At 45.3% G+C, this 115,343-nt stretch carries 96 protein-coding genes, 2 tRNA genes and 1 pseudogene (2 of these 99 only partly in view); 50 read left to right on the top strand and 49 right to left on the bottom strand.

All coding sequences use genetic code 11. The features are described 5' to 3' along the window. Positions 1-565: the 5' portion of a DNA polymerase III subunit delta' gene (gene holB, locus GJU87_RS19190; RefSeq protein ID WP_194831587.1), read on the bottom strand. The gene continues 563 nt to the left of window position 1, outside the view; 565 of the gene's 1,128 nt are visible here — the first part of the coding sequence; the start codon lies at positions 563-565; its stop codon lies off the left edge, out of view. Between the two features lie 196 nt (positions 566-761). On the opposite strand from holB, the gene pgk reads away from it, so the two are divergent. Together pgk and GJU87_RS19180 are read left to right on the top strand one after the other, a co-directional pair. Next, positions 762-1,955 carry a phosphoglycerate kinase gene (pgk, locus tag GJU87_RS19185; protein ID WP_153640953.1) on the top strand — a complete coding sequence of 398 codons (1,194 nt, stop codon included), beginning with the start codon at positions 762-764 and terminating at the stop codon, positions 1,953-1,955. 77 nt (positions 1,956-2,032) lie between these two features. Beyond that, the gene (locus GJU87_RS19180; protein WP_194831586.1) at positions 2,033-2,584 is read left to right on the top strand and encodes a GNAT family N-acetyltransferase; all 552 of its coding nucleotides are present in this window, start codon (positions 2,033-2,035) and stop codon (positions 2,582-2,584) included. Positions 2,585-2,873: 289 nt separating this feature from the next. Here GJU87_RS19180 and GJU87_RS19175 read toward each other — a convergent pair whose 3' ends face one another. The 3 genes from GJU87_RS19175 to GJU87_RS19165 are packed head-to-tail and all read right to left on the bottom strand — an operon-like array spanning position 2,874 to position 4,542. Continuing rightward, on the bottom strand, positions 2,874-3,083 hold the full coding sequence (locus GJU87_RS19175; RefSeq protein ID WP_153640951.1) for an RNA-binding S4 domain-containing protein: 210 nt from the start codon (positions 3,081-3,083) through the stop codon (positions 2,874-2,876). A 5-nt stretch (positions 3,084-3,088) separates the two neighbouring features. Beyond that, positions 3,089-4,168, bottom strand: coding sequence for a C1 family peptidase (locus GJU87_RS19170; protein ID WP_153640950.1), 1,080 nt, complete (start codon positions 4,166-4,168; stop codon positions 3,089-3,091). A 26-nt stretch (positions 4,169-4,194) separates the two neighbouring features. Next, positions 4,195-4,542, bottom strand: a complete 348-nt coding sequence (locus GJU87_RS19165) for an MmcQ/YjbR family DNA-binding protein (protein ID WP_153640949.1) — start codon at positions 4,540-4,542, stop codon at positions 4,195-4,197. 208 nt (positions 4,543-4,750) lie between these two features. Here GJU87_RS19165 and GJU87_RS19160 point away from each other — a divergent pair, with 208 nt between their 5' ends. Next, positions 4,751-5,149 (top strand): response regulator, encoded by a 399-nt coding sequence (locus tag GJU87_RS19160; protein ID WP_153640948.1) that lies wholly within the window; start codon positions 4,751-4,753, stop codon positions 5,147-5,149. A gap of 3 nt (positions 5,150-5,152) precedes the next feature. Here GJU87_RS19160 and GJU87_RS19155 read toward each other — a convergent pair whose 3' ends face one another. Next, a complete protein-coding gene (locus GJU87_RS19155) occupies positions 5,153-5,521 on the bottom strand; it encodes a YraN family protein (protein WP_153640947.1) in 369 nt (122 codons plus the stop codon). Further along, entirely contained in the window at positions 5,518-6,423 is a 906-nt protein-coding gene (locus GJU87_RS19150; RefSeq protein WP_153640946.1) for an LD-carboxypeptidase, read from the bottom strand. The genes GJU87_RS19155 and GJU87_RS19150 overlap by 4 nt, the downstream gene beginning before the upstream one ends. A gap of 294 nt (positions 6,424-6,717) precedes the next feature. Here GJU87_RS19150 and GJU87_RS19145 point away from each other — a divergent pair, with 294 nt between their 5' ends. Further along, entirely contained in the window at positions 6,718-7,026 is a 309-nt protein-coding gene (locus GJU87_RS19145) for an isoamylase early set domain-containing protein (RefSeq protein ID WP_153640945.1), read from the top strand. Positions 7,027-7,062: 36 nt separating this feature from the next. Here the strand turns inward: GJU87_RS19145 and GJU87_RS19140 are convergent, their stop codons facing one another. After that, the gene (locus GJU87_RS19140; protein ID WP_153640944.1) at positions 7,063-7,872 is read right to left on the bottom strand and encodes an ion transporter; all 810 of its coding nucleotides are present in this window, start codon (positions 7,870-7,872) and stop codon (positions 7,063-7,065) included. A gap of 198 nt (positions 7,873-8,070) precedes the next feature. Between GJU87_RS19140 and metG the strand changes: the two genes are divergently transcribed. The 5 genes from metG to GJU87_RS19115 all read left to right on the top strand — a co-directional run bounded on the left by metG (position 8,071) and on the right by GJU87_RS19115 (position 14,474). Then, positions 8,071-10,104, top strand: coding sequence for a methionine--tRNA ligase (gene metG / locus GJU87_RS19135; protein ID WP_153640943.1), 2,034 nt, complete (start codon positions 8,071-8,073; stop codon positions 10,102-10,104). A gap of 524 nt (positions 10,105-10,628) precedes the next feature. Further along, positions 10,629-11,654: a LacI family DNA-binding transcriptional regulator gene (locus tag GJU87_RS19130; RefSeq protein WP_153640942.1), complete on the top strand. Its 1,026-nt coding sequence runs from the start codon at positions 10,629-10,631 to the stop codon at positions 11,652-11,654. A 9-nt stretch (positions 11,655-11,663) separates the two neighbouring features. Continuing rightward, positions 11,664-12,815, top strand: a complete 1,152-nt coding sequence (locus GJU87_RS19125) for a glycoside hydrolase family 105 protein (RefSeq protein ID WP_153640941.1) — start codon at positions 11,664-11,666, stop codon at positions 12,813-12,815. A gap of 24 nt (positions 12,816-12,839) precedes the next feature. Next, positions 12,840-13,682 (top strand): 5-dehydro-4-deoxy-D-glucuronate isomerase, encoded by an 843-nt coding sequence (gene kduI, locus GJU87_RS19120; RefSeq protein WP_153640940.1) that lies wholly within the window; start codon positions 12,840-12,842, stop codon positions 13,680-13,682. A gap of 3 nt (positions 13,683-13,685) precedes the next feature. Continuing rightward, complete coding sequence (locus GJU87_RS19115; RefSeq protein WP_153640939.1) at positions 13,686-14,474, top strand: gluconate 5-dehydrogenase; 789 nt, start codon at positions 13,686-13,688, stop codon at positions 14,472-14,474. A gap of 362 nt (positions 14,475-14,836) precedes the next feature. Here GJU87_RS19115 and GJU87_RS19110 read toward each other — a convergent pair whose 3' ends face one another. After that, positions 14,837-15,850, bottom strand: coding sequence for an SPOR domain-containing protein (locus tag GJU87_RS19110; protein WP_194831584.1), 1,014 nt, complete (start codon positions 15,848-15,850; stop codon positions 14,837-14,839). A gap of 177 nt (positions 15,851-16,027) precedes the next feature. On the opposite strand from GJU87_RS19110, the gene galE reads away from it, so the two are divergent. Next, on the top strand, positions 16,028-17,056 hold the full coding sequence (gene galE / locus GJU87_RS19105) for a UDP-glucose 4-epimerase GalE (protein WP_153640937.1): 1,029 nt from the start codon (positions 16,028-16,030) through the stop codon (positions 17,054-17,056). Between the two features lie 45 nt (positions 17,057-17,101). Beyond that, a complete protein-coding gene (gene rfbB / locus GJU87_RS19100; protein WP_153640936.1) occupies positions 17,102-18,157 on the top strand; it encodes a dTDP-glucose 4,6-dehydratase in 1,056 nt (351 codons plus the stop codon). 76 nt (positions 18,158-18,233) lie between these two features. Here rfbB and GJU87_RS19095 read toward each other — a convergent pair whose 3' ends face one another. Together GJU87_RS19095 and cysS are read right to left on the bottom strand one after the other, a co-directional pair. After that, positions 18,234-18,605 carry a hypothetical protein gene (locus GJU87_RS19095; RefSeq protein ID WP_153640935.1) on the bottom strand — a complete coding sequence of 124 codons (372 nt, stop codon included), beginning with the start codon at positions 18,603-18,605 and terminating at the stop codon, positions 18,234-18,236. 147 nt (positions 18,606-18,752) lie between these two features. Then, positions 18,753-20,228, bottom strand: a complete 1,476-nt coding sequence (gene cysS, locus GJU87_RS19090; RefSeq protein WP_153640934.1) for a cysteine--tRNA ligase — start codon at positions 20,226-20,228, stop codon at positions 18,753-18,755. Between the two features lie 315 nt (positions 20,229-20,543). On the opposite strand from cysS, the gene GJU87_RS19085 reads away from it, so the two are divergent. From GJU87_RS19085 to GJU87_RS19070, 4 genes are all read left to right on the top strand, one after another. Continuing rightward, positions 20,544-20,807, top strand: coding sequence for a DUF1660 family phage protein (locus GJU87_RS19085; RefSeq protein WP_153640933.1), 264 nt, complete (start codon positions 20,544-20,546; stop codon positions 20,805-20,807). A 197-nt stretch (positions 20,808-21,004) separates the two neighbouring features. After that, on the top strand, positions 21,005-22,342 hold the full coding sequence (locus GJU87_RS19080) for a TolC family protein (protein WP_153640932.1): 1,338 nt from the start codon (positions 21,005-21,007) through the stop codon (positions 22,340-22,342). Between the two features lie 81 nt (positions 22,343-22,423). After that, positions 22,424-23,548, top strand: coding sequence for an efflux RND transporter periplasmic adaptor subunit (locus tag GJU87_RS19075; protein WP_194831583.1), 1,125 nt, complete (start codon positions 22,424-22,426; stop codon positions 23,546-23,548). 30 nt (positions 23,549-23,578) lie between these two features. Then, the gene (locus tag GJU87_RS19070; protein WP_153640930.1) at positions 23,579-27,052 is read left to right on the top strand and encodes an efflux RND transporter permease subunit; all 3,474 of its coding nucleotides are present in this window, start codon (positions 23,579-23,581) and stop codon (positions 27,050-27,052) included. 450 nt (positions 27,053-27,502) lie between these two features. Here GJU87_RS19070 and gldN read toward each other — a convergent pair whose 3' ends face one another. The 7 genes from gldN to topA all read right to left on the bottom strand — a co-directional run bounded on the left by gldN (position 27,503) and on the right by topA (position 37,062). Beyond that, the gene (gene gldN / locus GJU87_RS19065; RefSeq protein ID WP_153640929.1) at positions 27,503-28,354 is read right to left on the bottom strand and encodes a gliding motility protein GldN; all 852 of its coding nucleotides are present in this window, start codon (positions 28,352-28,354) and stop codon (positions 27,503-27,505) included. A 96-nt stretch (positions 28,355-28,450) separates the two neighbouring features. Beyond that, positions 28,451-30,001, bottom strand: a complete 1,551-nt coding sequence (gene gldM / locus GJU87_RS19060) for a gliding motility protein GldM (RefSeq protein ID WP_153640928.1) — start codon at positions 29,999-30,001, stop codon at positions 28,451-28,453. Positions 30,002-30,023: 22 nt separating this feature from the next. Further along, positions 30,024-30,917 carry a gliding motility protein GldL gene (gldL, locus tag GJU87_RS19055; protein ID WP_106541139.1) on the bottom strand — a complete coding sequence of 298 codons (894 nt, stop codon included), beginning with the start codon at positions 30,915-30,917 and terminating at the stop codon, positions 30,024-30,026. A 31-nt stretch (positions 30,918-30,948) separates the two neighbouring features. Beyond that, complete coding sequence (locus tag GJU87_RS19050) at positions 30,949-32,286, bottom strand: SUMF1/EgtB/PvdO family nonheme iron enzyme (RefSeq protein WP_153640927.1); 1,338 nt, start codon at positions 32,284-32,286, stop codon at positions 30,949-30,951. Between the two features lie 47 nt (positions 32,287-32,333). Continuing rightward, positions 32,334-33,275: a type IX secretion system membrane protein PorP/SprF gene (locus GJU87_RS19045; protein ID WP_153640926.1), complete on the bottom strand. Its 942-nt coding sequence runs from the start codon at positions 33,273-33,275 to the stop codon at positions 32,334-32,336. Positions 33,276-33,399: 124 nt separating this feature from the next. Continuing rightward, complete coding sequence (locus GJU87_RS19040) at positions 33,400-34,527, bottom strand: arginase family protein (protein ID WP_194831582.1); 1,128 nt, start codon at positions 34,525-34,527, stop codon at positions 33,400-33,402. 105 nt (positions 34,528-34,632) lie between these two features. Further along, positions 34,633-37,062 carry a type I DNA topoisomerase gene (gene topA / locus GJU87_RS19035; RefSeq protein ID WP_153640924.1) on the bottom strand — a complete coding sequence of 810 codons (2,430 nt, stop codon included), beginning with the start codon at positions 37,060-37,062 and terminating at the stop codon, positions 34,633-34,635. Between the two features lie 246 nt (positions 37,063-37,308). Here topA and GJU87_RS19030 point away from each other — a divergent pair, with 246 nt between their 5' ends. Further along, complete coding sequence (locus GJU87_RS19030; RefSeq protein WP_153640923.1) at positions 37,309-39,660, top strand: penicillin-binding protein 1A; 2,352 nt, start codon at positions 37,309-37,311, stop codon at positions 39,658-39,660. A gap of 54 nt (positions 39,661-39,714) precedes the next feature. Here the strand turns inward: GJU87_RS19030 and radA are convergent, their stop codons facing one another. The 3 genes from radA to panC all read right to left on the bottom strand — a co-directional run bounded on the left by radA (position 39,715) and on the right by panC (position 42,378). Continuing rightward, entirely contained in the window at positions 39,715-41,079 is a 1,365-nt protein-coding gene (gene radA / locus GJU87_RS19025) for a DNA repair protein RadA (protein ID WP_153640922.1), read from the bottom strand. A 90-nt stretch (positions 41,080-41,169) separates the two neighbouring features. Further along, positions 41,170-41,520, bottom strand: a complete 351-nt coding sequence (gene panD / locus GJU87_RS19020; RefSeq protein ID WP_106541133.1) for an aspartate 1-decarboxylase — start codon at positions 41,518-41,520, stop codon at positions 41,170-41,172. A gap of 9 nt (positions 41,521-41,529) precedes the next feature. Next, the gene (gene panC, locus GJU87_RS19015; RefSeq protein ID WP_153640921.1) at positions 41,530-42,378 is read right to left on the bottom strand and encodes a pantoate--beta-alanine ligase; all 849 of its coding nucleotides are present in this window, start codon (positions 42,376-42,378) and stop codon (positions 41,530-41,532) included. Positions 42,379-42,527: 149 nt separating this feature from the next. Between panC and GJU87_RS19010 the strand changes: the two genes are divergently transcribed. From GJU87_RS19010 to glmS, 3 genes are all read left to right on the top strand, one after another. After that, positions 42,528-43,331 carry a glycogen/starch synthase gene (locus GJU87_RS19010; protein ID WP_153640920.1) on the top strand — a complete coding sequence of 268 codons (804 nt, stop codon included), beginning with the start codon at positions 42,528-42,530 and terminating at the stop codon, positions 43,329-43,331. Positions 43,332-43,372: 41 nt separating this feature from the next. Continuing rightward, positions 43,373-44,677: a DUF4270 domain-containing protein gene (locus GJU87_RS19005; RefSeq protein ID WP_153640919.1), complete on the top strand. Its 1,305-nt coding sequence runs from the start codon at positions 43,373-43,375 to the stop codon at positions 44,675-44,677. 70 nt (positions 44,678-44,747) lie between these two features. Then, positions 44,748-46,586: a glutamine--fructose-6-phosphate transaminase (isomerizing) gene (gene glmS, locus GJU87_RS19000; RefSeq protein ID WP_153640918.1), complete on the top strand. Its 1,839-nt coding sequence runs from the start codon at positions 44,748-44,750 to the stop codon at positions 46,584-46,586. A 372-nt stretch (positions 46,587-46,958) separates the two neighbouring features. On the opposite strand, the gene GJU87_RS18995 is transcribed toward glmS, so the two are convergent. Then, a complete protein-coding gene (locus tag GJU87_RS18995; RefSeq protein WP_153640917.1) occupies positions 46,959-48,191 on the bottom strand; it encodes a hypothetical protein in 1,233 nt (410 codons plus the stop codon). Positions 48,192-48,322: 131 nt separating this feature from the next. On the opposite strand from GJU87_RS18995, the gene GJU87_RS18990 reads away from it, so the two are divergent. Then, positions 48,323-50,188: an Ig-like domain-containing protein gene (locus GJU87_RS18990; RefSeq protein WP_153640916.1), complete on the top strand. Its 1,866-nt coding sequence runs from the start codon at positions 48,323-48,325 to the stop codon at positions 50,186-50,188. 145 nt (positions 50,189-50,333) lie between these two features. Then, a complete protein-coding gene (locus GJU87_RS18985; RefSeq protein WP_153640915.1) occupies positions 50,334-50,621 on the top strand; it encodes a hypothetical protein in 288 nt (95 codons plus the stop codon). Between the two features lie 52 nt (positions 50,622-50,673). On the opposite strand, the gene GJU87_RS18980 is transcribed toward GJU87_RS18985, so the two are convergent. Beyond that, positions 50,674-51,165 carry a DUF3859 domain-containing protein gene (locus GJU87_RS18980; protein ID WP_228492055.1) on the bottom strand — a complete coding sequence of 164 codons (492 nt, stop codon included), beginning with the start codon at positions 51,163-51,165 and terminating at the stop codon, positions 50,674-50,676. Here GJU87_RS18980 and GJU87_RS18975 point away from each other — a divergent pair. Further along, on the top strand, positions 51,164-52,792 hold the full coding sequence (locus GJU87_RS18975; protein WP_153640913.1) for an amidohydrolase: 1,629 nt from the start codon (positions 51,164-51,166) through the stop codon (positions 52,790-52,792). The genes GJU87_RS18980 and GJU87_RS18975 overlap by 2 nt on opposite strands. Before the next feature lies 1 nt (position 52,793). Here the strand turns inward: GJU87_RS18975 and pdxH are convergent, their stop codons facing one another. Then, positions 52,794-53,429: a pyridoxamine 5'-phosphate oxidase gene (pdxH, locus tag GJU87_RS18970; protein WP_153640912.1), complete on the bottom strand. Its 636-nt coding sequence runs from the start codon at positions 53,427-53,429 to the stop codon at positions 52,794-52,796. A 257-nt stretch (positions 53,430-53,686) separates the two neighbouring features. On the opposite strand from pdxH, the gene GJU87_RS18965 reads away from it, so the two are divergent. The 7 genes from GJU87_RS18965 (at position 53,687) to GJU87_RS18935 (ending at position 61,878) form a co-directional block, all read left to right on the top strand. Next, entirely contained in the window at positions 53,687-54,580 is an 894-nt protein-coding gene (locus GJU87_RS18965) for a hypothetical protein (RefSeq protein ID WP_106541123.1), read from the top strand. Between the two features lie 36 nt (positions 54,581-54,616). Further along, positions 54,617-55,351, top strand: a complete 735-nt coding sequence (locus GJU87_RS18960; protein ID WP_153640911.1) for a methyltransferase domain-containing protein — start codon at positions 54,617-54,619, stop codon at positions 55,349-55,351. Between the two features lie 147 nt (positions 55,352-55,498). Next, a complete protein-coding gene (locus tag GJU87_RS18955) occupies positions 55,499-55,951 on the top strand; it encodes a DUF3192 domain-containing protein (protein ID WP_153640910.1) in 453 nt (150 codons plus the stop codon). 148 nt (positions 55,952-56,099) lie between these two features. After that, entirely contained in the window at positions 56,100-57,272 is a 1,173-nt protein-coding gene (locus GJU87_RS18950) for a Gfo/Idh/MocA family protein (protein WP_153640909.1), read from the top strand. A gap of 13 nt (positions 57,273-57,285) precedes the next feature. Beyond that, positions 57,286-58,281, top strand: a complete 996-nt coding sequence (locus tag GJU87_RS18945) for a sugar phosphate isomerase/epimerase (RefSeq protein WP_153640908.1) — start codon at positions 57,286-57,288, stop codon at positions 58,279-58,281. Positions 58,282-58,541: 260 nt separating this feature from the next. Continuing rightward, positions 58,542-61,118 carry a glycoside hydrolase family 2 protein gene (locus tag GJU87_RS18940; protein WP_228492054.1) on the top strand — a complete coding sequence of 859 codons (2,577 nt, stop codon included), beginning with the start codon at positions 58,542-58,544 and terminating at the stop codon, positions 61,116-61,118. Between the two features lie 298 nt (positions 61,119-61,416). Beyond that, on the top strand, positions 61,417-61,878 hold the full coding sequence (locus GJU87_RS18935; protein WP_153640907.1) for a DoxX family protein: 462 nt from the start codon (positions 61,417-61,419) through the stop codon (positions 61,876-61,878). Positions 61,879-62,042: 164 nt separating this feature from the next. Here GJU87_RS18935 and tsaA read toward each other — a convergent pair whose 3' ends face one another. Continuing rightward, positions 62,043-62,525, bottom strand: coding sequence for a tRNA (N6-threonylcarbamoyladenosine(37)-N6)-methyltransferase TrmO (gene tsaA / locus GJU87_RS18930; protein WP_153640906.1), 483 nt, complete (start codon positions 62,523-62,525; stop codon positions 62,043-62,045). Positions 62,526-62,890: 365 nt separating this feature from the next. Here tsaA and GJU87_RS18925 point away from each other — a divergent pair, with 365 nt between their 5' ends. Then, a complete protein-coding gene (locus GJU87_RS18925) occupies positions 62,891-63,916 on the top strand; it encodes a 2-hydroxyacid dehydrogenase (RefSeq protein ID WP_153640905.1) in 1,026 nt (341 codons plus the stop codon). Here GJU87_RS18925 and GJU87_RS18920 read toward each other — a convergent pair. Next, complete coding sequence (locus tag GJU87_RS18920; RefSeq protein WP_153640904.1) at positions 63,913-64,848, bottom strand: LuxR C-terminal-related transcriptional regulator; 936 nt, start codon at positions 64,846-64,848, stop codon at positions 63,913-63,915. The two genes, GJU87_RS18925 and GJU87_RS18920, sit on opposite strands and share 4 nt — an antisense overlap. Before the next feature lie 171 nt (positions 64,849-65,019). Between GJU87_RS18920 and GJU87_RS18915 the strand changes: the two genes are divergently transcribed. The 6 genes from GJU87_RS18915 (at position 65,020) to GJU87_RS18890 (ending at position 68,814) form a co-directional block, all read left to right on the top strand. Then, a complete protein-coding gene (locus GJU87_RS18915; RefSeq protein ID WP_153640903.1) occupies positions 65,020-65,235 on the top strand; it encodes a hypothetical protein in 216 nt (71 codons plus the stop codon). 103 nt (positions 65,236-65,338) lie between these two features. After that, positions 65,339-66,010, top strand: coding sequence for a hypothetical protein (locus tag GJU87_RS18910; RefSeq protein ID WP_153640902.1), 672 nt, complete (start codon positions 65,339-65,341; stop codon positions 66,008-66,010). 164 nt (positions 66,011-66,174) lie between these two features. Next, positions 66,175-67,278, top strand: coding sequence for an S-methyl-5-thioribose-1-phosphate isomerase (mtnA, locus tag GJU87_RS18905; RefSeq protein ID WP_153640901.1), 1,104 nt, complete (start codon positions 66,175-66,177; stop codon positions 67,276-67,278). A 7-nt stretch (positions 67,279-67,285) separates the two neighbouring features. Next, positions 67,286-67,885 (top strand): class II aldolase/adducin family protein, encoded by a 600-nt coding sequence (locus GJU87_RS18900; protein ID WP_153640900.1) that lies wholly within the window; start codon positions 67,286-67,288, stop codon positions 67,883-67,885. 36 nt (positions 67,886-67,921) lie between these two features. Next, positions 67,922-68,668 (top strand): S-methyl-5'-thioadenosine phosphorylase, encoded by a 747-nt coding sequence (gene mtnP / locus GJU87_RS18895; protein ID WP_153640899.1) that lies wholly within the window; start codon positions 67,922-67,924, stop codon positions 68,666-68,668. Between the two features lie 72 nt (positions 68,669-68,740). Continuing rightward, a tRNA-Ile gene (locus tag GJU87_RS18890) sits at positions 68,741-68,814 on the top strand. Positions 68,815-69,022: 208 nt separating this feature from the next. Here GJU87_RS18890 and GJU87_RS18885 read toward each other — a convergent pair. The 5 genes from GJU87_RS18885 to GJU87_RS18865 form a co-directional block, all read right to left on the bottom strand. Beyond that, positions 69,023-70,279 carry a hypothetical protein gene (locus GJU87_RS18885; protein ID WP_153640898.1) on the bottom strand — a complete coding sequence of 419 codons (1,257 nt, stop codon included), beginning with the start codon at positions 70,277-70,279 and terminating at the stop codon, positions 69,023-69,025. A gap of 36 nt (positions 70,280-70,315) precedes the next feature. Next, positions 70,316-71,986, bottom strand: a complete 1,671-nt coding sequence (locus GJU87_RS18880; protein ID WP_153640897.1) for a SusD/RagB family nutrient-binding outer membrane lipoprotein — start codon at positions 71,984-71,986, stop codon at positions 70,316-70,318. Between the two features lie 41 nt (positions 71,987-72,027). Then, positions 72,028-75,219: a SusC/RagA family TonB-linked outer membrane protein gene (locus GJU87_RS18875; protein WP_153640896.1), complete on the bottom strand. Its 3,192-nt coding sequence runs from the start codon at positions 75,217-75,219 to the stop codon at positions 72,028-72,030. 17 nt (positions 75,220-75,236) lie between these two features. Further along, complete coding sequence (locus GJU87_RS18870; protein ID WP_153640895.1) at positions 75,237-76,058, bottom strand: family 16 glycosylhydrolase; 822 nt, start codon at positions 76,056-76,058, stop codon at positions 75,237-75,239. Between the two features lie 328 nt (positions 76,059-76,386). After that, complete coding sequence (locus tag GJU87_RS18865; protein ID WP_153640894.1) at positions 76,387-80,400, bottom strand: two-component regulator propeller domain-containing protein; 4,014 nt, start codon at positions 80,398-80,400, stop codon at positions 76,387-76,389. A gap of 163 nt (positions 80,401-80,563) precedes the next feature. Between GJU87_RS18865 and GJU87_RS21870 the strand changes: the two genes are divergently transcribed. Both GJU87_RS21870 and GJU87_RS18855 read left to right on the top strand, forming a co-directional pair. Continuing rightward, entirely contained in the window at positions 80,564-80,779 is a 216-nt protein-coding gene (locus GJU87_RS21870; protein WP_373921480.1) for a transposase, read from the top strand. A 37-nt stretch (positions 80,780-80,816) separates the two neighbouring features. Next, positions 80,817-81,482 (top strand): hypothetical protein, encoded by a 666-nt coding sequence (locus tag GJU87_RS18855; RefSeq protein ID WP_153640893.1) that lies wholly within the window; start codon positions 80,817-80,819, stop codon positions 81,480-81,482. A 65-nt stretch (positions 81,483-81,547) separates the two neighbouring features. Here the strand turns inward: GJU87_RS18855 and GJU87_RS18850 are convergent, their stop codons facing one another. Together GJU87_RS18850 and GJU87_RS18845 are read right to left on the bottom strand one after the other, a co-directional pair. Then, positions 81,548-83,212 (bottom strand): hypothetical protein, encoded by a 1,665-nt coding sequence (locus GJU87_RS18850; protein WP_153640892.1) that lies wholly within the window; start codon positions 83,210-83,212, stop codon positions 81,548-81,550. Between the two features lie 6 nt (positions 83,213-83,218). Then, the gene (locus tag GJU87_RS18845; protein ID WP_153640891.1) at positions 83,219-84,013 is read right to left on the bottom strand and encodes an ABC transporter ATP-binding protein; all 795 of its coding nucleotides are present in this window, start codon (positions 84,011-84,013) and stop codon (positions 83,219-83,221) included. Positions 84,014-84,200: 187 nt separating this feature from the next. Between GJU87_RS18845 and GJU87_RS18840 the strand changes: the two genes are divergently transcribed. After that, a complete protein-coding gene (locus GJU87_RS18840) occupies positions 84,201-84,650 on the top strand; it encodes a hypothetical protein (protein WP_153640890.1) in 450 nt (149 codons plus the stop codon). 3 nt (positions 84,651-84,653) lie between these two features. Here the strand turns inward: GJU87_RS18840 and GJU87_RS18835 are convergent, their stop codons facing one another. Then, positions 84,654-85,619, bottom strand: coding sequence for a DUF1848 domain-containing protein (locus GJU87_RS18835; protein WP_153640889.1), 966 nt, complete (start codon positions 85,617-85,619; stop codon positions 84,654-84,656). A gap of 68 nt (positions 85,620-85,687) precedes the next feature. Next, a complete protein-coding gene (locus GJU87_RS18830; protein ID WP_153640888.1) occupies positions 85,688-86,506 on the bottom strand; it encodes a glycoside hydrolase family 97 N-terminal domain-containing protein in 819 nt (272 codons plus the stop codon). 117 nt (positions 86,507-86,623) lie between these two features. Here GJU87_RS18830 and GJU87_RS18825 point away from each other — a divergent pair, with 117 nt between their 5' ends. Next, a complete protein-coding gene (locus tag GJU87_RS18825; protein ID WP_153640887.1) occupies positions 86,624-87,247 on the top strand; it encodes an HAD family phosphatase in 624 nt (207 codons plus the stop codon). 23 nt (positions 87,248-87,270) lie between these two features. Here the strand turns inward: GJU87_RS18825 and ispG are convergent, their stop codons facing one another. Continuing rightward, positions 87,271-89,136 (bottom strand): (E)-4-hydroxy-3-methylbut-2-enyl-diphosphate synthase, encoded by a 1,866-nt coding sequence (gene ispG / locus GJU87_RS18820; protein WP_153640886.1) that lies wholly within the window; start codon positions 89,134-89,136, stop codon positions 87,271-87,273. A gap of 272 nt (positions 89,137-89,408) precedes the next feature. On the opposite strand from ispG, the gene gldA reads away from it, so the two are divergent. Both gldA and metK read left to right on the top strand, forming a co-directional pair. Beyond that, positions 89,409-90,320: a gliding motility-associated ABC transporter ATP-binding subunit GldA gene (gene gldA / locus GJU87_RS18815; RefSeq protein WP_153640885.1), complete on the top strand. Its 912-nt coding sequence runs from the start codon at positions 89,409-89,411 to the stop codon at positions 90,318-90,320. A 227-nt stretch (positions 90,321-90,547) separates the two neighbouring features. After that, on the top strand, positions 90,548-91,804 hold the full coding sequence (gene metK / locus GJU87_RS18810; protein ID WP_153640884.1) for a methionine adenosyltransferase: 1,257 nt from the start codon (positions 90,548-90,550) through the stop codon (positions 91,802-91,804). A 1,335-nt stretch (positions 91,805-93,139) separates the two neighbouring features. On the opposite strand, the gene GJU87_RS18805 is transcribed toward metK, so the two are convergent. Both GJU87_RS18805 and dnaG read right to left on the bottom strand, forming a co-directional pair. Next, a complete protein-coding gene (locus GJU87_RS18805; protein WP_153640883.1) occupies positions 93,140-94,168 on the bottom strand; it encodes an NAD-dependent epimerase/dehydratase family protein in 1,029 nt (342 codons plus the stop codon). Positions 94,169-94,251: 83 nt separating this feature from the next. Then, positions 94,252-96,216, bottom strand: a complete 1,965-nt coding sequence (dnaG, locus tag GJU87_RS18800) for a DNA primase (protein ID WP_153640882.1) — start codon at positions 96,214-96,216, stop codon at positions 94,252-94,254. Between the two features lie 267 nt (positions 96,217-96,483). On the opposite strand from dnaG, the gene GJU87_RS18795 reads away from it, so the two are divergent. After that, positions 96,484-96,894 (top strand): RNA-binding protein, encoded by a 411-nt coding sequence (locus GJU87_RS18795; protein ID WP_153640881.1) that lies wholly within the window; start codon positions 96,484-96,486, stop codon positions 96,892-96,894. A gap of 187 nt (positions 96,895-97,081) precedes the next feature. Here GJU87_RS18795 and GJU87_RS18790 read toward each other — a convergent pair. Continuing rightward, positions 97,082-98,602 (bottom strand): annotated as a pseudogene (locus GJU87_RS18790) (IS1182 family transposase); the annotation flags it as partial. Positions 98,603-98,681: 79 nt separating this feature from the next. Beyond that, entirely contained in the window at positions 98,682-99,431 is a 750-nt protein-coding gene (locus GJU87_RS18785; RefSeq protein ID WP_153640880.1) for a YkgJ family cysteine cluster protein, read from the bottom strand. 113 nt (positions 99,432-99,544) lie between these two features. Here GJU87_RS18785 and GJU87_RS18780 point away from each other — a divergent pair, with 113 nt between their 5' ends. The 3 genes from GJU87_RS18780 (at position 99,545) to GJU87_RS18770 (ending at position 101,524) form a co-directional block, all read left to right on the top strand. Then, positions 99,545-100,225 (top strand): NAD-dependent deacylase, encoded by a 681-nt coding sequence (locus GJU87_RS18780; protein ID WP_153640879.1) that lies wholly within the window; start codon positions 99,545-99,547, stop codon positions 100,223-100,225. 32 nt (positions 100,226-100,257) lie between these two features. Further along, positions 100,258-100,866 (top strand): outer membrane beta-barrel protein, encoded by a 609-nt coding sequence (locus GJU87_RS18775; RefSeq protein ID WP_153640878.1) that lies wholly within the window; start codon positions 100,258-100,260, stop codon positions 100,864-100,866. An 82-nt stretch (positions 100,867-100,948) separates the two neighbouring features. Then, on the top strand, positions 100,949-101,524 hold the full coding sequence (locus GJU87_RS18770) for a UbiX family flavin prenyltransferase (protein WP_194831581.1): 576 nt from the start codon (positions 100,949-100,951) through the stop codon (positions 101,522-101,524). On the opposite strand, the gene GJU87_RS18765 is transcribed toward GJU87_RS18770, so the two are convergent. After that, positions 101,521-102,204: a ComF family protein gene (locus GJU87_RS18765; protein WP_153640877.1), complete on the bottom strand. Its 684-nt coding sequence runs from the start codon at positions 102,202-102,204 to the stop codon at positions 101,521-101,523. The two genes, GJU87_RS18770 and GJU87_RS18765, sit on opposite strands and share 4 nt — an antisense overlap. Before the next feature lie 467 nt (positions 102,205-102,671). Further along, positions 102,672-103,277, bottom strand: a complete 606-nt coding sequence (locus tag GJU87_RS18760; RefSeq protein WP_153640876.1) for a riboflavin synthase — start codon at positions 103,275-103,277, stop codon at positions 102,672-102,674. A gap of 105 nt (positions 103,278-103,382) precedes the next feature. On the opposite strand from GJU87_RS18760, the gene GJU87_RS18755 reads away from it, so the two are divergent. The 3 genes from GJU87_RS18755 (at position 103,383) to GJU87_RS18745 (ending at position 106,461) form a co-directional block, all read left to right on the top strand. Then, the gene (locus GJU87_RS18755; protein ID WP_153640875.1) at positions 103,383-103,790 is read left to right on the top strand and encodes an OsmC family protein; all 408 of its coding nucleotides are present in this window, start codon (positions 103,383-103,385) and stop codon (positions 103,788-103,790) included. A gap of 86 nt (positions 103,791-103,876) precedes the next feature. Next, positions 103,877-104,302: a pyridoxamine 5'-phosphate oxidase family protein gene (locus tag GJU87_RS18750; protein WP_153640874.1), complete on the top strand. Its 426-nt coding sequence runs from the start codon at positions 103,877-103,879 to the stop codon at positions 104,300-104,302. A gap of 29 nt (positions 104,303-104,331) precedes the next feature. After that, entirely contained in the window at positions 104,332-106,461 is a 2,130-nt protein-coding gene (locus GJU87_RS18745) for a TonB-dependent receptor (protein WP_153640873.1), read from the top strand. Between the two features lie 472 nt (positions 106,462-106,933). Here the strand turns inward: GJU87_RS18745 and GJU87_RS18740 are convergent, their stop codons facing one another. The 6 genes from GJU87_RS18740 to GJU87_RS18715 all read right to left on the bottom strand — a co-directional run bounded on the left by GJU87_RS18740 (position 106,934) and on the right by GJU87_RS18715 (position 112,813). Next, positions 106,934-107,911, bottom strand: coding sequence for an ROK family protein (locus tag GJU87_RS18740; protein WP_153640872.1), 978 nt, complete (start codon positions 107,909-107,911; stop codon positions 106,934-106,936). Positions 107,912-107,998: 87 nt separating this feature from the next. Further along, positions 107,999-109,360 (bottom strand): MFS transporter, encoded by a 1,362-nt coding sequence (locus tag GJU87_RS18735; protein ID WP_153640871.1) that lies wholly within the window; start codon positions 109,358-109,360, stop codon positions 107,999-108,001. 312 nt (positions 109,361-109,672) lie between these two features. After that, positions 109,673-109,747 (bottom strand) — tRNA-Val (locus GJU87_RS18730). A 101-nt stretch (positions 109,748-109,848) separates the two neighbouring features. Next, entirely contained in the window at positions 109,849-111,141 is a 1,293-nt protein-coding gene (locus GJU87_RS18725) for an NCS2 family permease (RefSeq protein ID WP_153640870.1), read from the bottom strand. Positions 111,142-111,167: 26 nt separating this feature from the next. Continuing rightward, on the bottom strand, positions 111,168-111,848 hold the full coding sequence (locus tag GJU87_RS18720) for a DUF5020 family protein (protein WP_153640869.1): 681 nt from the start codon (positions 111,846-111,848) through the stop codon (positions 111,168-111,170). A 299-nt stretch (positions 111,849-112,147) separates the two neighbouring features. Next, the gene (locus tag GJU87_RS18715) at positions 112,148-112,813 is read right to left on the bottom strand and encodes a DUF2461 domain-containing protein (protein ID WP_153640868.1); all 666 of its coding nucleotides are present in this window, start codon (positions 112,811-112,813) and stop codon (positions 112,148-112,150) included. Between the two features lie 105 nt (positions 112,814-112,918). Between GJU87_RS18715 and GJU87_RS18710 the strand changes: the two genes are divergently transcribed. Continuing rightward, on the top strand, positions 112,919-113,620 hold the full coding sequence (locus GJU87_RS18710; RefSeq protein ID WP_153640867.1) for a 2-C-methyl-D-erythritol 4-phosphate cytidylyltransferase: 702 nt from the start codon (positions 112,919-112,921) through the stop codon (positions 113,618-113,620). Here GJU87_RS18710 and GJU87_RS18705 read toward each other — a convergent pair whose 3' ends face one another. Together GJU87_RS18705 and GJU87_RS18700 are read right to left on the bottom strand one after the other, a co-directional pair. Next, on the bottom strand, positions 113,621-114,946 hold the full coding sequence (locus tag GJU87_RS18705) for a peptidylprolyl isomerase (RefSeq protein ID WP_194831580.1): 1,326 nt from the start codon (positions 114,944-114,946) through the stop codon (positions 113,621-113,623). It lies immediately after the preceding gene. 9 nt (positions 114,947-114,955) lie between these two features. Then, positions 114,956-115,343, bottom strand: partial view of a peptidylprolyl isomerase gene (locus tag GJU87_RS18700; protein WP_153640865.1) — the end only. The gene runs 428 nt beyond the window's last position; only the last 388 of its 816 coding nucleotides appear in the window; the start codon falls outside the window, past its right edge — the gene reads right to left on this strand; the stop codon is at positions 114,956-114,958.

Raw genomic sequence — 115,343 nt, 5'->3', positions numbered from 1 at the left:
CCTCCGCCACCAGCAGGAAAACCGTGCGGGCCGGCGGCTCCTCAATCATCTTCAGCAGCTTGTTCGCACACTCTGCATTCATTTGTTCCGGCAACCAAACAATGGCCACTTTATAGCCACTCTCAAACGCTTTCTGATTCAGTTTCCGGATAATCTCCCGTGCCTCATATACATAAATGGAGCCCTGCTTGTTTTCGTCGGCAATCAGGTTCATCCATTTTTCAAATGCAGGGTAGCGATTTTCCAGGAAGAAAGGCCGCCACTTATCGATATAATCGGTACTGGTCGGTTCTTTGAATTTGTCACTTTTCACCACCGGGTAAATCATGTGCAAATCGGGGTGAATCAATTTTGAGAATTTACGGCACGAACTGCACTCGCCGCACGAATCACCATCCTTCCGGTTCGTACAATTCAAATACTGTCCGAAAGCATAGGCCATAGCCAGCTTACCGTTTCCGGCCGGACCGGTTAACAATTGTGCATGCGGAATACGATCTTCAGCAACTTCCTGTACCAGTTGCTTTTTCACCTCTAATTGTCCGATAATATCTTTAAACTGCATGCAATTTTCAATTATAAGGTCACGTCCGGTTTCCCACCGGGATTTCACGATAATTTCCCTCAAAGGTAGAAAAAAACTGTGCAACCGTGGCACCGTTAAATCATCGGAATGGCTCGGGGAAAAAACGGGGTTTCGGTATGTTATATAGCATGATTTTCCTATCTTTGGGGAAGCTAAATTTTTAACACAGCGAAACATGCAGACAATAGAGACTTACGATTTTTCCGGCAAAAAAGCGTTGATTCGCGTCGATTTCAATGTGCCGTTGAACGAAAAGTTCGAAATTACTGATGATACAAGGATGCGCGCCGCATTACCTACCATTGAAAAAGTGATTGAAAAAGGCGGTTCACCCGTTATCATGTCCCACCTGGGCCGTCCGAAAAACGGACCGGAAGACAAATTCTCTCTCAAACATTTGGTTCCGCACCTTTCTGAATTGCTGGGCGGACGCACGGTAAAAATTGCTCCCGATTGCATTGGTGAGGAAACCAAGAAAATAGCCGACGCATTGCAGCCAGGTGAAGTGCTGATTCTCGAAAATCTTCGTTTCCATGGCGAAGAAACCAAAGGCGATGCTGAATTTGCCCGCCAGCTCTCCGAAATGGGTGATTGCTGGGTAAACGATGCGTTTGGTACTGCTCACCGGGCTCACGCCTCAACCGCTGTGATTGCACAGTATTTCCCGAATGACAAAATGTTCGGATTCCTGGTAGGCAGCGAAGTAGCCAGCCTCGAGAAAGTAATGAAAGAGCCGCAGCGTCCTTTCACAGCCATCATGGGAGGTTCCAAAGTTTCTTCCAAAATCACCATTATCGAAAACCTGCTCGAGCGTGTCGATCACCTCATCATTGGTGGTGGTATGACTTACACTTTCGTGAAATCGCAGGGCGGAAAAATCGGTGATTCCATCTGCGAAGATGATTATCTCGATTTAGCAAAAGACCTGATGAAAAAAGCCGAAGCCAAAGGTGTTCAACTGCACTTCGCCGTTGATGTACTGGAAGCTGACGACTTCGCAGAGACTGCCAACACCAAGGTTGTTCCGGCCAACGATATTGAAGACGGTTGGCAAGGATTGGATGTAGGTCCAAAAACGATTGAAAAATTCAATAAGGTCATCGGTGATTCAAAGACGATTCTTTGGAATGGTCCTGTTGGAGTATTCGAAATGGATAAATTCGCCGAAGGTACCAAAGCCATTGGTGCTGCCATTGTTGAAGCAACCCAAAAGGGGGCTTTCTCACTCGTAGGTGGTGGCGACTCAGTAGCAGCCGTTAATAAATTCGGTATTGCCGACGGTGTTTCATACATTTCAACTGCCGGTGGTGCACTTCTCGAATACCTCGAAGGAAAAGACCTTCCGGGAATTGCAGCCGTTCGTCAATAAAATTATTGCATTATTATATGCGTCAAACCCGGGCAATTTTGTCCGGGTTTTTTAATTTGCATAAAAACCAGAATCTTATGAGCCGAATTTCAATCCGTCCGGGTTTTTATCTCGAAAGTTTGGGAATAGAACATGTCGACACTGTTTTTGAAGCTGTAGATAAAAACCGCGAACACCTGAGCAAATGGCTTCCATTCGTCAGTTTTACCCGGAAACCGGAAGACACAGAAGAATTTATCTCCTCGGTTACCACCAAAAAACCTCACGAAAAAGAAGAAGTCTTTACGATTTGGCACGACGAAGAATTCTCGGGCCTGATTGGCTACGTGAATACCGACCGTGTCAACCGGAAAACTGAAATTGGTTACTGGCTGGTAAAAAGCAAGGAAGGGAAAGGTATCATCACCGAAACCACCTTGCAATTAATCAAGCTCGCCTTCAAAAGATTGCAAATGAATCGCATTACGATTCGATGTGCTTTGGGAAACAACCGGAGCAGTGCCGTTCCCAAGCGGCTTGGTTTCACTTACGAAGGCATAGAAAGGCAAGGTGAAAAACATGGGAACTCCTATTTTGATCTGGAAATTTTCAGTTTATTAAAAGACGAATGGAAAAAAAAGGGTTCATGAGTCCAAAAACAGCACATATTTATTGATAAATAGAGAGCCTTTTTTCCGTTGAAATTTTCCGTTCACTAAACAGATCCGTACGTTCACCACCAAAAAACGACCGTTCGTCAAAAATTTTTTTTTTTTCGAACTTGTCCTCTTACCTTAGTTTCAGCTTTCAGAAATGAGAATCAACAAATCCTTTTTTTTAAGTTTTCTCTTTTCCCACCAAAAGCACATGCTATTGTTAACAGGCCGGTTCCCCTGCCGGCCTCCCCAAAAAAGGGATGCACCCGCATCCCTTTTTGTTTTATTCTGTAATTCTAATCTGCTCACCAAAAATCTCAATCATCTCACCAGCCCTTATTTTGGCACGCTTTCGAAGTTCTACTTCACCATTGCGCTTCACTTCGCCATCTTCGACCATCAGCTTTGCCTGGCCTCCAGATTCAGCAATACGGGCTAATTTCAGCAATTTCACCAACTCGATGAATTCTGTTCCGTTCAGAGCGTATTCCATCGTCTTTACTTTTTAAAGATTTTCGTGCTCACTTCTTCGGGAATACTATTCCGGTTAACCGTAATGGCAATGGTATTCAACCGTACATAGCGTTCCGACATGTACAACATTCCGCCGTAGGCATTGCTTTTGGCCGACCACGAATTTTTCGTGATGTAATATTTATTACCGTCCGCGTCTTTGGCAATCCCCACGATATGCATCAAGTGATCGTCGGTTGTTTTCCAGGTAAGAAAAGCTTTCTGACGGGCTTGCTGGTCGACCGATACACTGTCCGGCAGAACAGCCAGACCTCTCCGGTGCGAGAAGCCTTTATCGCTGACATCTCCGTCCCAAACCACCGTGTATCCTTGCATGATGGCATGGTCCATCGTCTCGATGATATCGTCCTCCGGCACATTGTAGTACAAATCGTGTGACCAGTTGTCCGGAACTTCTAGGCTGAACTGCTGATAAAACGGGTGATGCATGTAGGAAGTGATCTCGACATACTGGTTGGGAACCAAGCCAAGCGACTTCATGAAAGACTCGGGTGTGAACGTCTTTCCATCATATTCGAAACTCTTCGGGTCTTTTCCCATGTAAGCGTCCAGCACTCCATTCAACGCATTCGACCAAACCGTCGATACGGTATTCATCTTATCAGAAACCAGACCTTCCAGCATCCCTTTCATCACGGCCTTCAATTCCGTATGATTGGCGTGTCCCGGATTATAAAGATTTCCCGGATAGACACTCTGCGGCACCAAACCGCATTTTTTCATTACGTCCAGCACATCGTGTGCCTGACCGCCTTCGTCGAAGTTGGCTTTTCCGTGCAACTCGACAAAATATTTGGCTTTCGCCGGATAAGCATTCCGCACAAAATACATTTCCGCCAAATCGAACTCACCTTTTCCCATCCGCAGCAACTCTGATTCAAGAAAAGAGGTCGTTGCATAACTCCAGCAGGTTCCAGTGCGTTGCTGATTTTTGACCGACGTATAAGCATTCTCTTTGACAACTTTAAATGAACTAACGTCCTGGGCCGTGGCTGAGCCCGCATAGAGTAGTCCTGCCAGGAGGACCAGAAATAACTTCTTCATAAAAACCAATATAAATGTAACTAACTTTATTCCAACTCATTTCGAACCTTTAGCGGCAATGATGACACCACCAGGCGATACGATTCATCAATCCATTCCTGAATCAATTTATCCGGGATAGTATCGTCAATACTAACCGTATTCCAGTGCTTTTTATTCATGTGATATCCCGGAGTCACGTGCGCAAATTCTTCCCGCAACTCAATTGCTTTTTCGGGATCACACTTTAGATTAACCCAGAGCGGACCTTCGAGATTTGTCAAAGCAAACATCTTTCCACCAACTTTGAAAACGAGGGCATCTTCACCGAAAGGAAATCCTTCCGTTGCTCCCTTCAACGACAGACAATATTTTCGCAACGACTCTATATTCATCTCGGTTTGACTTTGGTTGCTCCCAGCTAAAACTACAGCTTTTATTTTCCTTCCGGAATGACTATCTGCATATATCTGGCAGTCCCTATTTCTGTGCAATATTAATATAATCGACAAATGTTAAAAATACCTTATTTAATAACGAGTCACAATTTTTGATCCCCGGATAATTTTATATTTTAGCTACTTCAACTAGAATCGTAACAAAATGACGAAAAGAATCCTTTTGGCAGAAGATAATTTGATGAGCCAAAAACTGGCGCTGCTGGGGTTGAAAAGCTATCATGTCGATGTTGCGAAAGACGGGGAAGAAGCGGTGGAGTTGTTTCGCAATAATATTTATGATGTAATTTTGATGGATATTCAGATGCCGAAAATGACGGGCGTAGAGGCAACCATCGAAATTCGTCAAATCGAAGTTTTAGAAAACAGAATTCCAAAAACTGTAATATTGGCGCTTACAGCCGATGTATTTTCCAGTGTAACCGAGGAATGTACCGAAGCCGGCATGAACGGATTTTTCCCAAAACCTTTCCGCCCGGCGGAGATGTCTGACCTAATTGAAGAAATGTACTCGCGTTTCGCGCATACCACTGCACCGGAATAACGACTAATTCACCGGAGGAATAAAAGCCCCCGGATAATGCTGCAACTCGAACTTTTCGCCATAAAACACTACGGTAATCACGTCAAATCGACTTTCCACATCCAGATTTCGCATACGCAGAAAAATATCTGCAGCCGTCACCAAGTTTCTGATTTTACCTGAAGAAATAGCTTCCAATGGGTGCTCATATTGATATCCGGTCCGCGTCTTCACCTCCACAAAAACCAAGTCATCACCATCATAAGCAATGATATCGAGCTCCTTGTGATCGAAAATCCAGTTTCGCTCAATTATCCGATATCCCTTTCGGGTCAGGTAATCAGTCGCTATCTGTTCGCCTTTTTCACCAAGTTCTCTTGATTTTCGGGTCATATCTGAAAACTTAACCGGGATTCCTTCTCTCCAACTGTCAGTCTTGTTTCTGCTCCCATAATTAATGGATAATTCGGCATAACGTGACCAGCCGGAAAACCAAACATAACCGGATAGTCATAATCATCAACCGCTTCCTTTATTATCGCTGCCGCCTCTTTCCCGAAGCCGGTGTCGCCATCTTTCATATCCGAGAAGTGTCCTACTACCAGGCCGCTCAGCTTCGCAAGAATACCGGATACTTTCAGGTTCATCATCATCCGGTCGAGATGATAATGATATTCGGCCAAATCCTCGATAAACAAGATATTGCCTTCCGGCGATAAATCCAGCGGTGTTCCACGCAGGCTGTACACAATCGACATGTTTCCTCCAATCAGCGAACCGGAAGCTTCTCCTGCACGGTTCAACGGATGGTTTGCCTCTTTGAACCACGGAATTTTCCCTTTCAACAAATCGATTGTCAGTCGAAAACTCTCAGACGGTACCCCTTCCTGATCGAAGAACGCAGTCATCACTCCGTGGATCGACGCAATGCCCTGCTGAAAAAGAAAAGCATGAAACACGGTGATATCACTGAAGCCGATAAGCCATTTGGGGCGTTGCAGGAACCTACTCCAGTCGAGCAACTGATGGGTCCGCAAGCTTCCGTAACCTCCGCGGGCAAAAAGGATAGCTTTCACCGATTCATCATCCAAAGCCTTTTGCATATCGCCCGCTCTTTCGACATCGGTCCCGGCAAAAACGCCTGACTGACCAAAAGCGTGCTCACCAATTTCAACTTCAAAACCTTCTTCTTCGAGAAGCGTCGCGCCGTGTTTAACAATTTCAGGATTCACTTTCCCGGCGGGAGACACAATGGCAATTTTATCGCCAACTTTCAAGTAGGGTGGGTATATCATAAAACGTGTTTGATTTTTTTTATCGTTCAGAACCAGCCGATTCCGGATTACCGGAAATTTTCCAGCCCATTTTTTACATGACTATGAAATTAAGAAAAGAAGACAGCCATACAAAATCGTTCTGAATACTCCTGCAGGCCAGCTTTTGTTTCCAAATTGTTTCTGAAGTGTGAATATTTCATAAATATTTGCTTTTCAAGGCATTTAGCCATTCATAATAATATGAATGCTCCTATCTTTAGAGTTATCATACCTGCAACAACAGCAGTTAAGTTTCACCAAAACCTCGTTTAAATGAGTATCAAAAAGCAGACACTAAAGTCGAAGCCGGTTTGTAAAGTCACATTCCGGATTCCAAAGGAAATGGCACCTGAAGCCAATGAAGCAACCGTTGTTGGCGACTTCAACGACTGGAAAGAAGACGTTGCCCCCATGCAAAAACTGAAGTCGGGTGACTTCACTGCAACACTCGAATTATCACCTAAGCAATCCTACCAGTTCCGTTACCTGCTCAACAAATCCGTTTGGATAAACGACCAGGAAGCTGACGGTTACGTCCCCAATGCCTTTGGCGAAGAGAACTCAGTCGTTAACACCTTATGAAATGACGCAATGCCGGTACCCCACCGGCATTTTGTTTTATTCGAGTTTATTTCCGCACTTCTTGCAGAAACGTGCCTCGCTATCCGGTTCGCGATAGCTACACGACGGACAAACCAACTGCTTTTCCTGTCGTGAGCTTTTTACGGCATCGTTTATCTCCACCGATATTATCCCGGTAGGAACGGCAATAATGGAATAACCGATGAGCATCGATACGGAAGAAATAAATTTTCCCAACACGGTCACCGGTGCAATGTCGCCATAACCAACAGTGGTGATGGTGACAATCGCCCAATAGATACTTTGCGGAATGGAAGTGAAACCGTTTCGCTCGCCTTCGACCAGGTACATTAGCGTTCCCAGAAACAAGACCAGCGTTAACACCACACCAAAGAAGACCACGATTTTGTACATACTCTTTTTCAGGGCCGAAATCAAGACCTGCGATTCGTGCATGTATCTTCCCAGTTTCAGTATCCTGAAAATTCGCAGCAAGCGGAACGCCCGGACCGTTAACAGGAAATGAGACCGCAAAAAGAACAACCCGATGTAAGTCGGCAAAACAGACATCAGGTCAATAATCCCGAAGAAACTGGTAACGTATTTCCACCGACGCGGATGCGTCAAAATCCGCAAGACATATTCTACCGTAAACAGGATGGTGAAAAACCACTCTAAAAACTGGAAGGTTCCGGGATAGGCAGCCCGAAATGATTTGACACTCTCGAGCACAACCGTTAAAACACTGAGCAGAATGGCCCAAAGCAACACAACGTCAAAACCACGCCCGGCCGGTGTATCCGTTCCAAAAATAATTCGGTAAAGTGTACGTCTTAATTTCTGCATTCGCGGGAAAATTTATACCAAGATAATAAAAACCCGAGCAGCTCCCGCACAGAGGATATGAAGACAAACCTGCGAACCAGTTCACGCCTGAAACCGCATAACCGGAATTTCCACAATAAACCCCGTTGCATTCTGTAGGCATTGATTATCTTTGTGCTTCAATACGAAAAATCATTCATCACCGATATTCCAAACAACATGAGTCATTACAAACGAACGCTTATCACCTCGGCATTACCCTATGCCAATGGTCCGGTTCACATCGGTCACCTGGCCGGCGTATATGTTCCGGCCGATATTTATGCCCGTTACCTCCGTCTCAAAGGAGAAGAAGTGGCATTCATCGGCGGATCGGATGAACATGGCGTTCCCATTACCCTGAAAGCAAAAAAAGAAGGCGTTACCCCTCAGGATATCGTCGATAAATATCACGGCATCATCAAGGAATCGTTTGCCAAATTTGGTATTTCCTTCGATGTTTATTCCCGCACCAGTGCGAAAATTCATCACGAAACAGCTTCGGAGTTTTTCAAAACCCTTTACGACAAAGGCGAGTTTATCGAGCAAACCTCCGAGCAGTTCTATGACGAAGAGGCCAGGCAGTTTCTGGCCGACCGGTACATCACCGGTACCTGTCCGAAATGTAATTACGAAAAAGCGTATGGCGATCAGTGCGAAAGTTGCGGTTCGTCACTCAACGCAACCGACCTCATCGATCCAAAATCGGTACTGAGCGGTAACAAACCCGTTTTACGGGAAACCAAGCACTGGTATCTGCCACTCGACCAATATGAGCCGTGGTTGCGTGAGTGGATTTTGGAACAACACAAAGAGTGGAAACCGAATGTGTACGGTCAGTGTAAATCGTGGATTGACGGCGGACTGAATCCCCGCGCGGTTACCCGTGACCTGAATTGGGGCGTTCCTGTTCCGGTCGACGGTGCCGAAGGCAAAGTGCTCTACGTTTGGTTCGATGCACCCATTGGCTACATCTCGGCAACGAAAGAGTGGTCGCCCGACTGGGAAAAGTACTGGAAGGATCCGGAAACGAAAATGGTCCACTTCATTGGAAAGGACAACATCGTTTTCCACTGTATCATCTTCCCTTCCATGCTGAAAGCAGAAGGAAGTTATATTCTTCCCGACAATGTTCCGGCCAACGAATTCCTCAACCTGGAAGGCGACAAAATCTCGACCTCGCGGAACTGGGCCGTTTGGCTACACGAATACCTTGAAGAATTTCCCGGCAAGGAAGATGTGCTGAAATATGTACTCACAGCCAATGCTCCGGAAACCAAGGACAATGACTTTACCTGGAAAGATTTCCAGACACGGAACAACAGCGAGTTGGTTGCTATCCTCGGAAACTTTGTGAACCGCGTACTGGTACTGACCAACAAATATTACGATGGGGAAACTCCGGCGGCCGGTGCTTTGGAAGCATATGACAGCGAGACGCTGGCTGACATCAGTAAGCTGAGAAAAGACGTCGAGAAATCGCTCGACAACTACCGTTTCCGGGAAGCCCTGAAAGGTGCGATGGATATGGCCCGTTTGGGGAACAAATACCTAGCCGATATGGAGCCCTGGAAAGTGGTAAAAACCGATCCGGAGCGGGTAAAAACCATCATGAATGTTTGTTTGCAGATTGCGGCCAATCTCACCATCGTTTTTGAGCCCTTCCTGCCTTTCAGCATGAACAAATTGCGTGGCTTCATGAACCTGGAAAAACTCAGCTGGGAAAATCTGGGACGTACCGATTTGATAGCGGCCGGTCACAAGGTTAACAAGCCGGAACTGCTTTTCGAGAAAATCGAAGACGCCACTATCCAGGCACAAGTTGACAAGTTGCTGGCAACGAAAAAAGCCAACGAATTGGAAGCTGCCGAGGCCAAACCAGCCAAAGAGAACATCGAATTTGACGATTTCGCGAAGCTGGACATCCGGGTAGGTACCATCATCGAAGCCGAGAAAGTAGCCAAGACGAAAAAGCTGCTGAAACTAAAAATTGATACCGGCATCGACAAACGAATCGTGGTTTCAGGTATTGCCGAATATTACACGCCGGAAGAAATCATCGGTAAGCAGGTTTCGATTTTGGTGAACCTGGCGCCGAAAAAACTTCGCGGAATCGAGTCGCAAGGCATGATCCTGATGGCCGAAAATCCCGATGGAACTTTGGCATTCGTCTCACCCGACAAAGCCATTAAAAACGGTGGCGAAGTTCGCTAAGCCTCCCACAAAACATATAAACAGGCGGTCATTTCGGATATAATATTCCGGGATGGCCGCTTATTTTTCTCGGCCAACCGCATGGGTTAGCTTGAATTGCCGCCCCCATATGGCCCCATCCATTCCTACGAAACAATGAGGGTTGCTTCACCGTATTCATGCCCCTAAAAATGATCGTAAACAAACTCACTAAAACATTATTTTGACCGGTTGCACAAAATCACCGCAGGTTTTAACTCAAACCACACGTGGTTTCAGTCAAAAGCACGCAAGGTTCTCATCAAAATCACGTTAGGTTTCGATCAGAACCACACGTCTTTTTTACCAAAAGCAGGCGTGGTTTTGAAGAAAGAGCAATTCAGCTCTTTTTTTAAGCTTCCCGGCTCATTACTTCTGTAATATCTTATCCAACGAATCATCATGCAGTAAAGCTGGTTTTACGGGGAATTATTTTTTCAATACTCAATGAAACATTCAATGCGCAATCGGTTGCACAACTTTTTCACATTGTTTAATATTGTAAGGTGAAAAATCCGCGCATTACCATACACGATTTGGCCAAAGAGCTGGGATTATCTTCCTCTACTGTTTCGAGAGCACTGCAGGGCAATCCCCGCATCAGCGAGAAAACCCGTAAGGAAGTGACCGAACTGGCGGCCAAGTGGAACTACCAGCCCAACAGCAACGCCTCAAACCTGCGTAAAGGTCGGAGCAATACCATTGGCGTGTTGGTACCGCGCATCAGCCGGCATTTCTTTTCGAATGCGATTGCCGGAATTGAAGCGGTTAGCAGTGCGGCCAAACGAAACGTGGTGATATTCCAGTCGCATGAAAGTCTGGAAAATGAAAAAGCCGGACTGGAAGCGTTCCTGCGTATTCCGGTTGACGGATTTATCATGTCACTTTCGGCAGAAACCAGGCAATACGAACACATTCGGGAGGTGTTAAAGCGAGATATTCCCATCGTCTTTTTCGACCGCGTGCTTGAAGAAGAGAACAACTACCGGGTCGTACTCGACGATTATGCCGGAGCTTTTCAGGCAACAGAACACCTCATCCGGCAAGGTTGCCGAAAGATTGCTTTCATGGGCGGTCCTGACTATTTGAATAACTACCGGGAAAGAAAAAGAGGTTTTACGGACGCCCTGGGAAAAAATAACCTTTCGGTGAATCCGGAATGGATGGCTGAGCAAGCGCTTACGCGTGAAGAAGGCGCTGATTTTGCGGAAAAAATCTTTGGTCAGTCGGTTCAAAATCGTCCTGACGGACTTTTCTCCTGCAGTGATTACTCTGCACTAGGCGCGATTCTCTTCATGAAAAAAACAGGAATTCGTATCCCAGACGAGGTAGCTGTGGCGGGTTTCGCTAACGAGCCCTTCACCGAATTCATGGAACCAGCTATGACCTCTGTCGACCAGTCGGCCGAAGAGATGGGACGAAGCGCGGCCGAAATGCTGTTCCGGATTATTGACTCTAGAGACTCTGAAAAAAGCGCTAAACAACAATACATTCAACCCAAACTAGTCATCCGAAAATCAACCATGAAATAAAATTTGCCGATGAAGACAATCGATTGCATAAAAATAAAATACAGCCGCCTGACACAAATTCTGATTGCGATAGTTCTGTTATTAATCGTTTCGGTAAGTCGTGCGCAAACCACTGCGTCTTTATCCGGAAAACTCATGCGTCCGGATGTATACAGGGCGATGGAAAAGGTAGCCGACTGGCAACTCAAAACCCCGCTTCAACACCAGCTCACCGACTGGACGAATGGCGCTCTCTACAAAGGAATGGTCGAGTGGGCAAAAATTGCCAAATCGCCTAAATACTACAATTGGCTTTACAACATTGGCGAAAAAACCAACTGGCAACTGGGCAAACGGACTTATCATGCTGACGACCATGTGGTAGGACTTATGTACCTCGAGATGTACCGAAAATACCACGAGAAGAAGATGCTGAAACCAACAAAGAAACGGTTGGACTGGATCATGAAACATCCGTCGGATGCCAGCATCAAAAATTTCTCCTATGAGAAAGGGAATAATTGTACCGATCGCTGGTCGTGGTGCGATGCTTTATTCATGGGACCAACCGTTTGGGCAACACTGTCCAACGTAACCGAAAAGAAGAAATACCTGAACTTCATGTTCAAAGAATATAAAGCCACCACCGATTATCTCTTCGATACGGATGAAGATCTGTTTTATCGCGATGACCGGTATTTCGATATGCGGGAAGCCAATGGCCAGAAAATATTCTGGGGACGAGGCAACGGATGGGTATTTGCCGGCCTGTCCATCATCATGACGGAGCTACCTGAAAACTATACGGAACGCCGCTATTTCGAAGATATTTTCAAAAAAATGGCCGCTAAACTGGCGACACTACAGGACTCTTCTGGATACTGGCATGCCAGCCTGCTTGACCCAAAATCGTACCCGGCACCGGAAACCAGTGCAACTGCATTCTACGTGTATGGCCTGGCTTGGGGAATCGCCAACGGCCTGCTCGATAAAGAAATTTACCTGCCGGTTGTGGAGAAAGGTTGGCAAGCCCTCATCGATGCTGTTCATCCTGACGGAAAACTGGGTTGGGTGCAACCCATTGGCGCCGATCCCAAACACGTGACCAGCGACATGACCGAAGTTTATGGAGTCGGCGGATTTCTGCTGGCAGGAAGTGAAATATACCGAATGTTAAAATAAGGATTCATTAAAAATCAAATAGATATGAGTACCACATACGAAAAGAGACACAACGCCCATCCGGATGACGCCAAACGCTATAATACCGAGCGTCTGCGTAAAGAATTTTTAGCCGATAACCTGATGAATGACGATAAGATTCATTTCATCTACTCGTTCATCGATCGGTACATGGTTGGAGGTGTAATTCCGAAAAGCAAAGCATTGGAACTGGAAAGCATCGAGCCATTGAAAGCCGATTATTTCCTGGAAAGAAGAGAAATGGGAATCATCAATGTGGGTGGAAAAGGGAAAATTACCTCCGACGGTGAGACTTATGAGCTCAACTACAAAGAGGCACTTTATCTCGGCAGAGGAACGAAAAAAGTAACCTTTGAAAGTGTGGATGCCAGCAAGCCGGCCCACTATTATATCAACTCCGCTCCGGCGCACACCAGTTACCCGAATAAACTGGTTACCATGGCCGATGCCAATGTGCTGGAACTGGGAGCGCTCGAATCATCAAATGCACGCAAAGTCAACCAGCTTATCATTAATGGAATCGTTCAGACTTGCCAATTGCAGATGGGATTGACAGAACTGCAGCCCGGAAGCGTTTGGAACACCATGCCTGCACACACCCACGACCGGAGGATGGAAGCGTACTTCTATTTCAACGTTCCGGAAGGACAAAGTGTCTGTCACTTCATGGGTGAACCGAAGGAAACCCGCCACATCTGGATGCACAATGAGCAAGCCGTTTTGTCACCTTCGTGGTCGATTCACAGTGGCGCCGGCACCTCCAACTACTCCTTCATCTGGGGAATGTCGGGTGAAAACCTCGATTATAGCGATATGGATTTTAGTCAACCCGATGAATTACGATAAACCATGATGAACTTATTTGACTTAAATGGCAAAGTAGCGCTGGTAACCGGTGCCACACACGGTTTGGGGATGGCGATGGCCAAAGCGCTGGCGCAGGCGGGAGCAACTCTGGTCATTAACGGCCACACCCCTGACAAAATGGAAAAGGCACTCGCCGCTTACGCTGAAGACGCTATCCAGGTAAAAGGCTATCTCTTCGATGTAACCAAAGAAGACGAAGTCATCAAAAATCTCGATATCATCGAAAAAGAGGTTGGCCCTATTGATATTCTGGTCAACAACGCCGGCATCATCAAGCGTGTTCCAATGACCGAAATGGATGTGGAGGAATTCCGCATGGTTGTAGATATCGATTTGGTCGCTCCGTTTATCATGGGACGCAATGTAGTAAAGCGATTGCTGAAAAGAAATGCAAGCGGTAAAATCATCAACATCTGCTCGATGATGAGTGAGCTGGGACGCGATACAGTCGGTGCTTACGCCGCAGCCAAAGGCGGTCTGAAAATGCTAACGCAGAATATGGCTACAGAATGGGCCAAATACAACATCCAGGTGAACGGAATTGGCCCCGGCTATTTTGCAACAGAACAAACTGCTCCAATCCGGGTTAACGGACATCCGTTCAATGATTTCATTATCAGTCGTACACCGGCCGGACGCTGGGGTGATCCGGAAGATTTGGCTGGAACCACTATTTTCCTGGCATCCAAAGCATCCGATTTTGTAAACGGACAAGTGGTTTACGTAGATGGTGGAATTCTGGCTACTATCGGCAAGCCCTCAAACGAATAGCGTTCAGATACATTAAAGAATTAGACAACGAGCAGTAGGTTAATAAAGCAGATTATTACATCCATTTCATGAATCCTGGTCAGGGGCACTTTGCTATGACCGGGATTTTTACGTTTTGACTACTTTATTGTACAAAATGAATGGAATTGAAGGAGCGTTCCGAACCAACTTAGGTACTCCGGAATCTACTACAGGGAAATAGACAATCAAAACCATACCCCGAAAACCGGCACCCCTTATGTAGAAGCACCAAAAGCCGGATGCCCCCGTTTTTGCCATCCCGTTTATTCGGGGTGGCATTTTTTCGGACACAAAAAAGGCCGGCAATCAAGCCAGCCCAATATCGTATTGTCAATATTCTTCTATTCTTCCAGCAACCAGATTCCCGATTTAGGATTGGCCTTGGTCAGATTATCCAATACGGCCAATGCCTCGTCACGATCGTTGTACGATTGAATTGTTACCCGGTAAAATCCGTTATCCAATGTAAAAATCTGGGAATCGTACCCCTGACGAATCAAATCGTCCTGATATTTCTTCGCGTTTACTTCGCTTTTAAAACTTCCGCCAACCAGGTAAAAACGGGTGGCATCTTCATTGGTAACGGGCTTTTCGACTCTAACCGCCGGTTCACTCACGACCTGATTGTCGGCCAGGGTTTCGTCGGCTTTGGGTTTTGCTTTCGATTCTACTGGTACCGACTCAGCCGGAATTTTATCAGCTGCAACAAACGTGTCTGCCGGCGTACTATCCATTACCGATAACACAGATGATGTAGTCGATGCCTGGTCACCTGTTGACGTATCTCCCTGTTGCATGTGCTTGGAAAGAGGTATCAAGGTAAGTGCCAGCATCAGCGGAACTCCGATAAGCAATTTTTTTGCCGTCCGTGAATTGAAAACGACCCGCACAGCCTCTTTGTCTTCGAAGCGGGCGGTCGTCCGCACCAAATCGTTGCGCTCAATCTTCGGGAAATGGAAATCGCCCATTCCGTAAGAATCGAGCAATAAATTTTCAACCAGTTCCGGTTCAAAAATCAGCTTCTCATGCCTATCGTAATGAAGCGAGCCGATGTGCTGGAATTCCAGTTTCTCACCGTTTTCGAGCTTCGACCATGCTTCATCAACAAATTCAGCAATAATCTGACGAGCTTCCAGATACCCTACTCCTTCGCTTTCGGAAATGTGATTCACCAACAAACCATCATTTCCGGTCAGCTTACTGTTAAAAACAATCTCTTTGCGCGGAGGGGCAAACGTATTTCGGTTGTAATCGACTCCGGCCGGCTGGTAATTCGAAATGAAACCACCCAGTTCAGGAACGATAACACAATCGTGAATTCGAACTAATTCAATAAGATAGATGCTGATATCCATTTTCCCTTTTAGCATTTCTTAGCAACCAAATGTAGCGAAAAATTAGGTGAAGCCAAACCTTACTTTACAATAAAGTTATCAAACAGAATAGCTTGAGAACTGATCCTCCTGAGAAGCAAAATTTTATCCTATAATTCCTATTTTTGAGACTCCGATAAAAATGAAAGGAACCGATACATGAAAAAGCAAATTCTGGTAACCGGAGGAACGGGTTACATTGGATCTCATACTGTTGTTGAACTACAGGAAGCCGGCTACGATGTGGTTATTATAGACGATTTGTCGAATTCGACTGCCGATGTAGTGGACAAAATTGAAAAGATAACCGGTATTCGCCCCACATTTGAGGAATTTAATCTTCAGGATTATAATCGACTGGAAGCATTCTTCAACAAATATCCGAATATAGAAGCCATCATTCACTTCGCCGCCAGTAAAGCAGTAGGAGAATCGGTTGAAAAGCCACTGCTTTACTACCGGAATAATCTGGTTTCGCTGATGAATTTGCTGGAGCTGATGCCCAAACATGATGTTCCCAACTTCGTTTTTTCATCATCATGTACCGTTTACGGTCAGCCTGATGTTCTTCCGGTTACGGAAGACACGCCCCGTAAAGAAGCCGAATCGCCTTACGGGAATACCAAAGCAGTGGCCGAAGATATTATCCGCGACAGCGTAAAAGCGATGAAGGGAATCAACGCTATCGCACTTCGCTATTTCAACCCGGTTGGGGCACATCCGTCGTCACTTATTGGTGAATTGCCCCGCGGTGTTCCTAACAACCTGGTTCCTTTTATCACCCAAACTGCAGCAGGGCTTCGCGAAAAGCTAAGCATCTTTGGTGACGACTACAACACTCCGGATGGAACGGCCATCCGCGATTACATCAACGTGGTCGATTTGGCCAAAGCCCACGTGGTAGCGATTGAACGACTACTCGAAAACAAAAATGATGCTCGCTACGAGTTTTTCAATATTGGTACCGGAAAAGGAGCCTCGGTATTAGAACTGGTAAAAACCTTCATTGAAGTTACCGGAGTAGACCTCAATTATCAGATTGTAGGACGCCGCGCAGGTGACATCGAGCAGACCTATGCCGATACTACCAAGGCTAACAAGATACTGGGCTGGAAGGCAGAAAAATCACTGGGAGAAACACTACTTTCTGCCTGGAATTGGGAAAAGAAAGTCAGGAATATACAGTAGCGACAACCTTTGTTATTACCTTTAGGGTTCTGAAATAGCAAGACCATGCAGAAAACTATTTTAATTACCGGAGGGGCCGGATTCATTGGCTCCCATGTTGTTCGCCGTTTGGTAAACGGTTACCCGGAATACCAAATCATCAACCTCGATGCGCTGACGTACGCCGGCAACCTGGAGAACCTGAAAGACATCGAAAACAAGCCCAATTACCAGTTCGTAAAGGGCGACATTACCGATGACGATTTTATACAAAAACTTTTCAGGAAATATCAGTTCGACGGCGTGATGCACCTGGCTGCCGAATCGCATGTCGATCGCTCCATCAGCAACCCGATGGAGTTCATCATGACCAACATCGTGGGAACGGTTAATTTGCTGAATGCAGCCCGCGAAATCTGGAAAGATGATTATTCCGGGAAACGGTTTTATCACATTTCAACCGACGAGGTTTACGGCTCGCTCGGAGCAACAGGTTTCTTTACTGAAACCACTTCTTACGACCCTAAAAGCCCCTATTCTGCATCCAAAGCCAGCTCCGATCATTTGGTCCGGGCCTATCACAACACCTACGGGCTTCCGGTAGTCATTTCGAACTGCTCAAACAACTACGGCCCGAATCAATTCCCGGAGAAATTGATTCCGCTGGCCATCAATAACATTAAAAACAACAAGCCGATTCCGATTTACGGAAAAGGAGAAAATATTCGCGACTGGCTGTACGTTGAAGACCATGCCCGGGCCATCGACCTCATTTTCCAGGAAGGAAAAGAAGGAGAAACCTACAACATTGGCGGTAACAACGAATGGACCAACATTGATCTGATTCGCACCCTCTGCAAGGTGATGGATAAAAAACTGGATCGGGAGCCCGGAACATCGGAAAAGCTCATCACTTTCGTGAAAGACAGGGCCGGCCATGATTTACGCTATGCTATCGATTCTTCCAAGTTGATGAAGGAGTTGGGCTGGAAACCGTCGCTGCAATTCGAAGAAGGGATTGAGAAAACCGTCGATTGGTACCTGGGCAACCAGAAATGGCTGGAAAATATTGTCAACGGAACCTACGAGAATTATTATCGTGAAATGTACGAGAACCGATAATCATGGGTTCGGCATTCAAGATAAAAAGCCGGAAGTTGTTTTATGCTTCCGGCTTTTCTATTTCAGGTAATGTAAATTAATCAATTCTGGAAGCTTTCACTTCAACCGGCCCATCGGGACTATTGGCTTCGCCCACTAAACTTCCATCGACCAGCTTAAACTTAACAGTTACCAGATTATACTCTATCTCCACTTCCATCACCAACTCATCATTTTCAAAAGCGACTGACGAAGCCGGCAAACGATTCCCGTTGACCACCAGTTCTCCGGCCAAACCATTTTCAGCTTCTGTCAGCACAATTCGTCCTGACGTGTATGGATAAGGTGCAGTGGGTGCTGAATATTCCCAGGTACCGGCTATTTTATTCTTTTCATCGGTACCAGCTTTCGCTTGAAAAGCAACCATCAATAGCAAAGCAAATGCAGCAATTATTCGAAAAGTTTTCATAAGCACGTTTTTGTAGTTAATGACTTTGGTTTCACCTGCATGGTGCTTCCTAAATTTAAGAGCATTTTCTGAACAATAAAAATGAGACGAGCATAAAAAAACCTGCCTCATTAAAAGCAGGTTTCTGTTCGTTATCAAGTGCTTATTTTATTTCTTCAGCTCCCAGGAAAAGCCATCTTTGGTATCTTTTATTTCGAATCCAAGGGCGCTTAATTCATTCCGAATCTTATCAGCGGTTGCCCAGTCTTTGTTCTTCTTGGCCTCTATCCTCAGATTCAACAATAAATCCACAACGTGCGTCATCGTTTCTTCACCTCCACCGGCAGCCGCTTGCTCTTCCGATTGCAAGCCCAAAATGTCGAATGCAAATTCGCGATACAGCTGTTGAAGTACGGTTAAATCTTTCGCTGATATCTTTTCCTTCCCATCATTGATGGAGTTGATCATCTTCACGCCATCAAACAGATGCGCAATCAGGACGGGGCTGTTCAAATCATCGTTCATCGCTTCGTAGCACTTTTCCTTCAAAGCGGCTACATCAACGGTTGATCCAGCGGAAGCCGGCAGATTTCCCAGCACTTCAATCGCTTTCATCAAACGCTCCATCCCTTTTTCGGCCGCCTGCAGTGCTTCGTTCGAGAAATCGAGCGGGCTTCGATAATGCGCCTGCAGAATGAAGAAACGAATCGTCATGGGGCTGTACGCCTTCTCCAACAAATCGTGCTTACCTCCGAACAACTCGTTGAGTGTAATGAAATTCCCCAGCGACTTGCCCATCTTCTGGCCGTTGATCGTAATCAGGTTGTTGTGCATCCAGTAATTCACCGATTCATGTCCGGTGCAAGCAACACTTTGAGCTATTTCAGCTTCGTGATGGGGAAACAGCAAATCCATTCCACCTCCGTGGATGTCAAACCGTTCGCCCAGGTATTTAGTGCTCATCGCTGTACACTCCATGTGCCAGCCGGGATAACCGTCGCTCCACGGCGACGGCCAGCGCATGATATGCTCAGGCGTTGCTTTTTTCCACAGGGCAAAATCCATCGACGATCTTTTCTCCGATTGTCCGTCTAATTCTCGGGTATTGGAATAAAGATCTTCCACTTTTCTTCCGGAAAGTTTGCCGTAATGGTGGTCTTTCGAGAATCTCTCTACATCGAAATAAACCGAGCCGTTGCTTTCATAGCCGTATCCAGCTTCCAAAATCTTCTTCACGGCCTCAACCTGCTCTATAATATGCCCCGAAGCCGTCGGCTCGATACTCGGTGGAAGGTTATTCAGCCGGGCCATATTTCCGCGATAGCTGTTGGTGTACATCTGCACAACCTCCATTGGCTCCAGCTGCTCGACTTTCGCTTTGCGTTCAATTTTATCTTCTCCCTCATCAGCATCGTCAACCAGGTGCCCCACATCGGTAATGTTCCGCACATAGCGCACTTTATAACCCACGTGTTTCAAATATCTGAAAAGCATATCGAACGTGATAGCGGGCCGGGCGTGTCCCAAGTGTGCTTCACCGTAAACTGTAGGTCCACAGACATACATCCCCACAGCTCCGGGATGAATGGGTTTGAACAATTCTTTCTTCCGCGTAAGCGTATTGTAAATGACGAGCTTGTCCATTCGGGTTAAGAATTAAAAATTGATGCACAAAGGTAGAAAAATCAGTGCGGATGAAAAAGCGACATGCCACAGCTTTCGCCGAAAGGAGTCGGATTGTCATTTACCGACGAATAACCGCCATTCACCGATTTTTCGTTTCATCTGCGTTCAGGTTATTCGATTTTTGAATTGTCATTGAAAAAGCACCAGATCGGAAATTCAAATCCCGAGGGTTTCCCGTTTTCGGAAAATGAGACGACCGGGAAAACACCACGGGTTAGATTTGCCAGACCAAACGAAATCCAGATTTCAGACATTTTACAAATTTCACCAACCATGAAAAAACGAAGAACAATGGAAAATGATCATTCTGACATACCAAAACGGAAACCGTTTCATGTTGTCTGCTTCCTGTTCGGACACGATTTTGACCCCATAAATGCCTGCTCGAATGAGGATGAACACTGTCAACGCTGCGGAAAGAAATGTGAGGAGCACGACCGCTGGTTTGACTGGAACTCGTATATCCGTTGGCGATTATTACCGGTACGAAGAGTTGTTCAGAAAGTAAAAGGCAAGAAAGACATCTATTCATTCTAAAATCCCCAATCTTTTACCGAACGCCATTCACCGATACAACGCCGCCGTTTACCGATTCTTTCTTGAAACGCGTTTTGTCCCCCTCTATTTTTGCACTAACACATTGTAATTAAAATATCCATACCTACCTCGCTAGTTTCCCCCAAACACACAGATGTAAGTATGAAAAAAAAATAGATTAACCTGAATAATTAACGATGAGAAAGACACTCTTACTTGCTTCACTTTGCCTGATGTTTGTTTACGGGGCAAAGGCACAGCAACCGGACACACTATACTTCACACTTGACGAGGCGCTTCAGTACGCGATGGAGCACTCGTTCAATTCGAAAAACGCTGACATTGATTTGCAGACGTCTCAGAAAAAAGTGTGGGAAACCATTGCTTCCGGGCTACCGCAGGTTGATGCCTCGGCCGGATATACGGCCAACCTGAACTTGCCGGTATCGCTTATTCCGGCTGAATTCGTCGGCGGTGAACCCGGAACCTACATTCCGGTGAAATTCGGCCAGGACTACAACTCCAATTTCGGCTTTTCGGTTTCTCAGATGATTTTCGACGGCTCGTACCTGATTGGTCTGAAATCGGCCAAAATATACGTGGATTTGGCTCGTAATGCCAAAGAGAAAACCAATATCGCCGTAAGGGAAGCAGTCACCAGCGCCTATTTCACAACGCTGATTGCTGAAGAAAAAATGGGTATAGTGAAAGACAATCTGCTGAACAGCGAACAGCTGCTGAAAGAAGCAAAAGCCTATTACCAAAATGGCTTTCGCGAAGAACAGGATGTGGAACAACTGCAGTTGATGCAACAACAGGCCGAAAACGAAGTGATCAAAGCCGAGCGGGAAATCAGGGTATCGAAGATGGTCCTGAAATTCGCGATGGGCATGAATGTGGATTGGGACATTCAGCTGAAAGACAGTCTTTCGCGATTTATTCAGCCCATCCAAACCGGAGCAGCGTTAACCGGGAAGTTCGATTATACACAGCACATCGATTACCGGATGCAGGAAACCCAGGTAGCCGCCAAACAATCGTTACTCAGCCTGGAGAAGGTCAGTTTTCTGCCCAAGCTAAACGCTTTTTACAACTACCAGAAAACGGCTTACAGCAATGAATTTAATGTTACAACAGCCGATTGGTATCCATCCTCGATGGTTGGTTTGCAAATCACGTTGCCCATCACTTATTCCGGTGCACGTACTTCGCGGATCAATCAGGCAAAACTCGAAGTAAAAAAAGCTGAAAATGAACAGTTGCAAAACATTCAGAACCTTCAGATGCAATATCTGACCGCATTGTCGGACATGGAAAGTGCGATGGACAAATACAAAAACGATAAGGAAAACAGAGCCATCGCACAGCGGATTTACGACAAAACACAAATAAAATTCAATAACGGAATTGCTTCCAGTACCGAGTTATCGCAAAACGAAACGCAGTACCTGACAGCGTATTCCAATTACCTGATATCCATGCTGCAACTATTGCAGTCGAAAATAAACCTAGACAAAGCAGAAGGAAATTTATAAAAATACTCAACGGTTTAATTACCAGTCAAGAAAATGAACACATACCAGCTTAACGATTTGAAATTGATACAACCCGGAAAGATGAAAAAGCTATTACTGATATTACCACTCGTTGTTTTGATGGCCTGCAGCGCCACTACAACCGAAGAAGGTGACCGCAAAGCCAAAGAACAATTGCTTCAGGATTATCGCCAACAGGCTACGGAACTGAAGCAGAAGATTGCCCAACTGGAAAAGGAACTGGGCACCGAAAAAGTAGATAAAACAATTCCCGTCAAGGTGGATACCGTTGTCCCGAAACGCTTTACGCATACCATCGAAGTGACCGGCAATGTAGAAGCCGACGAAGATGTTACGGTAGCTCCGGAAACCGCCGGAAACATTATTTCCATCGATGTAACCGAAGGACAGCATGTAAGAAAAGGAACTGTGATGGGCCGCCTGAATACCGAAGCGATTCAACGAAACATCGAAGATTTGCAGATTCAGCTTGAGTTAGCCAAAACGGTCTTCGAACGTCAGCAGAAACTTTGGGACCAGCATATCGGATCCGAGATTGAATACCTGCAGGCCAAATCTAACAAAGAATCGCTACAGCGTAAACTGGAAGGATTGCAGGCTCAACTCGATATGGCGATTATTAAATCGCCGGTAGATGGAGTAGTCGATCGTATCTACCAAAAGCAAGGCGAGATTGCCGGACCAGCCATTCCGTTTGCCAAGGTCGTCAACATCTCCAATGTGCGGATTTATGCCGATGTATCGGAAGCCTACCTGACTTCCATTCATGCCGGACAGGAAGTAGATATCAATTTCCCGGCCCTGAAGAAAACGGTCACCGCACCGATTTTCCGGAAGTCGAGCACTATCAATCCCGACAACCGGACTTTCCAGGTCAGGGTTAACCTGAATAATCCCGACAAGGAGATTCGTCCGAACCTGGTTTCGTTGCTGCACATCACCGATTACAAAGCCAACGATGCCATCGTTGTTCCGTCTATTCTAATCAAGAATGATTTCAACGGAAAGTACGTATTTGTGGCTGCCCAAAATTCAGGGAAGTGGAAAGCCTCGAAACGATATGTTGAAACCGGTCGCAATAACAACAACTACACCATGTTGAGTAACGGCTTAAAAACCGGCGAAAAACTGATTGTAGAAGGATACGAACAGGTTGTCGACGGTTCACCCATTTCCATTCACTAATTGCCAAACAACTTGTAACAAAAGATTCCGATGTCGAATATTGAGAACAACAATAATTCATCTAATACCGAGGGTATTCACCGGATTTTCAAGCCGACATATGCCGCTCTGAAGAATAAAACAACGATTTTTATTTTGACGGCAATTCTGGCTGGCTTCGGATTACTTTCGTACCAACAGATGCCACGGGAACTCAATCCGGAGATTGTGATTCCCTATGTGATGATTTCGACCGTTTATCCGGGAAACTCACCGGTCGATATTGAAAACCTGATTACACGTCCTATCGAGAAGGAGTTAAAGAACCTGAAAGGCGTTAAAAATGTCAGTTCGTCTTCTTACCAGGATATGAGTTTGATTGTCCTCGAGTTTGAAACCGATGTGCCCGTAAAACAGGCATTGCAGGACACCAAGGACCAGGTTGACAAAGCCAAGAGCGAACTTCCCGATGATTTGGATAATGACCCGTCGGTAGAAGATCTCGATTTTGAAGAATTTCCCATTATGAGCATCAACCTTTATGGCGACTACAGTTTGTCAGAGTTGAAGCGTTATGCGGAAAAACTGCAGGATGAACTGGAAGGACTATCCGAAATATCGGAAGCCGATATCCAGGGAATCGACGAACGGGAAATTCAGATTGACGTCGATCCGTACATGCTCGAAGCGAGTAATGTAAGCTTTCAGGATATTGAAGATGCCATCCGGTTTGAAAACGTGACCATGGGCGCGGGAGAAATGATTTCCGATGATACCCGCCGGTCTATTCGTACGCAAGCCGACTACTCCAACATGAACCAGATTCGCAATACGATTGTGAAATCGGAAAACGGAAACGTGGTGTATTTGCGCGACATCGGGAATGTTACTGACGGATTCCAGGAACGAACTACCATCTCGCGACTGGACAAAATGCCGGTTGTGAGTCTTTCCATCGTGAAAAAGAGCGGTGCCAATGTATTGGATGCATCCGACAAAGTTTACCGGATTATTCAAAAAGCGAAAGATAGTGGTGCGATTCCTTCCGGACTGAACGCTGTCGTTTCTGACGATAGCACGACTTATATCCGGAACCAAATCAACAACCTGGAGAATTCCATTATCATGGGAATGTTGTTGGTGATGTTTATTTTGTACCTGTTCATGGGACCACGCAATGCGCTGTTCTCCGGTCTGGCTATCCCGATGTCGATGTTCATTTCGTTCATCATCATCAAGCAGATGGGCTATACATTGAATTTCATGGTACTATTCTCCATGATTCTGGCTCTGGGTATGTTGGTCGACAATGCCATTGTGGTGGTTGAAAACGTGTACCGGCTCTATTCCCACGGAAGTGATGCGATGACGGCAACCAAGAAAGGAGTAAGTGAAATTGCCTACCCGATTATATCGTCAACGGCAACTACGCTGGCAGCGTTCTTCCCATTGGTCTTCTGGAAGGGAATCATGGGAGAATTCATGAAATACCTTCCCATCACACTGATTATCGTGCTTACCTCGTCGCTGTTTGTAGCGTTGATTCTGAATCCGGCTTTCACCTCCACCTTCATGAAACTGGAGAATCTGCACGGGAAAAAGAACATGACCAAACTTTGGCGCAATGCAATAATTTTTGCCATTCTGTCCATTCCTTTCTATTTCATGAAAGTGTTTTGGTTTGGAAATATATTGGCTGTCATCACACTGGTTATTCTGGGGAACCATTATATCATGCGCCCATTGGCGAGGGCTTTCCAGGAGCACTTTATTCCGCGAATGGAAAAAGCGTATGAAGGCACACTTCGCTTTGCGCTGAAAGGAAGAAATCCCTGGCTTTTTGTAACAGGAACTTTCGTGGTATTGGTTTTCTCGCTCATGTTTTTCATGAGCCGCCAATCGGGTGTTCTGTTTTTCCCGGACGTTGATCCAACTTCCGTTTATATTACAATGGAACTCCCGGTGGGAACCGATTTGGACCGGACAAACAAAGTGTCGAAACAGGTTGAATCAATTGTCTATAAAACGCTCGAGCCGTACATGGACATTGTCAAGTCAGTCAATACAGTTGTCGGTGTTGGAAAAGGCCAGATGTTAGGTTCGAACCGCGAGACGAACAAATCGCTAACGACTATTTCTTTCAAGGAATTTAAATACCGTCATGGCGAGAATACGTCGGAGATTATGCAGAAACTGACAGATAACCTGTCGGGATTTGTTGGAGCCAAAATTTCGCTCGATAAAGACGAAATGGGACCGCCCGTTGGAAATCCTATCAACCTGGAAATTTCCGGCGACGATTTCGATGAGTTAATCAAACTCTCGACGCAGGTCAAATCGCTAATCGATGCCGAAAATATTCCGGGAATCGACCAGTTGAAAATCGATTTGAATGTAGACAAGCCGGAAATGGTTGTAGACGTTGACCGCGATAAAGTGCGACGGTTTGGTCTGTCGACACAGCAGGTTGCCTATGCGCTCCGGAGTTCATTGTACGGCCGGAAAGTCGGTAAATACAAAGAAGGTGAAGACGAATACGACATCATGCTCCGTTTCAAGGATAAATACCGGAACAATGTTGCTTCTCTGATGAACCAGCGCATTGATGTCAATGGTGGCGGCGACGGTGCCAAAAAGGCCATTCCAATTTCGGCTGTAGCCGATTTCCAGTACGGAACCACTTATGACAAGATCAACCGCAAGGATTTTACCCGGGTTATCACACTTTACTCGGGCGTGAAAGAAGGTTACAATGCCAATGAGATCAATGAACGCATTCGACAGGTATTGAAAGGATTCGATGTTCCTCCGGGGTACAAAATAGATTTCACCGGCGAGCAGGAAGAGCAAGCTGATACCATGGCCTTCCTTACACAGGCATTGTTAATTGCGCTTTCGCTGATTCTGATTATCCTGGTCACCCAGTTCAACTCACTCATCAGGCCGTTGATTATTGTGGGAACTGTTTTATTCAGTACCATCGGAGTATTCCTGGGATTGGGTGCATTCAAAATGCAGTTTGTCATCCTGATGACTGGAATCGGAATTATTTCGTTGGCCGGAATTGTGGTGAACAACGGAATTGTATTGGTCGACTACATCGACCTGCTACGCCAGCGCCGGAAAGAAAAACTTTCGTACCGGCAGGATGCTTTCCTTGAGATAAAGGAACTACAGGGACTGATTGTAAAAGCCGGAAAAACGAGGCTCCGTCCGGTGTTACTGACCGCCATCACCACGGTACTGGGACTGCTTCCGCTGGCCATCGGGTTGAATTTCGACTTCATTAAGCTGTTCACTTCTTTCGATCCCGATTTCTACGTAGGTGGAGAAATGACTGCTTTCTGGGGACCAATGTCCTGGACCGTAATCTTCGGACTGGTATTCGCAACCTTCCTTACGTTGGTGATTGCGCCGGTCATGTACCTGATTACAGTAAAAGTTAATTACACCATACGGAAATGGCAGGGAAAAATTCCTACTGATTTAATGACTGATGATTACGGTCAGGAATTGATTCAGTAAAACTATATCATCTACGATTCGAGACGATCCACATCGGGTCGTCTTTTTTTTTTGAAAGTCTCCACCATCATTCTTGCAATTGCGATGAACCACTCACCATTTTAGAGGAAAAACATAACGCTCCAATGAGAACCGTATTAAGCTTCGACGAGAACCGTATTAAGCTTCGACGAGAACCGTATAAAGGTGGCAGAGAGAACAGTATAAAGACAGTAGGGAGAAACGTACAAAGATTTAACGAGAACGGTATAAAGACAAGAAGAGAAACGGTTCTTTTTTGAGAATAGCTTTTTCTGGAAATCATCATCTTACTTTCCAAATGACGATGAAATGAGTAGAATATAAACGATAGAGAACAGTGTGCCCTTTTAAAAGCACAAAAAAACCGGAGGAAATATCCTCCGGTGTATATAAACTTGAATGAGAGTGCTATTTTATTCTTCGGGAAATTTAATATTCCCAGAGATCCTGTTCGAAGTTGAAAATTTCGTTTTTAATTCGTTCCGATTCATTGGTAGCATACTGTCCCTGCGCATACTGACTAATTGCACGGTCATTGTAAATGTTGGATTCCTTGGTAATATAACTGTCAAACTTGCGCAACAGGAAAATATCGTCGAAACTAAGGCTTCTTGAGTCGTTGAAAGGATTCAACACCTCATATTTTGCCAACAGGGGACGAACTTCGGGATAATATACCCAGAATACCTTTCTGCGAAGCGGACGATCATGGTTTACGTCGTCGTCACGAAAAAACTCCTGAATAGGACATAAGCCGATAATCCGAACCTGGAGCGTTGATGTTTGCTTATCGAAATACCAAACCTCTTTCACCATGATCTGTTTAATATCTTCGGGATTAATGTCCTGATCGACCTTGACATTTTCCATCTCTCCCGTTTCAAAATTCCTTCGTTCCACCATTTTAGGTACAGCACCAAATGCTTCCTTCACCTGATCGAACGTCATCGGAAGTTTAAACTCATTATCGGTGGAAGCATCGTAGGCAGTAATTTGTCCTTCTTTGATGCCTTTCAACAGAAGATTGATGAGGTTCAACCGACCATGCATTTCCCGGGTAGGATAATACAAATCCTGGTTCATCTTTTCCCGCAAGTCAATGATTCGCCAGATGGTTTTTGACCAAAACACATCAGCTTCTCTGACTGCAGGAAGCGGAGCCGGTTTCCGGTCGCGGGTAATTTTTTTCTGGTAAGGACCATCAATAACCTGCGCCGTTGCAGGCTGGGTTGCAGCACAAGCCAGCCCTATTGCAAACAGAATCAAAAATAGCTTTTTCATTCTTCTCAAGTTTGTTCTTCCAAATTAATAATCTACCAGTTAGCGAATCAGTTAAGTATTTCTGTTACTTCCCGTAAATTAGGTTCAGCAGGATGTTTATCTGATTCTAAAACTGATGGCCGAAAGGTTACGGGTTGTCCCGTCTTCTCCTTTGGCTACAATGTTTTCAATATACAGTCGACTGCCGGAGTTGAGACTCTTCATCAGGTTAATCTGGTCCGGAGTAAACAAATTGCTGTTGGATTTTTTATCCACTACGAAACCTCCCCGTGTCGTTGAAACCACAAATGAGGTTACCGTAAATTTCATATCGAAATCGAAATCGGGAATTTCAGCATAGACTCCCTGTTCGAGTAATAATTCGTTTTTGGTAATCTGACCTTCGTTTTTACCTCCGACGGTAGCCACCGGGTCAGGTACTCTTTTCACCCGGAAATCAGTTGAACCGATTGTCTTCACATGACCATCAATTTCGGCTTTCACCGTAATAACCGATTTCACACCGGGCTTCTTCGGATACACTAAATAATTCCGGCCATTCGACTTCATTGTCGCATTGGTAATCGAAGGAATAACTTTATTTGCAGGAATACCCGGCACTGAAATAGAGACTGGGTTTGCCAAACCTGCATAAAAGACATTCATCTTAGTAGGAGATACCGTCATCGACGGCTTAGCCACCTGGTATTCACCTTCAAACGGATATTGTCTGATTTGACCCGATGGGCCTTTATAATTGATGAATCCCTTCCAGTGATGAGTTCCTTCGGTCGTCGCAGGAACCTGATATTCTCCAACTCCTTCACCTTCTAAAACCGGGACCTTTTTACCATCAACCAAAATCTGGGGCTCAGCCGTTGTATCGACTGCGGAAAGGAAGATTCTCGCTTCGTAGGTTCCGCCTTCCAATACATAGTCGGTTTTCGGCAATATCTGTGCTTTTAGCTTATTGAATTTAAACGAAGTGGCATCGATTTTAGAATACAGATAATTGGCCACATCGGATTCGGTATTACGGATATCACTCTGCATCTTCGACATCAAAGTTACAACAGCAACGAGCGGATATCCCTGAAATATAGACTCCTGCCATGAAGGCGAATTACCTTCCACCGGAGGCGGATCGGATGTATTGAGACTACTTTTTATACTTGCAATCAACGCTGTATCTTTGGGATCGACCAACGACAAAAGATACTTGCGATACGATTCTATTGATTGCTTCAATTCTTTACCTAAACGCCCCTGGTGTTTTACCAGCATCAACTCCGGCGCTACCTGGGTATTATCCTTCGACTTAATGTTATGGATATTACCATCTTCACCGTCTGCTGCAACCACCAGCATCTTTTTTAGCTCAGTAATATAATTATAGAGCGAGTCAGTTTTTGCTTTAACGGTTTTCGCCTCCAGATTCAGATTTCCTGATTTTTCCGGATTGTCAAGAGCAGCCTTCGCGAAATCGGCATAAACCCTGGCATTCTTCGAATTGAAATTCTCGATAGTCGTCGATAACCCTCGATCCACAGTTTCAAAAGCATCCAGCACTGATTTATCGACATTTAGTGCCAATAAAGCCATTAGCACCAGATACATCAGGCTAATCATTCGTTGCCGTGGAGTTTCCGGACAATTTTTTGCACTCATTTCGAATCGAGAATTTGGTGAATTACTTCTTGATATTCATGGCTCCAAGCATATTTCCATATACGTTGTTGAGCGCTTCAAGATTTTTATTTAACTCTTCTGCCTGGGCCTGATATTTTTTAGCCTCTTGTACCGAACTGGACAGTAACTCGTTCATCTGAGCAAAATCCTTATGTACGGAAGAAGCTGTTTCAGCCTGTTTGCGGGCTCCTTCCAACTGTACTTCATAAGAGGCATTCAGAGACGAAAGATTCGAATTGATGCGCTCCAGTTCTTCGGTATAGTTGCCAGAATGATCATTTAATACCTTGAAGTCACGTTGGATGGTATTGACAAACTCGTGATAAGACTCAGCCAGTTTTTCTCCTGAGTGAACCACTTTGTTAATAGTACTGTCAACACTCTCGCCTGCGCGTGTATTTACTTCAGCAAATATATTCATGGACTCAGATGCAGCGTTCAGGTTCTTCACATATACATCTGTTGCCATTGTAGCAGAAGAAATATCGGCGAAACTCTGTGCCGTGTTGCTCAAATCAGTCAGTCCTTTCTGCAGTTTATTCAGCAACTCAGGCGATATTTCTGTCGATTCCAGGAAGGTATCCATATCGAATGAGCTCTTCGGCTTCCTGTTCAGCGATTCTTCGAAAAGTTCGTCTGCATCCAGATGGGCAAAATCTTCTTTTAACTGCGGATAAACTTTGGTCCAGTCCGGCGGTTCGTTCGAAGGTTCAAAAGCAGACAGGAAAAATATCAACGCTTCGGTTGACATACCAATGGTCAGCATTATCGGACCACCGGGCCAGTGTTGAAGTTTAAACAGTGCACCCAAAAGCACGATGGCAGCTCCAATACTGTATACATAGTTCATGAAGACTTTCCATCGTCTGGAATGCGTAAAATCGGTCAATCCCATGGCAAAAGCAATTTAATGGTTTAATTCCTTTCTAAAATTCATCTCCAAATGACGATCGTACGCAACGGAATCCGATGTACGATTTCGCTGTATCCTGATACTCATAGGTACGTGTACCTACCTGCAGGAAGTATGAAATATCCTTCCACGAGCCACCGCGAATCACTTTTCTTTTCATCGCAGGAGGATCATCCGGAAGAGCATTATATTCATAGTTCGGATTAAAGTCATTCATGAAGTTGTACTCAGCTTCATCGTAAGCAGTAATGGTCCATTCGGCCACATTACCTGCCATATCATACAATCCGTATCCGTTCGGATCGTATGTTCCGACTTTAACCGTTGCCAGTCCTTTATCATCGATATAATTTCCCCGCATAGGTTTAAAGTTCGCCAGGAAACAACCTTCCTGAGTACGGGTATAGTAACCACCCCACGGATACATCGAATTCTGAAGTCCTCCACGGGCAGCGTATTCCCATTCAGCTTCCGAAGGTAACCGGTAATCCTGAACAGCATATTCACCTTGTTGTGCCAAAGCTGCATTCTTGTAACGGGTTCTCCAGATACAAAATGCTCTCGCCTGTTTCCAGGTCACACCTACAACCGGATAGTCGTCGAAACCGGGATGCCAAAAATACATGGTAGCCCAGGGTTCGTTATACGAGTAAGTAAAATCTCTTATCCACACCAATGTATCGGGATACACATTTACTGCATCGCTCATAATAAAGCTGGAACGGCCTTCGATCGGGACTACTTTACCATCAATATCATTAACGGTTCCTTTATAACTCTGTGTTTTGTAATCGTAAGCATTAGCCCGTTTAGCGGCTTGCTTCAGGTCAACCCAAAAATATTTGTAATTGAGTTTCCGCGTATCGATCTCTTTCTTGCCAAACAAACGATCTTTGGGCGCATAGTACAATCCCGCAAGCGCCTCCTTGTAATCCGGGTCGTTCCAGTCGATGCGCTCGTCCCAGTTTATTGTTGGCGGATCGATCGGATTTCCATCCCGATCTTCCGTGTTCAGGAACTCGTCAAATTGCTGTCCAAGCATCCGACGAGCAATAGAGTCGCGAACCCAGTACACAAACTGTCGGTATTCATTGTTGGTGATTTCCGTTTCATCCATCCAGAATGCATCTACAGAAACAGTTCTTGAGGGAGAGGTCGAATGAGAGATATCCTGATCACTCGGCCCCATCGTAAAACTTCCCCTTGGAACCATGGTCATTCCAAAAGGGGTGGGCTCAAAATACTTACCTCGTTTCCCCACTCCAACGAGTTCACCGTTTGTTCCGCGGTTACAACTACTCAGAGACAGGACGATGGCAACTACACTACCAAAGAAGAATAATCGTCTCATATTATTGTTCATATGTGGCACAAATATTTTCACGCTTCAATGTATTATTATAGAAATCGAACGCTTTTATATTTTTGTTCTCTTCTCCGGTTCAGATTAAACGAGTAAGCGATAAAAAACTCGTGAGAACCCGAACTGTAACGGGCGAGCGGTGAAATGGTCAGATCATAAGAATATCCTACCTTAATCCCATTTCGAAACTCCGTCCCAAGCAAAACAATCACAGCATCATTTAACCGATAGCCCAGTCCTCCCCATACGCGCTTGTTATAGCGCACATTCACATCTACATCGACCTGGTAACTGGCAGCATCTGTCTTAAACAATAACGATGGCTGTACTTCAAATAACGGGTCGGATAAACGAATATTGTATCCGCCCGAAAAATAATAGTTCCTTACCAGCGAATATTTTCCACTCTCTTCGTAAGAATAAACTGCCTGGTTCAGATGTTTCACCGACAATCCCAGGTAATAATCTTTGTGTTCATAGAATAACCCGAATCCTATATCAGGAACCAAAGCATTTACCTCACTCTGAGGAATTAACGGATCTCCTTGATCGATCAGGTTAGCTCCGGCATCCGAACTCCAATCAGGCTTGAGGTTTTTATTCATCAAGCCGATGGAAATTCCGGTTCCCAGTTTTCCGTTCCCAACATCTGTACGCCAGGCATACATCAGGCTAACCGAAATATTTTTCTCATAGCCTATCTCGTCATTCATTACGGAAAAACCGAGACCATCCTCCTGACCGATAAGGCCAACAGTAGCATCTGCGTTAAAAACGGTGGTAACTGGTGCTCCTGGAAATCCTACCCACTGAAAACGGTTGAGCAATGAAGCATTAATTGCATCACTTTTACCCGCAAATCCCGGATTGATAGTCAAATGATTGAACATGTTCTGACTAAACTGTGGGTCCTGCTGGGCTCTCGCAACGAAATTAACAATAATTAAAAGAAACAAAAATATCAGTATTCGCTTCATAGATTACGTCAACCTTGTCGAATATCCCCTCCTGAAAACAGGTCAAAAAAAGATTAATTCTACCGTTTTTAAATTGCTTAGTCTGTTAAGTTAATAACTCGCTTCTACCACTATTATTGTTTGGTTATATTTCATTCACTCCCCAATAACGAATCCAACGTTCGGGGATTTCATTTTTCTGCGCCAAAAGGTAATCATTTTCAGAACAGGCAATTCGAACTTCTTCATTCTTTTTCGAATTTACCTCCATCCACCACCTCCCGGTAACAGGATGCTTTAGAAAAACAATCGGCTCATCCACCCCTTCAACCGGAACCATGAAATGTAAAAATTCCGAAGCCTCTCCCGTTGGCTCTTCATCTTTCTGCACGGTAGCTCCTTTCAAAAAATACCAACCGACCTGAGCAGCCATTACAGCTCCCCAACGTTGTAAATCGAGCGAGGGACTATAGCCAAAGATACCGGTCATATTCAGCTTCGTACTCATTCCGGCATACCAAGCCAACTGGCAGGCCTCCTCTCCATAAAGTCCGTTGGGAGACAAACGCTGCTGACCGGGCGCTTCGTGGGCTTTCAAGGCGCCGAAATCAATGCTAATCACATCGGCCTCACGCAACATTGGTTCGCTTTCGCGAATATTTTCACGTAAGTCGCCCAGTGGCAGTTGGAGGCCCCCATGTTTTTTGAGTAAATCATCTGTCTTGTCTGACGGCGAGAAGTAGGCTTGCAGGCCCAATAACCGAAGAGTAGTGCCAGTCGTAATCTTCTCCAGGAAATTCTCGTCCCTACCGAACTCGTCGCCAGCCTGATAATCGGGCCGGTCGTCGATAACTGTCAACGTTTGCCGCTTGGTTTGTCTGCCGTCCAACAGAGGCAATGTTAAGTCCTGGCTTCCTCCCAGAACCAACACCTGCAAACCTTTCGACACAAGCGATTCGGTGACCATCCGAACGGCCGCATACGTATCGGCAGGTGTATTTCCGGGGCGAACATTTCCAATATCTGCAATCAACGAAGAATCGCCAACAGCTGTCAACTGGTAAAGCTGCTCGCGAATCATGTCGGGAGCATTTTCCAGACCTTCAAACCGGGATAAACGACTCTCCGGAATACCGAGAATCACCACTTTCAGCTTCTCGTTCTCCTCCCAGGGGTCAGCCTGAATCAACTGTTTTCCCAGGGAATCAGAAGCTCCCTGAAACAATCGAGCCACAGTCAACTCGTTAGCCGGAATAAGCAAGTCGTTTAACATAGGCAGCAAAATACGAAATCTGGAATTTGTTTGGTAGTAAAGCGGTAATATTAATTCAGTATAAAAAAGGGCAAACTCCATAAGTGTTTGCCCTGACTTCGTTTCTTACTTTGTTTTCTTCTTCGTCGTTTTCGTCGACTTTGTTTTTGTCTTCGAAGCGGTTGTTTTCTTTTTGGTTGTGGTGGACGCCTTTTTCGTTGCCGTCTTTTTGGCTGCTTTTTTTCCTGAGGCGGGACCTTTCTTTATAATTTCCTGACAATCCTCAAGTGTCAGTTCCTCAGCTTTAACATTTTTGGGTATTTTGTAATTCTTCTTATCGCTCGTTATATAAGGTCCCCAACGGCCTTGCAGCACCCTGATTTCAGGCTCCTCTTCGTCGAATACTTTGATAATCGCTTTCCGATCCTTCTCCCGCTTCTCTTCGATGAGTTCAATCGCCCGCTCCAGATCAATCGTATGCGGATCATCGATGTCTTTTTTCAACGAAACAAATTTCCCGTCGTGGCGCACGTAAGGACCGAACCGGCCAATGCCGATCACTACTTTCTTTCCTTCGTACTCACCCACATCGCGGGGAAGTTTAAACAGCTCGAGGGCCTCTTCCAGCGAAATAGTCTCAATACTCTGCCCACTGCGAAGACTGGCAAACTGAGGTTTCTCCTCCGATTCTTCGGACGCTTCGCCGAGTTGAGCAAATGCACCGTAGCGACCAATTTTAACCGACACTTCTTTCCCGGTAGCCGGGTCATCACCCAGGATACGCTCACCACGGGTCCGTTCCGAAACATTGAGCACCTCTTCAATATTTTCATGGAAAGGCCGGTAGAATGCATCGATCATTTCATACCATTGTAAACCTCCAAGTGCAATATCATCGAATTGTTCCTCAACCGAAGCGGTAAAGTTGTAATCCATGATGCGCGGGAAATACTTCATCAGGAAGTCGTTCACCACCAAACCGATATCCGTCGGGAAGAGCTTGGATTTTTCAGCTCCGGTAATTTCTGTTTTTTCTTCTTCCTGAATATCGCTGTCTTTCAACAGAATCGTCTTATATTTTCTCTCAACACCCGGACGATCTTCCTTCACCACATAATTCCGGTTCTGGATGGTCGTGATAATCGGGGCATAAGTCGACGGACGTCCGATTCCCAGCTCTTCCAGCTTACGCACCAGACTTGCTTCCGTATAACGTGGTGGCTTCAGGGTAAAGCGCTCCGACGCGATAATATTATCGAGATCCAGTTTCTGTCCTTTATTCAATGGGGGCAACAGTCCCTTCTGTTCCTCATTCTGACCTTCATCGTCCGTCGATTCCAGGTAGACTCCGAGGAAACCATCGAATTTCAGCACTTCACCGTTGGCAACAAAATGCTCTTTGGCTCCCGAAACATCAATGGTAACCGTTGTCTTTTCCAACTCGGCATCCGCCATTTGCGAAGCGATAGTACGTTTCCAAATCAGGTTATATAACTTCTGTTCCTGCGGTGAACCGGAAATATTTTCTTTCCTCAAATCGGTCGGCCGAATGGCTTCGTGTGCTTCCTGTGCACCTTTTGCTTTCGTTTTAAACTGCCGCGTTTTGACATATTTATCACCGTATAGCTCGGAGATTTTTTCTTTCGCCGAACCGATGGCCAGTTTCGACAAGTTCACCGAGTCGGTACGCATGTAGGTGATTTGTCCCGCTTCATACAACCGCTGAGCCACCGACATGGTCATACTTACCGGAAATCCCAGTTTTCGACTGGCTTCCTGCTGCAACGTCGAAGTAATAAACGGCGGCGCCGGTGATTTTTTGGCCGGTTTTGTAACGATATCAGCAATATCGAAATCGGAAGCATCGCATTTTTCCAAAAATGCTTTGGCTTCTTCGGCCTTATTGAAACGCTTGTCGAGTTCGGCCTCGAGCGGTGCCAATCGTCCGTTTTTATCAGGAACCATGAACAAAGCCCGGACGCGGAAAGAGGAAGTACTAACAAATTTGTTGATTTCGCGCTCGCGCTCCACAATCAGGCGAACGGCTACCGACTGCACGCGACCAGCTGAAAGGGATGGTTTCACTTTTTTCCAAAGTACGGGCGAGATCTCAAATCCAACGAGACGGTCAAGTACGCGACGAGCCTGTTGCGCATCCACCAGATTTTTATCCAGTTTCCTCGGGCTTTCAATAGCCTGAAGAATGGCATCCTTGGTAATCTCATGAAAAACAATCCGGTTGGTACTACCCGGATCAAGTTTTAACACCTCCATCAAATGCCAGGCAATGGCTTCTCCTTCGCGGTCTTCATCGGATGCGATCCAAACCCGCTTCGAGTTCTTCACCATCTTTTTCAGTTCGCTGACAACTTTCTTCTTGTCGTCGGAGACAATATACCTGGGCTGGTATTTATTTTCGAGGTCCACACCAAAATCTTTCTTGTCCAGATCGCGGATGTGTCCAAAACTCGAGGTAACCTGGAAATCTTTTCCAAGAAATTTTTCTATCGTTTTTGCCTTTGCAGGCGACTCGACAATAACTAGGTTTTCTTCCATCTTCCTTCCCGATAATTATGCATTATGCAGTGAAAACTATGCAAAGTAAAGGAAATCACGACCTATGTTCAAAATTTTTCTTCGCTTCTTTGTCAAACTGGCACGGTTTTTTATTGATTGAATCTGCTTGAAAACGTTTATTTTCATTAGAATTACCATCATCTTCCACCTGTTTGATCTTGAGATCAGTTTAACGGAAGGAACATTAATTTTATATCTTTGTCCGTGTTCACTAGGATTGGCGCCATGACAGAAAATAAAAAACCATTCAGAAAATACCTCATAGCGTTCTGGAGTTTGTATGCTCTGGGCGTACTGGGAGTTGTAATTCTGTTTACTCTGATTGCAAAAGGAGATTTGGGCTTCATGCCTACCTTCGAAGAATTGGAAAACACAGAACCAGCTCTGGCTTCGGAAGTTTATACGCACGATGGAGAAGTGCTTCGGAAGTTTTTCAAGGAAAACCGTACCTATGTACGTTTCGAGGATTTGAGCCCGAATATTGTCAATGCCCTTGTAGCAACCGAAGATGTGCGTTTTTACCAGCATTCCGGAATTGACTTGCGCGGTCTGTTCCGTGTAGCCAAAGGAATTCTCACCGGAAATGAAAGTGCCGGTGGAGGTAGTACAATTTCGCAGCAGGTAGCGAAAATGCTCTTCCCGCGGGAACGATACGAAAATAAACTCGATTTCGTTATCCGGAAATTCAGGGAATGGGTAATTGCGGTAAAACTGGAACGGAGTTTCACCAAAGAGGAAATCCTGACCATGTACCTGAATAAATTCGATTTCCTGAATCTGGCAGTCGGTGTGAAATCTGCCGCTCAAATTTATTTCAATACTACACCCGATAGCCTTAATGTTGACGAAGCGGCTACGCTGGTCGGTATGGCCAAGAACCCGTCGCTGTTCAACCCGGTTCGAAGGCCGGACATGGTGCTTGGGCGAAGAAATGTTGTGCTTTCGCAGATGACGAAATACGGCTATCTGACGCCGGCCGCATTTGATACACTAAAAACCAAGTCGCTCGACTTAAAATACAAGAGAGAAGACTTTAAAAGCGGTTCAGGTACTTATTTTACTGAATATTTGCGGGTAATTATGACGGCCACCAAACCCGACCGGAGTAATTATGCTTCTTGGCAGGACGAAAAATTTAAAGAAGACTCCATTGAATGGGAAACCAATCCATTGTATGGCTGGTGCTCCAAGAATCTGAAGCCGGACGGGACCAACTACAACATCTATAACGATGGCTTGAAAATCTACACCACCATCGACTCGCGCATGCAACGGGATGCAGAACAATCAGTGGTGGAACATTTAAGTACCGATTTGCAGCCCACTTTCTTCAGCAAGCTGAAAGAACTCAAGCATCCTCCGTTTTCGGATGACCTCTCTGTAAGTCAAATTGACGACATTCTCGATAGGGAAATTCGAAAAAGCGAGCGCTACCGTGTGCTTAATGAACGGGGATTGAACTTTAAAGAAATCAAGAAAAACTTCAATAAACCGGTTGAGATGAGCGTGTTCTCCTGGAAAGGTGAAGTAGACACGACCATGACGCCGCTTGATTCAATTAAATATTATTTGAGCTATCTCCGGTCGTCGATGATGACAATGGATGTGAAAACCGGAGCCGTGAGAGCTTACGTAGGCGGCCCTAACTACAAATATTTCATGTACGACATGGTGACCGGCGGGAAACGTCAGGTAGGTTCAACGGTGAAACCGTTCCTCTACACGCTAGCCATGCAAAACGGTTATTCACCTTGTACGCTGGTTCCCAATACCGAACAAACATTCTACCTGCCCGATGGAACAACCTGGACAGCCAAGAACTCTTCGTCGGAGCGCGAAGGTCAAATGGTAACATTGAAATGGGGATTGGCTAATTCGGTAAACCAGATTTCGGCCTGGATCATGAAGAAATTCAACCCTCAGGCCATGAAGAATGTAATGCGAAAAATGGGCATTATTAGTCCCATCGATGCAGTACCTTCGATGTTCCTCGGAACTTCAGATATTTCGTTGTACGAAATGGTCGGGGCTTTTGGAACGTTCGGAAATCACGGGGTTTATACCAAGCCTTATTTCGTCGATCGGATTGAAGACAAGGACGGTAATGTGCTGGCGCGGTTCACACCTCAACAGCACGAAGCCATTGACCAGAAAACGGCTTACCTGATGCTGAACCTGATGGAAGGCGTTGTCAATGAGGGAACAAGCCAGCGCCTGCGGTGGCATCCGGTTTACGGACATTTGACCGCTGACATTGCCGGTAAAACCGGAACAACACAAAACCAGTCGGACGGTTGGTTCATTGGTATTACGCCGGAATTGGTTACCGGTGTTTGGACCGGAGCAGACTTACGAAGTATTCACTTTAAAGGCATTCACTTTGGTCAGGGAGCCAACATGGCACTTCCAATTTACGGCCGTTTCATGAATAAGTTATATTCTGATTCAACACTGAATTTGTCGCAGGACACCAAATTTGACCGTCCACCGAACTTCAATATCAACCTCGATTGTGACGAGGTGAATAAGAAGAACAGTCAGAAAAATCAGACGACAACGCAGGATGACTTCTTCTAACAGAAAAAAGCATTTGAATTATACAAAAAAGGCGGAAATAACATTCCGCCTTTTTTATTTTCGTTGACTGAAAACCATCCGGACCATTTTCTCAATCCGGTCCACCTGGTTAACCTGTATTTTAAAGCGGGAAAAATCGACTCCCTTGTTGTATCTCGAAATATAAATTTCGCTGAAGCCTTGCTTTTCGGCCTCGGTAATGCGTTGCTCAATCCGGTTCACCGGGCGAATTTCTCCGGTCAACCCCACTTCTCCGGCAAAGCATGACTGTTTACTTACCGGAATATCGAAATTAGATGAAAGAATCGATATTATGACTGCCAAATCCATGGCCGGATCATCAACGCGCAAACCGCCGGCAATATTCAAAAACACGTCTTTGGCCATCAGTTTAAAGCCAGCCCGTTTTTCCAAAACCGCCAACAACATATTTAAACGACGCAAATCAAAACCGGTCGCCGAACGTTGCGGTGTTCCGTAAGCTGCCGAACTAACTAATCCCTGAACCTCAATCATGAACGACCGCATTCCTTCTATAGAAGCCGCGATACTCGTTCCGCTCAGTCCATCATTGTGCTGCAGCATCAACATCTCCGATGGGTTGGAAACAATGCGCAGGCCATCCTGTCGCATTTCGTAAATTCCCAACTCAGAAGTGGAACCGAACCGGTTTTTTACCGAACGGAGGATGCGATATAAATAATTTCGGTCACCTTCAAATTGCAAAACCGTATCGACAATATGTTCCAGCACTTTCGGTCCGGCCAAATTTCCGTCTTTCGTAATGTGGCCGATTAAAATCACCGGAACATGCGCAGGCTTCGCCGTTTTCATTATGGCTGAAGCACATTCGCGGATTTGCCCAACGCTCCCCGGCGCTGATTCCAGGCCATCAGCTGTTAGCGTCTGAATGGAATCAATAATCACCAAATCGGGCTTTTCATTTTCAATGTGTGCCAAAACACTTTCCAGCGATGTCTCACTGAGAAAAAGACAATCACCGCTGTCTTGTTGCAGTCTCCTGGCCCGCATTTTCAGTTGCTGCAGACTTTCCTCACCCGAGATATATAAAACTTTTTTGTCCTTCAGTGCCAACGCTACCTGTAACACCAGTGTCGATTTTCCAATGCCCGGTTCACCACCAAGAAGAATTAAACTTCCGGGTACCAAACCACCTCCCAACACCCGGTTCAATTCACTGTTGCAGGTATCGATTCGCTCCTGCTTACCACTGGTAATCTGGTCGAGGCGCAGGGGGCTGGAAGAACTTCTACCCACAGCTTGTACTGGCAGTTTATTTTTCACTACGATTTCTTCCACCAGGGTATTCCACTCTCCGCAGCTGTTACATTGCCCCATCCATTTGGGCCATTGGGCTCCACAGCTCTGACAGGTATAAACAGTTTTGGCTTTAGCCATTTTCAGGGTTTTTGAAGTTGATATCTACCAAAATTAAAAAACCCCGCGGGAAAACCCACGGGGTATCGGTATGGAAAATATTTTTATTGCTTAAACCAGTTTATTGGTTTCCGTATCCGGAAAAACCAGACTGGGTTTCCACTTTTTCGCTTCTTCAAAATCCATGGTCGCGTACGAAATGATGATAACTACATCACCAACAGCCACCTTACGGGCAGCCGGTCCGTTCAGACAAACCTCGCCTGAACCCCGCTCACCTCTGATAACATATGTTTCGAGCCGCTCGCCATTGTTAATGTTGACGATTTGCACCTTCTCGTTCTCAATCAGGTTGGCCGCATCCATCAGATCTTCATCAATGGTAATGCTCCCCACATACTGCAGGTCGGCAGCTGTAACAGTTACCCTGTGAATTTTGGATTTGCAAACTTCAATATTCATCACCTGAATTTATTGTTTTTCAAGAGTTACATTATCAATTAACCGGACTTTACCGGCATGTACCGCAATGCAACCTACTTTCACGGTAGGTTCGTCCCAGTTTTTCACAGGCCGAAGGTAGTTATCATCAACTATCTCAAAATATTCTACCTCCAACAAAGGACTATTGCTTATTTTTTCCTGCACCCATGCTTTAAGTTCTTCTACGCTTTTTTCGCCGACCAGTTTCTTTGCCTCTGAAAGGGTTTGTGAAATCAGCGGTGCGGCAGCCCGATGTTCCGGCGTCAACAGTTGGTTTCGCGAACTCATCGCCAAACCATCGCTTTCGCGAACAATTTCGCAGGGAACAATCTCAATACTGTATTGCAATTGGCGTACCATTTCCTTGATGATAGCCAGTTGCTGGAAATCTTTCAGTCCAAAGTAGGCCCGATGCGGCTTTACCACATCAAAAAGCTTGCTGACAATTTGACCGACGCCATTAAAATGCCCCGGGCGGAACTGACCTTCCATCACCGTTTCCAGGTTTCCGAAATCGAATTGGCGGTTATCAGGCTCGGGATACATCACTTCTACCGACGGGGCAAAAACCAATGGATCTCCAACCGTTGCCAGTTTTTTCATGTCTTCTTCCAATGTCCTTGGATACCGTTCCAGGTCAGCAGGGTCGTTAAACTGTGTGGGATTAACAAAAATCGAAACCACCACCACATCATTCTCTTTTCCGGCCTGGCTGACAAGCGAGAGATGTCCCTCGTGAAGTGCTCCCATCGTAGGCACAAACCCGATGCTTTTCCCCTGATTCCGATACGCATCCAAAGCTTCATTCAGTTCATTCCGGGTAGTAAAAAGTTTCATCTTTTCATTTGGTTACAGCGTGCAAAGTAACGAAATATATAAACACGATAAAACACTCTTTCGCTCCTTGCTGACAGGCCCATACCCCTTTCGACGTTGAATATCTGAGGTATTTTTTCTATTTTTGCAGGATAAATTCTCAAAAGATCATGGAAAAGAAGAAGGTTTTATTCATCTCTCAGGAAATTACCCCCTACCTACCTGAAACAGAAATTTCGCAAATCAGTCGTCACTTACCTCAGGGTATACAAGAGAGAGGGAGAGAGATACGGACCTTTATGCCACGATACGGCAGCGTGAATGAACGAAGAAATCAACTTCATGAAGTTATCCGGCTTTCCGGAATGAACCTGGTAATTAACGATACTGATCACCCGTTGATTATTAAAGTTGCCTCCATCCAGGCAGCGCGTATGCAGGTTTATTTCATCGACAACGAAGATTACTTTCACAGGAAAGCCAAATTTGCCGATTCCAAAGGAAAAGAACTTGAAGACAACGATGAACGGGCCATCTTTTTTGCACGGGGAGTTTTGGAAACTGTAATCAAATTACGCTGGGCTCCCGATTTAATTCACTGCCATGGATGGTTCACCGGATTAGTTCCGTTATTCATCAAAAAAATCTATAAAGACAATCCGCTTTTTGCCGACTCAAAGGTAGTCTACTCTGCTTATAACGATGCATTTAAAACTCCGCTAAACAGTCAAATCGTCTCCAAGATTGCAGAAGATGGCATTCCGAAAGAAGATATTTCTGTTTTGTCCGATCCTACCTTCGTAAATTTGAGTAAACTTGCGGTGGATTATTCTGACGCAACCATAAAAGGGAGTGAAAGCATCAATGAAGAGGTTGAGAATTACATGAAGCAGTCAGGAAAGCTCTTCCTTGATTACCAACCGGCTGATACATATATTGATGCCTATTCAGAGTTTTACGATAAAATTTTATAATTTCCGCGTCTCTTTCAAAAACTACTAAAAACGGAAATACTTTGACACACAAATGTTTTTTCAAGCCCGGGGGCGTGGTGATAGCTTTGGCCCTCACCCTGCTGATGTTAGGAGGATGTAAAAAGAACGATGAAACGCTGGGTCTTGATTTACTACCCGGTAGCAACATACTTGATTCACGTTATAGTAACGAAACCGGAAGTATTTCGTCTTACACTTTTACCGACACTAAAATAAGGGTAGACAAACCCGATTATAACGTTTTCGGAAGTTTTAATGACCCGCTGTTTGGACGGACTACCGCGTCGTTTGCAGCACAATTCCGCTTGCCTTATTACCCGTCATACGCACAGGACGCGGTTCTCGACTCCGCTGTTGTGAGTCTCGTTTACCGGAAGGTTTACGGCGACACCATTACACCACAGGAGGTGAAAGTGTACAAATTGGTTCAGCCACTCAATTTCGATGCCCAGTACCTCTCCTCATTCGATCCAAAAACATTGACGAATGATACGGTTATCGGGATGGCAGACTTCACGCCAAAATTCAGAACCGATTCGACCGGGCAGGATACCCTGGTACAGCAGATCTCAGTTCGGCTGAACGATAATATCGGCAATATGCTGTTAAAAGCCGATTCACTCGACATGATAAACAACGATGTCTTTCTTAACTTTTTCAAAGGTTTATATATCGAATCGCAGCCGTTGCAAGCTGGCGGGGGACTCGTTTACCTGAGATCACACGCGTCGTTGCTCAATCTATATTATCATACAACTGATAAAGACAGTTTGGCTTTCTCTTACCAACTGACGACCAACTCGGCTGATGTTCCGTATTTCGAACACGATTACTCAAACGCATGGTTCGCAGACCATCTGAATCAGGAAAATGTGGAGGACTCACTGGTTTTTGTTCAGCCAACAGGCGGAACAAAGGTGAAGATTGACGTTCCCTCGCTCGACAACTGGACCGACTCGACTAATTGTATGATTAACAAGGCAACGCTGACCTTTCACGCTGATACAACGATGTCGGATTTCCACCAATATCCCATGCCCGGTCAGCTGTTTCTAAAAACCATTCAGGAAGACGGAAGCGAAGCATTTCCGATTGACAGTCAACTGTCACTAGCCTACTATGGCGGCGTGTACAACGCAACAGATGCTACGTATACCTTCAATATTACTCAGCACTTGCAGCAAATTCTTGACGGAACCGTTCAGAACTTAGGCTTTTACCTGGTATCTGCTACCAGAAAAAATTCAGCTGACAGGGTTGTATTAAAGGGAAGTAATAGTTCGCAACCGATACAATTGGAAATAAACTATACACGGTATAAATAATATACCGCTACAGTTGTCCGTTGTTTCCTCGATTGACAGATAATACTTTTAACCTCAAAAGAAGAAATCTATGTGTGGAATCGTAGGCTACATTGGCGACAAGAATGCTTACCCCATTTTAATTAATGGATTGAAAATGCTTGAATACCGGGGATATGATTCTTCCGGTATTGCTCTTTTAGGAGACGAGCAACGTGTGTACAAATGCCAGGGCAAAATTGCCAATCTGGAAGAGTTGGTCTCAGACAAAGATACCGGTGGAAAAATCGGCATCGGTCACACCCGTTGGGCGACCCACGGTGAGCCAACCGACCAGAATGCGCACCCTCACACCTCTATGAACGGACATTTTACCCTTGTTCATAATGGTATCATTGAAAATTACTCTCGCTTACGCGACGATTTAACCGAACTTGGTTACCAATTTCAATCGGAAACCGATACCGAAGTATTGGTGAATTTGATTGAGTACGTTTACCTGAATAGCGAAGAAAAATCGGCAGAGATTGCCGTTCGTGCTGCACTGAAAAAAGTGGTCGGTGCTTACGGAATTGTTGTTGTTTGTAAGGAAGAACCGAACAAACTCATCGCTGCCCGCAAAGGAAGCCCGCTGGTTATTGGTATTGGCAACGACGAATATTTCCTGGCATCTGATGCGACGCCGATTGTTGGCCACACCAACCAGGTTCTCTACCTCAACGACCACGATGTTGCTATCATCGAACGTGGAAGTCTCACGTTGAAAAATATCAACAACGACCCACTGGTAGCCAAAATCAAGCAGGTTGATTTGAGCATAGGCGAACTGCAGAAAAACGGTTACGACCATTTCATGCTGAAAGAAATTTTCGAACAGCCCAATACCATTGAACAATCATTTAAAGGCCGTATTAAAACCGACAACAGCGACATTGTTTTAGGTGGCCTTCATAATGTGATGCCAAAACTGAAAGAAGCCCGTCGCCTCATCATCATTGGTTGCGGTACTTCGTGGCATGCCGGTCTGGTGGGCGAATACCTGTTCGAGGAGTATTGCCGCATTCCGGTAGAAGTGGAATACGCTTCTGAATTCCGCTACCGCAATCCCATCATCGACGAAGATGATGTGGTGATTGCCATCAGCCAGAGCGGCGAAACAGCCGATACCCTGGCTGCGGTTAAGCTGGCCAGAGAGCGCGGCGCCACCGTTTTGGGTATTTGCAACGTGGTAGGTTCATCCATCCCACGCGAAACCGATGGTGGAGTATACATCCATGCTGGTGTCGAAATCGGTGTGGCTTCGACCAAAGCCTTTACAGCGCAGGTAACCATTCTAACCATGATGGCTGCTCTTCTTGGTAAAGAAAAAGGCAGGCTGAGCATGGAAGATTACCGCGTCATTATCCAGGAACTTTCAGAAGTACCTGAGAAGATCAAAACCATCTTGCAAAGTACCGACCACATCCGGAAAGTTGCAGATAAATACAAAGACGCGGTTAACGCCTTATACCTGGGTCGCGGTGCCTTGTTTCCTGTTGCCCTCGAAGGCGCTCTGAAGCTGAAAGAAGTTTCGTACCTGCATGCCGAAGGTTACGCTGCCGCGGAAATGAAACACGGTCCGATTGCACTGGTCGATGACAACCTTCCCGTTGTGGTGGTTGCCGCCAAAGACCGCTACTACGAAAAGGTGGTTTCCAATATTCAGGAAGTAAAGGCACGAAAAGGAAACATCATCGCGGTGGTGTCGGAAGGTGATACGCAGCTCGATAAGATGTGCGACGACGTTTTCGAGATTCCTCGTTCGCACCCGGCCGTGGCGCCACTGCTGACTATCATCCCGTTGCAGTTGTTTGCCTATTATGTTGCCATACTGCGTGGAACAGATGTGGACCAACCGCGGAACCTGGCCAAATCGGTAACAGTAGAATAACAAATAAACGCATCAAACGCGGGTAAGCTGTCAGGTTTTACCCGCGTTTGCTTTTCTCACGTCCCCGTTTGCTCTTTCCCTACAGGGAAAAATTTATTTGACGGGCCGGCGTACTCATTTCACCAACATCTGTCCTCATCTCGGTGGGGATTGCCCGCGTCTCGCAGACAAGTGTCCGCATTTGACCAGCCTTTGTCCTCGTCTCACGAACGATTGTCCCCGAGGGAAATTGCCGGTGAGAAGGGTACATGACCCCGTCAAAAGAGGACAAGTCCCATCAAAAAGAGGACAACTGCCATCAAAAAAGCGCCAACTCCCATACAGAACAACGGAACCGGTAAACAATCCGGGCAGGTAAACCAAATACAGCCATCAGTTACCAGCCCACTCATTCCCGGAGGTATACATACGAATACTTTGCTGCCACAACTCGTGCGGGTCACGGGCTATTTGCATCAACTCGTATGCCCGTTCGGTCAGCTCGTCGATGGCGGGGCCGAAACGATAAAAAAGCTCCATGAACCAGGCCTCGTCGATACCGGTTTGCTTCGCCTCATAAAACTTCCGCTGTGCGAGCTCAAACACCTGGCTGATGTGACGGTCATCTTCCCCAGAGAACCAGCTGTCCGGAATCTTCCATTCGGTAATTCCAGGAAAAAGGTTCGCCAATTTCTCACTCATTTCCTCAGCGGGAAAATCAGGGATGGTCAAATCCGGCTTTACTGGAATGGCAGAAGTTTGTTTCCGGTTTTCGCCAGGTAGAATATCTTCGTAACTGAGCGAAAAAAGCTGTTTCAACTCATCTATCATCAGCTTTTCGTCGTTTATTTCATCTTCTCCGAAAGCAGTAACCTGAACACCTTCTTTTCCCGGTGAAAGAATATAGTCTGCGAGGTCGCCGGAAATGCGAACCGGATTGTTCCACTTGGTGTCAGGTAAACGAACTTGGAACTGAAAAAGCCGGGAAACCGTGGACAGATGAATGACACGTTCTGCCTTAATCTTCTTCCTCTCCTTCGAAATCACGTCTTCCAGCTGTAAAACTCGTCCATCCCGGTCGGTCGTTTTAACAAAGTTTCCAACCAGTGCACCTTCGCCTGAAGCTGCTTTCAGCCACTCCATCACCAAACGGGAATGGTTGTACCGGTATTCACGGCAAAGAATTCCATGCGGATACCCACTTTGACTGAAGAAAGAGAACTCAGGGTAGTCGCCTACCTTTAACGCCCCCGCCTTCTCTGAATGATTCCTTACAGCCAGTTGGTTGTATGACCGCGTAATTAATTGATTGTTGAGTGTATTTCCCCGCAGCCAAACCATTCGCTGCTGCAGAAAAAGGTGCGGAGCAGATTGCTGCAATTGTGCTGCATAATCCAGTCGTGCTCCAACACCGGAAAGTTGTTTCATGATTTCAGGAAAAATTCGCGTAAAACGGAAATCATCCTGCCTTCTAAAATCATCCTTATAAAACAATGCCACTTTCTTTCCGGCGGAAGCCAACTGGTATGCCAGTAACACTCCGGGTAGGTTTATTCCCAGGAAAACAACATCAAAATCCGTTTCACTTAAATCGTGAAAAATCCTTGCAGACGGGGCTTTCTTCATCTATTTCTCCTTCCTTTCTGAGAATATCGGACCAAGTTACCGGTTTTACCGAAAAAAAGAATGGCGGGCAAAACCTCTTTAGGCCAGTTTTCGTAAGTTTGTAGCGTTTGTAAATCCATAATATCAACAGTTTGGACAAAAAAATTCCTTATCTAATCATCCTTGTATTTGGCTCATTAGCATTGTATACCTCGTGCGCCAACATGGGTATGCCGTCAGGAGGCGCCAAGGATACCATTCCGCCGGTGGTTATACGGAGCATTCCGCAGGCCAATCAAACCAACTACAAAGGTGATGAAGTCAGATTATACTTCGACGAATTTGTGGCGCCTGAGAAATTGAGCGAGAAATTTGTCATTTCTCCTCCCATCGACAAACGTCCCATTTTCCGGACCAAAGGAAAATCGCTGATCGTCGATTTAAATGGAGCAAAGCTGAAAGACAGTACCACGTATTCGCTCGACTTCAAAGACGCTATTGTCGACAACAATGAGAAGAATCCCTTAAAGAATTACCGGTTGGCATTTTCAACAGGCCCCGATCTTGATACGCTTCGCGTTGTTGGCTTTGTATTGAATTCGTTCAACCTGGAGCCGTCGGCGGGCACGTATGTCATGCTGTACAATAATTTGTCGGATACCGCTGTTCTGACGACCAAACCCGATTACGTTGCCAAGACAGATGATAACGGCTTCTTTGCCGTGACCAATCTGCCGAAAGCAACCTACAATGTCTATGCAGTCACCGACAACGACAACAACATGATGTTGACATCGACGGCCGAACCGGTGGCATTTCTCGACTCGACGGTGACGCCTTCAGCGAAATATTTCCCGAAGCAGGACACAGCAGTCGTTGGAATGGACACTTTGCTGGTTTTCGGAAAAACCCGTTTTTATCCAAATCCGCTGTACCTGCTGCAATTCGAACAACCCTTTTTCGACCTGCGACTGGACAACGAAACAAGGCCTACCCGGAAGTATGTTGATTTAACGTTTACGCAATCCGTAAAAGACACCTTCGATATTCAACTATTAAACTACGAACCCAAAGGTAATTGGAAATATATTGAACATTCGGCCAATGACGACTCACTTCGCGTTTGGTTGACCGATTCGATGGTGTATAAAAAAGACACACTCAAGTTTCGGATTACCTATGAACAGCAAGATTCGACCGGAGTGAAATACGCTTACAACGACACCATCAATTTGTATTTCAGCGATGCTCCTACCGACAAAAAACGAGGAAGGAGAGACCGCAGGAAGATTGAAAAGAAAGATGTCAACGTATCGCTCAGTTTGAACACTCGCTCCAACGGCTTTGATGTGTACAAGAACGTTTCGGTGGAATCGCCGGAGCCTGTAAAAAGTATGGACACCACCATGATTCATCTGTTTGTGAAGCAGGATACGGTGTTTAATCCTATCGATTTTAAAATACTACCGGATTCCATTAATAAACGAAGGTTCTTTATCCACTATCCTTGGGATTACAAAACCGCCTACCGATTGAAAATTGACTCAGCAGCAGTGACGACTATTTATGGAGCGGTATCAGACAGTGTGGAAAATAACTTTACCACACAGGATGAAGAGCACTACGGCACAATTAATTTTGCCATTCAGAATGTAACCGGGCCGACCATTATTCAGTTACTGAAGAATGACGACAAAGAAGAAGTTGTCCGGTCTAAAACCATCTACAAAGATGGCACGATTGAATTTCCGTACCTCGAGCCGCAGAAGTACAAGGTCAAGGCGATATTCGACCGAAACGACAATGGAAAATGGGACACCGGGAATCTGGAAGCGCACACCCAGCCCGAGGAGGTATTCTATTATCCCGAGGTGCTGAAGTTACGTTCCAACTGGACAATGAATCCAACCTGGCAACTGTCGACCCAGGAAATTTTCAAAAAAGATATTGTCGATAAAGAAAAACAGGAAGAGGAAGCAAAACGGAAGAAAAAGGAGCGCAACAGCAAAGCTTTTTAATCTTGGTAAAAAGCAAACCGATTTGTATCTTGCTTTGGGCTGAAAACAACCAGCCGCTCCTGTTTTACAAACACCGAACTGCTTATGCGGCGTCAGCAGTTCGCCTGAAGAAATTGATGCCGTTGACTACAGAAAACCGACCATTATGGCAAGTGTCAGAAGATTGAAAAAAGACATCGTTGAGCTGACAGCACAACTTATCGGCGATTGCATCGACTACGTTGAATACTTCGATAATGCAGACGAAGAAAAAGCCGTCGCCATCATCAGCGACGCGGTAAAAATGCACAACGAAGCCATAGACAGAGCCAATCACCCCGATGGGAAAGACAATCCCAAACTGGTGAAAGCCCATTACAACAAACTTCAGGAAGATTTTGTGAAGGGCATTGATGATGCTTACGCCGAACTCGAAAAACTCGTAAAAGAATAAACCGCTTCGGCGGAAAAACAGGAAAGGAATCACCAAGAGGCTGGTTCCTTTTTTATTTGGCAACCAGGCGCAATGTTTTTTGGGCAACAATTTTTCCATCCAGCCAGGTGGTCATGGTCCAGTTGCCCAACTTATCTTCGAGAGGTTCCCAGATGCAGTCGCCCAGGAAAAATTCGTAATCGTTGCTTCGAATGTATTGTTCCCCGGTAAATGGCGGCGCTACTTCCCCTTCCTTATCGGGAAACGAAGGATGGTCGATACGGAAATCCAGTTTCTTACCTTTTCCATGCCGTATTTTCAACACATAGCCAAACTCGGTTCCGATTTCCGCGCCAACCGTTTCCGTAATCGCCACCAACCTCGGAATCGATTTGCTTTGCCTGTCCCATTCGGCATATTCACCGTAACTGTAAAGTTCGATTTCTACTTTGCGTTTCGCCATCCGGTCTGTTTTCTGCAAAAATAAACAACCATCCACTTTTTCGAAAATCAGGAGCCGGATGAAATTCGTTATCTTAGCGAGAACCAAACACTTTCCTGACATGATTAAATATGCACTCGTTATGATAGCTTCCACCATTTTGTTCACCATGCCGGCTCAGGGACAGAAGGCCGACCTCATCATTAAAAACGCCAAAATATATACCGTCGATCCGGAATTTTCAGCGGCCGAAGCATTGGCGGTAAAAGACGGTCTATTTATCGGCGTTGGTTCCGACGAAGAGATATTAAAAAAATTTACCAGTGACCAAATCATCGATGCTGGCGGAAAAACCATCTATCCCGGTTTCATCGATGCACACTGCCACTTTTTGATGTACGGTCAAACGTTGCAGAAAGCCAATTTGCGGGACACGAAATCATTCGAAGAAATACTCGAAATTCTAAAGAGACACCACCGGGAAAATCCGGAAGGCTGGCTGGAAGGAACAGGCTGGGATCACAACGACTGGCCGGTGAAAGAATTTCCGGATAACCGAAAACTGAATGAGCTTTTTCCCGATGTACCGGTTGTTCTCACACGTATCGACGGACACGCCGTGCTGGCCAACAAAGCGGCGATTCAAGCTTCAGGCATTCGGGCAAATGATTTTGAGGAAAGTGAAATTATCCGTGAAAACGGAAAGATGACCGGCATTTTTTTGGAAAATGCCGCCGATGCACTTAAGAAAGCGATTCCTCCGGTTTCCCGGAAAGGAAAAGAAACAGCGCTGATGAAGGCTCAACGCAATTGCTTCGCTGTTGGCCTCACCTCGGTACACGATGCGGGCCTCCCGCATGATGATATTGCCTTAATCGATTCACTCCAGGAGAAAGGCGATTTGAAAATGCGCATTTACAGCATGATGTCTCCTGACGAGAAAAACATGGCACAACTGGCCAAAGGACCTATCGTCAAGCCCCGGTTGCATGTGGCATCCATCAAGCTTTATGCCGACGGCGCTCTTGGCTCGAGAGGAGCGAAACTGTTAGCGCCTTATTCCGATGCTCCAGAAACGTCAGGGATTTTTGTGAATGAAAAAGATTATCTGACAAGCATCTGCCGGAAGGCTTACGAGGCCGGATTCCAAATCAACACCCACTGCATCGGCGATGCTGCTGTGAAACGCATGCTCGATATTTACCAGGAAATTCTCGGCGGACCGAACGACCGTCGCTGGCGGATCGAACACGCCCAAATTGTGGCACCGGAAGATTTCGCCCGCTTTCGCGAATACAGTGTAATCCCATCCGTGCAAACCACACATTGCACCAGCGATATGTACTGGGCCGGTGACAGAATAGGGGAACGAATCAAGTATGCTTATGCTTATAAACAATTGCTGGATGAGAATGGCTGGCTGCCCAACGGTAGTGATTTTCCGATTGAAGAGATCAATCCGATTCTGGGTTTCTATGCCGGAGTGGTCCGAAAAGATCCCGCTGGTTGGCCTCCGGAACGTTTCCAGCCCGAGAATGCGATCAGTAGAAAAGAAGCGTTACGAGCCATGACCATTTGGGCGGCCAAAGCGGCTTTCGAAGAAAAAGAAAAAGGTTCTATCGAGCCGGGAAAACTGGCCGATTTCGTGATGCTCGACACCGACCTGATGGAAGCCAAAGAAGATCAACTTGTCGATTCGAAAGTGCTGATGACCGTTTCCAACGGAGAAGTGGTGTACCGGAAGGAATAAATCAGGGAGCCAGGCGAACCAATTTCCAGCTCTCTCCGTCACGGCTGTATAAAACACGATCGTGAAGACGGTTGGCCCTTCCCTGCCAGAACTCAATTTTGTCGGGAAGCAACCGGTAACCACCCCAGAAATCGGGCCGTTGGATAGCTTCATCGCCAAGCTCTTCCTGCTTCTTTTTCCACAGTTCTTCAAGTGAAGAGCGGTCCTTCACTTCTTTACTCTGGGGAGAAATGGCCGCACTCAATTGGCTTTCGGCAGGACGCGACGCAAAATAGGAATCCGATAACTCCGGACTGGCTTTTACCACATGCCCTTCTACCCGGACCTGGCGTTCCAGTTCGGGCCAGAAGAAGAGAAGTGCTGCCTGGTCGTTCGCTTCCAGTTCTGTTCCTTTTCTGCTTTCGTAATTTGTGAAAAAGAAGAAACCATCGTGGCTGAAATATTTCAACAGAACAATCCGCGCCGACGGTTTTCCTTCTGCGGAAGCGGTAGCCAATGTCATAGCAGTGGGGTCGGAAGTTTTGGCGTCGAGCGCCTCATTCATCCATATCTCGAATTGTCGGATCGGGTCGTTATTTACTTCTTTAGGATCGAGCTGTTTTAACTGATACTCTCTTCGTACCTCGGATAGATTCATTACGACTGTTTCGGTTTATCATCATTTGTCAAAATAACCGGAAAAACAATTCTGTAAAAGTTTTCCGGCTACGGTATCGTGAGTCTTAAAACAATGCTTCAACATATTTTGTTGTCCAATATCGGAATATCATCCCCTAAAAAGCAGAACATTTTTTGCGATTCTACCCCCCACCAAAGACGTTTGATCAGGACTAAAATAATATTACTTTTGTACGTACTCTAATTGGGTTGAAACCTTTGCAATACAGGGAAAACATGGCAAATCAGGAAAATAAATCATCAGCCGACAAACGGAACAACATTATTGTTATCGTTTTGGCTGTTTTGTTAGTTGTTGTCGGAGTCCTCTTCTTCTTTCAACGGAGGAATAACCAACAGATGGTGCAACAACTAAATGTGGAGAAAGATTCAATTCAAGCTGAGCTTTCCAGGATGGTAGTCTCCTATGACTCACTGCATACCGAAAATGACACACTAAGCACGCACATCGATATGGCCCGTACACGCGTTCAGAATCTGCTAACGGAAATAGAACAACTGAAAAAAGCCAGTTATTCGCAGATTTCCAACTACCGTGATGAGGTAAACACATTGCGGGGGATTATGCGGAATTACATCGTTCAGATTGATTCGCTCAACACGCGGAACAAAATCCTGATGGCCGAAAACAAACAGGTGAAGCAACAGTATACCGAGGTGCAAACCCAAAACAAACAGCTGGAAGAGCAAAAGAAAAAGCTGCAACAAAAGGTTTCCCTCGCAGCTCAGCTCGATGCATTGAACCTCACCGCGACAGGCATCAACCGGAAAGGAAATGACACACCCAAGTCGAGAAAAATCGAAAAAATAAAAGTGAGTTTCACGCTCAGCAAAAACGTAACCGCCAAGCGTGGCTCCAAGAATATTTACGTCCGCATTCAGCGCCCCGATCAGCTACTGTTGGTCAAATCGAAGGACAATGTTTTCAAATTCGAAGACTTGAAAATTCCTTATTCTGCTATGCGTACCGTGGAATACGAGGGCGCCCAGCTTCCTGTGAATATTTACTGGGACAATACCGATGAACCGCAGCTGATGGACGGTACCTACACCGTTGATGTGTTTGCTGACGGTTTCAATATCGGAACCACCACCTTCGAAGTGAAATAATCGTAATTGAAATACCGAAAGCCGGAGCAGTAGTCCATGTATCATCTTCCCGAACTGAAAAAACAGCTAAAAAACCGCAACGCCGGGCACCTGCTCGACGTCGCCACAGGTGAAGGTGACTTTCTGGCTTTCCTGTTGGATGCATTTGCCTTGTATGAATCGGGTACGGGATTGGATATGAATCCCGCCAATCTGAAAGTGGCCGGAGAAAAGCTTTCGCAAGCCACAATTACACTGGTGGAAGGAAATGCCGAACAACTGGACTTTGAAGATGAGTATTTCGACACGGTTAGCATTTCAAACTCGCTGCACCATTTCCCAAATCCCCGAAAGGCACTAAAGGAGATGACCCGGGTACTCGCTCCCGGAGGATTGTTGCTGATTAGCGAGTTGATATGCGAAGATTTAACACCTGCGCAAGAGGCACACCTCGCTTATCATCACCTAAAAGCCGACATGGATATGACCGCCGGACATTTCCACCGCCATACCTTTACGCAGGATGAAGTGGTGAATCTGGTGGAAGATCTCCCGATGGTCGTCGACAAAGTTTTTCTGTCGTTCGACAAAAAACCGATGTTGAACTCCAGCGAGCGGATGTGGCGCTTTTTCCGGATGCTCGACGAACGGGTAAGTGAATTTACCGGTCACGACCGGGGTAAAGAGTTCGAAGAAAGGGCCGAAGCAGTTAAAGAAAGTATTTCCACACACGGTTTTATCCGTCCTCCCCAGGTATGTATCATGGGATTGAAGAGCGGTTTCGGACGTTAATCATTTCCATCGCTTTCTACTCCAATTATCAAAATCACATCAAATAATATCACTGGCTATAACATTATTTTTCCCTTTGGATAGCCATGATTACAGCCTTTTTTGTTATTTTCGATAATAATTGATATTCAACCTGAACCCACTGCAATGAAAAAGTTATTGCTATTTAGCCTGACCGGATTTATGTTCATTATAACCTCCTGCGTATCGCCGGGAAAAATCCGTACGACCAACAAAAACAACATGTTGCAAATTGAACCGGGGATGTCAAAATCCGACGTTATCAGCATCATGGGTGGTGTAGAAACCAAGCCCGATGAGTTTGGTAAACTACAGGTTAATCCGTACCACTACGAAATGTTCAAGGCAAATTCTGACGATACGGTAGAGGTTCTGTGGTATTATACCGACCAGGTATACGCCGATGGAATCGTCAATCAGGCCGAGCTGACCCCCATCGTTTTGGATAATAATAAAGTGGTAGCCATTGGCTGGAAATTTTACCAGGATTTCTTCAAACGGAAAAAGCTATCTGCCGAAAAACGCGATGCCGAACCAGTTGGCGGGCAGGCAACGACGGATAATTCAGAAGCCAAATAACGAAAAAGAACATCATCAGATATGTCGAAGAAGAGTCAAGCAGTTGGCTCTTCTTTTTTTGCATCCTGTTTTCGTCTCTTCCTTTCACGTTAGTTTTCGTATATTTAAACCCAACCAGCCTAACTATCAAACAATTTAAACCTGACGAATGAAACGAAAACTACGCATGGGCATGGTCGGTGGAGGCGAAGGAGCTTTTATCGGGGCTATTCACCGCATCGCAGCTCAAATGGACGGACAAATGGAACTGGTTTGCGGCTGCTTCAGTTCCAATCCCAATGTCTCTTTACGCTCCGGACGTTCTCTTTTTCTTTCTGATAGCCGAATTTATGATTCCTACAAGGAAATGTTTGAGGCAGAATCACGGTTGCCGGAAAACGAAAGAATGGACCTCGTATCCATCGTAGCTCCCAATCACCTCCATTTTGAACCAGCCATGATGGCGCTTGAGCATGGCTTTCACGTGGTACTCGACAAACCAATTACCTATAACCTGAAAGAGGCGCTTTTGCTCAAGCAGAAAGTGGAAAAAACCGGATTGATTCTCGCACTGACCCACACCTATTCGGGATACCCGGCCGTAAAAGAAGCCAGGAAAAGAGTTTCCGATGGCGATTTCGGGAAAATCCGGAAAATCTATGTGGAATATCCGCAGGGATGGCTCTCCGAAAAAGTTGAAAACTCAGGAAATAGTCAAGCGTCGTGGCGGGTCGACCCCAAACGATCGGGGAAAGCAGGTTGTATGGGCGATATCGGGACACATGCCCTGCAATTAGCTGAGTATATTTCCGGCCTGAAAACAACCCAATTATGTGCTGAACTCGACACGTTTGTAGATGGCCGGCAACTTGACGATGATGGTGCAGCCTTGCTTCGTTTTAATAACGGTGCCAGCGGTGTATTAATGGCTTCGCAAATTGCAGCAGGGGAAGAAAACGCTCTCAAAATACGGGTTTATGGTGAAAGAGGTGGACTGGAATGGTCACAACAGGAACCCAATACCTTGATTTTAAAATGGAACGACTATCCCTCTGAAATCGTCCGGACCGGACTGGGTTATATGAGCGGTATCGCCGCGCATAACACCCGCACTCCCGGAGGACATCCCGAAGGTTATCTAGAGGCTTTTGCCAACATCTACCGCAACGTTGCACTTACCATCGGCGCACGGTTGGAAGATCAGGAACCACAGCCGGAATGGCTCGATTTTCCCGATGTCAACGATGGCATCCGTGGCATGCAGTTCATCGATACAATCGTAAAGGCCGGGTATGATGAAGAAACCAAATGGGTGAAATTTCCAGACGAACCAAACAAATAACTAAACCATTCTTATGAAACGACCTGTCACACTTTTTACCGGGCAGTGGGCCGACCTGCCTTTTGAAACCATGTTGAAAAAAGCCAGAGCATTTGGGTACGATGGTGTGGAACTGGGCTGCTGGGGCGACCATATGGAAATCGACAAAGCAGATCAGGCCTATTGCGACGCGAAACGAAAGGTATTAAAAAAACATCAGTTAAAATTATTCACCATCTCCACACACTTGGTCGGGCAAGCTGTTTGCGACCGTCCAGACCAACGCCACAAAGCCATTTTACCCGATTATATTTGGGGTGACGGGGATCCGGAAGGCGTTCGTCAGAGGGCTGCGGAAGAAATCATTCAAACCGGGAGAGCAGCCAAACGACTGGGTATCGATACTGTGGTGGGATTTACCGGAAGCTCTATCTGGCATTTGCTCTACTCTTTTCCAGCCGTTTCCGAGGAGATGATTGCAGAAGGATACGAAGATTTCAGAAAACGATGGAAACCGATTCTGGATGAGTATCAGAAACTGGGTGTGAAATATGCGTTGGAAGTTCACCCAACGGAAATAGCTTTTGACATCGAGACCGCCAAACGAGCCCTGGATGCAGTTGATTATCATCCGGCATTTGGTTTCAATTACGACCCCAGTCATCTAGGCTACCAAGGGGTCGACTACGTCAAATTCATTTACGAATTCAGTGATCGTATTTTTCATGTGCATATGAAAGATGTAACATGGAATGACGTCCCCGGAACTTCCGGTGTATTTGGCGGACATTTGCCTTTCGGCGATAACCGGCGATTCTGGAACTTCCGCAGTGTTGGCCGCGGCCGTATCGATTTTGAACGCATCATCCGTGCGCTAAATGATATCGGTTATACCGGGCCGCTTTCGGTAGAATGGGAAGACAGCGGCATGGATCGCGAAATGGGAGCAATGGAATCATGTGAATTTTGTAAACGGATTGACTTCTCACCCAGCGGCCAGGCTTTCGATTCAGTCATGAAAAATGACTAATCATTAGCAGCATTAAAAATTCCGGAGAAGCAGGCAGAAGTGTTTTATGACGCTTAATCCCGTTATTCAGAAAGAGTAAAACAGGCTTTCTGACTTCATGTTAAAACATAATTTATATCTTGGGGCTGCTCGCAATATGAAAGCTTAATTATACATAATAACTCCGAACAACTAACCGTTATTGGGAATAGAAGATCTGGCTGACCATTTTCAGTAATGGCAACATGTAAAACGAAGAACCAATTACCAAACAGAAGTACATGAACAAACTTAAAGCATTGGCATTGATGGGACTTATAGCGCTGATGGGCTGCAACAGTGCATCTCACCAGGCCATTAAAGTGGAACTAAAAGACGGCTGGCAGTTCAGTCAAGCTGATAAAAATGATTGGTTGCCGGCAAATGTACCAGGTTGTGTCCATACCGACCTGATGAAAAACGGAAAAATAGAAGATCCGTTCTATCGGTTAAACGAGCATGATGTGCAGTGGATTGATAAAGTTAACTGGGAATACAAAACGACTTTCCAGGTAACACCCTCCATGATGCGTCATGACAGGATTGCACTCGACTTTAAAGGTTTAGATACTTATGCCGACGTATTTGTCAATGATGAACAAGTACTTTCGGCCGACAATATGTTCCGCGAGTGGCAGGTCGATGTGAAGGACGCAGTGAAAAAAGGGCAGAACAATCTGCGCATTGTCTTCCGTTCACCAATTAAAGAAGGCATCAAAAAATACGACGCCAACGGTTACGTCATTCCTGTTTCGGACAACGACCTGGCAGAAATGGGAAAAGTTCCCGGCGACAAAAAAGTTTCGGTTTACACCCGTAAAGCGGGATACGATTTTGGCTGGGACTGGGGCCCCCGATTGGTTTCCAGCGGTATTTGGCGTCCGGTGTACCTGAAAGCCTGGGATTCGGACAGGATTGCAGATCTGCACATTGTTCAGGACAGCGTTTCCAAAGCACAGGCAGAAATGACCGCCGTGTTCGAAATCGATGCAGAGAAAAATGGTCCGGCACAACTGACCGTCAGCAATGATGGTAAGGTTCTGGCAACGGCCAATGTCAACCTGCAAAAGGGAACCCAAACCTATCCGGTTAAATTCTCCATCCAAAATCCCAAACTCTGGTGGACTAACGGGCTCGGCCCGCAGAATATGTATACCATCAACGGTGAGGTAAAAAACGATGTGACTACAGCTACCCGTTCAGTACGCATCGGTATCCGGACACTCAAATTGGTTCGTAAGAAAGACGATAAAGGCCGCACCTTCTACTTCGAATTGAATGGCGTGCCTGTCTTTATGAAGGGTGCGAATTATATTCCTAACGATATTTTCCCGTCAAGGGTAACCGATGCCAATTATAAGAAGGTCATTGAAACGGCTAAAGAATCGAACTTCAACATGCTGCGTGTTTGGGGCGGCGGTATTTACGAGAACAACATCTTCTACAATCTTTGTGATGAAGCTGGTATTCTGGTTTGGCAGGATTTCATGTTTGCCTGTGCCATGTACCCGGGCGACAAGGCTTTCCTGGACAATGTAAAACAGGAAGCTATCGACAACGTGAAGCGATTGCGTAACCATCCGTCCATCGCTTTATGGTGTGGAAATAACGAATGTTTGGTTGCCTGGAAACAGTGGGGCTGGCAACAGAAGGAAGAAGCAAAAAGCAAGGCAAATGCCGACTCGATTTGGAAATCATACACCTCCATTTTCCATGATATTCTGCCGTCGGTTGTAAAGGAATACGATCCATCACGTTCCTACTGGAGCTCAAGCCCATCATCGGGTCCCGGAGTTGTTCCTGACCTGGTGAGTGGCGACGATCATTACTGGGGCGTTTGGTGGGGAAAAGAACCATTTAGCAGCTACGATACACACCTGGCCCGTTTTATGAGTGAATACGGCTTCCAGAGTTTCCCGGAACTGAAAACGGTTAAACAATACGCCGAACCAAAGGATTTCAACATCTATTCCGATGTGATGAAATCGCATCAGCGCTCTTCCATTGGCAACGGAACCATTGTGGAGTACATGGATCGTCACTACAAGAAACCGAAAGATTTTGAGTCGTTCCTGTATGTCGGCCAGGTATTGCAGGCAGAAGGTGTGAAAGAGGCCATGGAAGCACACCGCCGGGCCATGCCTTATGTGATGGGATCGCTTTACTGGCAGCTCAACGATTGCTGGCCGGTAGCATCATGGTCGAGTACCGATTACTACCAACGCTGGAAAGCACTGCAGTATTTCGCAAAAAAGGCATTTTCTCCGGTGCTTATTTCGCCCATCGAAACGAGAAAGTTCATCAAAGTGTATGTAGTGAGCGACCGGTTGAAAGCTTTCGAAGGGCAGATTCACTTACAAATTGTCGATTTCGATGGAAATGTTTTGTGGCAAAAAGATGTCGAAACTACTATCAAACCCAACGCTTCCGAATCGTATGTCGATTTCCGGAGAGACAATGTTTTGAAGCCCATCGACACGCACCATTCGTTGTTGGTTTGCACAGTTTCAGAAAACGGCAAAACGCTTTCAACAAATAATTTATATTTCCACGACATCAAATATTTGCCCCTGCCGAAAGCACACGTCAAAGCGGAACTGTTTGAGTTGCCCAATGGTTACAGCATCACGCTTTCGACCGATAAGCTGGCCAAAAATGTTTATCTGAGCGCAGACACCGATGCCGACCTGTTCTTTACCGACAACTACTTCGATTTGCTGCCGAACGAGAAGGTAACCATCGAATGTTATACCAACGGAAAAAGTGTTACGAACCTGGCTGATAAGCTAAAAATCCAGACACTTGCCGATACATATTGATAACGGGATATTATTTCAACATAAAACAAAGGCTGCTTCTTTTCAGAGGCAGCCTTTCCTTTTGCCAATTTATTGTATTCTGAATCGCAGTAGCGCTTGCTGAAAATAACTCTAATGGAACTTACCAGAGGCATAAGCGTATACACCCCAAAAAAAGTCTCAGTATTCTATTTATTCTCTTCTATGGGAGACGTTACTAAAATATTCACGTTCAACGAAAGTAGAAGACTCGTTGAAATTCCCCAGTGACCTTAATGGTAGTGTTTTTGAAATCCAGGTATCATTTAAACTATAGACAATGAAATTAAAAAATCTGCTTATTACCGACACTTCAAACGTTCTGGCACTGATCGCCAGGTTGGCCCTGGCTATCGTGATTTTCCCGCATGGAGCACAAAAACTATTGGGCTGGTTCGGAGGAGGTGGTTTTGAAGGAACCATGGGTTTTTTAACAGGTACAATTGGTTTGCCTTATGTAATTGGCCTATTGGTCATCATCATCGAATTTTTGGGTTCGCTGTTTGTTTTCTTTGGATTCCTGACAAGAGTAGCAGCCTTTGGAATCATAGCAAACTTTATAGGAGTTGTACTAAGTGTCCATATCCATGCCGGCTTTTTTATGAACTGGTACGGACAAGCCAACAAGACCGAGGGTCTGGAATACTTTATTCTGCTATTCGGACTGGCAATCATCGTGCTGATAGCTGGCGGAGGCAAAGCCAGTATTGATGGACAATTACCGATAAATTCCAGGAGATAGCGACTTCAACCATCGAATATCGTTGGAAATCTTGAATTTGATTATCGGGCCTTAGTATCGAACGACAGTTCCCGATACGACAAATTCAGAACAGTCCCAAAGAAATAGATTTAGTATTGCCAGGGGTGAATAATTATGTATTCGCTCTCTGGCAATATTCATAATTACTTATCAAACCGGTCATCCGATTGAATATCCTTCATCCGGTTCTCCTTATCCTCGACCCAGCCCCATCTTTCTACCTGATGATCATCAAACTGCGGGATGTATGGCTTAATATCCAGTAGCGGAGTGCCATCCAGCATGTCCACATTTTCCACTTCCAGAATATTCTTATCAACATGCAGCAGCTTAACGACTGACATGCCGATGGCATTCGGCCTCTTCGGAGCTCTTGTAGCAAAAACACCATGCTTGTTATCGTCCAGAAACGGCTTTACCTGCAACTCGAAACCGTTCGATTCATGAAAGTAATACACAAGGAAAATGTGGGAAAAACCGTCCAAATCGAGCAAGCCGGGAACAAATTTCTCTTTCAATTCAATCCGCCCCTTAATCCCTTTCGCTAAACGCGACTGAATGGGCATTCCTTCTTTGCTTCTAAAAGGAGTGAAAATGGTTCCTATGGGTTGAAGTGCTATCGACATAAGTCCGTAAATTTTCAAAGTTTTCCCTTCATCGGGCAATTTTCAAGGTAAGAAAATCGGGTGTAAATACCGCATCACATCCAATAGGTATCCAGACTCTGAATGAGCAAGCGCCAGTAGTTGCCAACATCGGGGATATCAGATGAGGTTCCGCCAGAATTTTATGACACCAAACAGATTCCAGTTTCCTTCATCCCGAATTTTAGGACGCCAAACGGATTCCAGTTTCCCTCATAAAAGTTTCATGAAAGACAACCCGGTTTCATATTCGTCTGTCAAGGTTCTGTTGAACCATAAAGGCGAAACGAACCTTTACTTACCATAAGCTGTTTAACAAACACATTTCGTAACCATAAAGCCATGTCATGACCGAAGAGAAGAAACAGCCACTGATCGCCCTTTTCGATACGAAACCCTACGACAAGGAAGTATTCGATCAACTGAACAGCGAATACGGCTACAAAATAAAGTACTTCCAGTACCACATTACCCCCGACAACTGCATTTTGGCAAAAGATGCCGATGTGGTCGTTGTGTTTGTCAACGACATTATTTCAAAAGAAGTGATTGACCAGTTGACAGGATTCGGCGTAAAGCTGATTGCCCTACGTTGCTCGGGCTTCAACAACGTCGATTTGAAATACGCCAAAGGGAAGATTCCGATTGTGCGTGTCCCGGCTTATTCACCCAACGCCATTGCCGAGCACACCGTCGCGCTGATGATGACGCTGAACCGGAAAATTCACCGCGCCTATTTCCGTACCCGCGATTCCAACTTCACCCTCAACGGCCTGATGGGATTTACCATGCAGGGAAAAACCGCCGGGGTCATTGGGACTGGAAAAATCGGGAGAGCACTGGTGAAAATCCTGCGTGGCTTCGATATGGAAGTGCTCGCCTACGACCCGTTTCCTGATAAGGAATACGCGAAAAAGGAAGGATTCCGCTACGTCGACCTGGACTCGCTGATGCAAATGTCAGACATTATCTCGCTCAACTGTCCGCTGACGCGGGCAACCAAATGGCTGATTGACAAGGACGCCATCGACATGATGAAACCGGGCGTGATGATCATCAACACCGGACGTGGGAAGTTGATCAAAACTTCTGATCTGATTGATGGTTTGAAATCGGGACAGGTTGGTTCAGCCGGTTTGGATGTATACGAGGAAGAGAGCGAATATTTCTTCGAAGACCTTTCAGACCGCGTGTTGTTCGACGATACGCTGGCCCGTTTACTCACCTTCAACAATGTTATCATCACGTCGCACCAGGCTTTCTTCACCCGCGAGGCTATGTTTAACATTGCGGGAACCACGATGGGAAATATCCTGGCTTTCTTGGAAAATAACGAGCTGTTAAACGAGGTTGTATTTAACCCCCAAAGCTAGAGATCTGTTTTCTCTTTGATGAGATTCGCCAGCTGCGTGCGGTTTTTCACAAACGTCTTGAGGTAGATGCGATGCGTGTGATCTTTCACAGTTTGCAGGCTAATAAACAGCTTGTCGGCAATATTCTGGTTCGTCAGCCCTTTGCAGATTTCCAGGATTATTTCCGCTTCGCGCGGAGAAATTTCGTATTTCCGGCAGAAAGATTTAAAAGACATATTTCCCTGGCCGCTTCCTTCCGATTCCATCATCGATAAATCGGCGAAATAGGTAAGGAAAATGGGTAAAAAAGCATTCCCAAGGAAATAGAACAGGATAAACACGGCACCGATGTAGTGGTTTTCACGGTAGAACTCCAGAAAAATACCCTGAACAACGGCAACAATCACAAATCCTACTGCCACCCATAAGCGGTCGGAGAAATTCAGACTTTGCTTCTTCCCATCCATCAAAATCAGGATGGCAGCCAGCAAAAAGAAGAGTGAATTGAAGGAAATGTAGTAATACTTTAGTAGTATCCTGACCTCCATTTCGGGATAACGGTAAATCGCTCCCCCTAAAATCGCCAGACCCACCAGATTAAACAGCAGGAAAAACAGAATAAATGATCGGCGTGTGGAACGCCCCGACATTTCGACCGACGCCCGCACCAACATGTACCACGACGCAATCAAAAATGGGATTCCGATGAAGGTCATAATCCCGGTTATCCGCTCTGTCAAATCCGTTTGCACAAACGACGAGATAAACACGCGTAGCAGAACACTCCCCCATAACCCATAGAAACCAAAGGCATACGTAAATATCTGGAAGTACTGGACCGATGTGAGAAATCCTGTCTCAAAACGATTTCGCAACCGTCGCGACAACATCACACCTCCGGCAGTGAGGGCTGAGCTAAATGCAAATATGACGAGCAGCACATAAATTAGCATAACATAAAAATACACAATTTTATCGTAACGCGTTAAATAATAGTTGCCCTACTAAAGTAGTGTCGCTACCTACCAAAGTAGGAAAAAGTTCGAACACTACTTCCGTCGCTAAAATCCGGCTCCACCCCGTAGTAATTTTGGATTAGAAATTCAATCAAAAACGATTGGGCCATGAAAACAAGAACGAATACAAAATCGGGAAACCAGGTAAACAGAATATTAACCGAAGGAAAAGATTGGGTCATGAATCACCTCATATTTATACTCGTGGCTGTCGCGTTAACGATTCTGGTCGCCGCACCTCAGCAAAAACAATCGCACGAGGTACAGCATCACTCCTCACCACAGGTGGTCTCCATCCTGGTAGAAAAATGCACATTAAAGTAACGAAAACGGCAAAACACTACTTTGGTAGTTAGCCTGTAAATAAAGGGATGCATAGTTTTACATCATTATAATCATCTGTCAAATAAACGAAAAAACATACGCCATGAAAGCCATTGATTACAAACAACTGAAACCCGGATCCGGAAAAGCCTTTGGCTTCGGATGGGAGGTCATGAAGACCTATTTTCTCCACCTGTTCCTGGTGGTAATGGTCTTGTCCATTTTGGACTTTCCAATGAAAATAATGCAACACGACGGAAACATGGGATGGGCTATTTTTCTTGCGAGTATTTTTGGGCTGGCCTACTATTTCCTGTTTCTTCCGATTATTACATATGCGGCAGACTTGATGTTTATCCAGGCAGTTAGGGGTAAAAAAATCGAAGTGGACACCATTCTTGTTGGATTTAAAAACTATCTGAACATCATCCTGGCCCATCTTTTAACCTTTGCCATCGTGGGGCTTGGATTTGTAGCTCTTATCCTACCGGGAATCATTTTTGCCTGCCGTCTGGCGTTTGTATCGTACTTGGTGATGGACAAACACCTCGATCCGATTTCAGCCGTAGAAGAAAGTTGGCGAATGACTCGCGGACACGGATGGCGGATTTTCTGGATGGCCATCGTTTCTTTCTTCATCTTTCTTGCCGGTCTAATCATGTTGATTGTTGGAGTTATCCCTGCTATCATCTGGATTAACGCAGCATTCGCAAGCCTCTACCAGGCAGTACTGAACGAAACGGAAGGCATTCCGGAACCCGAACCTGCACAGTAAACGCAAAATATCAGTTAGCCAACTAAAAGCTCCGGAGCTCTCCGGGGCTTTTTCGCTTTCGCAGAATCACTTTTTCAGGAATATGACGAAGTTCCGAGGTGCTTTCACAAAGCCTTCTTACTTTTAGCCGGAGAAATTCTTTTAAAAAAGCAAAACCTGCACCAGTGAAAGTCAACAATCAGCATTCTCATACCATTTGGGTAAACGAAAAAGATGCAACCGTAATCGAAGTTATCGATCAACGTCGTTTGCCCTTTTCCTTTGAGACAATACAACTCAAAAACGAAAAAGATGCCTTTGAAGCCATCCGCAATATGACTGTCCGCGGCGCACCGCTCATTGGCGTGACGGGTGCCTATGGAATTTACCTAGCTCTTTTACATTTCGATGAAAAGATTTCCTTGCGGGAATACCTCGATGAGAAAGTCGCGTTTCTGAAAACAGCCCGACCGACGGCTGTCAATCTCGCCATTTTGATTGACGAAATGGTCGACGCGTTAAGCGATTGCAGAGAAAAGGAAACGGCGGTAAAGAAAGCTTTAAACAAAGCAGATGAGCTGAAAAACCGTGAAATATCGTGGTCGGAGCAAATTGGCGAATACGGTTGCGAGCTCATCGAAGAGATTAGCAAAAAGAAAAATGGTGCGCCCGTCAATATTCTCACCCACTGCAATGCCGGCTGGCTGGCCTGCATCGACTGGGGAACGGCCACCGCTCCTATCTACAAAGCCTTCCTGAAAGGCATCCCGGTACATGTTTGGGTCGACGAAACCCGCCCGCGCAACCAGGGAGCCCGGCTCACCGCTTGGGAACTGGGGCAGGAAGGTGTTCCACATACCGTTATTCCCGACAATACGGGAGGCCACCTCATGCAACACGGCATGGTTGACATTTGCATTGTAGGCAGCGACCGAACGACCGGCACCGGCGACGTAGCCAATAAAATTGGAACCTACCTGAAAGCACTGGCTGCAAAGGACAATCAAATACCTTTTTACGTGGCTTTGCCTTCCAGCACATTCGATTTCAACCTGAGTGACGGCGTTCAGGAGATTCCCATCGAACAACGAGGAGCAAGCGAAGTCAACGAAATGGAGGGCATTTCACCGGAAGGAGAAATACAGACCGTACGTATTATGCCGGAAGGTAGTCCGGTAGCCAATTACGGCTTCGATGTTACACCCGCCCGACTGGTCACCGGCCTCATCACCGAAAAGGGGATTTGCGAAGCCAACCGCAAAAGCATATCTTCTTTATTTCAGAAATAGTCACTGAATGTTACAGGAAGAAGGATATATCAAGTTCAACTGTCACTGGAATCAGCAAACAGTAAATTTTCCTCCAAAGGCAATAGAAGAACTGAACCGTTGGCGAACCAAACTCTATATGCAACAACTGATTGGCGTCTATCCGGACGGAATTGGATTCGGCAATATTTCCATTCGGCTAAACAAGGAGAACCAATTCATCGTTACAGGGTCGGCCACCGGACAGTTTCCGGAAACCGGTCCGGAGCATTATGCCCGGGTCGATTCGTTCAAAATACAAACCAATGAAGTTTGGTGTACCGGACAAGTCAAGGCTTCCAGCGAATCGCTATCGCATGCCATCGTTTATCAAACCTTGCCGGACGTAAATGCAGTCGTTCATATACATGATTTAAAGCAATGGGAGAAATGGAAAAACGTGCTGCCCACAACCGACGAAGCGATAGCCTACGGAACGCCTGAAATGGCCGTAGAAATCGCCCGGCTTCTATCTATTCCGGGTAACCGGGAAAAAGGTATACTCATTATGGGAGGTCACCGGGAAGGAATTCTGACATTTGGAAAATCACTGGACGAGGCTTGTGGAATTCTCCTTACTCTTGAATAACTTTATGAAACTGAAATAAAAAACGGAAGCAAACAGATGAAGTACATTGCCATAATTGGTGGTTCAGGACTCGAAAATCCTGATATTTTGGAAGACTCGAAACGAATTGATGTGGAAACGCCTTACGGTGAACCTAGTTCAGATTTTCTCACTGGGAAAATTAACGGAGTCGATGTTGTTATTTTATCGCGACACGGACGCGAACATACCATCCCTCCCACCCAGGTGAATAACCGGGCCAATATATGGGCCATCAAAGAACTGGGCTGTACACACATTTTATCAACCACCGCCTGTGGCAGTTTGAGAGAAGAGATAAAAAGAGGTGAGCTAATTGTACCCGATCAATTTATCGATTTTACCCGCAGACGACCCGTTACCTTCTTCGACAAATTCAAACCCGGCAAAATGAAGCACACTCCCATGGCCGATCCGTTTGAAGAAAGTTTGCGTGCCCGGTTATTGCAAAGTGCCGGAAAACTCAACATCAAAGCGCACGACGGAGGAACGGTGATAACCATTGAGGGACCTCGTTTTTCAACCCGTGCTGAATCCCGGATGTTTCAGATGTGGGGCGCCGATATCATTAACATGTCGACCGCACCCGAAGCTATCCTGGCCAACGAATTAGGAATTCCTTATGCTACCGTTGCCATGGCAACCGATTACGATAGTTGGAAAACCGATGAAGCTCCGGTTTCCTGGGAAGAGATTCTGAAGGTATTCAATCAGAACGTTGAGAATGTCACAAGCCTTTTAACGAAAGCCATCGGGTTAATCTAAAAACATACAAAATGCTTGTGAAATACGGGACAAATCCGTAAAATTGCAATCCGAAATTCTAAGCGAATTTCCGGGCCCATAGCTCAGTTGGTTAGAGCGGATGACTCATAATCATTAGGTCGCTGGTTCAAGCCCAGCTGGGCCCACAATAAACAAGGCACTTTCAGCGATGGAAGTGCCTTGTTTATTTTCAGGTCAGCTACAACAAATTTGACAGATTCCTACTGCTCTATCTTAGGATCTTTCGCAATTGAAAGAGAGGCTGCCTACATTATGCAGACAGCCATAATAGTTAATGCTAAGTAGTATTCTCTTCAGCGTTATAATCCAATGATTAAGTCTTCTTGGCGCTTATTACTGTACGGTTACCATATCCACATAATAGCCATGCCCTACGCAAAGAAATCCGCTTTCATCCTGAATTTTATTTAGGACCTCTTGTGTTAGCTGGACTTCCTTTACACCGTCTTCCGAGAATTCGATTACAGAAGTGCCTGGTAAATCATTCCACCAGCCGGTAGTGGTCCGTAACTGATGATAATCGTCTTCGGGGGCTACTGAATAGTGGATACTCAGGACAGCACCGGCTTTTAACGTGGCAAACACATCGCTGCCAATCAAGTTAAAAGTTTTGTTCGGACTATCGTCCGGAAGATCCCACGACACGTAATGGTGTCCTTGCCAGAGCACTGTAGTTGAAGAAACAGTGACTGTTTGTTCTGTAACGACGTTCTTATCACGATAGAATTGTAAGTCTGTTCCGCTTTTTGTACTACCTGTCAGTTTGTATTCCCCATCTTCCAAATTGGGACAGATAAAGGCGATTTCCGTGGTCGACTGGCGTGTGAATTCGGTGATAGTTTGTCCTGCGAATGTCAGTGAAGCAATCTGGTCGAGATTGATACCGGTCATTACCCATTCTCTATTCGCATTGGTTCGGTCGGCTCCTGAAGTGATAAGCGCCGTGTAGGTGACTTTGACGATGTTGCCACCATACGCGTTATTTTCATTGTCCACCAGTACCACACGATGCTCACCTTCGGCCAGGTCGGCAGGAACTTCATACTCGATATAGGCATTATCTTCTGAATCGACGTAAACGACATTGGTGATGGTTATTCCATCAATGATAATGCTCTTCACGTTGTTGAGATTGTTGCCATAAAGACGTGCATTTATCCCCGGCGCAATGATACGCTCGAAGCCTATTTCTGTTGCCCATGGATCATCCGGTAACGGATTGATTTGTACAATACCCTCGCGATAGGTCGATTTACCGGCTTCGGTTGAAACTGTCACTTTAAACTTGTATGTACCTGCCTTGAGACTGATATCGAGTGTCGTTCCGGTTTGTACTTCCGTTCCGTCGATCTGCCATGAAATGGTAGTATAATCGGCCGGAGTGACTGTCAGTTCCATTGTGAGGTTGGCATCCCGGTTTATATTGGCGATGACAGGCAGTTCTCCGTTTACGCGGTCCGGGAAAACGGGGTCGAGTATCCGCGGGTAGTCACCGGCGGTAGCTGTTGAGAACGGATCTTCGTTGTTGCACGCTGTGAACGTAAAACTCGCAACAAGTACAGCAAGTAGTATAAAATATATCGTTTTCATATTTCTTCTATTTACTTCTTTATTCTTATTCCGTAATTATTTATTCCACCATACGCGTGTGTGCCAGCTATCATTACCACCCATTCGGTTCAATGCGTCATCATAATTTGCTTTGTTGTATGACGATTCGAGTACCGGATAGCAAAGGCGCACCGGAATTTCAGTACCTCCGGTGAGGAACTGGCCGAAGCCGTAATCAGCAGGAGATTTAAGCACGGGATAGCCTGAGCGGCGAACGTTGGCCCAGCACTCGGCCGGGTTGGTGAGATGGAGAATCCATGCTTGTGTATTAATCGCTTTCTTTTTCTGTTCGTCGGTGTAGCCTATGCTGATATTCGGGATGAACGTATTGAATTCGTCGTCGGATACAACCTCACAATTATAATTATCGGTCAGAAAATCCATAGCTGCCCGTACTCCTTGAATATATAGGTCATTAACAGAGGCATCCCCAACATTCCATCCTTTTAATCTGGCTTCCGCTAACAGAAATTTCACTTCTGCCGAAGTCATCACGACCCCGGGATTATCACCTTTGAGAAAATTATTAGCCAGTTTGGGCTCGGTTTCGCGAGCTACGCTGGGGTTGACTGAAGGATTGGTCTTGGCAAGTTCCTTCAATATATCGCTGTCATAACCGGTAGGCCATGGTTCCCAGGAGAAAGCTCCCGGATCGCGGGGATTCGTTTGGACGCCTTTGGCGATTATCTCGTCAGTTAAGTCAATACGATTGTCGGGACTTGTGGCACTCATGAGCCCATCGTAATAGAAGCGAGCGATTCTGAAAGTACGGGGGTCGCCCGTGTTATAAAGTTGGTTGTACAAGGTAGAACAAAGATAGCTGGGATTATTGGCAGGATCGTTACCGAAGAGTAACTGCGATAAGGCATTACCCCGATAATCGGAATAAGCTTCCTGGCCAAAGCTGAACGAAATATCCATGTACTTGATAAGTGCGTCGTCGCTGGCATTCTCCAGGATTCCGCCATCGGCTTGCAGCGCTTTTTCAAACTCCTTCTGAGCCTTTTGTGGCGCTACATCGGAAATTCGCATAGCAAAGCGCAGACGAAGAGAATTACCCAGTTTCTTCCATTTTGCGATGTCTCCTTTGTAAATAACATCGCCCGTAATTTTGTCTTTACTGGCGTCAAAGTTGGCAACAGCAGCACTTAACTCCAGGAAGAAATCGTTGTATATTTCTTCCTGCGTGTCATAACGGGGATTGAACTTTCCTTCGAGAAAACCCTTGCCAGCTTCGCTGTAAGGTGCATCACCATAAATGTCCGTGATAATAGACATGAGATAGACTCTGTATATACGCAAAGCTGAATTAATATTCACTTTTAGGGTGTCGTTAGCAGTACGGTACTCTGCATCCGTGATGTTCTTGATGGCCGTTGGATAAAACGATGTCCAGATACGGCTCATCTCACTGTTATCTTGTGTGTGACGTCCTCCATAATTTGTGGTATTCCAACATCCCATTAGCTGTTGATTGAATGCATAGAGATAGTTTCGATAGATCTCGACCATACCCAGGTCACCATAAGTTTGCAACTGCGCAGTCGTGAGTTGGGCATTGGGGTCAATAGAAGCAGCCTTCGAGGGGTCGGTGTTCATATCTTCCATGTACTTATCACTGCAAGCAGTAAAGAACAGGACAGAGGTCACCAACATTATTACTATATAGGATAGATTGTATTTCATTGTATTATATTCTTTGTGAATGAATTAAACTTGAAATTCATTTAGAATTTAACATTTACATTGAACCCGTAGTTTCTGCGCGATGGTAATGAGCCATACTCTAAACCCATACCAGTCGTGTTGTTGTAATTGGAATCCGGATCGATGTTCGGAATATTCTTCCATATGATAAATGGGTTGCGTGCAACAAATGAGAGATTGAGACCTTTTACAACATTTCTTAAAAAGGATTTTGGAACACTGTAACTCAGCGTTAATTCGCGTAATTTCACATACGAGTTGTCAAATACAAACATTGACGGCGCATTGCGGCTTACACTCATCCAATAATCCTCGGGGTTGATGTAAATGTCATTGGGACGATAAGTACCGTCACCATTGTCAATTACGCCGGGAGCGATGAACCCTCCGGTGGGAGTCCAGTTGGAAGAGCCTTTGGCGATGCCGGCAGCTTGACGTTGTTCTTCGGATCGGTACCATCCCTCACGTCCGGCAAGTGTTTCTTTGCTCTTGCCCGATTCATAAGCAGCACGGGCAGACATGGAGTAGAGGTCAGCTCCCACTTTCACATCAAAGACGGCAGAAAGCGACAGTCTTTTGTAAGTAAAGGTTGTAGTTGCACCTCCGGTCCAGTCCCAGGATGCATTCCCCAGCACATGATTGCTCTTGTCATATTGAGGCAACCCAGTTTGCGGGTCGATGAGTATATCTCCATTTTCATTGTATTCAAAGTCAGGTCCTACTATCGAACCAAAATTCTCGCCGACCTTGGCTGCCACCTGAACATCGAGCCAGGGAGCTTTTTCCAATTCAAACATATCCATATTGTCGACGAGCCTTTTTACTTTGTTGCTATTCTTCGAGAAGTTCAGATTTAAATCCCAGGAAAAGTCTTTGATTTCAATGGGGCGTGTATTGAGAGCTATTTCTATACCTTTATTCTCAATTTCGCCGGCATTGATCAGTCGGTAGTTGTAACCTGATGTCCAGGAATTGGCCATGCCCATAATCTGGTTTTTGCTAATCTGTGTATAGTAGGTAAAATCAACACCAACCCGATTATTTAAAAACTTTGTATCCAGACCTATCTCAAAAGAGTTTGTTTTTGTCGGTTTTAAGTCCTTGTTGGGAATCGTGTTGTTGTTGATATAGCCAATGGTGTAGCCTGGATAAGTAAATTTAGACTTGGTGTATACCAGCCCTAACTGGTAAGGGTCTGTATCGCTACCTACCTGGGCCCATGACATACGTAGCTTTCCGTAAGGCATGATTTTCTTCAACTGAGCCAGTTCGGAGAACACGAAGCTACCTGAAAAAGAGGGATAGACATAGATGTTGTTGCCGGTAGGAAGGGTCGATGACTGGTCGCCGCGCAGCGTGGCATCAAAATAGAGCATGTGTTTCCACCCCAGATTGGCAGCACCGTAGACCGAGTTGATTTGCTTGCGGTAACTACCTGGCTCTACGCTGATTTCATTAAAGCTCATCAACGCCACTACGTCGCGTATTTGCATATCCTGAGCAGTGGTGACAGTGGTTTTGTTATCCACCTTGTACACATTACCTCCGAGGGTACCATTAAGGTCGAAATCTCCCCAGCTATTGTTGTAAAGGGCGAGTAGCTCAAAATTATACATCCGGTTTTGAAATGAACTGTTTTGAAGGCGTCCTGCTTCAAAACCGGGCGTAGTGGGGGCTTTATAGTCTTCGAAAGTAAACCAGTTGAGCTCGGCGCCCGCAGTTCCCTGCAACTTCAGATGCTTATTGATATTCCAGGCAGCCTTTCCATTGAAGCGGAATTGATCTTTCTTCGAGTCGTTGCTATTTTTATAGACATCCCAATAGGGATTCACATTGTAGGGATCCATACCATTCCAGTTGGCGTACTCGCCATTTTCATCCTGGTACGTTTTTAGCCATCGTTGGTCGTAGGTGGTGGCCAGTGTCATCAGGTTTTTACCAATGTTCGACTTGCTGTCGCCCAGTGCAGGCCGATTTCTTACGGCCTCCCGCGTATAGTTAACACCGAAATCAAAATCCACCTTGCCCAGCGAAGTATTGGCACGCAGGTTAAAGATGTTACGGCTCATGTGGGTTTTCGGAACAATGTCCTTGTTGCGCATGTCGGTATAAGTGAAGCGCACACCGGTATTATCACTTTTGTTGCTGATGATGGCAGTATTCGTGGCAGTAAAACCTGTACGGAAAAAGCCCGAGGTATTGTCAGGTATGATGAGGTAAGGCCGCTCTACACCGTCAAAGTATTTCAGTGAGTTGCTTCCATCAGCTTTCGCACCCCAACTTTTATTGGTATTGGATACAGCATCGATACTATAGGTTCCGTTGCTGCCCATACCATAGACCTGTTGTATGTCGTTCCATTTGGCAAGTTGCGTATCAAAAGTCATCGTTCCGTTGTATTCCACATCGAAACTGTTCTTGCCTTCGGCTTTTTTGGTGGTGATCAGGATGACACCATGACTGGCACGACTGCCGTAAAGAGCAGACGCAGCAGGGCCTTTAAGTACAGATATGTTTTCGATATCATCGGGGTTGATGCCTGAAATACCATCGCCAAGGTCGAAACCACCGGATGTACCGGCACTGCCGTAATTGGTATTGTCGAGAGGAACACCATCGATCACATACAGAGGCTGGTTATTCCCGGTCATTTCGGTGCTGCCGCGCAGGAGAACACGGGTGGATCCGGATGGACCGCCTGCGGTTTGACTAACGATCAGCCCGGGTACGCGACCTGCCATTGAATTAATGACGTTGGTTTCCTTGGCCTTTGTAAAAGCGTCGCCATTTACTTCGGCTACGTTATAGCCCAGCGCTTTGCGTTCTCTCTTGATCCCCAAAGCAGTAACAACCACATCATCAACCATTTTGCTGTCTTCTTCTAAAACAATATCCAGCGGAGCCTGACCAACCGCTACTTCCTGAGTTTTATAACCGATATAGCTAATGATAAGAGTGGCTCCCGGACGGACACTTAGGGTAAACTTACCTTCTTCATTGGTTATGATCCCGTTGCTGAGATTTCCTTTCTCAACAACAGTTGCTCCAGGGATAGTGCCATGAACATCCCTCACCACTCCTGTAACTTTGAGTTCTTGTTGTTCTGTAGCGGAATCATGTAATCCTGCCGCTTTCATTTGGAATGCGCTTCCGAACAGGCAGGCAGCTAATAGTCCGCAAAACAAAATGTATTTGTAAGCTTTTATTTTCATAGGATTTATAGTTAAGATTAATTGATTTTTACCCAGTCGATATACATGTTCACCTTTTCCCCGTCTTTTAAAGCCGTAATTTCGTTTATGTCGGAGATGCCGGTAAAAGAACCACCTACGGCAAGATTAAATAAGATGAAGAAGTTGTCGTGGAAATACGCAGAACGTCCGCTGGTTTGGCTAATGTCGAACGAATGAAATTTTATATTATCAACCGATACTGTCAGACGATCTTCGTTCCAGTCTAAGGTATAGACATGGTATTGACCGTCCTGTAAACTATGGGAGAAGTTTGCAGCCTGGTATTCTTGCTGATGTCCGGAGCCGGCATCGGTCCCGTAGTGGATCGCTGTGTTCAGGAATGTTTCGGTTGTGGCTTCAGTAATTCCGTTACGTTCGCCCATCTCCATAATATCTATTTCTCCGCATTGCGGCCAGGGCTTTCCGTTGTCTCCCATCATCCAGAAAGCCGGCCAAAGGCCGTTCGCGGTTTTGGGAAGCTTAATACTTGCCTCTATCTTTTTGAATTTGAAGTTCTTTTTTCCTTTAGAATTTACACGTCCGGAGTAGATTTTATTGCCTTTGCGTTCGGCTGTTAAAATCAGCACTGATTTACCTTCATCGGTACCCACCGAAACATGCGCTGCATCGTATGCTTGCAGTTCCTGGTTTACCCATCCGGCTTCATGCACTTCTTTGGTCCAGATATTTTCATCAAAAGATTCAAAATCGTCTTTGAAAAAGAAATTCCCGTGTTCTCCTGTATCCACAACATCGTTTGATGAACAGGATTGTTGCATCAAACACACCAAGAGCAGTAACACTGCTGTTTTTTTCATATTACAACTGTTTAGATTAAAATTGTTTCTTTGGCTGTTTTGAGTTAGGCTGGAATTAAACATCTCCCGGAAGGGTATTCGGAAGATCGTTTTTCCTTTTGTTCAAAATAGCAACGTGAAAATGGGAATAGCAGGTAAAAACGATGGGCTGATAGCTGACAAATAAGGTTTGATTCCAGACAATTTTTCGATCACGCCCCGGCAGGGCGCTTTCAGTCGTTTTTTGCCTGTAGGTGGAGTTGTAAAATCGAACTTTTTGTGAATTGAGAAGCAGCAATAACGTTACGTTGTCATCAATTTGACAGAAAAGGGTCCGGTCCTGAATTCGCTATGACGCTGAATCGGATTGATTGTATTTGCTGGGTTGTATGCCAAATTGTTTCTTAAACAACGAACTAAAGTATTTTGTATTTACAAATCCGGTATCTGCGGCAACTTCCGTTACATTTCTACCTTCTTTTAATAGTTCTGCTGCTTTCTGAAGCCGGATAATGCGTATAAACTCTTGTGGTCCTTTCCCAGTCAGCGATTTTAGGCGGCTGTAAAAAAGGGTCCGGCTCATGGCCATTTCCTGGCAAAGTGTATTGATATTGAAATCAATGTTGCTCATGTTTGCGATGACAAGTTGAGACGCTCGTATGATAAACTGACGATCACTTTCCGATAGCATATCCGAAACCATTTCATTCGTCTTATTATCATCGGTTTTTACTGTTATATCCTGGCTTTCGCTATTATTCAGGCGTTCTCTATCTGCTTCAACTTGTAAAAGAGCTTGCCGCATGAAAAAGTCCCGCTGTCTTTTTCTGTTGGCAATCATGCTCTGTATTTTCAGCTTTAGAATCTCAGTGCTGAAAGGTTTGGGAATATAGTCGTCTGCACCTTTCTTTAATCCTTCAACCGTGGCATCATGATTAACTTTTGCGGTAAGCAGGATAAAGGGTATACCCGAGGTGTCCGGATTTTCTTTTACCAGCCTGCAAAGCTCATCCCCTTGTATGCCCGGCATCATGACGTCGGATAGGATCAAATCAGGGTATTCGTTTGCGAGGTATGCGATAGCCTCTTGCCCGTCAGAAACGTCAACCACCCGATAGTCGTTCTCGAAAGTTTTACGCAGGTAATAGCGGAGGGCCTCGTGATCTTCTACGATAAGCAGCGTATCTTTTCCTGTTTGCCGGCCTATGCGACGTGTCTTGCTTACTTTTTGTCCGGCAGCATCTGTCGTTTTCGAGAACATGAGTTCTCTGGGGGTAACAGCTTGCTTGGAGCCGGGGTTAGGAACGGCATACGTTCTCGGCAGTGTTACCGTAAAAGTGCTACCTTTATTCTCTTCGGATTGAAAAGTGATCTTTCCGTGTAATATTTTTATTATCCGGCGCGCCTGTAAGAGTCCAAAACCTGTTCCGCCTTCATTCGATTTTTGCGTATTGTCGGCTCTGTAAACATCCGTAAACAAGTGTTTCTTTGCCTTTTTGGGAATTCCAATGCCACTGTCTTTAATTTCTATAATGGCTTTTCGTTTTGTGTAATTTAAACTTATGTGGACATCACCCAGCGGCATCGTATACTTAATGGCATTGGAAACGAGATTGTCCAGCAGTATCTCTACAATATGCAAATCTGCCATAACGTAAACGTCTTCATCAGGCAACGAAAGACTTAAATGCAATTGTTTCTTGTCGCACATTGGCTGGAAACCGGCAATCTCTTCTGCAAGGATATCGTTGAGGTTTAAAGGGGTTAATACAGTCTGTTGCTTGTGGGTGTCTGCTTTTTCAAATTCGAGTAACTGAGTGATAAGTTTATAGAGCTTGTTCGTATTGCTGTGGGCCAGTTCCAGGAGGTAAAGGGCTTTGTCCGAGAGCCCCTTCTCCTTATACAGGTCGTCCAAAGGTGCCATAACTAGTGTTACAGGTGTCCTGATGTCATGTGCGGTATCAATGAAGAACCTTATTTTGTCTTCATCATACCGTTTCTGAAGCTGATTGCTCTTATAACGCCAGATAAAGGACAAGACAACACCTGCGACGAAAATGTAAACCATCCATGCCCACCAAGAATTCCACCAAGGCTGAGCGACTTTTACAACAAGTGTTCGTTCGGATATCGTTTTCCCATTATTCCGGCGCAAGCTGCGTACTTTGAGGAGATAAGAACCCGGAGATACATTGGTGTACCTCACCATGCCATTGGACGATAAGCTACTCCATGATTTCTCGTATCCTTCCAAAATATACTGGTAGGCGATATCACGCTGAAAGCGGTAATTGATCGACTCAAAGGCAACTGAGAATGAGTTGTGTTTGTAGTCAAGTTCAACCACGCCTTTAGTCAGCATGTCATAGATTGCAGGACGTAAACGTTTCTCTTCATCAGCGGGCAAATAGTCTATTGTCAAGCCGGTAAATCTCAATTGGGCCTGATAGTTTGTCATAGTTATCGCGTCAGGCGTGACCAAGACAACGCCATTTGTGCTACCATAGGCAAATTTCCCGTCTGTCAGCCGGGCAAAAGACGATTTGTTATATTCTTTATCTATGTCACCCAAATAATTGAGGTTCGATACCTGGAAGTTTTCAATTAGCGCAAGTCCTTTTCCCGTACTTACCCAAAGACGTCCTCTCGCATCTCGTTGCAGGCTGTATACGTCGTTAGACGGAAGGCCGTTCTGCATAGTGAATATCCTTGACTTTCGGGTTCGCATATCATACAGGTTTAGCCCACCTCCTTCTGTCCCCAGCCATACAGTACTATCGGCATTAAAAAGCATGGATATGATATAGGCACTGACATTCTGTTTGTGATATTCTTGTGAGGTGGCATAGCGTTGGATATCTCCGGTACGTTTATTCACCAGGCAGAACCCATTCACCGTGGCAGCGGCCATTTGGTCATCACTTACCTCCTCTATGGAATGAATCCACTTAATATCGTATGTAAGTTCAGGACGACCCTGTTTATCCATCATCAGCAGTTGTCCATCCAGGCCACCCACCCATAAGTTCCCGTCTGTATCTTGTTTGAGCGAAAAAACATAGTTTGTTGTAAGCCCTCCATGCTGCCTGGTAAGATGACGGACGATCTGTTTCCGGCTGTTCAAAAGGTAGATGCCGTCTCCGTAAGTTCCTGCCCACACTGAACCATTTTCCCCTTTACATAAGGCAACTACTACGACACCCTTTAGCTCGTGACTCCACACATGCGAAGATTTATTGCGGATGCTTATTCCGAAGTCAGTGGCAAACCATAGGTTTCCATTGGAATCCTCTTCGATATCATTGATATTGTTATTTGCCAATGATTGTGGATTTCCCCTTTGATGCGTTAATATCGTAATCGGGTATTTCAACAGAATAGCAACGGATACGCCCCCGGTATAACTTCCTATCCAGATGTTTCCCTGGTGGTCTTTAGTGACGGCATAGATCCCATTGCTTGGTAAGAAAATATCGGTACTATCTTCTGTACTCATAAGCAGATGGCACTTTTTCGAGTCCCGGTCGACTGCATACACACCTCCGCCATCTATTCCTACCAACAAGGTATGCGTATCATAGCTGGTAATCGCTCTTATCGGGTTCAGAAAACCGGAGCTTTGTTCTTTCAGATGAAGCAGGTCAGAAGTGTTTAGATTCATCACCCACAGGCCATTGTTGAAAGTGCCTATCCAAAGTTCATTGTCGGTGATGTTGTGGAAGAGCGTCTGTACATCTTTTCCTTTTAGCACCCAATGCACTTTGTCTAAATGCACGTACGAAAGCTGTAACACCCCAGTGGCTGTACCAACAAAAAGTGATTCGCCTGTAGATATAATGTCATTTACATATTGTCCGCTTATGACCGAAGTGATTGGTTTATCAGCTTCTTTCTTATACAGCCCTTTGCTAAGTCCTAACCATAATGTTCCGTTCTGATCCAGGCATAACTTGTTTAAAATGATTTCTCCATTGATAAATTCGGCCAAATACATGTACTGTTCGAAACTGTCATCCTCGATCGAATAGCGATAGATTCTCCCGGTATTGTCGTACGCCCATAGTCCGTAATGTTTGTCGTACAGCAAACGAAGTGTACGCCCCCCCATATCGCCGTAGTAAAAGTTGCCGGATAACGTATAATTTTTTATGGTATTGCCATTATAGCGATCTATTCCTGTTTTTGTGGCAATCCACATTGCGCTGTTCTGATCTTCAACAATTGAAAATACGCGCTGACTGCTGAGACCTTCCGAATAGCCGACATGCCTGATATCGAATATATTGTTAGTCAATTCAGCCTTGACAGCAATGACTACAGTCGACAATATAATAGTAATGATATATCTCAACAGTATTCTCATAACGCAAACTCCACAAATGCATGATAATAGGGCTAAGAAATTTCGATGTTTTTCATATAGTACAGATGCCTAAACCATACATCCTAAATCATCTTGCAAAAATAATTAATTCACATTATAACATACTGTTATGTAGTAGTTCTTTTAGTTATAATAAAAGAAAGTGCTCCTATATTCAAGACCCAAACAGATTACAGTGGTTTTTAAGGATTCATTCAATCATTTAAAAAGAAACCTTCACCCAGAAATAAAGGAAAAACTTTGGGGTGGTGAGTTTTGGACAAAGAGTTTTTACGTTAATACGGTAGCTCACTATATCGATGAAGATACAATTCAAAAAATACTCCTCAAACGCAGCAAATTTGCCATTGGATGTTGAATTTTGTATATTCTCAAGACTCAACAGGGGGGAATTTATGATTTACAAACAAATTGACATCCGTTACGAAGCCATTCTGGATGGATACCGGAAAATCATTAAAAATGCCACCGAAGTCACGTGCATTCGCAACCGTCTTGCGCCATTTGGGTACGATGAGGCTCATTTGCAAAAGGGACTGGCTCTTTGTGAAGAAGTGGATGAATTGCTGAAACAGCAACGAAGTGAGTCGGAGGAAAAAGACAAGATGATCCGGACCTACCTGGAATTGAAAGAAATTGCCGACCTCCATTTTCGGCGGGTCCGCAAAATCGCACAGTACGTTTTTCGTCGGGATCTGGCTAACTGGCAGGCACTGCGTTTGGGACTAATGGTTCCGGAACGAATTGACCGATGGCAAAACTTTGTGACACTATTCTACGAGGCCCTTCTCGAACACCCGATGTGGCGAAAACCGCTCGAACCATTTGGTTACACACACGAAGTAATTAACCAGCTTTATCAACAACTAAATGAACTGAAAAACCTCCAGGCAGCCATGCTGACCGAAGATGGTGTTTTTCCGAAATCGCTGTTGCGGCTAAATGCCAAGCTTGAAAAGCTGAAGAACTGGTGCAACGACTTATCAGAACTTGTTCCGTTGCTTTGTGAAGAAGACGATAATCATTACATCGAAAACATTATTCGCTTTGAGGAGGCCTAATGCTGATTTAACAAAAAAAGAAAAGCGTTGAAACGGTTACTACACTGGTTTCAACGCTTTCTATTTTAATACCGGGTATTTTTATCAATCTCTTTCCAGGTAATCCTAGTGTACACCCACCTGTAATCGACATACCAAATCAAAGTCAAATACAAGGGGATAAGCAGTAAGCTGACATGAAACGGCATACTTAATAAGCCCCAATGCAGTAACGCAATAAATACGACAATAAGCATTGAGAGCATCACCCGTATTCCGTTGGAACCGCCCTGGACAGCCGATTTTTCCATCGAGAATGGAAACCTGGGCGTCTGGTAATAATAGATAATGATGGTCATTAAGTAATTGGCGAGAAGCGCAATCACGATATCATCGATTTTGGACGGCCCCCAAAAGAAGAGAACCACAGCAGACACAATAAAGTACACCGGAAGCAGGAAACGAATAAATCCCGCTTTGATGATGCCTCTAAACAACTCGGCCGGCGAATTCATCGGGCTCGAACGAAATATCCAACCACTCATCTTCTGTTCGCCAACCAACACAGCATTGGCCAATGTTGCAGATATCAATACCGGGAAATACAACAAAACAAGATACATTTTGCCCGTCTCCAGCGAACTCATGTGTTTCCCCTGAAACATCAACGGAAGCAGCACCAGTATATAGCCAATGGAAGGCAACAACATCAGCTTGAACTGCCGTTCCCGGCCAATCATCTTCCACATCACCGTAAACGAAGCTCGCTCTTCCGCTTTGCGCGTGAAGATTTTTGCTGCCGTGCGGCTCCATTTTCCACTAACCTTGCTGGTTTTCCGAACCGGAGCACTGCGATCGCCTTGCTCCAAATCCGTCAGTTTTTTATTGAAAAGGGGCGTCAGGTACTTACTGGTGATGATAGCAGCAGCCAACGGCATAACAATGGTCAACGCCACAAAAATAAGGTGGTTCAAATCCCAGTTAAAAGTTGCAATCGCATCGATGGCTCCGGCAAACCACGATTGTGGTAAGAGGAAGGTATACCAATGTATCGTTACAAACATGTTGAAAACGTCGGTATTATCAATGAGACGAATTCCGTACTGGTAAAATGCCATAAAGAAAATGGCGATGGCCACCTGAAAATACATCATCAGGTTTTTGAGTTTCTCGCCGGATGCCAGCTTCATAATTCCCAGATACATAATATTCGTCAGGAATAAAGTAAAGGCCGCATTCAGCGCCAGCGAACCGGTATAAACCAACAGCGTGACGATACCAAACCGGAAGGCTCCCATAATCATGGGAATCAGTGACAAACTAAAGCCCAGCAGAAAAAGATAGACAAAGATGTGTGCATTCCGGGCCAGATTGACGGTTTGCCCATTGACCGGCAACGAATGGATCAAACTATTATCGGAAGTGGCGAACAGAATAGCATAGAACTCCGAGATAATCAACATCGCTGTAAAAATCATCACCATGGAGTGAATGACGAAATAAAACACAAATGCCGACTGAATCACTTGAAGCATACCGGTAAGAATTGCGCCAAATAACGCATACAACCCGCTTTGCATCAGCAACATATTCCTTGCTTCTCCGCCCCGTTTGGATGAAAAGGCCGTATTTCGGCGGTTATCCATCAATAGCTTGAGCTTTAATATGGTGATGAATTGCCCGTAATCAACGCCGGTCCATTCAATCAGTCTGCGGAAGGGCCAAAAGAGGGAAACAATAAATTTAACCATAGCCAACTACTTTTCTACAGAATGAATGAATTCCTCTGCTCTGTCAGAAAGGCCGGTAGAACCGGTCAGTCGTGTAAACAGTTTTTCCAGCGATTCGTCGTTAGCCTGGGCTTTCAACTCATCGAATGTGCCGTCGGCAATTACGTTTCCTTTATCAATCAACACGATGCGATCGGAAATTTTCTCCACCACGTCCATCAGGTGTGAACTGTAGAAAATAGTTTTGCCATCGCGTGCCAACTGCGTCAATACTTCCTTCACCATGATGACTGAATTGGCATCCAGACCGGAGAGCGGTTCATCCAGGAAGATGATTTCCGGGTTGTGAATCATTCCCGAAATAATCAGCACCTTCTGCCGCATACCCTTGGAAAACATGGAAATGCGCTGGTTGGCATTTTTTTGCATCTCAAAAATGCGTAACAGATTCATCGCTCTTTCGGTTACCCGGCCCGGTTCTATTCCACGCATTTCACCCAGAAACGAAAGAAATTCCATCGGCGTAAGCGAATCGTAAAGCGACGCATTTTCAGGAATATAACCGATCCGCTTTTTTATCTCCATCGCATCGGTGCGCACGTTCATTCCCATCATCCGGATATCGCCTTCAAAGTCGTCAATCAAGCCGCATAATATCTTCACGGTAGTCGATTTACCAGCTCCATTCGGACCTATATAACCAATAATATTTCCGTTTTTTATATCGAGGTTGATGCCTTTGAGCACCTCATTTTCCGAGCTCCCACTCCAAAAGCTTTTGTAGAGATCGCGGATTTCAATAACATTATGTTGAGACTCCATAGACGTAGGTGAGTTTAGATAATCGAATCTAAAGTTAGAATTTTGTTGCAGATAAAATCAGCAAGAAATGGAAAACTTACCCCATTCAAACCTATCCAAATCAACATAAATAACATTGATATTTATTTTTTCCTGAAAACGCTGACTTTTCCCAATCCCTTTTAACTTTGTAGCAAACCATACGAATATGAAGAGCAAGCTGAATATACCGGTTATTCTACTAACCACCTTTACGTTGCTGATGGTATCGTGTAAAAAACAGAATACCCCGGAATATTTTGCGCAAACGGAAGTCAACTTTTCGTATACCGAACCCGACAGCGTCACCGACTCTATTCATCCCGTTACCGTAAACATCGACTGCCAAGCGGTAAACGCCCCGGAATACAGAGGTTCACTGGAGCCTTACGCTAAAGATGCTTACTGGAAATTATCGATGGATCAATCGGGAAAAATTCTGAAAAGCTACAACTTTGCCATTATCGACGGGCTTTCAGCCCAGTACCATCAACTGGTCAACGTCACGCGCGGCGATACGGTTGTTTTTGCCCTTTCGGGAAAATTCCAGGTAAAAGTATCGGCTGACGAAACAAAAGTTTACCTGATTGATAAAGTAGATTCGCTGATTGTTCCCTGATAATTATCGGCCAATGGGATGAGTTTTTCCCGGTACCCTGTTGGCGTAGCAATATGTGCATCCCAACGGACAAGTATCATATTCTCCGATATCCTTTGAGGCAATGCAGCCACAATCATTACGCTGTGATTTATCTTTGATTTTCAGATAACGACTATTGTCCTTACCGGGAAATAGCGTTTCCTGCCCGCCAATAAAATTCATCAGCTCCGGATCTCCTGAAAATAATTGTCGGATTAAATCGTCATCGATGCATTTGTTTGGCTGAATACCATACCCCCTCAGGTCGATTGCCTCGCAACAGGAACGCAATTCCAGATTGTATTTCTTCCCGATTATCTCCAGCATTTGCGCCGCTTCGTTCATTAGCTCTGGTGTAAATTCGCAGTAATCGATGCTGGCATTGCGCAAATTCCTCTCCACTTTCCGGTAAACCGAAATATCGGCAAAGCTAAACACCAGTTTTCGGGTATAACCACTCAACTGACTGGCCAACGATTCCACTCTTTGCATCAACTTCTCCGGCGAGAGTTCCCCGGTAATAAACAACGGATCGAACCGCCAGACTACTTTTTCCGGACCAATTCTTAGAGATAACCTCTGAAAAGTTTCCACTCGTTTCGCCAATGGAGGCATGAAAGGCTCAAGTCCCTCTAACTCGTAATCATTCAGTGTAAACTGGAAATAGTAATTGAGATGACGTTCGTCGAGTGCCGGAAGAACCGGGAAAAAAGATGCTGGATTTTTACTCCAGAATACAAACAGGCGTGCTTTGTCGAAGGAGACATAACTGACCTTCTGATTGTAGGGATTTTTCCAGCCCACATAACCTTCCTTTAACCGCTTTTTGAACCAGACACTGTAATTGGCAGGTATATCGGTGCGACGACTGGCCGAAATAATAAGCGGCGTCGTAGCTTCTTCAATCCGTCCATCGGGGAGCTGTATCGTAGATTTATCCCAAATCATATGCTTGCCTTTTCAGTCTAATCTCTCACAGCATACGACCGGAACTCCAAATAAGTTAACAGCCCCGGTTATTTCAGTGAGAAAGGGATTTCGGTGTTCATAATCGTTTCTTTCGAATCGGCGATGGTTATTTCCCGCCAAGGGAAAGGAAACGGGAAAAAGTTGATAACGGTCCCGGTTTCACTGATGACATCGAGCGTAAAATCTCCCGTCTTTCGTAGTGACGCAGTCGGTACTTTTTCGATATCGCTGATCCGAACCCAGGCATTACGCGAACTGAACCACACAGGAAAATCGATATGCGTATCAGGTTGAATGGGATTATCGCCCAATTGGCCACTATAGAAATTATTCTGTCTTCCTTTCGGAAGAATGAATTCCGTCAATTCTCCCTTGATATCAATATTCTCCGATAAACCGGAAAGCACCTCGTAACGAAACGCCATCACGTTATTCCCGTACAACCGCACCAGCAACTTCATGCGCCTATCCGGAACCTCTTTACTTCGCAGGTAGATGGCCAATTCATTATAATTGTGCGCATCGGCTGCTTCGCCGGCTTGCTGTTCGCGGTACGAACGACCAATCACCTTTTCGATTTCAGGTTGAGCCAAGAAAGGTCTGTTCTGTACGTTTATCAGTCCAAGTCGTGATGGCTCAAGAATATTTCTCCCTTTATAATTGATACTGAATAAGATTCCTTTTTGCGGGAAAGCTTCGAAAAACAATTTAATCTGACCACTTGGAGCACGCATTTCCAAAGCATTTTCTCCGTTAAAACGGTAAAAATCCTTCTTGGGTTGGTAACATCCTGAGAGCAGGAAAAGGAAAACAAAAGTGGCAGAAAGGTTCGTCGCTTTTTGAAACAGGTTCCCGGTTCGTCTCATCTTTCAAAGTTTTTAAGTCAGGTTATCATGTAGACAAAGTAAATGCTTTCATGATAATATTCTAACTTTACCGGGCGCTTTTTTACAGGAAGCTCTTTTGCCATAAAACATCCCAATATGAGTACCATCAAAAATATCATCTTCGATTTAGGCGGCGTCATTCTGAATATCGCACCGGAACGAACCGTCGAAGCATTTGCCGCCCTGGGACTGGAAAATCCATTGGGCGAACGGGGATGGTTCTATCATCATGACTTGTTTTACCTGCTGGAGCAAGGGACTTCGTCGCCCGAAGAATTTAGGGATAATGTGCGCCGGTTGCTCAACCAGAACATTCCCGACTCCACTATCGATGATGCCTGGTGTGCCATGATTTTGGATATTCCGGCCGACCGCGTTGAGTATCTGCAAGGTCTGCGGGGCCAGTTCCGGATCTTCCTATTGAGCAACACCAACGAAATCCATCGTCAGCAATATTTCAAGGATTTTGAGTCAGCATATGGCTTTGTATTTTCCGAATTATTTGAGCAAGATTATTACTCACATCAAATGGGGATGAGAAAACCCGATCCTGATATTTTCAGACAAGTTCTGGAAAATCACGAATTGGTACCTGAAGAGACTTTATTTATTGACGATTCTGAAGTAAATATCAAGGCAGCATCCGAGCTTGGAATTCAGGCACTACATATTGAACCGGGAACACTGATCCAGGCGTTACCGGATTTCCTCGTCAAATAAAAAATAGTTTTCGAGTAAATTTTCTACCTGGAAAGCGTAGGCTCATGCCAGTCACCATTTTCCATCATCAGCTTTTTCAGCTCATCCACAGCCTTTTCTGATGGCACATGGCGTTTCACAAGCTTCTGTCCTTTGTAGAGGTTGATATGACCCGGGCCGGAACCAACGTAGCCGTAATCTACATCGCCCATTTCGCCCGGCCCGTTAACAACACACCCCATCACACCGATTTTCAAGTGATTGAGATGACGGAAATGTTTTTTCACTTCAGATAAGGTACCCTGAAGCTCGAAAAGGGTCCTACCACAACCTGGACAGGAAACAAATTCGGTGCGGGTTACACGCATACGACTGGCTTGCAACAATCCGAACGAAAGATCCTTCAACTCGTTATAACCAATGGTTCCCTGATTCGACAACAAAATACCGTCGCCGTAACCATCAATCAGCAGTCCGCCCAAATCGGTGGAAGCCTTTATCAAGAGATCTTCGTAATTATCTTCCCGGTAGGAGCGATGCAAAATAACCGGATTTTTGCAGATATGCGCATCCAGTTCCATGAAGAAAGCACGTAACTCCGCAAAGCTATTCAGATTATCACTTTCCATAATGATAATCGCTTTCCTCTCGTTCTTCAGCTTTTCAACAATTTCCGGGTTTTCGGCTTTCAGGGCGTCATATTCCGGTTTGCTGGCGCGAATAAACCGCTCCTGGTTGGTGTACATATCGTTGAAGAGATAATCTTCGAGCGAAAGTATCGGAAATGCTCGACCAGCTTTATTGAAAATGCGCTTGCCATCGAAATAGTAATCCGGTTCTGTTCCGGTATTCAGCGAACGCACTTCTTCCAGGGTGTAGTTATTTAGTGACGCAATAACAACGACCGATTTTTTGCCGCCAATGTCACCAACCGGGCGGTTACTTCTCCGCTCATATTCAAACGGGTTGGTTTGTGAAATCATTGGAGCGGAAATCGGCGCATGATTCTCGCGACCTTTAAAAGCATCGACCAACTTACGGGCAAATCCAATTTCGTTGGCCGGATCTTCTGTCAGGGAAACCCGGATGGTATCGCCAATTCCGTCAGCCAGCAATGCTCCGGACCCAACGGCTGATTTGATGCGTCCGTCTTCGCCTTCGCCCGCTTCCGTCACACCAATATGGAACGGATAATTCATTCCTTCCAGGCGCATCCGGTAGTTCATCAACCGGACGGTGTACACCATCAGCCGGGTGTTACTGGCTTTGATGGATATTACGACATTGTGAAAGTCAACTTTTTTGCAAATGCGAAGGAATTCCATCACCGATTCGACGATTCCCGCCGGCGTATCGCCATAACGGCTCATGATTCGGTCAGAAAGCGAACCGTGATTGGCTCCAATCCGAAGCGCTGTGCCACGTTCTGCACAAGCTTTCAAAAACGGAATAAAGCGCTCTTCGATGCTGGCCAACTCGTCACGATATTCATCGTCGGTATATTCCACCTTTTGGAATCGGGCCCGAGGATCGTAAAAATTGCCGGGATTGATGCGGACTTTCTTCACATATTTAATAGCCGTTTCGGCAGCTTGCGGAGAAAAATGAATATCAGCCACAAGAGGTGTTGCGGCATATCCACGCTTATCGAGTTCGGCTCGGATGTTTTTGAGATTTTCAGCTTCGCGGAGTCCCTGCACTGCCATACGGACGTAATCAGCACCCTCCTTGATAATCCGGATGATCTGCTCAACCGTGGCTTCCGTATCTTTTGTATCTGTATCCGTCATTGACTGTAAACGAATCGGATACTCTCCTCCAACCTTCACATTTCCCACTTGTACGGCAGCTGTTTTTTGCCGCTCGTACCGGAATAAACTCTTCACAAAATTAAAATTCTGATCCTTCATGGTTATCGTCGCTCCGGGACATTTTACTGTAAAACAGACTCATTACACAACTTCCAATTGGCATTCAACAAGCCTGTTCGAAATTCTCGAAATTAGTTGTTTCATGGTTCGCTGCCACAAAATTAGCAAAGATTTTCAGAGAGATATGAAAATTGTCATTGCATATTGCTATTTAGACCTAAAGTCAGCAAAAACAGATAAAATTGTCGGCCACAGCTGCTGATTTCCTTGTCAAATAAAAGGAAAAGTTATTTTTGTAGAAAAGCGAGTTTATGTCGATACAGGTCGAAAATATTACGAAATTATTTGGAGAGCAAAAAGCGCTGGACGATGTTACATTTTCCATCCACACGGGTGAGGTAACTGGTTTTCTGGGTCCGAACGGTGCCGGCAAATCAACCATGATGAAGATTATCACCGGCTTACTCACTCCTTCATCGGGCAATGCAGTAGTGAACGACCTGCCTGTCCGGGAACATTCCATCGACATACGCCGGCAGATTGGATACCTGCCCGAGAACAATCCCCTGTATCCCGACATGTACATCCGGGAGTACCTTGAATCGGTTGCCGGAATGTACCCGATCAAAAACCGGAAAGCCCGAGTTGAAGAAATGATTGAGCTTACCGGGCTGACTCCGGAATTAGGAAAGAAGATCGGTTCCCTGTCGAAAGGGTTCCGGCAACGCGTCGGTATCGCGCAAGCGCTGATTCATGATCCGGGCGTTCTCATTCTCGACGAGCCAACCTCCGGACTCGACCCGGCACAACTGATCGAAATCCGACGTTTGATTCAGGAAGTAAGCCGAAATAAAACCGTTATGCTCTCCACTCATATTATGCAGGAAGTGGAAGCCATTTGCAACCGGGTACTTATCATCAACAAAGGCAGGATTGTTGCCGACAAAGACCGTTCGCAATTTCATGCTCTGAGGACCGATGCCCCTCAGCTGGTCCGTATTGAAACACAAGGTGAGGTTACGGCTGAAATGCTCGGATCGATCGATGGCGTAGAACAGGTTGAAAAAACCGGTGAGTCGGAATGGCTCCTGACCGGAACGACTACCGAAGACATCAGGCCGGCCGTATTCCGCTTTGCAGCAGAAAATGGGTTCGTTTTACTCACATTGCAACGCGAAACCACCACACTCGAGAAAGTCTTCCTCGAAGTAACCGGGAATTGAACTGAAACCGGTCAATGCCTGTCATTCAATTTTTATCCATCTTTTTGCATATTTAAATATTTTCGATGTACATTTGTGCCTCGAATGTGGATAGATTTGATTGATTGCAACCACGGAAAAAAATGCTAAAGCAGTGCCTTCCCGTCTATTATCAATCAACCATTTAACGTCCCGTTCTATTTTTGTTTCATCGATGGTCGGCCTGTGCCGTCCAAAAAATTATAATTATGGGATTTCTGTTTACATCAGAATCGGTATCGGAAGGGCACCCCGATAAGGTGGCTGATCAAATATCCGATGCATTGTTAGACGCCTTACTGGCGTACGATCCGGACTCGAAAGTGGCGATTGAAACCCTGGTAACCACAGGGCAGGTAATTATTGCCGGCGAAGTAAAGACACAGACGTATATCGACGTTCAGAAAGAGGCACGCGACGTAATTGCCCGCATAGGTTACACCAAAGCCGAGTATCAGTTCGACAGTGATTCATGTGGTATCCTCACAGCCATTCATGAGCAATCGCCGGATATTAACCGGGGTGTTGACCGCGAAGACCGCGAAAACCAGGGAGCTGGTGACCAGGGGATGATGTTTGGTTATGCGTGTAAAGAAACCGACGACTACATGCCGCTTCCGCTGGAATTATCACACCGTTTGCTGCTAGAACTGGCTGAAATTCGCCGCGAAGGAAAAGAGATGACCTACCTCCGCCCGGATTCCAAATCGCAGGTGACGATTGAGTACAATGACGATAACGAACCGTTGCGGGTTCACACCATCGTAGTTTCTACGCAGCACGACGATTTCGACAACGACGACGAGCGCATGTTGGCAAAAATCAAAGATGATGTCCGCAAGATTCTTATTCCGCGCACGGTTGCCAAGTTGCCTGAGCGTCTGAAGAAGTTGTTCGACGACCAATATGTTTTGCACGTTAATCCTACCGGGAAGTTCGTTATCGGAGGTCCTAACGGCGACACAGGTTTAACCGGTCGTAAAATTATTGTCGATACTTACGGAGGAAAAGGAGCACACGGTGGAGGAGCATTTTCCGGAAAAGACCCGTCGAAGGTAGACCGTTCGGCTGCTTATGCTGCGCGCCACATTGCAAAAAACCTGATAGCCGCCGACGTTGCCGATGAAATATTGGTCCAGCTGGCATATGCCATTGGAGTAGCCCAACCGGTAAACATCTATGTTAACACATATGGCAGGGCCAATGTGGATCTTTCGGATAGCGAAATTGCGGAAAAGATTAGCGAGATTTTCGACCTTCGTCCGTTTGCCATCGAAAAACGGTTGAAGCTTCGTAATCCGATTTACGAAGAAACAGCTGCCTACGGACACATGGGACGGACCCCAAGAACCGTCGTCAAGAATTTTGAATCGCCGTATTCGGGCAAGCTGGAACGAGAAGTAGAACTCTTTACCTGGGAGAAACTCGACTATGTTGAGAAAATAAGAGAGTATTTTATGCTTTAACAAATTTCATTTCTTACATAAACAAAAAAGATCGCTTATTGGGGCGATCTTTTTTGTTTGGGGGGAACACCACCGATTGTCGAATATGATGTGGCATACCCAGCTATTATCTTTCTGACAATTTGTTCCTTAATAATTCAACTGATGAAGTCACATTAGTCAATACACAATTCAGTATTTATCTTTTGAATATTGAATTTTACTTTTTGTGTATTCGAATTGACTATTTGTTTCGCAAAAATACCAGACTTACCATATTTTCGAACGGAAACCAAAACCCAAATTCGCCTTTGTACATGCATCCATTAATCAAGTTTTGCTTTTGAAAAGTCTGCAACACTAAGTCCGGACATCCGGATTTAGTGTTTGTTTTTACAGAAGCAAATCGGTTTTCCGCTTCGAATTTAGAAGCAAATATTTTCGACTAACCAATGCCCATATATGGTGGATCCGGAGGGAAAAATCAAGTTGCCTCACAGCAACCTGAGCCAATCAACCAGCATTAAAACGGATTCGCACATAAAAAGAGCCGGTTCCTGCAAAGGCAACCGGCTCTTTCATCAACTAACCTAACCAAACTAACTTAAAGATTCCTATGAAAAAACTTGCTTTTCCATAGAAACATAGGTGAAACAATATTCTGTTAAGTGCTTAAAACGGATACTAAGAAAAGTTAAGGAAGAAGGATACAATGATTAAATTCTGCACAGCCCGAATCGCGAAAACTTTATTCGACCGAAAGGAGGAGACAAAAAAAAGCCGGGCTGGGAACCCGACTCTTTATAAACTAACCTAACTAAACCAAACTAACCTAACTTAAAGATTCCTATGAAAAAAACTTGCTTTTCCTGTTAACAAAGGTGGCCGTTTTTTCTGTTAACCCGTTCAAACAGGTATTAAAGAAAGTTAAACCTTATAGTAAATAGAAAATCATTCGGGAAGATATCCCAGTGCTGAAATGGGATCAGGAAATATGAGGACATAAAAAAGTCGGGCTGGGAACCCGACTTCTTAATAACCTAACCTAACTAAACCAAACTAACCTAACTTAAAGATTCCTATGAAAAAACTTGCTTTTCCTGTTAACAAAGATGCCCGTTTTTTCTGTTAACCCGTTTAAACAGGTATTAAAGAAAGTTAAACCTCGCTTTAGACCATAAAAAAGCCGGGCTGGGAACCCGGCTTTGTAAAACCTAACTGACTAAACCAACTAACTCTAACATATCAATGAAAAACTTGCTCTTCCTTGAGAACAAAGGTGCAACAATATTACGTTAAGTAAATTCAACGCTACTTAAATATCGTTAATGCAAGTCTACGGTAGTTGTAATTGGATTAGCGATGCTCTTTCAGAAAAATTTTCGATACCCTGGCTACGCTTTCTTCCACTGCAGTGTACTGAAACGGAACAACCCGGGTGATACGGGAACCGTCATAGTGACTCATCTCGTTGGAACTACTGACACTATCGCGGGTGATAGCTGGCCTCGAGGAACTAAACCAGGATACAAACAGAGCGACGCGCCAGCCAATTGCCAAAACCCATTTTCCAGCCGGAATAACAGGTCGCTTTCTTCCCAGATTGTCAGCAACCAGGTTAAAGAATTCGCGAAACCTGACATTTCGGGCTACCAACACATATCGTTCGTTTTTTGCCGACTCCCACTGCGACTGATCAATCATCGAAACAACTGCCTCAACGACATCGAGAACATCGACAAAACCAGTGCCCCCGTTCGTATAAAACAGGAAGCCGTTCCAAATGGTCTTAAAAAGCTGAGGACTTCCGTTGTCCCAGTTTCCCGGGCCGATAATCACACCAGGATTCACAATCAGCACCTCCATGCCTTCATGCATTCCCCGCCAAACTTCCATCTCGGAAAGGAATTTACTCATGCCATAGGCAGTCCGTTTCCGGCTGTTATTCCAAACGTGCTCTTCGGAAGCAGGTACTCCTTCGGGCGGATTTCCCAAAGCTGAAGTAGAACTTACATGGCAAAAGCGAGTGATTCCGGCTTCCTTTGCCAAATCAATCAGATTGGCTGTTCCCTCAACGTTGCTATGAATCATCGCATTGCGATCCCCGCGGTTAAACGAAACGATTGCTGCTGCATGGATAATAAAATCGACACCAACAAGATGCTCTTTTATCGAATCACGATCGAGCAAGTCACCGTCAACCCACTCAATCTTTGCTAAAAGTTGTTTGGCCTCTTCTTCCGAACTATAGTAAGAAAATATTTTTTGTATCTGGTTCAGGTTGCTGGTCTCTCGTTTCAAGGCTCTCACCTGATAGCCGTTTTTTGTGAGGCGATGGAGCAGATGAGCCCCCAGCATTCCGGTCCCGCCGGTTACATATATCATTAACTAATTCTTTTTTATTAAAAGGAAACAAACCACAAAGATGCTATGTGGTTTTGAGATAACCAATCAGTATCTGTTTGGGTTTAAAAATTAATGGTCCTTTTGCCAAGTTTATCCGACAACTCCTTCTCTACCGATTTGAGATTCTGAATATTCCGCTGCAAATTGGCAATTTGTTCAAAATCGTCACCTTTAGCTGCTTCTTTCATTTCGTCGATAGCCTGGTTGATGAGAAATCGTACCATCCGGAGTTTATACTCCTGCAACAACCGGGGCACCAGCATGTACAAGATATCGTGTTCCTCTTCGACGTAACTTCCCTGCTTTTTCCAAAACTGACTTTCGGTATATTTTTCCGACAAAATATTGGAGCAAAGCTGACTAACAGATGAATCGGGATGCTGAACAAAGTAACGCAGCGGTTCGAAGCCTTCTTCACCGAAATGTTCATCACATTCCTGGAAAACCTGCCGAATCACCGGGTCGACCGATTCGATGCCATCCGCATCCAGTTCCGATATAAAATAGTCCGCGACGGTGATTACTTCGGTTTCACCTTCATCGTTTTCTACTTCGAAAAGCTTCTGGTCGCCATACTTCAACATCATACGAAGCACTTCCCTCTCTTCGATGGCACACGGATTACTAACCGGTCCGGCCTCTTTCTTGACTTCAACATTTGGTGCTTCCGGAATATTCTCACGATGCACCTGCACCCGCTGTTCTCTACGAAACATTTCGTCGTCGCGCTTGCGCTTCAGCTTCCGCAACTCCTCGTACAGAACCTCTTCCCGGACATTCATCAAACGACTGCACTCTTTCAGATATTCCGCCCTAACAATTCCATCCGGGATAACCGAAACCGAACGAACGATATCGGTCGTCAATCGCGCTCGTGTAATCGGGTCGTTTTCGGTACCTTCCAGCAATAGCTGCGTTTTGAACTTGATGAAATCGGTTTCGTTTTTGTCGATGTATTCCTGCAACTCTGAAGACCCCATGGAACGTGAAAACGAATCGGGATCTTCGCCTTCCGGAAGCGGAAGCACTTTAACGTTCACCCCTTCTTCCAACACCAAATCAATTCCCCGCAGAGATGCTTTGATACCTGCCTGGTCGCCATCGTAAATAATGGTGATGTTATTGGTAAACCGGCGAATCAACCTGATTTGGTCGCTTGTCAGCGATGTACCCGACGATGCCACCACGTTTTCAATGCCCGACTGATGCATAGCAATAACATCGGTATATCCTTCCACGAGATAGCACTTGTCGTTTTGAATAATACTGCGCTTCGCCTGGAAAATCCCGTATAGAACACGGCTTTTGTGGTAAATATCCGATTCCGGTGAATTGAGGTATTTGGCTATTTTCTTATCCTGCGAAAGCGTCCGGCCACCAAAGGCAATTACCCGCCCCGAAACACCATGAATAGGGAACATGACACGGGCGCTGAACCGGTCGCGAATCCAATCTTCGCGCTTGATGGTCAGTCCGGTCTTTTCCATGAATTTCATCTCATAGCCGGCTTTCAAGGCTTCCTGGGTAAAAACATCATTCCCGGAAGGACAATAGCCTAACTCGAATTTCCGGACCATGTCGTCGCGTAATCCGCGTTCGCGGAAATAGCTCAATGCAGCAATCCGACCTTCGTTACTGTCCCAAAGCTGGCTGGTGAAATATTTCTGTGCAAACGATGTGACAATCATCTGGCTCTCGCGATCGTTACGGGCCTGAATATCTTCGGGCGTTTCTTCCCGTTCGTTTACCTCTATGTTGTATTTCTTTGCCAACCACTTCAGGGCTTCCACATACGAAAGGTGCTCATGCTCCATCACAAAGTTGACTACACTTCCTCCTTTTCCGCAACCAAAGCACTTATAAATTCCCTTGGAAGGCGACACATTAAACGAAGGAGTCTTCTCGTTATGAAACGGGCACAAACCGATGAAATTGGTTCCCCGCCGTTTAAGTGTGACAAAATCACCAACGACGTCCACAATCTCGGAACTGTCCAGTATGCGTTGTATCGTACCCTGATCAATCATGAAGCAAAAGTAATGAAAATTGGCAGATCGTATTGGCAGCTTGTCCTTGTATCCGGTTGATTTGAAAATTATTCTATAGGTTTGTTAATTAACACTTAATTGAAAAAATCTTTACCAAAGGTTGGTATCAATCTGAAATTTTTAGGTTACTTTTGACTTATAGATTAGAAATAAGTTCTGTGAGCCAACTAAAAAAACTTGCTTTGCTTGTCTCTCTTCTAACCGCGTTCATTACCCCTTTTATTTATTTAATAATTTTTATTTATCATGAACATTTTTGTAGCAAAGCTGAGCTCCGAGACTACAAGCGAAGACCTTGAGAATCTTTTTGCACACTATGGCGAAGTTGCTTACGCCAAAATTATCTTCGACCGGGAAACCGGGAACTCCAAAAGATATGGATTTGTTGAAATGCCTAATGAACCGGAAGCTTATGAAGCAATCAGTGAACTGAACGAATCAGAGCTTCAGGGCAGCACAATTGTCGTTAAGAAATCAGCGCCCCGCGAAGGCGGCGGACGTGATGATCGCGGTGGCTACCGTCGTGAAGGAGGCAACCGTGGTGGTGGCGGTGGATATCGTCGTGAAGGAGGTTACCGTCGCGAGGGTGGAAACAGAGATTTTAACCGGGATGGTGGAAACAGAGATTTCAACCGTCGCTCCGATAGAAGGTACTAAAAAAGAGGAGGCTGTCCAAAAAGGGCGGCCTCATTTTTTAAGCAGCGAACCTGATTGTTCCGAACATTTTCCTGATTTTTGGTAGGCATTGTTGTATGTCTGCTTTTGTGCAGGATATTGCTTCAAAAACGAAAATAATTGTATAAGGAACGGAATTTTTCGGACGTTTGGACATAGTTAGGGCCACTAACTTCCTCAAGTTGTGTCCAATGGCCATTAACCCAAACTCTACTTCCACCTTGGATAATCCTTTGAGGGTAAACCGGTTAAATTTGTTGTTTGATTTCAGCTGCCCAAACACCGCTTCCGGTTCGATGGGGCGCATGCTGCGGTGGTAAAGGCCTTCTTCACTGGTTAACCTTTCTCTTGCCAGCCGGCGTAATCGATTTAGCTTGTGGTTGATTTCGAGCTTTCGGTTCCCCATGGCTTTATAGCACAGCCCCCGAAGCGGGCATCCGGTGCAATTTTGTGACTGGTAGATACTCACCTGGTATTGATATCCCAACTGTGTTTTGCGCCTGTTGTTACTCACCCTGTTCATGCGTTGTCCCATGGGACAGACATAAAAATCCTTTTCCTTATTATAATACAGGTTTGCTGGCAAAAAAGCATTATTTCTTTGACTTCTTTTTTGTTCTTTATGAAAGTAGTTGTACTTGACAAAGGCTTTTATGTCCTGATTTTCCAGATATTGGTAGTTCTCTTCGCTGCCATAGCCTGAGTCGGCAATCACCGTGGATGATCGCCTGTTGTAAAGTGCTCCAAAATGGTCAAGGTGCGGTATCAGGGTGGCGGTATCGCCGGGACGTTGATGGAGTGAAAAATGGGTAATAAACTGGTTCTCCGTGCTGATTTGAGTATTGTAAGCAGGCTTTAACTGCCCGTTTTTCATATGATCCTCTTTCATGCGCATGAAGGTGGCATCGGTATCGGTTTTCGAGTAGCTGTTCCTTTGCCCCAGGGTTTCGAGTTGCTGTTTGTATTTTTTCAGTTTGGGCAGGGAATCCGATTCCAGTTGTTTCAACTGTTTTTGCTGTTTCCTGTTCAGTTTTGAGAGTTGTTCATTTAACTGGTTGATTTTCTTTTGTAACAGTTCGGAATCAATCGGCTGTGGCAGGTGGTCTTCTTCAGGGGAAGCTGAGTCCACTTCAATGCTTGCCTGAATCTCTTTTAATACCTTTTCGATTTTGGCTTCAAGCTTATCCTTGTATTTTTCAACCGAGCCACGCCAAACAAACGTATAGCGATTTGACGTTGCTTCGATTTTTGTCCCGTCAATGTATTGTACATCCAGGCTCACGTACCCCATTTCGTTCATCAACCGAACCATCGAGGCAAACAACTGATGGATTTTATTTTTTAATTTCTGACTTCGGAAATTGTTTATGGTCCTGAAATTAGGCGTTGCTTCACCCGAAAGCCACATGTAATGGATATTTTCCTGAAGTTGCCGTTCTATTTTCCGGCAGGAATAGACATTGTTCAGATAACTGTAAAACAGTATCTTAATCATTACCCGCGGATGATACGAACTTGTTCCGCCTCCTTTATAGGTCGATAAAATATCGTCTATGTTTAACTGGTCAACAACCTGGTTAACCAGACGAACCGGGTGATTAGCCGCTATTTTATCGCTTAGGTTACCCGGAAACAGTACCGACTGTTGGGAAGTAACACTTTTAAATCGTACGTTTGATCGTGTTGTCATTAGCACCTTTAAGATACAAACCTTAAAGCGACAACAAAAACAAAGGCTGTCCAATTTTACTTTTTGGACAGCCTCTTTTTTATGCTTTTTCTCTTAGCCGAACAATTTCCTCAACTTGTTCATGGCCTTCACCGAAATCATCAGACCCCGATAACCAGTTATTCCCCTTATCGGGATTTCCCAACAGTACTCTCAGAATTTTTTCCAGTCGGTTTTCGTGTACCGAAATCCCTTTTTCTTTCAGGTAATGAATTAATCCACTGTTCATCATTCGGCCCGCATGCAGTGGAAAATCGAATAACTCCGGATATACATCCGGGTTCTCGGGATGATGAAATTCCTGAAGACAGCTATTCAGATTAGAGGACAAATAAATTCGGCACGCCATTGGCCGAACCGGATAAACGCTGCAGCTCCCGTCCTGGAGCAACGGACACGGAATTTTTGCCTGCAAAGCCTTCTCAGCCACTAAGCCTTTTACTTTCTCATCTTTGTCAACAGCGAGACTCAGAATCGATTCCTTCGTTTCATCATCGAAATTCGTCCCGATATAGTCAGTGATTAACAGCATCTCTGCCGGCATTACCAACACCTGCTGATGACAACACCATGAACACCCCCGCCGGCAATCGATTTGACTGCCACTGGACTCGACTCTATGCTGAAAAGCTTCCAATAGACTATCGATAACGCTATATTGCGTTTTTAGATGTGCCAAAAGCGAATCCCTGGTCAAATTATCTTCCAGGTTACTCGCCGCTAAACGGTATCCATCAGCAAAAAAAGCCTGGTCAATTTCGGTATACGGATCATGGTTTTTCCGTGTCATACAGTAAAAATTAGAACAACAACAAGATATCGATTTATCGAATCCATATAATGGTTTCACTCATTCTTCGTATATTTTCATACGAACATTTAACCTAAAGAGTTATCGGGCCAATGAGACGACTGGTAGTACTATCCGGTGCTGGCATTTCAGCCGAAAGCGGTCTTAAGACTTTCCGCGACATGGGAGGTTTATGGGAGCAGTACGATGTGACCGAAGTGGCCAGTCAGGAAGCCTGGCGACGAAATCCAGAACTGGTCCTGCGCTTCTATAACGAGCGACGGAAGCAGCTTTTCGAGTGTGAGCCCAACGCGGGACATATAGGCCTGTCCCAATTACAGAATGATTACGATGTTCGAATCATTACGCAGAACATCGACGACTTGCATGAACGGGCTGGTTCTCGAAATGTGCTTCATTTGCATGGCGAACTGAAGAAAGCACGCAGCACCGTTGATGAATCTCTGGTTTACGATCTCGATAACTGGGAACTGAAGCCCGGAGATTGTTGCGAAAAAGGAAGTCAGTTGCGCCCGCACGTGGTATGGTTTGGCGAACCAGTTACCGCAATTCCCGATGCTGTTGCGTTGGTTGAATCGGCGGATATCATGGTGGTGATTGGCACTTCATTGAATGTTTACCCGGCAGCCGGGCTGTTGAATTATACGCGAGAAAATGTGCCGGTTTTCCTAATCGACCCGAATCCGCCATTTCAGGTCTCGCCGGAAATCCACATTATAGCAATGAAAGCGGGTGCCGGCGTCGCCGAATTACAACGAATATTGAAACACTAAGGTCTGCGATAAACAGACAATTAATCCGATAAATGAAAAAACTATCCATTATTCTCCTGCTCCTGCTACCTGCATCACTTTACGCGCAGAAATTTTACGGCGGTCTGCAGGGAGGACTCAATGCCACACAGGTGGAAGGAGATTTATCATCAGGCTTTAACAAAGCCGGAATCGTTGCCGGCGGATGGGTGCAAATTGACCTGACACCGAAACTCTGGAGCGGCATGGAATTAAAGTACACCCAAAAAGGGAGCCGAATGAATCCCAATCCAAAAACTGGTGAGTTGCGCAAATATGTGATGCGTCTTGGCTACATGGAAATGCCGGTAACCATCGGCTATCGGGCTGAAGACTGGCTTTCAGTACTCGCAGGAGTGTCATACAACCGGTTAGTCAATTCCCGCGAATTCGATAATTACGGAGATTTACCTCCACAGGAAACATTGCCATTTAAAGATAATACCTGGGATGTAATGGCAGGTGGTCGCTTCAATGTTTTACCCAAACTCCAGGTCGATATCCGTTACGCTATTTCGATAACATCGATCCGGAATCTGCCCGGACAATCACTTGTGTATATACGCGACGACCAATACAGCCGGGCCATTACGACTACGTTGTTTTATCAAATTGATTGGTAACTTTGGCAGGAAACTTTTATCCCCGTCTTTCGTTTCTTCTGTAAACACTTTCCCGGATAACCGGAAGAGAAGAATTGGTATCATGAGAAAAAAACTGGTGGTTGCCGTTACCGGAGCAAGCGGCTCGATTTATGCAGCAACATTGCTGAAAAAGCTGGAAAGCATTAAGGATCAAATTGAATCCTGTGGTGTGGTGATGTCAACCAATGCCCGCGACATCTGGTCCTTTGAACTGAACAGCGAACCGCCGGTTCTGGAATATCCTTTCCTCGAATACCAGAAAAGTGACTTCTATGCGCCCTTTGCCTCCGGCTCGGCAGGTTACGATGCCATGCTGGTTGTGCCCTGTTCGATGGGAACAATGGGGAGAATTGCCGCAGGTGTTTCAGACGATTTGGTTACCCGCGCGGCCGATGTGATGTTGAAAGAGCGCAAAAAACTGATTCTCGTTCCCCGGGAAACACCGTACAGCCTCATCCATCTGCAGAATATGACCCGCTTAACTGAAGCAGGAGCCATTATCTGTCCGGCCAGTCCGTCTTTCTACAGTCGCCCCGAAACACTAGAAGAAGCAGCCGCAACAGTCATTAACCGGGTTATTGACCTGGCAGGTCTCCACCTCGACAGTTACCGCTGGCCGGGAGATTCGGACCATTAAGCACACGCCAGGGTTGCAATGCTCACTTTCACACCCGGAATTTTCAACAGAGGTGCACAACAGGCTTCGAGAGTTGCCCCCGTCGTTACCACATCGTCGACAACCAGCACATGCAGATTTCCAAGTTTTTCCGGTTTCGTAACCTGAAAAATACCTTCCACATTCTCCCAACGGTGGTAACGGCTCTTCCGCGTTTGCGATGAAGTATGCACGTTACGAATTAAAACATCGCTGATAACCGGAATATTCATCACCTCGCTAATACCATTGGCAATGTACTCGCTCTGGTTATACCCGCGTTTCTTTTGTTTTTTTGGATGCAGCGGAACCGGAATAACCGCGTCCAATGTTTCGAACATCGAACTGGAGAATAACTCGATTCCCAATTCTCTTCCCAGAACTTTTCCCACTCCCGGTTCGCGCTGGTACTTCATCCGGTGAAACATCTTTTGCAACCGGCTTCCCTTTTCGAAATAACAAAGCGAAACAGCGTGCTCCAGCGGAATGCGTCCCCAGAAAACCTGGGCCACTTTATTATCAGCAAACCTGGCAAATCCCGTTCGGGGAAGATCCGCCAGACAACGAATACAAATCTCTTCTTCGCCATGAACAAGAGGTTCGCCACAGCCAGCGCATAATTGGGGAAAGAAAAGTGATATGAAATCGTTGACAAGAGACATAGCTTATCTTCCGATATTCAAGTTACTATTTTTCAGTCATATTATATACCTCTTTCACTCCCGAATTGATTCACTCAGGAAAACAGTCTTTTTATGTATGAACATGTGATGGTAAAGAAGAATATTTGATTCCGTTAATTAAACCGAATGGTATAAGACATTCAGTGGATTATGGAAAGGCAAAAACAGATATGAACGTAACAAATGTTAATAAAAAAATTTGGTTAGATCTCGTAGAACTACTACTTTGCAGCAGATTTTAAAAGCAGGCATTTTAAGGGCAAACTTTGTTATTCTTTTTCCATTTTCCCAATTCCCAGAAGAACATGTTGTCCTTAAATACACAAAAGGGGTTGCACGAGTTGCAACCTTTTTTTTGCCTAAGAATCAGAAAAATACTTTCACTTGGATCATAAAAAAAGGCCCGCATTTTACGGGCCTTTCCTCTCTATTTCTCGTGAGCTCAGTTATTGATTATAGGTATTCAACCGGCTCAAATATTTTCCAATGATATCGAACTCGATATTTACAACAGAACCTGCTTCAAAAGTGTGGAAGTTAGTGTGTTCCTGGGTATAAGGAATAATTGCCACCTGGAAACTATTGTCTTTTGCGTTTACAACCGTGAGACTGACACCGTTCACACAAACCGAGCCTTTTTCAACGGTCATGTATCCCTGGCGAGCTTTCTCGATATCGAAATCGTAAGCAAACGTGTAGTACCAGCTTCCGTCAGCTTCTTCCACTTTCCGGCAAGTAGCCGTCTGGTCAACATGTCCCTGAACAATGTGTCCGTCCAGTCGTCCGTTGATCGGCATGCTGCGCTCCAGGTTGACCTTATCGCCAACTTTGAGCAAACCCAGATTCGACTTTTGGAGCGTCTCCTTGATGGCAGTGACCGTGTAAGTTTTGTCGGTTCTTTTCACTACCGTGAGACAAACCCCGTTGTGTGACAGACTTTGATCGATCTTCAGCTCGTTAACAAAGTCACACTCCAGTGTAAGGTGAACATTTTCCTGTTCTTTATCGATGGCCACCACAGTGCCCATTCCTTCGACGATTCCTGAGAACATTTTCGCGTATCTTTAAAAATTTCTACGAAGGTAATTATTTTTGAAGAGAGAAAAGAGGAACCAACGTTCCGTTACCGTAACCATAACACAATAAGATTCATTTGTATGCCAACCGTTAAGACAAAATACCTGGGAAACCTCAGAACCGAAAACGAACATCTCCAATCGGGATGTACACTAATAACCGATGCGCCGCTGGATAATCAAGGCCGTGGCGAAGCTTTCTCGCCAACTGATTTGGCAGCAACTGCGCTGGGCGATTGCATCATGACCATCATGGGAATTAAAGCCCGCGACAAAGGAATTGATCTGGAGGGAACCCAAATCGAGATCACCAAAATCATGGCTGCTAATCCACGTCGCATTGGTGAAATTCAGGTTACTTTTCATTTTCCTGATAAGCCTTACAGTGAGAAAGATAAAAAGTTACTCGAAGCCGTTTCGAAGACGTGCCCGGTAGCACTGAGCCTACATCCTGACATCAAACAAAACATTCAGTTCATTTGGCCGTAAAGAAATTTATAACGGTTCAACATTAAAAAAACAAACAGGCTGATTAGCACTAGAATTTCTATTTTTGATAGCTGAAGACACGAACAATGGAAAAACCCGAAAAACGCATTCAAGATTTTATTAAGGAACACCATGTCCTAACGCTGGCTACCAGCCAAAATGGACAACCTTGGTGTGCTAACTGTTTTTACGCCTATCACGAAGATGAGAATGTACTCATCTTTACATCGGACAATGAAACCCGGCATATTCAGGAAGCATTAGCCAACCACCAGGTAGCAGCCTCTATCGTACTGGAAACAGGCGTTGTTGGAAAAATCAGGGGACTGCAAATTACCGGAAAACTGGAATTGCCCGAAGGCGAATTATCCGGCAAGGTCAAGAAACGCTATCTGAAGAAGTTTCCCTATGCCGCACTGATGGACACCAAATTATGGGTGCTGGTAATTGATTCGATGAAAATGACGGATAACCGGCTTGGATTCGGGAAGAAATTATACTGGCCATCTTAGTCACATACAATAAATCAACTAACTAAATAATGAAAAAATTTTGCGCATTACTTTTTTTGTCATTCATGCTCTTCCCTGTTTATCAGGTGTTGGGGCAAACCATTGAAGGCCGAATCACCGATAGCCAAACCGGAGCTCCTTTGCAACAAGCTACAGTCAGTATCCGTGGAACCAGCATGGGCCGGATTGCCGGAAACGAAGGACAATACCAATTCGATCATCTAAAACCAGGCACTTACCAAATCAAAGTATCTTTTATTGGTTACGAGCCTACCGGGAAAACAATCACGGTAAAAGCCGGGGAAACGACCAAAGCCGACTTTCAACTGGTTTCGAAAATTTACCAACAAGAGCAGGTGCTCGTAACCGGAAACCAGGTGGCAACGACCCGTGAATTGGTTCCGCTTACAACCTCGGTTGTTAACGAAGCCGAAATTGAAAACAGTTCACAAACCAACATTTTGCCTCTGCTAAGCGCCAAAGTTCCCGGCATGTTTGTCACTCAGCGCGGATACAGCGGTTTTGGCGTGGCCAGCGGTTCAGCGGGACAAATTACCATTCGCGGAGTTGGCCTCAACGGGGCAACATCGGAAGTGCTGGTGATGATTGACGGTCAACCGCAGATGATGGGCTTAATGGGCCATCCATTTCCCGACAGCTACGTCAGTTCCGATCTGGAAAAGGTAGAAGTGATTCGCGGTCCGGGCTCGTTGCTTTACGGAACCAATGCCATGGGAGGTGTTATTAACCTCATCACCCGAAAGGAAGACAAAGAAGGCTTTTCGGGTCAGGTTCGCGGACAATATGGTTCGTTCAATACAGTAAAAGCGGCTGGCTCGGCTGGCTATCGCGGAAACGGACTGAATATTTTCGCGTCTTACAATTTCGATTCAACGGACGGTTCACGCGACAATTCCGATTTTAAAAACAATACGGCTTACCTGAAAACGGGATATCAGTTTAACGACCATCTTGATTTAGTTTGGGACGGAAGCTACGTTGATTTCACCGCTCATGATCCGGGACCGGTCAATGCATCCGATCCATCGATATATGCCAATAACGGCGCCTGGAACGATATTAAGCGGACTAACACGACGCTGACCCTATCGAACCATTACGACAAGGCAGACGGTAAGCTGAAGCTCTTCTTCAATCGCGGACATCACTTATTGTACGATGGTTGGAATTCAATTGATAAAAATTTTGGTGTCAACTTTTTTCAGGGCTTAAAACTAATCAACCACAACCTGATTGGAATTGGTATTGACTGGAATCGCTATGGCGGGAAAGGTTCCCCCGTGATGGTTCCGCAAATGAATCCCAATGGCCCACCAACCATGGTTCCGTCGCCGTACAACGATCAATGGATTTGGATAAACGAAACAGGGGTCTACTCTTTTGTTCAGCAAACCTTTTTCGGATGGTTGACTGCGAATGCCGGATTGCGCTACCAACACCACACAACGTTTGGTCACGAGTGGATTCCGCAATTTGCACTGACCTTCAAAACCACCGAAAACAGCGATGTTAAGCTATTGGCATCGAAAGGATTTCGCAGCCCGAATGTACGGGAATTGTATCTGTTCCCGCCAGCCAATCCGAACCTGCAGCCCGAAAGCATGTGGAATTACGAAATCGGATACAACCAATCGTTGTTGAACAAGAAGTTGCAGTTGGAAGCTGATATTTACTATTTGAAAGGAAAAAATCTTATTCAGTTAGTACCAACAGGCTCTTTTCCTCCCGTTCGAAATGAAAACACCGGGGCATTTAAGCACTATGGCCTGGAACTGGACGCTAAATATTATGCATTGCCCAATTTAGCTTTCGATGCCAATTACAGCTACCTGCACATGGATACGCCAAAACTGGCGTCACCTGAAAATCAGCTGTATTTTGGTGTAAATTACCTTTTCGGGAAATTCACCCTGAACACCAATATGCAATGGATTTCGGGACTTTACACGCTGGTGGAAGGAGATACGCGTGTCAGTCAGAATTACGTGGTAGTCAACGGAAAACTGAACTACAAAGTCAATAAATACCTCGATGTATATGTGTCGGGCGACAACCTGACCGGAGCCAATTACGAAATCAATTACGGTTACCTGATGCCGGGAACATCCGTTTTGGCTGGTGCTACATTGCGCTTTTAAACATTCCGACGATATTTCAGGAAAGGCCGGGTCACTCCGACCTTTCTTTTTTTGGATAAATACAAAATGTCAAGTTTATTGTCTTCCACCATGCACTTTGTAAATATTACCAATTCAACAAACTATCTTTCCAGGCAAAAAGGTAGTCTTTCCAATACAATCTGGTATTCATTCCAGGTATTTTACTCATCTTTCCAGCAATATTGACACTTCTTCCAGCTATTTTGCCTGTCATTCCAGCTTCGCCGGCACTTCTTCCAACCAAAAACACCTTCATTCCTGCTCGTGGCACATGCTTTCCAGGGGTTCGGATATTTCTTCCAGCCCCGGCTTCTTTCTTTCCTGCTAAGGAAAGCTTATACACCAGAAACCAAAGAACACCAATGCCGTTTTGAGGGCATTCCGGTAGGAAACGGAAACAAGAAAGGCTGTCCCAACCGGAACAGCCCTTTTTATATACAAGTATTCTCTTTTATTCCTTTTCCAGTTCTTTCCAAACCAATGCACTGGCACCAACAATGGCTGCAGAACCAGCTTTCAGTTTCGAAGGAAGAATCTCCACCTTGTTACGGAAAATAGGTAGTACATGTCTTTCCATGCTCTCCTTAGTGGGTTTGAAGATCAGATCGCCGGCAGCAGTTGGACCTCCGAACAGGAAGATGGCTTCCGGGCTCAGGTGACAAACCGTATCACCGAGTCCCTGTCCGAGCAATTCACCGGTAATTTCGAACGCTTCCAGGGCAACTTTATCTCCTTTTTCAGCAGCTTCGAATACCTTCTTCGAGTCGAGTTCATCGAACGAATATTTCGTCAATTCACTGCCACCATTATATTTGGTCAACAGTTCAAATACGGTACGTTTGATACCAGGTGCTGAACAATAAGCTTCGAGGTGACCTGCACCGCCGCAACCGCAAACACGTCCGTGCGGAATAACAGTTGTGTGGCCTACTTCGCCGGCAAAACCGTCATGGCCATAAACCAAATCGCCATTTACCACAATACCGCTTCCCAAACCTGTACCGAGGGTAATCATTACGAAATTTTTCATGCCTTTAGCACCTCCGTAAATCATCTCACCCATAGCGGCTGCATTGGCATCGTTAGTCAACGCCAGCGCTTTCAGATGCGGAAAATTCTCTTTCAGCAAATCAACCAGCGGCACTACTCCTTTAAAAGCCAGGTTTGCTGCCTGCTCGATGGTTCCTTTATAGTAGTTTCCGTTAGGAGCACCAATACCGATACCCATCACTTCTGCATCAGCATTCAGCTTATGAACAGAATCGATTAGCTCGTTGATGCTTTCGCTTAACGAAGCAACATATTTGCCAACATCACCATGGGTTGGTGTTGAGATGGAATCTTTTACCAGGACATCGCCATTTTCGTCAACCACACCCAGAACAGTATTGGTTCCGCCGATATCTATACCTATCGCAACTCTTTTCATGTGTATTTATGTTTTTAGTGGGAAGAGGAACCGGATATTCAGAATAGTAATATCCGGTCCATCCCTAATATATCATTAATTAACTACTTACGCGAGCTTATGTCCTTTTACCGCAAAGAAGAAAATGTAGGCATAACTAAAGGCTGGCACAAGGAATGCCCAGGTATAACCAGCTGAATCTGCAATACTTCCCATTAACGGAGGAAGAATAGCTCCACCCAGAATCAATGCGTTGATCAAACCGGAAGCGCTACTCAACTCTGCATTATCCAGACGTTTCACAGCCAATGAGAAGATATTCGGGAACATAATGGAGTTGAACAATCCGATAGAGATTACGGTCCACAGGGCAACATGACCAGAAGTGAAGGTAGTTGTGAGGTCAAGCGCAGCAGCTATCAGTGCAAAAACAGCCAATGTTCTGGCAGCTTTTCCGCGACCAATCTGCATGATGAAGAAATTCACAATGGCAATGGCCATGAAAGTTCCTCCAATCGTCCAGTTCCAATCAGTAACAAAAGCACCTGATACGAGAGCCAAAAGCAATACCGGCAATGCATAGGTAATCTTCTTGGAGCTCTTCATATCCGAGAACATAAAGGAACCAAAGAAACGACCAATCATGGCACCTCCCCAGTAAATAGCAGCGTAATTAGCAGCCATTTCCGGAGTTTGTCCGAGTGAATTCTTCAGGTAGTTCACAATCAAACCGGCGTTACCAACCTCAGCACCTACGTAGAAGAAGATTCCAAGCGCACCTAAAACCACGTGCGGGTGATTCCAGATACTTTTCTTTTTGCTCTCCTCTCCATGAAGTGCCGCCAACTTAATCAGCAGGATAGCTACTGCCACGATTAATACAATAACCCCCATCACAATGAAAGGCAGCGGCACACGCGAAGCAGCCTGCATAGCTACTTCCGGCGGAGTTTGCGACGTATCAAGCGGTAAATCCAGTCCCTTAAAAATAGCAGTTGCAATCAACCAGGGAGCAATCATGGTAGCGATGGAGTTCAACGCCTGAGTCAAATTCAATCGGCTGGAAGCAGTGTCAGCAGGACCAATTGCAGTTACGTAAGGATTGGCTGCAACCTGAAGGAAAACAACTCCTGTAGCCAAGACAAACGTACCGAACAGAAAGATCGGGAACGATGGGATTCTGGCGGCCGGAACATAGATGAAACTTCCCAGAGCCATTAAAATCAAACCTGCAATCACCGTCTTTTTATAGCCAATCATATCGATCAATTTCCCGGTAGGGATTGACATAATCGGGTATGCAATAAAGAAGGCCGATGACAATAACTGTGCTTCGAATTCCGAAAGGTTAAAAATCACTTTAACCGGTGCACTTAACGTGATGATGAAAGTAGTTGCGAAACCAAAAATGAAAAATATGGCTCCGAAAACGGACATACCGAGTCCGTAATTAGCGTGCTTTTGTTCCATTATGCTTTGTTTTCAGTTAATGATTTGGTTTAGAATAAATCATTTCAAGTTTGAACAAATATAAAAATTAATCTGTCTTTCGTCGTGAAAGATCTCAATCTTTACATGTACGTCACTTGCGATTTTCGAAATTTCCAACCATTATTTTACCTTTTTATTCAGGGATACTGTTATTCAACCAATAAGTCGCTCTAATCATTCAGTCCGAATAGCGGTTATTTCACCTAAATATCTCTCAATGTTATTTAACTCTTTCGTAGTCGATTTCAGGATTCCGGGTAGTCAAATTGTTGTGGTAAGCTAAGAAAAGTGTGGGACGTACTGGATTCGAACCAGTGACTTCTACCCTGTCAAGGTAGCGCTCTAAACCAACTGAGCTAACGTCCCTTTGTGGTGAGCCAAAAATAGAATATTTGACCGAATAAAAAAAGCCTTTCCAAAACTTGAAAAGGCCTTTTTTAGTAGTATATAACTGGAATAAATTCTTTCTAAACCAAAAACTTCAGAACGAATAAAACTGCCAGAACATACATAATGACACTGACATCTTTCATCTTACCCGACAAAACTTTGAGCAGTACGTACGAAAGCATTCCGAAAACAATACCCTCGGCAATACTGTAGGTCAGCGGCATCATAATGATGGTCAGGAATGCCGGAATCGACTCAGTGTAATCATCGAAGTTAATTTTCAGAATTGGTGACATCATAAACGAACCAACCAAAATCAGGGCCGGAGCCGTAGCTGCGCCCGGAACCATCAGGAAAAGCGGGGCCAGGAACAGTGCCAGAAAGAACATTCCGGCAACGGTTAGCGAAGTCAAACCGGTTTTTCCGCCTTCAGCCACCCCCGAAGCGCTTTCTACGTAAGTGGTAACTGTTGAAGTACCCAGCATGGCACCAAAAGTAGTTCCTACTGCGTCAGCAAACAGTGCTTGCTTCACACGGGGAACGCGTCCTTCCGAATCCAGCATGTTGGCTTTCGACGATACGCCCACCAGGGTTCCAACCGTATCGAACATATCAACAAACAGGAAAGTGAAGAGAATGATCACCATATCGAGAGAGAAAACTTTGCTGAAATCGAACTTGAAAGCGATAGGCGCAATGGAAGGTGGCAGACTCAGTACATGTCCTTCCGGAAGATGAGTCACGCCCAGCGGAATCCCCAATACAGTTGAAGCAAAGATACCAATCAACAGGGCACCTTTTACCCGCAAAGCCAGCAAAACGCCTGTGAGCAGCAAGCCGAAAAGGGTAACCAGCACAGTTGGTGAGCTCATATCGCCAAGGCCAACCAAAGTGGCGTCGTTATTCACAATCAAACCGGAGCCCTGCATTCCGATAAATGCGATAAACAAACCGATACCAGCCGAAACGGCATGTTTCAGGTTGATTGGTATGGCATTCACAATCAGCTCACGGATATTAAACGCGGTCAGAATCAGGAATATGATTCCTTCGATAAATACAGCCGTTAGGGCAAATTCCCAACTAAAGCCCATTCCCAGGCAAACCGTGAAAGCAAAGAAAGCATTCAAGCCCATTCCCGGAGCCAAGGCAAAAGGCAGGTTCGCCAGGAGAGCCATTACCAGCGTAGCAACGATTGAGGCAACAGCCGTCGCCGTGAAGAGCGCATTTTTATCCATCCCGGTTTCCGAAAGAATAGTCGGGTTCACCGCAAGGATATATGCCATTGTCATAAACGTGGTGATTCCGGCCACCACTTCGGTTTTCACCGATGTTTTGTTCTGTGTAAGTTTAAAAAGCTTTTCTAACATAACAGGTTATTTAACAATGTCCGGTATCAGAATGTCCATTTACCGGCAATGGTCGGATTCACCATAAATCCTTCATGTCCGCCAAAGTTGGTACTCAATTCAATCTCGCTACCTACCGAAAAATTCTTGGTCACGTTGTACCAAAATTGTGGTTCACTCAGGAAAACGAACTTGGTATTTTTATCCGCAAATGAATTATCCTCACGCCAGAAATCGGCAAATCCATCCAACGTCAACTTGTTGTTGAAAAACTGGAGTGTCCACACGCCAGTAACCTGAAAAGAGTTTTTGTTCTTTCCGCGGATGGTTTTGTACATCAATTGCAGAGTAAAAATCTTCGAATAATCAGCCGTGTTCCATGTGTAGTTTCCACCGAAAAGCCAGGCATCGTTAATCTGGTAAGCACCACCCGGGGCATACTGTCCGAAGCCACCGTTGTACTCCACATGGATTTCAAACGGATTATCCCAAAATTTGAGTCCGCGGGCAATTTCCCAGTAAGCCAAAGCAACCCCTTGCACATCGTTGGCACCATAGTCCATATCGATGAAGAAGAAGGTACTACCATACTGGTCGGGTTTGAACATTTCAACCGTCGAAGTCAAATACTTGCGGTCTTTGCCCAGGTCATAATGCAGCTGAATGTCCTGAGCTTCCAAAGCCGTAAAGGCCATCAGAAAGGAAAGAGCAAAAAGGATCTTTTTCATGTGATATTAGTTCATTTTACGTCACATGCAACGAACCAACACATTGCCAACCATTAGGTTACAATGCTAATGGCTTGTTTCATGAAATGAGGGTTTATTACGATAATCGTTGCAAAACTAATGAAATATCCCTGCGACGATTTTAAAAAATATTAACAAATCCGCCGCGAAATTAACAATATTTACAAATTGACTTACAGATTAGTAGGTCAGAACGATAGTTTGTAATAAATCTACATTTCAAAGTTCTTTTGCTTCTCCCGCTTTCACTGACAAACCGTGAAGAATTTGGACTGACTTCAGGACTTCAGATGATCATCGATGGCCTGGTTGAGGAAATGATTCATCCGGGAAAGGACTTTGAAGGTTTCCAATACATTTTCTATTAGCGATGGCGAGAGAATTTCCTCGTCAGTCAGATTACGGCCATAAGCGTATGATTTATTCCTCAGCAAATGAATGTATTCCCAGTCTTTCGGAAAATCGCGGGGAGCGGTTTTTAATTTGTCATCGTATTCATCGGGGAGATATCGCTGAAATTCGTGGTCGTCTTTTATTTCCATAAAGCCTTTCGGATCGAGATAGATTTCCTGCCGGATGGCTTTCAACCGGTCGGATGGCGGCATATAAACGCCTCCTCCCAGGAAAGAGCTTCCCGGTTGCAAATGCAGATAATATCCGGCATAGCCTGATTTTCGACCGCCGCGGGCAATGAAACTTCCGTAATTGGTTTTGTATGGACGTTTGTCGTTCGAAAACCGAACATCGCGGAAAATCCGGAACATGCAATCTTTCGGAGCGAGCATCGGCACCTCCGGATCGAACGTCCTGATTTCGTTATTCAGCAATTCGGTGAAAACCAAAAACTGGTTCCGGGTCGCTTCATAACGAGCCCGATTTTGTTCAAACCATTCGCGGTTATTATTCTTTTCCAAGTCATTCAAAAAGTCAAGAATCTCTTTCATGATAAAATGCTTATGCAGTTTCACCAAATTTATTCGAAATCACCGTAAGGTTTGTAAAGGGAAGACTAAATTTGCAGGGAAAACCGAAATCAGACCTGAATCGCCATGAACAGAACCGACTCACATTCGACGACACGTTCCGCCATTATTGTTGCCGGCGGCAGTGGCTCGCGAATGAAAAGCGACCGACCGAAACAGTTTCTCGATTTATTAGGCAAACCCGTCCTGATGTACACGCTCGAAGCGTTCCACCGGTTTGACTCATCCATGGAATTGATTGTGGTACTTCCTGCCGAACAGATTCCTTTCTGGGAACAACTGTGTCTGAATCATGACTTTGTCCTTCGTCATCGAGTTGTTTCCGGCGGAGATACGCGATTTCAGTCGGTAAAAAACGGTTTGTCTGCTTTGTCCGACTGCGATTTAGTTGCCATCCACGACGGCGTTCGTCCGTTGGTCAGTCAAACCACCATCAACGATTGCTTCGCGGTAGCGGAAAAACAGGGCGGTGCTATTCCGGTTCTGTCCGTTGTTGAATCGTTACGTAAAGGGACGATGGAAGAATCGGTTCCGGTTGACCGAAGTCGTTATTTTTCAGTGCAAACGCCGCAAGTGTTCCATTCGTCAACATTATTAAAAGCCTACGAACAATCTTACGATCCGTTATTCACCGATGATGCTTCGGTGGTGGAAAGTACTGGCTTTCGGGTTCATCTTGTGGAAGGAAATCGCGAAAACATCAAAATTACGCATCCGGTAGATTTGAAAATTGCCGAATTTTTCCTTTCCCTACCGGGAAGAAAATAATCACTTCAGGATACGAATACGCTTCACGCGAATATCGCGCAACGGGCGGTAGTATTTATCTACACTCACGGTATCGATCCGGTCCGCCACGTCCATTCCCGAAGTCACTTCACCAAAGATGGTATATTCGCCGTCCAGCGTGGGAGCTCCACCAATGGTTTTGTACACCCGGCGTTGCTCAGGCGAGAACTTGATGTGGTTCTCCTTTTCAATATCATCCAGCTCGCTATCGGAGTACTTTCTACCCACCACAATATAAAACTGACTTCCGTCCGAACGCTTATAATTGTTTTGACTATCGGGAAGACGGGGCACTCCTACCATTCCACGGCGGTGGAAATATTTCGGGTTGATGTTGGCCGGCAGTGTGTAACCCGGTCCTTTCCAACCTACCATGTCGTCGGGCTTTGCATGTCGTGTATCAGCCGCACCGGTTTGAATCACGAATTTGGCAATGACCCGGTGCCACAACAATGAGTCATAGTAATGCTCCCGGACAAGCTTCAGGAAATTGTCGCGGTAAAGCGGCATATTATTGAAAAGCTTGATGGTAATGTTACCATAGTCGGTTTCGACCAACACACCCTTGATTTTGGCATTGGCAGCACTTACTGCGGGAGGAACTTTCCCTCCCAGGCGCGAAAGCGGCTTCAGTGGCTCAGCCTGCTTCTTCAACAGCTTCTCAACAAGTTCAGCCGGAATGGCCAGGTAGTCCTGATCGATGCCGGCAGAATAGAGGTTGCCAACCCCCAACACCTCACGGTTCTTAAGAAAAACCGGTCGGCCACAGGTCGATCCATAAATCACGTTGGATATCCGGAAAACATGGTTCCCCTGTATGGTCGATTCTTCAAGCATTTTTCCCGTACCAACGGGAACCGTATTTCCCCGTATGGGATTAACCAGATAGGTCAGCGCAGCTTGCGGAACATGGCCTGTATACAATTTCAATCCGGGCCGGCGCAAACCTTTTATCTTCAGTAATACCAAATCGTTGATCCGATCGACTGCCAGAAATCCAGCCACCTCGTAAGTCTTATTTCCATCCAGCGGCTGCACGATGGCACGATTCGAATTTCCGAAAAACGAATAGAGGCTAACAGCCACACTGTCGTTCAAGAAGAAACCCATTCCCTGTTCCAGGCGACGTTTCCCATCGTAGGTGGTAACTGAAAAAATAGAGGGCAAGAATTTTCCAAATGAGACTTTCTCCGGCGCTTTCTTCTCGGTTTTTGTATCCGTTTCACCAGACGTATTGCCTTTTTTTCCCGAGCCTCCACAGGAAACCAATACTACCGCGAGCGTCAGAATCAACAGTTGTCTCATTCGTGCCATTTATTTGATCACTTTAATATTTAAAATTTTCACATCCGTGAGGGGACGAGCATTTTTGTCTGTCTTCATTGCAGCAATCTTATCAATGACATCAAAGCCATCAATCACTTCGCCAAAAACTGTGTACTTGCCGTCCAGTTCCGGATAACCGCCAACAGTTGTATAAGCTTTTCGCTGTGCTTTGGAGAACTTCAGTACGTGAGGGTTCAAAGCATATTCGGTTTCGATTTGTCCTTTAATTGGATTGGCAATCGCCCTGAATTCCTTCACTTTTTTCTCTTCTTTCAGCTTCTTCAGCTTAGCTTTAATTTCGGGTGTCAGAATCTGACTGACGATTTGCTTTTTGATGGGAACATTGTTTGCCAGTTCCATGGTATCCAATTCTCCC

The sequence above is a fragment of the Prolixibacter sp. NT017 genome (assembly GCF_009617875.1).
Lineage (GTDB): Bacteria > Bacteroidota > Bacteroidia > Bacteroidales > Prolixibacteraceae > Prolixibacter.
Note: the sequence above shows the minus strand (reverse complement) of the source record. Positions and strands in the feature narration are given on the sequence as shown.

Excerpts from the sequence above, each read along its gene's own strand:
- GJU87_RS18880 (WP_153640897.1), bottom strand. The coding sequence starts at position 71,986 with ATGAAATACAATCTATCCTATATAGTAATAATGTTGGTGACCTCTGTC.
- GJU87_RS19045 (WP_153640926.1), bottom strand. The coding sequence starts at position 33,275 with ATGAAGCGAATACTGATATTTTTGTTTCTTTTAATTATTGTTAATTTC.
- GJU87_RS19095 (WP_153640935.1), bottom strand. The coding sequence starts at position 18,605 with ATGAAAACTTTTCGAATAATTGCTGCATTTGCTTTGCTATTGATGGTT.
- GJU87_RS19110 (WP_194831584.1), bottom strand. The coding sequence starts at position 15,850 with ATGGATATCAGCATCTATCTTATTGAATTAGTTCGAATTCACGATTGT.
- GJU87_RS19050 (WP_153640927.1), bottom strand. The coding sequence starts at position 32,286 with ATGAGACGATTATTCTTCTTTGGTAGTGTAGTTGCCATCGTCCTGTCT.
- galE (WP_153640937.1), top strand. The coding sequence starts at position 16,028 with ATGAAAAAGCAAATTCTGGTAACCGGAGGAACGGGTTACATTGGATCT.
- panD (WP_106541133.1), bottom strand. The coding sequence starts at position 41,520 with ATGAATATTGAAGTTTGCAAATCCAAAATTCACAGGGTAACTGTTACA.
- GJU87_RS18960 (WP_153640911.1), top strand. The coding sequence starts at position 54,617 with ATGTATCATCTTCCCGAACTGAAAAAACAGCTAAAAAACCGCAACGCC.
- GJU87_RS18745 (WP_153640873.1), top strand. The coding sequence starts at position 104,332 with ATGAAAAAATTTTGCGCATTACTTTTTTTGTCATTCATGCTCTTCCCT.
- GJU87_RS19075 (WP_194831583.1), top strand. The coding sequence starts at position 22,424 with ATGAAAAAGCTATTACTGATATTACCACTCGTTGTTTTGATGGCCTGC.
- kduI (WP_153640940.1), top strand. The coding sequence starts at position 12,840 with ATGAGTACCACATACGAAAAGAGACACAACGCCCATCCGGATGACGCC.
- GJU87_RS18875 (WP_153640896.1), bottom strand. The coding sequence starts at position 75,219 with ATGAAAATAAAAGCTTACAAATACATTTTGTTTTGCGGACTATTAGCT.
- GJU87_RS18885 (WP_153640898.1), bottom strand. The coding sequence starts at position 70,279 with ATGAAAACGATATATTTTATACTACTTGCTGTACTTGTTGCGAGTTTT.
- GJU87_RS18940 (WP_228492054.1), top strand. The coding sequence starts at position 58,542 with ATGAACAAACTTAAAGCATTGGCATTGATGGGACTTATAGCGCTGATG.
- GJU87_RS18760 (WP_153640876.1), bottom strand. The coding sequence starts at position 103,277 with ATGTTCTCAGGAATCGTCGAAGGAATGGGCACTGTGGTGGCCATCGAT.
- GJU87_RS19155 (WP_153640947.1), bottom strand. The coding sequence starts at position 5,521 with ATGACCCGAAAATCAAGAGAACTTGGTGAAAAAGGCGAACAGATAGCG.
- GJU87_RS18925 (WP_153640905.1), top strand. The coding sequence starts at position 62,891 with ATGACCGAAGAGAAGAAACAGCCACTGATCGCCCTTTTCGATACGAAA.
- radA (WP_153640922.1), bottom strand. The coding sequence starts at position 41,079 with ATGGCTAAAGCCAAAACTGTTTATACCTGTCAGAGCTGTGGAGCCCAA.
- GJU87_RS18770 (WP_194831581.1), top strand. The coding sequence starts at position 100,949 with ATGAGAAAAAAACTGGTGGTTGCCGTTACCGGAGCAAGCGGCTCGATT.
- GJU87_RS18995 (WP_153640917.1), bottom strand. The coding sequence starts at position 48,191 with ATGAAGAAAGCCCCGTCTGCAAGGATTTTTCACGATTTAAGTGAAACG.
- GJU87_RS18980 (WP_228492055.1), bottom strand. The coding sequence starts at position 51,165 with ATGTCAGGAAAGTGTTTGGTTCTCGCTAAGATAACGAATTTCATCCGG.
- GJU87_RS18780 (WP_153640879.1), top strand. The coding sequence starts at position 99,545 with ATGAGACGACTGGTAGTACTATCCGGTGCTGGCATTTCAGCCGAAAGC.
- GJU87_RS18805 (WP_153640883.1), bottom strand. The coding sequence starts at position 94,168 with ATGATATATGTAACCGGCGGGACCGGAATGCTGGGGGCTCATCTGCTC.
- rfbB (WP_153640936.1), top strand. The coding sequence starts at position 17,102 with ATGCAGAAAACTATTTTAATTACCGGAGGGGCCGGATTCATTGGCTCC.
- GJU87_RS18865 (WP_153640894.1), bottom strand. The coding sequence starts at position 80,400 with ATGAGAATACTGTTGAGATATATCATTACTATTATATTGTCGACTGTA.
- gldN (WP_153640929.1), bottom strand. The coding sequence starts at position 28,354 with ATGAAAAAGCTATTTTTGATTCTGTTTGCAATAGGGCTGGCTTGTGCT.
- GJU87_RS18870 (WP_153640895.1), bottom strand. The coding sequence starts at position 76,058 with ATGAAAAAAACAGCAGTGTTACTGCTCTTGGTGTGTTTGATGCAACAA.
- GJU87_RS18720 (WP_153640869.1), bottom strand. The coding sequence starts at position 111,848 with ATGAAAAAGATCCTTTTTGCTCTTTCCTTTCTGATGGCCTTTACGGCT.
- GJU87_RS18750 (WP_153640874.1), top strand. The coding sequence starts at position 103,877 with ATGGAAAAACCCGAAAAACGCATTCAAGATTTTATTAAGGAACACCAT.
- GJU87_RS18765 (WP_153640877.1), bottom strand. The coding sequence starts at position 102,204 with ATGTCTCTTGTCAACGATTTCATATCACTTTTCTTTCCCCAATTATGC.
- GJU87_RS19070 (WP_153640930.1), top strand. The coding sequence starts at position 23,579 with ATGTCGAATATTGAGAACAACAATAATTCATCTAATACCGAGGGTATT.
- GJU87_RS18985 (WP_153640915.1), top strand. The coding sequence starts at position 50,334 with ATGGCAAGTGTCAGAAGATTGAAAAAAGACATCGTTGAGCTGACAGCA.
- GJU87_RS19125 (WP_153640941.1), top strand. The coding sequence starts at position 11,664 with ATGAAGACAATCGATTGCATAAAAATAAAATACAGCCGCCTGACACAA.
- GJU87_RS18835 (WP_153640889.1), bottom strand. The coding sequence starts at position 85,619 with ATGATTTGGGATAAATCTACGATACAGCTCCCCGATGGACGGATTGAA.
- GJU87_RS19145 (WP_153640945.1), top strand. The coding sequence starts at position 6,718 with ATGAGTATCAAAAAGCAGACACTAAAGTCGAAGCCGGTTTGTAAAGTC.
- GJU87_RS18785 (WP_153640880.1), bottom strand. The coding sequence starts at position 99,431 with ATGACACGGAAAAACCATGATCCGTATACCGAAATTGACCAGGCTTTT.
- GJU87_RS18740 (WP_153640872.1), bottom strand. The coding sequence starts at position 107,911 with ATGAAAAGAGTTGCGATAGGTATAGATATCGGCGGAACCAATACTGTT.
- panC (WP_153640921.1), bottom strand. The coding sequence starts at position 42,378 with ATGAAACTTTTTACTACCCGGAATGAACTGAATGAAGCTTTGGATGCG.
- GJU87_RS18965 (WP_106541123.1), top strand. The coding sequence starts at position 53,687 with ATGGCAAATCAGGAAAATAAATCATCAGCCGACAAACGGAACAACATT.
- GJU87_RS18710 (WP_153640867.1), top strand. The coding sequence starts at position 112,919 with ATGAACAGAACCGACTCACATTCGACGACACGTTCCGCCATTATTGTT.
- GJU87_RS18775 (WP_153640878.1), top strand. The coding sequence starts at position 100,258 with ATGAAAAAACTATCCATTATTCTCCTGCTCCTGCTACCTGCATCACTT.
- GJU87_RS18945 (WP_153640908.1), top strand. The coding sequence starts at position 57,286 with ATGAAACGACCTGTCACACTTTTTACCGGGCAGTGGGCCGACCTGCCT.
- dnaG (WP_153640882.1), bottom strand. The coding sequence starts at position 96,216 with ATGATTGATCAGGGTACGATACAACGCATACTGGACAGTTCCGAGATT.
- GJU87_RS18855 (WP_153640893.1), top strand. The coding sequence starts at position 80,817 with ATGATTTACAAACAAATTGACATCCGTTACGAAGCCATTCTGGATGGA.
- metK (WP_153640884.1), top strand. The coding sequence starts at position 90,548 with ATGGGATTTCTGTTTACATCAGAATCGGTATCGGAAGGGCACCCCGAT.
- topA (WP_153640924.1), bottom strand. The coding sequence starts at position 37,062 with ATGGAAGAAAACCTAGTTATTGTCGAGTCGCCTGCAAAGGCAAAAACG.
- metG (WP_153640943.1), top strand. The coding sequence starts at position 8,071 with ATGAGTCATTACAAACGAACGCTTATCACCTCGGCATTACCCTATGCC.
- GJU87_RS18950 (WP_153640909.1), top strand. The coding sequence starts at position 56,100 with ATGAAACGAAAACTACGCATGGGCATGGTCGGTGGAGGCGAAGGAGCT.
- GJU87_RS18840 (WP_153640890.1), top strand. The coding sequence starts at position 84,201 with ATGAAGAGCAAGCTGAATATACCGGTTATTCTACTAACCACCTTTACG.
- cysS (WP_153640934.1), bottom strand. The coding sequence starts at position 20,228 with ATGGACAAGCTCGTCATTTACAATACGCTTACGCGGAAGAAAGAATTG.
- gldA (WP_153640885.1), top strand. The coding sequence starts at position 89,409 with ATGTCGATACAGGTCGAAAATATTACGAAATTATTTGGAGAGCAAAAA.
- GJU87_RS18755 (WP_153640875.1), top strand. The coding sequence starts at position 103,383 with ATGCCAACCGTTAAGACAAAATACCTGGGAAACCTCAGAACCGAAAAC.
- GJU87_RS18850 (WP_153640892.1), bottom strand. The coding sequence starts at position 83,212 with ATGGTTAAATTTATTGTTTCCCTCTTTTGGCCCTTCCGCAGACTGATT.
- GJU87_RS19170 (WP_153640950.1), bottom strand. The coding sequence starts at position 4,168 with ATGAAGAAGTTATTTCTGGTCCTCCTGGCAGGACTACTCTATGCGGGC.
- GJU87_RS19140 (WP_153640944.1), bottom strand. The coding sequence starts at position 7,872 with ATGCAGAAATTAAGACGTACACTTTACCGAATTATTTTTGGAACGGAT.
- GJU87_RS18795 (WP_153640881.1), top strand. The coding sequence starts at position 96,484 with ATGAACATTTTTGTAGCAAAGCTGAGCTCCGAGACTACAAGCGAAGAC.
- GJU87_RS18825 (WP_153640887.1), top strand. The coding sequence starts at position 86,624 with ATGAGTACCATCAAAAATATCATCTTCGATTTAGGCGGCGTCATTCTG.
- GJU87_RS18910 (WP_153640902.1), top strand. The coding sequence starts at position 65,339 with ATGAAAGCCATTGATTACAAACAACTGAAACCCGGATCCGGAAAAGCC.
- GJU87_RS18935 (WP_153640907.1), top strand. The coding sequence starts at position 61,417 with ATGAAATTAAAAAATCTGCTTATTACCGACACTTCAAACGTTCTGGCA.
- GJU87_RS19165 (WP_153640949.1), bottom strand. The coding sequence starts at position 4,542 with ATGAATATAGAGTCGTTGCGAAAATATTGTCTGTCGTTGAAGGGAGCA.
- GJU87_RS18900 (WP_153640900.1), top strand. The coding sequence starts at position 67,286 with ATGTTACAGGAAGAAGGATATATCAAGTTCAACTGTCACTGGAATCAG.
- GJU87_RS19180 (WP_194831586.1), top strand. The coding sequence starts at position 2,033 with ATGAGCCGAATTTCAATCCGTCCGGGTTTTTATCTCGAAAGTTTGGGA.
- glmS (WP_153640918.1), top strand. The coding sequence starts at position 44,748 with ATGTGTGGAATCGTAGGCTACATTGGCGACAAGAATGCTTACCCCATT.
- GJU87_RS18845 (WP_153640891.1), bottom strand. The coding sequence starts at position 84,013 with ATGGAGTCTCAACATAATGTTATTGAAATCCGCGATCTCTACAAAAGC.
- tsaA (WP_153640906.1), bottom strand. The coding sequence starts at position 62,525 with ATGTCGATAGCACTTCAACCCATAGGAACCATTTTCACTCCTTTTAGA.
- GJU87_RS18975 (WP_153640913.1), top strand. The coding sequence starts at position 51,164 with ATGATTAAATATGCACTCGTTATGATAGCTTCCACCATTTTGTTCACC.
- pgk (WP_153640953.1), top strand. The coding sequence starts at position 762 with ATGCAGACAATAGAGACTTACGATTTTTCCGGCAAAAAAGCGTTGATT.
- GJU87_RS19030 (WP_153640923.1), top strand. The coding sequence starts at position 37,309 with ATGACAGAAAATAAAAAACCATTCAGAAAATACCTCATAGCGTTCTGG.
- gldM (WP_153640928.1), bottom strand. The coding sequence starts at position 30,001 with ATGAGTGCAAAAAATTGTCCGGAAACTCCACGGCAACGAATGATTAGC.
- GJU87_RS18955 (WP_153640910.1), top strand. The coding sequence starts at position 55,499 with ATGAAAAAGTTATTGCTATTTAGCCTGACCGGATTTATGTTCATTATA.
- GJU87_RS18915 (WP_153640903.1), top strand. The coding sequence starts at position 65,020 with ATGAAAACAAGAACGAATACAAAATCGGGAAACCAGGTAAACAGAATA.
- GJU87_RS18705 (WP_194831580.1), bottom strand. The coding sequence starts at position 114,946 with ATGAGACAACTGTTGATTCTGACGCTCGCGGTAGTATTGGTTTCCTGT.
- pdxH (WP_153640912.1), bottom strand. The coding sequence starts at position 53,429 with ATGAATCTATCCGAGGTACGAAGAGAGTATCAGTTAAAACAGCTCGAT.
- GJU87_RS19080 (WP_153640932.1), top strand. The coding sequence starts at position 21,005 with ATGAGAAAGACACTCTTACTTGCTTCACTTTGCCTGATGTTTGTTTAC.
- gldL (WP_106541139.1), bottom strand. The coding sequence starts at position 30,917 with ATGGGATTGACCGATTTTACGCATTCCAGACGATGGAAAGTCTTCATG.
- GJU87_RS18725 (WP_153640870.1), bottom strand. The coding sequence starts at position 111,141 with ATGTTAGAAAAGCTTTTTAAACTTACACAGAACAAAACATCGGTGAAA.
- GJU87_RS19040 (WP_194831582.1), bottom strand. The coding sequence starts at position 34,527 with ATGTTAAACGACTTGCTTATTCCGGCTAACGAGTTGACTGTGGCTCGA.
- GJU87_RS18830 (WP_153640888.1), bottom strand. The coding sequence starts at position 86,506 with ATGAGACGAACCGGGAACCTGTTTCAAAAAGCGACGAACCTTTCTGCC.
- GJU87_RS19175 (WP_153640951.1), bottom strand. The coding sequence starts at position 3,083 with ATGGAATACGCTCTGAACGGAACAGAATTCATCGAGTTGGTGAAATTG.
- GJU87_RS18920 (WP_153640904.1), bottom strand. The coding sequence starts at position 64,848 with ATGCTAATTTATGTGCTGCTCGTCATATTTGCATTTAGCTCAGCCCTC.
- GJU87_RS19160 (WP_153640948.1), top strand. The coding sequence starts at position 4,751 with ATGACGAAAAGAATCCTTTTGGCAGAAGATAATTTGATGAGCCAAAAA.
- ispG (WP_153640886.1), bottom strand. The coding sequence starts at position 89,136 with ATGAAGGATCAGAATTTTAATTTTGTGAAGAGTTTATTCCGGTACGAG.
- GJU87_RS18735 (WP_153640871.1), bottom strand. The coding sequence starts at position 109,360 with ATGGAACAAAAGCACGCTAATTACGGACTCGGTATGTCCGTTTTCGGA.
- GJU87_RS19085 (WP_153640933.1), top strand. The coding sequence starts at position 20,544 with ATGAAAAAACGAAGAACAATGGAAAATGATCATTCTGACATACCAAAA.
- mtnP (WP_153640899.1), top strand. The coding sequence starts at position 67,922 with ATGAAGTACATTGCCATAATTGGTGGTTCAGGACTCGAAAATCCTGAT.
- GJU87_RS18715 (WP_153640868.1), bottom strand. The coding sequence starts at position 112,813 with ATGAAAGAGATTCTTGACTTTTTGAATGACTTGGAAAAGAATAATAAC.
- GJU87_RS19150 (WP_153640946.1), bottom strand. The coding sequence starts at position 6,423 with ATGATATACCCACCCTACTTGAAAGTTGGCGATAAAATTGCCATTGTG.
- GJU87_RS19115 (WP_153640939.1), top strand. The coding sequence starts at position 13,686 with ATGATGAACTTATTTGACTTAAATGGCAAAGTAGCGCTGGTAACCGGT.
- GJU87_RS19010 (WP_153640920.1), top strand. The coding sequence starts at position 42,528 with ATGGAAAAGAAGAAGGTTTTATTCATCTCTCAGGAAATTACCCCCTAC.